Here is a 115,343-nt window from a genome sequence, read left to right as displayed (position 1 = left end):
CCTGAATCGGTTTCCTGAAGAACATCAATAGAAAGGGGAGCCCTACAGATCCGCCGATAGCCGCGATGAATCCCAGGATGATTACACGGAATCCCTTTGTCATCAGCGGAGTCATCGGAATGGTTGGAGGATCGATGATAATCATGTTTTCAAGATTAGAGTCGGAGATGATTCGGACCGAGCTTCTTTCTTCTTCCAGTTCGGCTCGGAGATCCCTGTTCATCTTGACGTTGGATTCGAGAAATGTTTCCCATGCGGCGCTACTGACACTCGGCGCCGAAGAGGAGGGGCCCACCATGCTTCTAAGTTTTGAAATTTCTTTTTTGATACCGCTTATTTCCTGATTGACAGCGACTACGTCAGGATGGGATTCGGTTTCAGAGAGAAGTAGCTGGGATCTCTTCATCCTGAGGGAGTTGAGGAGTCCCGACTCTTGAGAGAGATAGTCTGAAACATCGACTGGTCCCTTTTTTCCACCTTTTGATCGCACGCTGTTCTCAAAAGTCAGAAGCTCTTCTTCACTCTTTTTGAGAAGGCTCTGGGCGTTCATGATCTGGAGAGAAAGGCTCTTGTCGAGGTCGGCTTGCTGTTCCAGTGCGAAGTGGCTAGAAATATCCTTGAAGGTGTCGATATAGGCATTGACCAGATCTCTGGCAACTTTTGGGTTCCCGGACTCTCCCTCGATGCGGAGTATGCTGCCGGCTCCACCCTTGAAGTCCATCCGGGCGTTTCGAAGCTCCATGGCGGCTTTTTGCATGGGGTTGATGACGATGGGTTCCTTTCCCATCATTTTTCGGATCATGTTTGTTATCTTCATCTGATAATTTGTGTATTGGGAGTCGGATTCAAGATCCCTGAGGGTGGAGTCAGGAAGAGCCTGGACCACTTTTTGAGCAAGGTACTGGCTTTTCAAAATGGCGATCTGGATGCCGAAACTTCTGGGTGGGTGGACGCGATTACCGATGGCCGAAGTGGAATAATTGTTGGGCTTAAGGTATACGGTCGCTTTGGCAACATAGATGGGTTTTTTGCTCAATCCGGCCACAACGAATGGGATGAAGAGGACAAAAAAGGTAACGAAGGCGAGAAGCTTGTGTTTCCTGACGCTGAGCAATGCCAGAAAAAAAAGTGTTTTGGCATCAAGTGTATTCATTCGTTCTCCCGAAAATCATGAATAACAGTGGTCAAGTGCAGCCTGGTCATTCGAGATGTGATCCTATTCAAAGGAATAATACATTGAAACAAATGCGATAAACTGGTTATCGATGACGTTTGTCGACTGGATATTGGAAGAGAAGTCGATCAGGTTATACATGATACCGGTCGTGAGCCATGGTCTGGTTTTCCATGTGATCATGTCGGTCTGGATAATGTCTGTTCCAGTATAACTTTGTGTCGGCTGAAGGGTCTGGAAGAAGTTGTTCGAGTAGACCGGGGCATTTAAGAAAGTGTACTGAGTGTATCCGATCATTGATGTGAGGGAGGTCTTGGCTCCTAGCTGACGGTTCAGGAATCCCAGAGCACTTTTGATTTTTTCCGGACCCATTTCGATGCCGTAGTTGGTCTGGTTTTCCATGTATTCCCCGAGGTTGATTCCGATCGACATGTTCGGCATCGAGTAAGTCAGTCCGAGGTCGATCATGGGGGACTGATATGTTTGTCCCTGCTCAAACGTTACTCCGTTCCAGCCACCCTCGATGGATCCGGACAGTCGTTTGGTGAACTGGTGGTTGATCATGCCGTACTCGGAAAACATCGTAAAATTGGCTAGCGGGTCTCCCTGATATTCATAATAGATATAGCTCCCTCCAACACCAATAGAGGTTTGTCTGGAGAGAACCCTGTTTGCTGACCCCATGCCCCCGTTCGAGATAAATCCTGGAAAAAGAGAGAAGGATCCTTGTGAATACATATAGGTCGCCGAAAGGTAGGTTCGTCCCTCGTTGAAATTCAATGTCTGCATAAGAGACTGGATATTGTCGATCCCGGCCCCAAAGGCTGTGGCATCAAAATAGAAGTCATTCGCTGTCTCGACAAAGGTGATTCGGGGCGTAATGGCGATTCCGACTTCGGCTCCGGCGGTGTTCTCAAGGTACGGTTGCACGCCGTTCAAAAATTCAAGGGGAGATCCAATGTTCTGGGGGGTATCTCCACGATTGACAAAGTCCTCAACTCCGACGAAGACCCTGTTCCCAAGATATGTTCCTGCGGACACTCCACCCATCTCATTCACATAAGGGGAAATGTTCGATCCTGCATCGTACTGGTAATAGGATGCACTCCCCAGAAGACTTGCATACCCATAGTCGTCAAAGTTCGAATAGGCGATGGCAGGACTGATGCTGTAGGCCTCTCCGGGAGTTGGTTGATTGGGGGAGAATGTCATGTTCGTATCGTATTCAGCTGTTCCAGTGAGAGAAATCGTTCCTTGTGGTGTCACCTGGTAGGGGTTAGGCTGGAACATGGTGAGCCCGAAAGGCTGATAGACCGTTGCCATTAGTGGGGCAGCCATGGCCGGAACTCCGTTCAGGATGTAATTGTTGATGAGCGGGCTCGAAAAAGTTCCAGGGGAGGTTGCGGTCGGGTTCAGTGGATTGACCGAATTTGGCATGCTGTTGTTCATGAATGTCGGTGCTTCACTTGGAGATGTCGGTTGTGGCTGCGTATTGTTTCCGTTTTGGCCTGTCCCTTGAGAAGGTCCAGCAGACTGACCTGGAGCCAGTGAAGGGTTGAGAGAAGGTCCGGACGGATTGATCTGGGGATATGCAGGGCTCTGTGGCATGAGAGCCGGACTTGCCGGAGCGGTTGGTCCGGCAAGTCCGGGATAGAGCGGATCCCCCCAGACGGTCCGGGATAGCAAGAGAATGATGAAGAGTCCAAAAAACGGAAGAACTTTTTTCATCAGAACATCCGCTGGGGAATATAGATCAGATCGCCAGGTTTGAGATATTCTTTTTGCTCTGTCTTCTTTTCATTCTCGATATGATCGATGTCGATATGGATGATCTTTTTGCTGCCATCTTTTTCCTGACGGATGATTCTGACTGACCCGGTTGAAGCGAACTGGGAGAATCCGTGAGCATTCAGGAGGGCCTGCAGTACCGTCAGACCCTTGGTATAGAAATAGGGACCCGGAGCGTTGCTTTCACCCATGATATAGATCTGGTCGGTGCTCATGGGCACGATAATGACGTCTTGTGGTTTGATCTCGATATTTTTCTCCAGATGTTCCCCTTTTTGGAGATCTTCGATGGAAACAGTGCGGGTGTGGTTGTTTCGTATGAGGAGGATGGAATCCGTTTTGGCCCCGACAACCGTACCTCCGGCCAGAATAATGGCCTGAAGGAGCCTTGTCCGGTGGGTGTAGGGGATGGTTCCTGCATGTGCGACTGCCCCCATGATATAGAAAAAGTCATTCCCAATGGATCTGACAATGACTGTAACCGTTGGTTTTTTCCGGAAGATGGTGTTTAGACGGTTGGATATTTTTCTGGCGAGTGTTTTGCTGGTTGTTCCGGCCGCCTTGACGTTTCCGATCAGAGGAAATGTGATGTTTCCATCAGGGAGGACTGTAATCTCCTGGTTGAGATTGGCCTGATCCCAGACAAGAATGGAGAGGCTGTCCCCGACTCCGATGGTGTAGTCGCCGTGGTTTCCAGAATCCTGTTCTGCTATCGAAATCCCAGGAAAAAGAAAGGTTCTGGCAATGAACAAAAGTGCTATCACGAAGATGATGTTTTTTTTGATGGTATTCATAAATTCTCCTCAAAATGTTTGGTTTTAAATCGAATAGTCATCAGAACCCTTTCCCGTATTGCCCAGAAAAACCGTCTTTAAAGGCCCTAAAGAGAATTTTGAGTGGCGGGACCTTCGGATTTCGGCTCATCAGGATGTTCAGGAAGTAATCCGATGCCTTTACAAGAATGAACATGTTTCGGATGAGGCGATGTTTTTTGACATGTTCGTTCATTGTCCGGATCCTTAGAAAGGTATTTCTCATTCCGTAGTAAATGCTTCTATCGGTGATCGGCTGTCCGTTGTTGCCAATTTTCTTCAGGAATATGGGATCTCTTGCATAAAGGACCTTGGTATGAAGATGGGCGAGAAAGCCGTAGGTCGAGTCGTCTCCTGCGATAAAAAAGCGTTTGTCCGGAAAGCCGATTTTAGAAACAATGTCCCGATGAACGAGCATGCCCTCAAAACAGCCTGTGTTTGTCTCGCAGTACTCAGCCCCTTTTTTGAAGGAGATATCCTGAAGGAAGACCCTCTGCCCGGTGACGAGGCTAACGTATCCCTCCCATTCGAGTGGGGTCCCGTCAGGAAATATTTTCCTGGGATGGATACATTTTGAAAGGGATTTGAACTTCATCTGTTCACCAAGGCAGTTTTTTTGGGGCTCGACGTCGTCATCCATCAGCCATAACCAGTCGAATCCTGCCTCAAAGGCTTTTTTGACTCCCTCATGAAATCCCCCCGCACCTCCTGTGTTTTCTGGAAGTCTGATGGTGGTGATGGGGATGGTCGGAAAATCCGGGTGGCAGGTTGTAGACTCCCATGTCCCGGTGTTTTCTCCCGGAGGAAGTTCTTTCAGAAACCCTTTTTCCTTCAGAAGAAGAGGTGTATCCGTCATGGATTGGTTGTCGACCAGAATAATGGCATCAATCGGGGGATCTTGACCAAGAAGTGCATCAAGGCACTCGATCAAAAGCTCTTTTCGGTTATAGGTGACCACAACCGCGGCGATGGTTTCCTTTGCCCGTTCTTTGTGTAGGCTCATCGGTTTTTCTTAGTCGATTGTCTTGGGTGTTTCATGTGTTTGAACTTTCATCTCCGTATTGATGGGAATGTTTTCCGAACAGTTCGCCACGGTCATATTTCATCGAGGATCGATTTTGATGCGGAAAGAGCCGCACCGACGACCTGATCCATATTGTAATAGCGATACTGGGCAAGTCGTCCGACGAATGTGACTCCCTTTTCTTTTTCGGCCAACTTTTGGTAGCGCTTGAAAAGCTCGTCATTTTCAGGACGAGGGATCGGGTAATAGGGATCTCCTTCGGCTTTCGGGTACTCCCTGACGATCGATGTCCCGGAATGCTCCTGCCCCGTGAGGTGCTTGAATTCGGTGATTCGGGTGTATTCATGCTCGTTCGGGTAGTTGACCGTTCCCACCTGCTGGAATTTTTGAACCGTTGGAAGGTGTTCGTGTTCAAAAAAAAGGCTTCTGTAAGGGAGCTTGCCAAAGCAAAAATCGAAGTATTCATCGATGGGGCCGGTATAGACGAGGTGTTTTGGCGAGTATTCCTGGCGAATTTTCTGGTACTCGACTCCGAGTCGAATGGTGATCCCCGGATGATCAAGCATCCTTGAAAACATTTCGGTATAGCCGTCAAGCGGCATTGCCTGATGGGTGTCTGTAAAATATCGATCGTCATGGTTGGTCCGGACTGGCACCCGGGCCGCAACACTTGCAAAAAGCTCGGAGGGATCGAGTCCCCATTGTTTGTTTGTATAACCCTTGTAAAATTTTTTATAGAGATCCCATCCGACAATGTTGACAATGGCGTCTTCGCTGGTTTTGATCGGGTCCCTTGGATCACGAACGGATTCGAAGTAGGACTTCAGTCCTTCTTCATCGAGGTTCAGGCCATAGAGTCGGTTGACGGTGTCGATGTTGATGGGAATGGGAAGAAGCTGGCCGTCGATGCTTGCAAGAACCCGGTGTTCGTAAGGTCGCCATTTGGTGAAGGCCGAAAGATAGCTAAAGACTTCCTGGGAGTTGGTGTGGAAAATATGGGGACCATAAGTATGGACCAATATGCCATGTTTATCGTTGGTGTCGTAGGCATTTCCTGCAATATGGGACCTTTTATCGATGATGACGACCGTTTTCCCGGAATCTGCAAGTTGCCGTGAAACGACGCTTCCGGAAAAGCCCGCCCCAACGACAAGTACATCTGTTTTCATCGACTTTGCCTCCTGTCAATCTTTTTTACAGTCTGTCTTTTTCGAAAGAAACTGTCAATCATGATATTGATTTTGAATTAAGGGCTCTTTATCGGTGGTGCGAGGCAGTGGAAGGAAAAGATGGACAGATTAATCATCCGGGAAGGGATTCGTTTGCCATGCAGCGTTTAACCCGAAAAAACCGGATCCCTGAACTAGCACAGGGATCCGGAAAGAGATTTTTTTGTAATGAATATGGCTAACAGGATTCGGCTTTTCTGCGGGAATAGAGGGAAAACAGTGCCATTACGAGAATGCCTGTTCCGAAAAGGGCAAATGTGCCGGGTTCCGGGGTGGCTGAAGGATCGGCGGATCCGCCTCCGACCAGTGGTGCAACATCGTCTATTCCGGGAGTCGCGGCCAGTGTGGTGGCTGTATTTGTGGCAGTGAAATATTCTAGTAGGCTGTTATCGTAGTTTGCGATAATGAGGTTGCCATTTGAAGTGGCTTCGATTCCGTCGAGGTGAAGGCTCGTTGGAACATTGCTACCGGAGATAGTGATCAGTGATTCGGCCAGAGTGGTTGGATTGATCTGTATAATTGTATTGCTGGGATTTGTTCCTTTGATGCCAGTGGTGGCATACAGATATCCAGTGGTCGGGTCGTAGGTCAGACCGTCAAGGGAGCCGTAGTTGGTGTTCGTGTTGGCGACTGTTCCGGATGGGTAATTGATTTGATCGATTCCTGAGCCAAGATTTAGAAACAGGTTCCCGGAGGGTGTAAATACGATGCCCTGAGGTCTGGTTCCGGTGGTTAAAAGGGTGACTGCCTGAGTCGTTAGATTGACTTTGTAGACTTCCCCGCCAGATGTTGATGAAACGAGAACGGAATTCCCGCTTGGGGTCAAGGAGAGATCCCGGAGAGAGGTCGAATTGCCGAGAGCAGTCCCTGAAGCAAGAATATTATTGGTTTTGTTCTGGATGTTGTAGATATACAGATTGGATCCACTGTTTGGATTGGAGGTATAGATGATGCTGTTGCCGTTGTTTGCAAATATCAGGCTGTCCGGGGTGTTTGCGTTGGCATCGACGACTGTGTTTGTTTGGGTTACGGTATTATAGGCGTCGATTTGTCCCAGTGTCTGGTTGCTCCAGTCAATAATGGTCGCTTGTGCAATGACGGGGGAAGAGAGAATCGCTCCCGCAATGGCAATGGAGAAGAGCGAGTTCATTTTATGGGAAGTTCTTTTGCTGAAAAGTTCCACGAATGGTCTCCTTATAGGGTTGATGTCCAGATAAGTTAGTCGATCAAGTATGAGGGAAGAACAATTTCAGAAAATATTAAGAATTGCTTTCGGTGAAGGTTAAGCAAAAGGTATGCCTAAATTTTTTTCTTTTTTATATTACTACTTGTGGAAATTTTTTTGGTGGCATGCCCTTATTGTTGTGTAAAATAACCTGACAGTTGTCCGCAATGTTGACAGATTGTTTTTGATCATATGTTTTATTGGGTAATAAAAAAAAATGATTATTTTTGGGTTTGAATTCTTTTTTGACTTGGATCATCATTCTAGAATTGGGTTGCTTGGGTAATGGATGTGGCCTCGTATGGAAATTCCCCCCTCTTGGGTGATTATTAGTTATTTTTTGAAACTCTCTAGAAGCCCTGAAAGAATGCTGTTTGCATTGGAAGGAGCTTATGGCATCCGTATTGTTTGTCATAGACAATCTTGGACCAGGGGGAAGTCAGCGTTATGTGGCCGAAATGGCTCGGTTTGCTCCTTCGTTCGGTGTCACTCCGCATGTCTGCTCGTTCCGGGGTGGGGATGTCTTCGAGTCTGGTCTGATCCGGATCGGAGTTCCTGTTCTAATCACTCCCTTTTCAAAATTATATGGTTCTGATGGCCTTCATGCTTTATGGAAGGTCGTTCGCTATATTCGCCATCACCGTATCGATATCGTCCACGCATTCCAGACCAATCCTAATATTCTTGGGGCCCTTGCCGGAAAAATCTGCGGAACCAGAGTGATTACTTCAAGGCGAGATATGGGCGACTTCGGGATGAGGGGTTCTGATCGTCTCGCTTCATTTGAGACGAAAGTCATCAATCGACTTGCCGACAGGATCATGGCTAATTCCCAGGCGGCCCTTGATGCGGCGGTCTCTATTGAGAACATTCCCCGTCATAAAATGGTTCTGGTTTACAACGGAATGGATGGGGAACGATTCTCTCCACCTGATGACAGAACCCCTCTCCGGAAAGCGCTTGGGATTGATGATGATCGATGCGTATTCGGGATCGTGGCCGGCCACCGGAAAGTCAAGGCTGTCGAGGTGGCGCTTTTGGCTTTTCGGCGTGTCAAGGATGTTCTTCCGGAAGCTCTTTTTCTTCAAGTTGGAGACGGGCCGGAAAGGGGGTTCCTTGAAGGGGAGGCCAAGCGACTTTCTCTCGGGGATTCCGTCCGATTCTTGGGAGTCCGTCCGGATGTGGAGCGAATATTGCCGGCCTTCGACGTCTTTCTCTTGAGTTCGAAAACAGAGAGTTTTTCGAATGCGATTCTTGAGGCGATGGCAGCGGGGTTACCTGTGATTGCCACCCGTGTCGGGGGAAATCCGGAATGTGTAAAAGAGGGGGAGACGGGACTTCTGGTTCCTTCCGGAAATCCGGAAGAAATGGCGAAGGCCATGCTGACCCTTGCCCGGAATCCGGATCTCCGGCGTCAGATGGGAAGACGAGGACGTGAACGGATTCTGGAAACATTTTCTTATGAGAAAAGCCGTGAGGATCTTCGCCGCCTGTACCATGATTTGTTGCCGGGATAATGGGTGTCCGGGGACTGGAGGGTTTTTCGGGCGTTTCTTTTTGGCAATCGCTTCATTATGATGAGTAACTGTTTGTGCATAATCTCTGATGGGTCCGAACGAATGTGTTCAAATGGCTAAAATACGATGGAAATGTGCCGGGGTCATGCTGTTCACTGCCCAGGTCTGAGTGTTTTCCTGGCCCAGTGATTGTCGATCCGTTGACCCTGAAATAGAGTGGAAACGTTCAATTTAATGAGCTTTTAAACGGCAATCTCCGAGGGGAATCTATGACGGGTCAAAAAAAGGTTCTGGTACTCGATGCATCGTGCAATGCTGCCACTACGATTGTCCAGAGTCTGGGTCGTGCGGGATACAAAGTCTCTTTGGCGGGAGAATCCCCGGATGCATTTGCTTTTCGTTCCCGTTATTTGCATGGTCGTTCTGTCTATCCCGATCCCCTTAAGAAAAAAAGCGCGTTTCAGGACTGGTTTCTGAACATCTGGAGTCCTGAAGCTTTTGATTATGTGATTCCGGCGTCGGATCTGACGATCTACCCCATTCGTGAAATCGCAAAGGAGAGACCTCTTCCGGGGGTCATTCTTCCTCCGGATGAGACTTTTTCCTTGTTTTTCGACAAGGTGAAGACCCTTCAGCTGGCGATCGAATGCGGAGTTCCGGTCCCGAAGACAGTGATTGTTCAGGACGGAAAATGGAATCCGGAGGATTTTGTCTCTTTCCCCTATTATGTGAAAACATCACAGTCAAAGGTCTGGATGGGAGATGTCGGCTTCGATCTCGATGCCCGTCTGGTCAGAAACCCGGAAGAGTTGTTCGAGGCGGTGACCGATTGGGCCGTCTATGGGGATGTTCTGATTCAGGGTTATGAGCCGGGAGACGGCGTTGGGATCGAACTTTTGTGCCGGGATGGGGATATTCTCCTGTTTTTTGCCCATCGCAGGATGCACGAATATCCCCTCACGGGAGGGGGAGGGACCTATCGGGTGTCGATCGAGCCTCCTCCGGCCCTTTTTGAGTCGGCCAGGCGCCTTGTGAAGGCGGCCAGCTGGACGGGCGTTGCCATGGTGGAATACAAGATGGATGGGGCAGCCTATTCTCTGATGGAGGTCAATGGCCGTTTCTGGGGATCTCTTCCGTTATCCTATCGATCCGGAGTGGACTTCCCGCTCTCCTTGGTCCGGGCCTATTCGGGTGAGCCAGTGACCCAGACTCCTTATCGGGCGGGAGTGTATTCGCGGCGATTCAGCATGGAATTTGCCTGGTTCAAGAGAAATCTTCTGGCGGACAAGAATGATCCCTATACAAAGACCCAGCCTCTTGGAAAAACGATTCTGGAGTATTCCCGGTTTCTGACCGGGAAGGATCATTGGGATCATCTATTCCTCTCGGATCCGGTTCCGACTCTTTCTGAAATGGGGAGGACGCTTGGAAGAACGGGTTCGACGGTCGTTCGGATGGCGAGAAAGCGTTTTCTGAAACGCTCGGGAAAATCGAGGGATGAAGGCGTTCGCCGGGAATCGCTGGAACGGCTCAGGTCGATTGGCAAATCCCGGACACCTCTGAATATCCTGGTTCTATGCCATGGAAATATCTGCAGGAGTCCCCTTGTGGAGTCATGTCTGAAGGAGCTTCTTCCTTCTGACCGGTTTGCGGTTCGTTCGTCGGGGTTTATTCCGAGAATCTTGAGGCAGTCTCCCCGGGAGTATGCCCGTCTTGCGAAGAAAGAAGGGGTCGACCTGTCAGGTCACAGGTCGTCTCTTGTGAATGAAGAAGATCTTTCTTGGGCGGATCTTGTGGTGATCATGGATGGGGGAAATCATCGGGAGTTATCGGATTTTGACTCATCGGCTCTTGTCAAGACGGTTTTCCTTGGTGCCTGGTCCCATGAGTCGAATATCGATATCCCGGATCCTTACGGCGAGCCGGAAGAAAAGATGCTCCAGATTATCCATCACATGAAAGAGTCCTGCCAGAATCTCTCCCGGGATCTTCTGTCCTAGAAGATCCTGGGATTTTTCTTCATTAACCTGCCATTTTCATAGGACTCTGGAAAGGTCCTGTCCAGCTTCGCTTCTGAGGTCTTCTACGGAACGACCACCTGAAGGTTCAGATTGCCTGTTGTGACAACGGGGCTTGCTGCAGGCGTCAGCGCGCCGTTTGATCCCACCTGAAAGATCGAGATCGTACCGGACCATGTGGGAACAAAGGCAAATTTCCCCGACGGGTCGAACGTGATGCCAACGGGGTAATTTGAGGTTGTTCCTGTTTGAGTGCAAGCTGAAGCTGTTGGAAGAGAGCAGTAGTAAATGGAGCCGGAAGGTGAGTTTGAAATATTCGAAGTATCTGTTGGAAGAGGATCCGGCGTGGAAACGATATAAAGATTGGCTTGTCCGGGGCCTGTGGCAAGATAGGTTGGGTCGCCAGAAGAAGAGGGATAGGAGAGGTTAGAGCAAGAACTAGCTGCACAGGAGAAGAAAACCCCTGGGTTGGTGAGTACGGTGCTAGTACCGCTGACGCTGGTACTATAGTTGCCGATAAAAGCCGTCGGGGGGGATCCGTTATAGATAGCAAAATCTCCGGCAGGGGCGGTGTCTGTTGCTGATGATATAGGAGTGGGGCTGGTGCAAGAGCTCAGGGGTGTTCCATTACAGGTAATGAGAAAGGCATTGTAAGAAGAAGAAGAAGAAGAGTAGGTTTCGCCTGGAAGAAAGGCTGTTCCATTGGAGGCAAACTCCATGTTGGAGATGGCGTTACTATTGGGGAAGGATGAAAGAAGATTGGTAGAACAACTCCCTGAAATCTGGCATCTGTAAAGCGCTGGGGTAGGAGGACTGCTTGAGATCAACTCCGGAGATGAGCAGACGACATAAAACGTATCGGAGGTGGTGCCGTTTGATCCCGATGGAGGGAAGACGATTTTATCGGGGTTCGGACAAGAGTTTTGTGGTAGTGATGATAGAATTGTCGGTCCGGAAAGAGCGCCATTTGATCCGATCCCGAAAATCTCGACATCGCCAGTTGAACTATTTGTTGTTCCACTTCCATGGTTGGCAACGACCAGATAGTTCCCTCCAGGATCAACGGCCATGCTGGTGGGGTTGGTGCCCGTCCGGGTATAGGAAGTTGATGTAATTCCTGTTGTCGACTGGGCGGTCGAGGTGTTGTAGGATTCGATTAAACCGTTCTGGAAGGAACTGGGTGACGAATTGCTGTTTAAGGCAAAGGCGAGAGAGGCATTGGGATCGAGGAGAAAGACCACGGGGTTTGTTCCCCCTGTCGAGATGGGGGAGGGTGCCAATGAATAGAGCTGTCCCGATGGGGAGATGGCATTTTCGACGATAGAGCCATTACCGCTTGAATCTTCCGTCAAGGCATAGAACAGAATGCCTGGAGGAGAGGAGGATCCACCGCCGCCTGAACCCCCACAGCTTTGTAGGAGTGCCAGTGACAAAAGAAAAACCGCTCGGGACAGGTATTGGGCTATGGTCGTTTTCATTTGTTTGGTTCTTTCCTGGTTGGTGGGTATTTTCAGCTAATCTCTCGTTTTAATCCTTTCAAACATACATCACTAATTGATGATCTTTCTGATTGGCTTCCCCGGAGCTTGAGTCTTTTTGTCATAAGGAAGACTTTTTGACTTTTCTTCTGAAAAAGGGGATTCCTATTACTGGAGATTATGATTTTTGTTGAAATCAAAAATAAAAAGAGATGATTTATGAAAACGACCATACTATAAGAGATGGGCTTTTCAAAGTAAAGATGGTGATCGTCTATTTAAAAAGGGATTATGATTATCTTTTTAGTTTTTTTAGTTCATCTATACTTGTGAAGGAGAAATTAAAGATGAGGAAGTTTGCAGTTCTTTTTTCTTTCGGGTTTGTCTTTTTTTCTTCGATGATATTGACAGGCTCGTCATGGGCAGACTCTCCCATGACATGGGATGAAGCTTCTTCTCTATCGCGGTGGGTGGTTCCCTTTCAGACCCGCGGCTTTGTGGGTGTCCAGGGAGGGGAACGGGAAAATCCGATGACCGTGACGCCCGGAAATCGATTCCTCTGCATCCTGAAAGAACATGCAAAACGGTATTTTCGTCTTGACGCCCCTCCCCTGACGGACTCCCAGAAGAAGAGGATCGTGCGTCTTCTTGTTCATGCGAGAGACAGCCTTATTGAAAAGGATGCACTGGATCTGTCTTTGATCCAGCGATTCGAGGCCCAGGTGGTAACGACTTCTGTGGATGTGGCAGCGCTTGAGCGTCTCAATGAACAGATCGGGGCAATCGAAGGTGAAGAAGGGAGAATTTTTCTATCGTCGATGAAGTCTCTTCAGGGGATATTGTCTTCCAGTCAGAAAAAAGGGCTTATGGAAAGGAATGTTGTTGAAATCCCCTCAATAAAAGTGGATCTTTCCAGCGCCGTTTTCTTTGCCGACAGGATCCTGTCCATCCGCTGGAATTTGCTTTCAAGGACGGAAGGTCTGTCGGACGCTTCCACCCGGAAGAAATATCTCCTCGTCTACCAGAAAGAAAGAGCAGCGATAACCCGTCTGGGAATTGCGATGACGATCAACAATCGTCATGAGGAAGATCTTCTGGATCGTCCCGTTGTCGATTTTGCCGCCCTGTCGGCCCAGTATCGAAAATCGGGTCCCGATGAAGGTGTCTTCTGGGGAGAACTCGTGAAGGCGTTAGGGAGATTGAACCCTCCGGCTGCCCACTCACAGAAAGATTAGATTGGGTTTCTTCAAAATGAATGATAAGCGCATAAGAATGGCGAAAGTGCTGTTGATCGTCCGGAGGGAGAAATGGATGAAATATTTGGGAAGTCAGGGACAATTCTCAGGGACAGGACTTCTTGTGGGATGGTTTGCTTTTGTGTTGTTTTTTTCAGGAGCCATTCCCTCTTTTGCCTTTTCAGGGGAGATCCTCAAGCCGGGACAGAATTACGGGATCAAGCTCTGGGCTCCGATGCCTTCACCCAAGGAGCTGTCCCAGTTTTCTCTGGTCATCCTTCCCTATGAGGAAAATCCTCCCAGACTGGAGCACACACTTTTGTTCGGATATTTCAGTGTCGGAGAAGTTGTTGGGGATGGGGAAGAGGCGACGTTTGCGAAAAAACACAACCTGGTTGTCGGAACCAATCCCGACTGGAAGACCGGAATCGTCGATGTGAGGAATCCACTCTGGCAGAAATTTATTCTGTACAAGGCTATTCCGGAATATCAAAAAAAGGGATTTTCCGGGATCTTTCTCGATACGATCGATTCTCCGATCATTCTGGAAAAACATCATCCCAAAAAGTACAAGGGGATGAAGATCGCACTGATCACACTTCTTCGAAAGATACACAAATATTACCCTCTTTACCCTGTTATCGTGAACCGGGGGTTGGGGATCCTTCCACAGATCGCTCCGGATGTTTCAGGGGAGCTCTATGAGGACTTCTGCAGGCAGTATTCTTTCCGTAAAAAGCGGTATGTGTATGTGAAAAAATGGGTCCGTCAACGGGACAACCAATTTGCGGTGAGGGCGCTGAAGATCAACCCGCATCTGGTTGTCATGACGCTCGATTACGGAAGCCTATCGAATCTCAAGGCCGCCCGGACTTGTTTCAAAAAAAGCCGTATTCGGGGCTATCATCCTTATTTTTCAACCCATCATACGAATAACCTGAATACTCTGAACTTGAATGAGTAGTCGGGCGTCGCAGCAGGTGAGGGAAATCCTTTAAAAAAGAAGGGATGATGGGATTGATGCTGCCATGGCAGATGGATTAAGAGACTTCTTCCTTGCTATCAGAAGAAATTCAGAGGCCTCTTCTGGTAGATGTTGAGGAACACTTATTCTCTTTTTAGGATCATTAGCCCTTGACAGTTTCCATCAGGGCGTGTATTTTTCCGTCTGGAGAATTTTTGTTGGTGTTTTTACTGAGCATTTCTAAGCATCTCTCCTGATGATCCCCATACCTCAATCTAGGCACGTAGCTCAGGGGTGGAGCGCTACCTTGACACGGTAGAGGTCGGCGGTTCGAAACCGCCCGTGCCTACCATATTGTAAGCCGCCTTAGAGTGATTCTCTCAAAAATAAATCCCTGAAATTTTCATTTTGGCACAAAATGCTTGCTTGAAATATGTCAAACGGGAATATGGCCTTGGCTGCCCGGCTAATCAGGGAAGCCGTAAGCCCAGGCGCAATCCTTCCCTACGATCCGAAGGCTGCGCCGAAGATGATGAAATATGTTCCGAGGTGGACGGTAGAGCTCCCAGTGCGTACTTGATGGACAGGGGGAGGGGTGGTTGAAAGTATGAGAATCAGTTTAAAGAGAAAGGTCATTTCGCAATTGGAAATAAGGAATTGATAGTGAGCGTCCTCGAAAGCGAAAGGGAAATCTGTTTCATTGGGAAAGGCGGCTGTGACTCCAGAAGAGGTCCGGAATATGATCGGACAGGGTGAAACGGTCAACGTGGAATTCAAGGGAGAACGTTCTAGGCCCTTGAACGACACGGATTTAGTTGAGGCAGTGGTTTGTCTGGCCCATCGCCAAGATCATGATTGGGAATATCTGTTTGTCGGAGTCGAAGGCGATGGATCGGTCATAGGAGCCCGCCCTCATCATGGAGATTCCGGGACCGACCCCTTCCGCGTGGCGGCAATGATCGGGAGCAGAACACATCCTGCTATTGCCTGTCGTGTGGAAGAGTTCATGATTCTCTGAAAACCTGTTCTGTTTTTTCATATTCCCCAGGCGGGATCTCTGCTTGTAACTTCCGACGGGAAGTATTTGCGACGTAGACTTAATGGAAAAGGGAACCCAGAGTGTGTTCCTTTCCACTACCATGAAATGCAGTCCCGCCTGTCAGAGCATGGCGGGTCCGACGGGCCGGTTATGGTGAGCCGACCGCCAGGGGGATCGATATTTTGTCCTCCAGGTATAAAGAGTATCAACAGGAATCCCTGTTTCCCGGGACAAGGTGGGGATATATTCGTTCTGAGGAGAAAGCATTCTCTTGACGATGGTTTCCTTGAATTCCAATGCGTATTGTTGACCCATGTTTTCTCTCCTCGCCTGCTTGGTTTTGGATCAATCTTCTCCTCAAAGACTCCTCAAAGTCATGCGACAATTATCCTGACACAGGGGGGCTTACGGCTTCTGCTTTCAGGTCATGCTTGGACCGATTGATGAATGGCTTGTTACGGATCTGAACCCGCGTCTGGGAGCGGGTTCGTCCATAAGCTATATGGTCGGTTCGGATTTTTTTGGAGCCACTATCCAGAGGCTCATGGCTCCGGACGCTTCCATCGGTGGTTTTTTTAAGGAGTTTACTGGTCAGGCTTATGTGGTGAGGCAATATTCCGATTTTGTTACGGAGATCCAGAAATGAGCCTGTTGGCCTTTGATGTCGACGGTACACTCATTACATGCCGGGAAAGGGCAGCTGGAAGTTCTGAAAGTTGCGCTGAAGGCATTGAACAATTGACAGGAGGTCGATTTGGACGAACATTGTGATTACAAGCAGAATGGGCTTTCAAGCAGAAAGGCGCTGGTTGCCTAGGGGTTCCCGAAACTTGCCGCTAACGAGGTCAGAGAGTTGTGGGAACGGTCTATCGAGAAGACCTTTTTTTGACACTGGATCGTCGGGGGTATTGGAACTTCTTGTCACACTGAAGAGGCAGGGATTCGAGATGGTCGTCATCAGTGCGAGGAAGAACCTCTTTCTTCTGGAGCAACAGCTTTCTTATCTGGGGCTTTTGGAATATTTCAGCAGGGTTCTGGTTGTGAGAGATCAAAGCGATGGTTCGGAAAAGGGGGGATCCTGCAGAAGCTATGCCCTGACCTGTATGTGGGTGATACGGAGATGCATGCCCAAGCCGCAAAAATCGCCAATGTCCATTTTTGCGGTGTCGCTACAGGACAAAGAAATGCCAGTTTTATGAAAAGTTCAATGCTGAGGCTGGGGGATTTTCCGCTGATCACTCTGGACTTTTCCGATCTTTTGCATTTTGTGTACGCTCTTTTCCCTTGCCATGATCTTTTCCGGAATGACCTCTGAAATCAGACGGTATTTCTTGATCTTTCCTTGATTGATTCGATGCTTTTCTCATGGAGAATGCTTCCGTCCTGTTCGGGTTCTTTTCAGCTGTGATCTACGTCATTGTGTCCGTGGATTTTTTCTGTACGATAGCCCTCAATTGGGGTAGGTCCGGAATGGCTCCGGATTTTAAGAAATAGCCGCCCTGTCTGACTCTGTTGGCGGTTCATCTGGAAGTGGCTTTCAATCATGGGGGAACTTGAAATGATGAACTTCTTTGGTGCGGCCCAAGAGATATTTTTCGGGTTTCGTCCCGAAATGAGTGAGAATTTTGTCGTCAGCTTCCATGAATCCCATCGCCATGGTGATCTTGAACAGAAGATGTCTTCTGATGGTATTGGAAGGGTTGGAACAGAGGGGGAGAGGAGACACAAGGGTTCCTACACAATCTGTCTTGCAAATACTCAAAACCAAAAGAAAGCGGCTAGGGATCTGATCGGGAAGATGTATTCTTGGAGAAAGTTTCGGTCAGATAATGTCTTGCAAGAGAGCTCCCGACTGACTACTTTTGTCGCTCACGATGGATATGGTCGTCTTGTTGGAACGGTGACAGTTGGACTTGATTCTCACGAAGGACTTTTTGCAGAAGAGGCTTATAGGGATGAAATCACATCTCTTCGCTTAACGAGGGGGAAGGTCTGTGAGTTTACCTGTTTGGCTGTTTTGCCTGAGGTGAAATCAAGAAAAGTTCTAGGAGGGCTTTTTCACGTGGCCATGCTTTATGCCTCTAGGATGTTCAATCATTCCGGAGTCGTTTTTGAGGTTATTCCCCGGCATGCTCAATTTTATGAAAAAATGCTGGGCATGAATCGGATTGCCTCCGGGCGGATTTGTAAGAGAGCGAATGTCACTGCTGTCTTGATTCACTCGGATTTTTCATATGTGGATGACCAAATTGCGAGGATTCATGGAGAACCTGTGGAAGAAGATGAATCTCCATTGGGTCAGGATCGATCTCTCTATCGCTATTTTTTTAATAGCTTTGAAGAGGCTGGTATTGTCAGGCGTTTTGATGAGATATTGAAAAAAGAAGAGTCTGGTGTCCAGATTGCGTCTTCTGTCTCTTCTTTGATGCCTTTGTCTATTTTTGCCTCGAACTGATGATCACTCCCTAACGTCTTAAAGCGGCGGTATCATTCCGTCGCTTTCCCCCGAATTCCTTGTCTCAACCCATCTCCCATCGATCTTCCAGTGGCGAGCCTTCTTACTTTGTGTCTTTGAAGAACACGGCATGTAGACTCTCGATCCTTGGGGTGTAAAGGAAAATGTCGAGAAATTTTCCAACTGAAAAAAAAGCTGACAGTTTGTCGTGGCCAAAAATGAGGGAGTTGGCGTTAAAAGGGGCTCTGTAATTTTTTTTATTCTTGTTTTGATTGTATTTGATGTGATGCTCGAGGATGGGGTCTATTGATTGGTTTGTCTGGCACAATCATTGCTTAAGATTGGCGTGTTCCCTTTTTCCTGACTCAAGAGAGTCAGTCAATCTTTATAAGGAGATCTCATAGATGAACAGAATGAAAAAAATCACGATCACAGCAGGTCTGGCCTTGGCTTTGACCGTTGGTCTCGGAACAACCGCCAAGTCCGCATGGGCGGGTTATCTTGGAACGCAGAATGTTGTCGCAAATGGCACAGCAGATTCTTCACTTGTGAATTACAGCACGACCAGCGGACTCACATTCTCCCAATCCTATACAAATGCAAGCACATTCGGAAATACAATCCCAAATCCCCTTCCAACGCTTCCGGCAGGATACGGATCGATCAATGGGTTTAATGTGCCTCAAAATTCTAACAATCCAAACAGTAACGCTCTTCCTTATGATCAGACATTTTATAATTCTTCGACCCTTAATTTGCAGCTTGTAGCTTCGAGCCTTTCTAACTACTCTGCATCAGGTGCCGGTGTGGGTTCTTTTAGTGGGCAACTCTTGTCGCAGGTTTTTAAAATCGGCCAAGGAGCCACTATGTCAGGTGCAACTCCTGGTGAACTGGTATTTACTTATCAGTTTGATGTGACTGCCTCTAACACGGTTGGTCCAAACCAAGTTTCTTTGGCTCTTTTGAACAATCCGTCAAATGAAACCCCTTGGTTGCTGGGTGGTGGATTTAATTCCAGCAACGGGACGCCAACTGGCTATTCGGCAATCGGTACGGATCTTTCGAGCGTATCTGGTTTGCCTACTGTTGACAATTTTTTCTCGGGCTTGACCGGATCCGGTATCGTAGTTTCCACCAATGGATCGATTCAGTCAGAGGCTGATCAATGGACTGCTGAGATGGGAGCGGGAACGGTGTCGCCACAAATTTTCTTGGCGACAAATGCCTATAGTTATTCCTTGGGTAGCTTTTCTGCCGAAGGTGGTGGTATCTCCGGGTCTACCCAAACGTTTGTTCCTGGAACCCCAGAGCCCTCCACTATAGTTCTTCTTGGTAGTGGCCTCGCTCTTCTCGCTTTCATGATTCTCAGACGCAAAGAGAACGGTTTGACAATATAAGTCCTCTTTATTATTACGCTGTTACGGAAAGGCCCTTCCCTTGGATATAATCCAAGAAAAGGGCCTTTTCAATTTTTTCCCTTCTTTTGCCTTTTTTCTGCGGTCTTGATAAAAAACATCCTGAACAATTACAGTCGGGATTCCTATCTCTTATCTTTACCTTTCTTTTGGGCACTGTTTCAAATTCGATTTGACTGAATTGAAACATGAACAATCTCCGCAGTTGTTGTGAACTTCTTTGATTCCACAGGGACTCTATCGTGGATACTTAACTCTAGTAAAAAGAACCCAAAAATATGTACACTTTAGCTTCAGATTCGAGAGCGTCAAAATTCTCCGAGCGATGAATCACGGAGTTACGTTGATTTATTGGACGTCTTTGAGGATCCGTTCCTTCAGCTCAACCAAGGAAGCAATCCGGATGTGCTGAAGAAAGGTCGGCTCATCTTCGAAAATAGGGTTGCACCAGATTGAGTAAGCCACGGCTTTGGGGGTATGCACATAAAGGAACCGGTTGTGCCGGATTCCGAGATGCGTTCGGGTTTCCGGGGAGATAATTGCGATCGTTCTCCACCCTGCGTTGGGATAGTTGCCAATGGAGTTATGAGCATTCACCTTTTCGGACTATTCCTGTGGGTTCCACATACGTCCTTTGTTGTTGAAGGGGCCGATGAGCTCTTTCTTCTTGGTATACACCGAAATGACCGGCTACCCCCGCTTCAAGCAAACATTGGCTAGTCGCCGCCGGCTTTTGGGCGTCCACTTAAGAGGCGATTCGGGGTATCCTCGCATATTGGCTCATCGAGCGACTTCAGATCGGCCATGAGTGTGGGGTCAAGAGCGTCCACTTTTTTATCCGTCCCACGGACGCCGGATAGTCAGCGCGGACGCCTCCTGTTCTTTGGGACGTTCCTCCAACTCTTTCACCCGACATGAATGCCTACCGCGAAATCCCGGTGGTTCTGGGAGACGGTCATGACACCCCCATGGCCCAAAACCTTGGCTTCGGCTGAGCACACAATCTGACGCAACCGTTCATCCAGTGTCCACGCCAGCAAGTTGAATCGGTCTGCGATCAGATTATTCTCAAGAGTGGAGGGTATGGCAAAATCTATTATTAGTAACAATTATTTTTTATAAACCCTAAGGTCTAAGAATGTGGGTGACTTGCAAGAAGGTAATATTTGTCTTTTAAAAGAACTTTTAGAAGGAGCAATCGTCTGGGGACAAGGAGCCCGCTCACGAATGACTACCTGCTTCCTTTTCGGAAGAGAACCACATGAACCGTTTCCATGATTGTCATGATATCCAGAAAAATGGACATGTTCTTCACATAGTAAAGATCGTACTCCAGTTTCTTTAAGGCATCCTCTATCGAAGCCCCGTATTCGTAGCGGATCTGGGCCCATCCCGTCAGACCCGGTTTCACGATGTGACGCTGGGAGTAAAATGGTATCTTTTCCTCAAGCTCTTTGACGAAAACAGGCCGTTCAGGACGCGGCCCGACAAAACTCATCTCGCCTTTCAGGATATTCAAGAGCTGTGGCAGTTCATCAAGACGGGTCTTTCGAATGAATTGTCCCACGCGGGTAATCCTGGAGTCATTCTTTTTGGCCCATACCGGGCTATTGCCTTTTTCCGCATCAGTGACCATGGATCGAAACTTGTAGATGTGAAAAGGCTTGTTGTATCTTCCGACCCGCTCCTGGGAATAGAAAATGGGACCCGGAGACTCAAGTTTTACGGCAATGGCCACGATGATGAAAAGCGGGATGGTCAGTATCAGGACGACAAGAGCCATCAGTGAATCCAGAACTCTTTTGATCAGCCGAAGCACCTTCGGCTGCCTGAATCCTTCCCCAAAAATCAGAAAGCTTGGATTGATCGACATGATGTCGATCTTGTTAGCGTGAATTTCATAGAAGGTTCCCCATTCGCAGACCTTGATCCCACTCATCTTGCAATGGAGAAGCCTCGGAATATCGAGTTTTCCCCGACGGTCATTCATCGCGACAACAATCCTGTGAACGGTGTTTTTCGAGATGAAATCCGCCAGATCAAAATCCGCAAGCTCTTCTTGGGAAAGGATCCTGACCACAGCGATATTATTCCTCTGGAGGTTGATCTCCGACAGGATCTTCGCAATGTGGGCATTGCCCAGAAAGAGCACCTTTTCGGTGGATCCCTTGAAGCGGAAGTTGACCGCCGCGGTTCTCCAGATGGCCAGGATCACGATGGAAATGAAAACGGCGATGATATGAAGGTATTTCTTTGGATGAGGAGGGGAAAACAGGATATGGATCATTTCTGTAAAGAAGAAAATCATGATGATCGCAACGGCAAGTCGTATCTTGAATTCCTTCGAGTCCGTAAAATGGGTAAAGTCGTACAGCCCCGAAATGAACAGGGACAATATTCCCAGAGCTCCGGTGATGAGTGATGCCAGAAGAATCGACGGTGTCCCCGCAATCGACCCGATCGATCGGGAAAGGCTCTGTGAGCTGTCTCCGATCGCCTGGATACCCAGGAAGGTCCCGGTAAGGATCAGAAAGTCCCCGAAGGCAATAAAGAGAATTGTCAGGGAGACGTAGTGGTTGAAAATCCGGATCATTGTTTCCAGACTCCAAAAGTGGCCCGGAGGTTCTTTTCAGATGAAAACGTCGCTCCGGATACCATATCTTTTTGTAGATTCATCTTGATCCTATGTTCTGGCCTTGAACCATTCAACGGTGCGTTTTAGTCCTTCGGAAAAATCCACAAGCGGGCGATAGCCCAGAAGCTCTTCCGCTTTTTTGATATCGGCTCTCGACTCTCTCGGATCACCGGCCCTCGGTGGCTGAAAATCAATGGCCACATTCGGTTTGCCCAGCAGCTTTTTCAACTCTTCGACAAGGTCCAGAAGGGTGAATTGCGCGCCACAGCCGATATTTGCGGCCTGTCCGATCCCGGTTTTTGTCCGGGCTGCGAGCAAGTTCGCCGACACGACATTGTCGATGAAGGTAAAGTCCCGGGACTGGAGTCCGTCGCCGTAGATCGTGATCGGTTCATTTTTGATGATCTTGGTAATGAAACGGGGAATCACCGCCGCGTATTCCGACTGGGGATCCTGAAAGGGTCCGAAAATATTGAAATACCGGAGCGTCACACATTCAAGCCCATAAGTTTTTGAAAAAATGGCGCCGAGATGCTCCTGACTCATCTTGGTCAACGCATAGGGCGAAAGCGGGGACGGCACAATCGTCTCGACCCTGGGCATCCCCGGCGCATCCCCGTAGACAGAAGACGAACCGGCAATGGTCACTCTCCTGACGCCCGCATGTTTGGCTTCCCACAGGATGGCCATGGTTCCATCGACATTGGCGGACTGGGTTTCGAAGGGATCCTTGATGGAGCGGGGAACCGATCCGAGCGCCGCCTGATGAAAGATCACCTCGACATCGGGAAGGATCTTTTTCAGAAGGTCCCGATCCCTGACATCCCCTTCGATGAAACGGACATGAGCCTTGATGTCGTCGATATTCTCGCGCTTTCCTGTTGCGAGGTTATCAAGAATGGCGACGGTTTTTCCTTCGGCGAGAAGTTTTCTGGCGATATTCGAGCCGATGAAGCCAGCGCCTCCGGTAATGAGCATGGTGTTTCCGGCCATGAAGCCTCCTGTTTTGTCAGCAGTTGACTGAAGAAAGGGAGAGGATTCTCTCTCCCCTTCTTTTTTGATGAGTCCCGTCGATCGGTTCCTGTTCCTGGAAAGAATATTTCTTCTTACAATCCGAAGATCTTCGAGTTGGTGATCCCCTTGAAGACATTCCGGGTATCGACGATCACCGGAAGGCGCTGTGTCAGCCCCAGATAGTCGACGTTTGTATGGTCGGTGACGACGATGGCCGCATCGAAGCGGGAAAGGTCCGTTCCCGGCGCGATGTTGGCCGAATGAAATTCTCTCCCGAGAAGATTGAAGGAGCTGATATAGGGATCGGTGTATTCGAGAATGACTCCCTTTTGTTCCAAAAGAACCATCAGGTCGAGTGCGGGGGATTCCCGGAGGTCGTTGACGTTTTTCTTGTAGGCCACGCCCACGATCAGGATTCTTGAGCCTTTCAAGCATTTCGAATGCTCGTTTAACGCATCGTTGACCCGGGTGAGGACATGGTGTGGCATGGCGCCGTTGACGACACCCGCAAGCTCGATAAACCGGGCTTCAAATCCCGACTGTTTGGCCTTCCAGGAGAGATAGTGGGGATCGATGGGGATACAGTGTCCGCCGAGACCCGGTCCCGGAAAGAAGGGCATGAAGCCGAACGGCTTGGTCGCCGCGGCCTCGATCACCTCCCAGATGTTCACGTTCAGGATATGGCTCATCAGCGCCAGTTCGTTGACCAGTCCGATATTGACCGACCGGAAGGTGTTTTCCAGAAGCTTCACCATCTCGGCCGACTCCGGGGAGGAAACGGGAACGACCTTGGTGACGATCGTTCCATAGAGCTCGGAAACCGCCCTGGTGCAGGTCGGGGTGATTCCGCCCACAACCTTCGGCGTATTGAAGATGGAATGGGTCTGGTTTCCCGGATCGACGCGCTCCGGGGAAAAAGCCAGGTAGAAGTCCTGTCCGACCTTGTATTTCCCTTTTTCTTCAAGCTCGGGAAGCATGACCTCCCGGGTGGTTCCGGGATAGGTCGTGCTTTCCAGGACGATGAGCTGGCCTTCTTTCCTGTTGGCGACGATGGATTCCAGAGACTTGACGATATAGGAGATGTCCGGGTCGCGGGTCTTTCTCAGAGGAGTCGGAACGCAGATGGAGACGGTATCGACATCCTTGAGCTTCTTGAAGTCGGTCGTCGCGATGAGATGTCCGGACTTTGTCACCTCTGACAGCTCGGAGGAGGGAACATCCGGGATGTAGGAGTCTCCCTTGTTGATCTGGTCGACTCTGGGAGCATCGATATCGAAGGCAATGACCTGAAATCCTTTTTTGGCAAACTCAACCGCAAGCGGGAGACCAACATACCCGCATCCGATCACGCCGACTACAGCTTTTCTGGAAACAATCTTGTCGATAAGGCTCATCTGTCCATCCTTTGGTTGGTTTTATTCGACGGTGACGCTCTTGGCCAGATTCCGGGGACGATCGACATCGAACCCCTTCAGGTCTGCCATGTGGTAAGAGATGAACTGAAGAACGATGGTGGAGAGAAGGGGAAGGAAAAAGTCCCCGACCGGAGGAAGAAGGATCTGGTGGTTCACGACATCGGTCAGCGCACCCTTTAAAGATGCTGGCGCGATCGAGATGATGATGCCGCTTCGTGAGTGAACCTCCTTCAGGTTCCCGAGGATCTTTGGAAGAAGCTCGGATCCCGAGACCAGGGCGAAGACCGGCATGCTGTCCGAGACCAGGGCCAATGGCCCGTGCTTGAGCTCTCCAGAGGGGTAGCCTTCGGCATGGATGTAGGAGATCTCCTTGAGTTTCAGGGCGCCTTCGAGGGCCAGTGGATAGTCCCGTCCCCGTCCCAGAAACAAGGTGGAGGGAAGATGGGTAAACGGTTTGACGAGATCCCGGATGGAAGGGGACAGGTTGAGCGTTTCTTCCATGAGGGCCGGGATGCGGAAAAACTCATCCAGGATCGAATAAATGTGTGCGTTCGAATGTTCCGGATGAGGTTTCTTGAGACCAAGCTCCAGTGCAAAAAACATCATGTAGACGATCTGGGCGAGAAAGGCTTTTGTCGAGGCGACGCCCAGTTCCGGGCCCGCCAGGAGGAACATGGCATCATCGGCTTCCCGGACCGCAGTGCTTCCCTCGACATTGGTCAGGACGATCTGGGGAACCCCCAGTTCCTTCAAGAGCCTGAGACAGCTCAAGGTATCGGCGGTCTCTCCGGACTGGGTGATCAGGATGGCCAGATCCCGCTCGGGGTCGACCACCGGATGGCGGTATCTGAACTCGGAGGCGACCTCCACCGAAACGGAGACCAGCCCGATGGACTCCAGGAGATATTTTCCAAACAGGCCGGCGTGAAAGGATGTCCCGCAGGCAATGATCAGGATGCGTCGGGCCTTGTGAAGCTTTCTGGAGACCCGTTCCGGGAGGTTAATCTTCAGATGTCCATCGGTTTTTTCGAGAAGACCGGCGAGGAGATTTCTGACAACGCCCGGTTGTTCATGGATCTCTTTCAACATGTAATGGGGGTAAATCCCCTTGCCTTGGGTTTCGGGTGTGACGGACCAGCTCTGAAAGGGTTTTTCCTGACCCGCTCCCAGAAGGAATTCGGGCGGTTTCCCCGAAGAGAGGATGACCACATCTCCCCGGGAGACAGGGAGGATCTCGGAGACTTCGGGAGGAAAGGCATGGGCATCGGAGGAGAGAAAAAGGCCCTCCGCATTTTTTCCGATGATCAGGGGAGATCCCATGTGCACCGCGATGACGGGAGAGTCCGAACGGTCGGTGACGGCCAGAAAGGAATAGGTCCCTGAAAGTCTGGGAAGAGTGGCGAGGACCGCGGTTTTGAAATCCATTCCGGAGGTCATGTTCCGGTCGATCAGATGGCCGATGAGCTCGCTGTCGGTATCGGATGAAAAGGCTGTTCCGACATGATGAAGCTCCCGGCGGATTTCGGAATCGTTTTCAATGATGCCGTTATGGACGACAAAGACCTGCCCGCAGCGGTGGGGGTGGGCGTTTCTCTCTGAAGGCTGGCCATGGGTGGCCCATCTGGTGTGTCCGATGGCGGTGTGTCCCGGAGGCGGCTGTTTTCCCATTCGCTCCCGGAGCTCCCGGGTTGCGCCGACCGTTCGCACCAGAACCGGATCGCCCTCGGAAAGAACCAGGACTCCCGCGGAATCGTATCCGCGATATTCCAGTTTTTCAAGGCCGTCTACGACGGTTTCAGCCGCCCGTCTGGTTCCTGTATAGCCAAAAATGCCGCACATGAAGCCTCCTCATGATCGAAGAAGATTGCCCGGCCTGCCGGTCCGAAAGCCGGGGCAGGCCGTTTTGGTCAAAAAGAGAGCCGGACTGTCATGGATCTTCCGGTAGAACCGTTCATCGATCCGGAATCCTTCATGGTCTGGAGATCTGGTTACGATGGCTGTTCACGGTATGAATCAGCCATGCTGTGAAATGGGAAGAAACCCTCTTCATCCGGGTGATGATTTGCCGCTGGGTCTGTGGAGGCTCACGAAAGGGATCCGGGATCACGATGTCGCCGGAGGGATCCCATGCACCAAGCCAGACCACCTTGGAAAGTGCCATCTCCCCATATCTCCTGAGCCCCTCCCTGTTGGAGTCGTCCATGATCAGGATAATGGTTGCCCATGAGATGTCTTCAGCGGAAATGGGGTTGGACAAATGGTCGGAAAGATCCACGCCAAGACTTTTGGCCTGTTTGGCATAATCCTCCGGGGACGGTTGGGAATCGAGTGGAAGAAGCCCCCTGGAGCGAATCTGGAAGAGCTCTCCCGGGAGACTTTTTTTGAGAAGGGTTTCAACGACCGGACTTCGGCAGATATTCCCCAGACACAATACGAGGATATTCCCGCCCAGTGTGAGCGCTCTTGCGCGTTTTTTGGATTCCCGTCTGGCTCCAAAAAATCGAAACGCTTTGAGTTTTCCGACTTTTCTTTCAGGTTCGATCTCGTGTTCAGAAGAATCGGCAAATGACATCAGTGACTTTCCCACCCATGCACGAATCTGCTTTGATCATCCCCATTGGATTCAATCATGTTTGAGCAGATAATTCAATTGATGGGATTGTCTTATCAGTCAGGGAAAATGTCAAGCTTTGCACAGTCTTTCGGTTCAGATATCAAAAAAAGATATGGGCTTTTCAGGAATGATTCTGGGGCTTTTTCTATCTTTCAAATAGAAAAAGAAGATGGGCAATGATGTTTTTATGGACAAAAAAGAGTCTGGGAGTCGAGACTGATCAGAAGATCTGATGGCCATGATGTGCCCATTTCTGAAAAATGGGCAAGCGTCATTAAAAAATGGGCGACTTCTGTCCCTGTGAACAGTCTTCCCATGGGGGAGGAACGTTTCAGTTTCTCCAGGATGGCAGGGTTCATGTTTGGAGTCGTGTGTCCAGGGACGTGGATCATCGTCAGCCCCCCCACAAAGATTCCTTCTGGGGCAAGCTCGACCTTCCATTGCCGGATCAGTCCCTTTAACGCGCCGAGGTAGATTCTCGCGGAGATGTAGCCGGAGACGGCCAGACGATCGAGATCCGGCAAGAGAAAGAGAAGGCTTGACCCTTTCTGAAGATGGGGACGGATCTCCTGATGAAGTTCCTGAACTCCCCTGAGAGCGGGCAATAGGGAGAAGGGATCCTGTTCATGACGATGGAAGGTGGGGTGGGCCAGGTGGTAGAAGGTTCTGAGTCCACGCTCTTTCCAGGGGGGCGTTTCGGGAAGCCGGAGCGGAGAGAGAAGGTCCAGTGTGAGCCAGTCGCAGCGTTCGGGAACGGATGGAGGCCTGTGATGCGATCGCCCTGTTGCGACCGGAGGGGTGCCTCTGTCTGTCAGGGCGTCAAGGATGGCAAGCCCGACAGGGGAAGTTGCCCCGGTGACCAGATCGACAGGCTCTTTGATCACGGGCTCCCCGATCAGTCGATGATGGCGCTTTTGAGTGTCTTGGGGAATGTCGTGAGGTTTTGTGCACCTGTATCCGTAATGGCGAGCATATCCTCGATCCGGATTCCCCCGACTCCCGGGTAATAGAGCCCTGGCTCAACGGTGATGATGTGACCCGGAGCAAGAAGTTCACCGGCGCGACCCACTCTTGGCGCTTCATGGATTTCAAGACCGACCCCGTGGCCCGTTCCATGGAAGAAGCCTTCCATCCTTCCGTCCGGTCGGATTCCGGTGGAATAGCCCATGGAGGAAAAGTGGGCGACGACCGCTTCGTGAAGAAGCTTTGAATCCACTCCCGGACCGGCAAGGTCGATGGCCTTGTTCTGGGCATCGAGAACGGCCTGGTAGTTTCTTTTGAGTTCCGGTGAGACAGCACCCTTGAAGAAGGTCCTGGTCATGTCGGAATAGTAGCGGGTCTCTTCATGGCTCGGGAAGATGTCGAAAACGATGGGGAGATGGGCTGGAAGCGGTCCTGTCCCTTCCATATGGGGGTCGCAGGCCTGTTCCCCTCCGGCAACGATCGTGTGGCGGCCCAGAAGGTTTCTTTTGAGCATCTCCTGCTTGAGGACGGATTTGACCCGTTCCGAGGTCAGGTACTCTCCGTCAACCCAGATCAGACCCTCCCTGATTTCCGCTTTTCTGAGGAGTTCAAGAGCAATTTCCAGGGACTCCTCGACTCCGATTTGGGTCTCCCTGATCCATCTGATCTCCTCGGGGTTTTTGAGAGCCCTTTGCGGATAGAGTTCCCCGTCGGAGACAACGATTTCGATCCCTTCGGATTCAAGGGCCCTCGAGTAGCCGGAAGCGAGATCGAAAGGAACCAGAACCCGGTCGAAATGGCGATCCTTCAAAAAAAGTGCGGCGATCGCCGGGAGGTTGGCTCTTTTCCCGTTGGCCTTGAGTCTTTCCTCAAAGGTTCTGGTCGGAACGACCTCGTCAACGGTAGCCTGTTTTTTTCCACGATCGACTTCAAGGTCCGAGAGCAGAAGGGAGCGGGTGGTGGGGGTTTCAACATAGATAACCGGGTCGGGGGTCAGGAAGCGTGTTCGGTAGAAGAGGTCAAAGCTGGCCTCTCCCGAGGCGATCAGAAGCTTCGGGAGAGGGGTGTTCCGGGTGGAGTCGGTGTCCATATCGAGTGCGTCCTTTATCATCCCCTGGGAATGCGGTAGGAAACCATTGTTCCATCACAGATGGGAAGCATTGAGGACAAGAATCGCGGGTCGGCAAACATCCTGTGGTTGTAAGCTTCAACCGAGGATGTCAGCATGTTTTTAGTCTGTTCGGAGCCGACTCCTGCGGGAAGATTCCCCAGCGAGACGACCAGTCCACCTTCCGCGATCTTGTCGGGAATCACATCAAGCCAGGCGGCCATTTTGGTTCTTTCCTGCTGAAGATCGAGAACCAGAAGGTCGAACTGTCCTTCTGTCTCGCCAAACTGCTTGGCACCGTCTGTGATCTTGATGCTGACCCTGCTTTGAAGTCCTGCCCTTTTGAGATAGTTGGCGATCAGGCGCTGATTTTCATCGGCGATGGTGCCAATCATATACTGGCAGTCATTGGGGAGGATCTTTGCAAGCCAGAGGGTGGAATAGCCATAGGCACCGGTCCATTCGTACACTCTCTTGACCTTGTTCATGTAGGCAAGCGTTGCGAGGGTCATTCCACCCTGAGGACCAAGAAAGGGCCTTCCATGCTGGCCGGTCAGAATGCCGATTTCCCTGATGAGAGGGTCGCGGTCGGGAATGAGTCCTTCTGTATAATGCTCGACTGGGGTTTGTTCTTTTTCCTTGATTACGCCTTTTTCCATGGGATGAATTTTCTCCGGATAGATGGTTTCCTGTGCCCATTGGGGCGGATTGATTTCTGCTCCCGAACTGATCTTGGGGAACATGGTTCCCAAGCGGGTTTTCTTCAAAGAACCAAGGCCCGAAAAGGCCCAAATCCCCACCATGACATCTCTGCCGGTCTTTTTGTCCGGTTGGGCGGGAGGTTCTTTTTAGCTGGATAATATCATTGCTTAATGTATCACGCACGATTGGATTGTGTCTAACCGAATGGGAATTCAGAGGAGCGCTCACGTTTGAAGGGGAGTGGGTCAGATTTCGGAGGAAGGGTGGTACGAGAGGTGTCTGGACTTTTTTTCCACTGGACCTCGTTGCCGATTGGTGACCCTCCAAGTGGTCGAATCCGTCGAAGATCTGAAGATCCTGATGATCTTCCCCTTTGACAGAGGAATGATAAGGCTTCCGGGAAAGAACATGCATCAGAAAGATGGAGTGAGGTTTGCCTCTTCTCGCAGGGAGGGGAACGTTTTGACAATCCTGAAATACAAGCTACCTTAAAACGGAGGACGGAGAAGGGGCTCGGGTTTCCGATAGAGACCCTCGGGAAACTCCCAATACTTGCGTTCTGAGCCCAACTTCACAAGGTGACCCGGCATGGTCAAAAGTGACAGATGGTGACGCATGTATGGACCCGTAGGGATTGTTTTTGGGACTCATTCTATTAGACTGGTCCTTTACCCAGTTATAGGAGGGAATGTCCATGGATTCTTGGTCAGTATATGATGCGAAATCAGGTTTTGGTGAGCTTTTGGATGCCTGCGTAAATAAAGGCCCCCAGATGATTACGAGGCGCGGTGTGGAGACCGCTGTGCTTGTGGATGTTGCTTTATGGAATCGCCTGAGTCAAGAAGCACGTTCTTCGCTCAAGAGTTTGTTGTTGTCTCCCTTGAACCGGGAAGAACTGGGTCCACCGCATCGTGGTTCGGTAACACACCGCCCTCCAACAGTTTTGTAGGTTTGGCTTGTACCTTTTTGATACCAATATCATTTCCGATTTGAGCCGTAAACACAGCGACGTGGCTGTATCGGCATCTCTTCAGGAAGTGTCGATGGGCCGGTCCAGTCAAAACAAGCCTCCTCACCGGTTCCATGTCACTTGAGTCTCTCCGATGAGAGCGAATATCCTCGCCCTCACCTCCGTCAGTTCACCCGGTGTGACACGCCGTTTAAGACGTGGCACTGAGGGCAACCCAGTCTAGGTTTTTGACCTGGTCGACAAGTATGGCTGAAGGAGGGTCTCCTGACAGGGTGACTACAAAATTTCTTTGCCGACAGGTTCTCCAACCCGGACCTCGTCATGGATGTTTTGGGGCGTTATCCTGGACAGCAAATCGGCAAGCTGATACTCAGATGATCGTATCGGTTCGATGACGATACGGTCATCCTCGACCCGGACATCGACCGCATCATTCAGAGAAAGGTGAGCGGCTTCCATGATCCCTGACGGGATGCGAGCGGAAGCACTGGTTCCCCATTTTTTGACAATCACACGCATAATAGCCTCCAACATTGATCCATTGTCGATACGTTAGAGTATGTTTGATGGTCTGTCTAGAGTGCCTATCCATCCATGCTGTCAGGGGCTGGCCAATGTCTGGAGGAAGAATTGAGATGGAGTAAAAATCAGAAATTTTGGAGCAGGGTGGCCCACCTGCGATAAACATTCCTCCGATTTTGAAAATCAGGCCAAGAACCGCTTTGACGTCAGGGTGACCAAGGACATCCCCTACCAGCCGATCCGAAACTGTCTTGACCTCTTATCCGGGATGCCCGGGCGGTTGGGGATGACTCCAGAGAATTTGGTGTGGATCCTTAAGCCTTCCTTTGTTTTTTAAGGGCCGATTCAGTCTTAAAAACCGTTAAGACCGTTCTATGACCCCTCTTTTTCTTTTTGTCGTGCACAAGTCAACTCTTACAGACGATTCTACATCGCGTTCGCGCAGAGAAAAATCAGCTGGTAGCGGCTTTTGATCTTGAGCTTGTTGAAGATATCGTGAAGATGGTCCTTGACCGTCTGCTCCGAGATGCCGAGATCGGAAGCAACAAGCCGATTGCTCCTTCCCTGGAGAACGAGCGCGGCAATTTCTGCCTGCCGGGGAGAGAGTCCCAGTGAGGAGAGTTTTTCCCGGGTCGACTTTTTTTGGGGAAATGGCTCAAGAAGAAGCACCTGGGCTTTTATTTTTTCAGAAACAGGATCGTCGGTGTCTTTCAGCGCCTGGATGGGGATCGTTATGACCCTGTATGTGCCGAGACTCGTGCTGATAATGTTGGGAAGATCGCTCCCGGACGCATTGAAGTCGTGCGCACTGCGATCTCCCCAGATCTGTTTGGCAATCTTGTTTCCCCAGAAGATCGACTGGTCCTGCTGGATGAACATGATTCCCGTTTTGGGTGAGTACTCCGGAATGGACTGCTCCCGGAATTGGTTGATCATCTGGGAAAGATGGGGTGCCAGAAGTTTCAGGAACAGGATCTCCCGCTGCGTGAATGGTTTTTCCCGGTTCTCCCTGTGTAGCCGCAGAACCCCGACGGGATATCCCTCAAAGCCCAGATTGGATGCCAGAATATGGGAGATCTGGGCCCGTTTCAGGAGATCCTGGGCGTAAGGGGAGGTATCGAACCAGTCTGGTGGGACAAGATCGGAAAGCCTTGTGACATCGTTTGAAAAACTCCGGAACCACCCGGAAGAAAAGACCGGATCGAGGGTGGAGAAGTGAAGGGCGTACTCCATGAAGTATTGGGAAGGGTGATCGAAAATCTGGGCTCCGTCGAGAAGAAAGTCCCCGGACTCCCTGTCGGCGGGGATGAAAACTCCGGTCGTGAGATCAAGTGCATCGTGAAGGGAATCCCATATTTCGAGAAACAGGGCTTTTGAATCTTTTGCATTGTGAAGCCGGCAGATGAGGTTCAGGAGAGTCTGATAATCCTTTGAGGATAACTCCATCACAGCGTCCATCGAAGCACCTCGTTTGTTTCGGTACGCAACATGTTCGAATCACCATGAAAATGACTTCCCCTAACTACATCATCTGGTGAGAATTGTTCGGCTTTTACGACCATCGTCCTGTGAATCCATTCAGATCATTATTCTATGATAAATATAGCTCAATTCCCCCAAAAGGCAATCCACTACTTTCGATGGATAGACAGAATTGGGGAGCTGATCTACCCTTTCGCCATCACTTGTCCTTTTTATCAAAAGTGATAGCTATAGACAATTTTGGGAAGGAGTGAGTGATGGGTTTACAGGAAGGATCTTCCAGAAGGATGAATGAGGGATCGGAGTCACTTGAGACCTCTTCTCCCATGGGGAGTCCGAGGTTCAGGAACCACGGAAATGGTTTGGTTTTCTTCACCAGGGCAATGATCCTTTTGGTGGGTCTTTTGCTGGTCTCCGGTTGTGGCTCCGAGCCATCCTACCGGCAGGCCTTCAATTCTTCAGAACAGATCCAGGGAAACACCGAATCCATTTCGGCATCCGAGGATCGTACCTGGGCGGCATCGTTACGGGTCCTTTCCCAGCAGGGCTTCATGGTCCGCTCTGCGGACAAGGCAAACGCGATCATCCTTGCCGATCGCGAGATGACGGATCAGAACGACAAGAACGTTTCTTACCAGATCACTTCAACGGTCACCTTTGTCCCGCTGGGCCAGGGCATCACCCAGGTCAGCCTTGCGGCGAACCAGACAACCGAGCTTCACCGGAAAGAGTACGTCTGGTGGCATCTTCTCTGGTTGATCCCTCTTTTTCCGATCGGGTCCGAGTACAACTCGGTGGTGACACAGAGGGGAACGGTCCAGAATCCGGAGTTTTATGCCGGCTTTTTTGACAATCTGAAGGTCTTGCTCAAGGACAAGACAGCGAATGGAATCAAGAAGTAAGGGGAACGAGAACATTTGGGAAAAGTAAAGACAAAATGACAGGGGCCACTCTGCAAAGCGGCCCCTGAAACAAACATAGCTTGGAGGTTCACCCATGAAACCCCTATTTGATTATAGGCAAGGTAGGTCTTGTGTGCAAATGGCCGAGGAAAAGAGATGTCAGGATTCAAACGGGAATATGTTTTTCCCTTTATGGAAGTTGAGTTCAATGGCGGTGTTTTTCGTTCTTTCGCTTGCGGCCTGCGGAGGAGGTAGCGGGGGTGGTGGTGGTGCTGGTGTGACTGTCTCTGGAACGGTTCAGGGAGGTTTAACCGACCTTTCTTCTTCGTCCGTTTCTCTCTGGGAGGCGGCTTCCTCTCCAGGAGGAGCGGCTATAAGAATCAGCCCATCTGTTACAACGGGTGTTAATGGCGCCTATACATTGAAAGCTTCAACGTCTGTTCCAAGCACGGCTTTCCTTTATGTTGTTGCAAACGGCGGAAATTCCCCATCTGGAAAATATAATGGCCATATCCTTATGATGTCTCCGATCGGAACTCCCAGCAATATTCCAAAGACAGTCAATGTGACCGAGTATACAACAGTTCTTGCCGCTTCCTTGTTTATGGGGCCCAGCCAGACATTTACCCCCTCAGGATTCCCTTCAATTGTTGGGACGACATCTGCCCTTAATAGTAATCTGAGTACTTTTAATCAATATGTGAACATCCAGACCGGGCTATTAAACGCATCAAATCTTTCAACAAGCGGAATCCAGCAGATCACGTCGGATGCAAACATTCTGGCATCTTGCGTGGAGGATTCCAGCACTTCATTTACGAACTGCTCATCCTTGATGAATTCAACAACTGTTGGGTCAACTACCCCATCAAATATATTGATGAGCTATACGAACTACATTAATAATTCTGGGAGTATCTCGGCACAAAATCAATCGAATATACTGGCTTTGGCCAATGATACAACGACAACCGTGTATGACGGTGTGCAGCAAACCGCTCTCAATACCAACCTTCCTGCTACAAGCTCTGGAAGTGGAACAAGCTCTGGAAGTGGAACAGGCTCTGGAAGCGGAACAGGCTCTGGAAGCGGAACAGGCTCTGGAAGCGGAACAGGCTCTGGAAGCGGTGCAACGATTGTGGGGTCCATTGTTGTTGCCACCACCCCCGCAGCAGGTGGCACTCAATTGGCAAGTTTTACTTATACGGCCAACGGGACAGTGACTAACTCCAGTTCTCCATCTCTTTATACAATCCCTGCGACGGCTAGTAACGGTTGCGGAGGGGCGATCAGTAATGCCCAATTTGATCCTGGTCACAATATCCTAATCCTGTCCTTTCCGGCGGGTTCTTCGAGTTTGGTCATCTGTACCTACACCGCCAACCCAAGTACCGGGGTAATAGCGTTTGCCGGCCATACTCCTGTTCTTTCTGGATATGGATTTGGATTATATCCCGCGAATTCGCTAATCGTCGGGGGATCAAATACGAATGGTTTTTTATATACCTATGATGCAGCCGGGAACTTGACTTCTGGGACCTTTTCAAACGGTGTTCCTTCAGGGGATACAGTTGTGGGGGCTGATTTTGCCAATAATATTGTGTGGTATGGCACTCAAACGACAGGGTCAGGAACGTCAACTAACTCCGATACATTTATCGGGGCCTGTTCTTTTTCTTTTTCAGGCAGTACTATGACGGTGGGGAGTTGTACTCCTTTTTCCAGCAGTTTTACGATCCCCAATGATGCGATTGAAGTCGATTCTCGTGACGGCCTTTTGATTTATACTGATGCCACACCACAAAACTGCAGTTCGACTGTTATATATGCCCATATCCTTTCATACAGTAAAACAAACGGGGTTTTTGCTAATTCCCCATCGAATGCTCCAAGTGAGTCAATCGGTCCTTGTAGTTATGCGGTTTATAATCCCGACTATTATAACGAATCTGCGGATTTGGCGGATAATCTTTTCTTTGGGACAAGTTATGTTTCAGGGTCCAATCCTGTGATAACTCCTTACCCCTTCACCACTGCGGGGAGTTTCGGTTCAAGTGAAGCGTCTGTTAGTCCGACCAACAATAATCAGGGATCCTTTGTCCTGGATTTGGTGAATCATTTGATCTTTTCTCTCACAGGAACGAATAGCAGTGGAGTTACAACCATTACTGGCCTTTCCAGCAATCCCTACACAAGCACTGGGTTTGGTAGTTCAGGAATTCCGAGCTCCTTGAGTTTTTCAAACAACACGTATTCCTGTACTCAGGGATCAAACTGTACCTTTGGAATTGTTTCCATTCTGAACTGAAATTTCTTTTCCAGTCCTGATTCGACGATTAAATTTGGAAATACCCCCGGAGACCTGATTTTGTCCTCCGGGGGTATTTTTTTGGGAAAATAACAACAGGATGTTGTCGACTGTTTTGTGTCGACACTGATTCAATTTATTGGTTCACACTAAAAACTATAACCTCAAGTATTTGTTAAGTTTGAATATTTAGTCATGATATCCTCCGGATAATGAACCGATTTTCACGATTCCTTCCGGAGGATGATCGATGACCCATGGACAGAGACTTCACCCGAGCCTTTTTTCCTGGGTGGTGCAACAGCATCTTGCCCCGAAATACCCACTACTGTTGCTTTCTGGAAAGATCGATCCGTCTTGATCGACAAATGCCATCTTTCCGATCTCATCTCTGTCGAAAAGAAGAATGGATCTTTTACCTACACAAGACCAGAAATAAAGAAAGGCTTACGGGAACTCTTCGAAAGCGAGGAATTGGAATTCGGAGATCTATGCTATTCCGGCGCTTTGAAATCGGTTTGACGGTTTATGTCAACCTATGGATTGGTCATCGAGGGTGTGTATGACAACGAAATTCTGAAAGAATTCATCTAAACATGGATAACGGTTGTAGTGGGGGTTTGCAGTTCAAGTATTTCATTCAAACTGCGATAGGCCGATTGATTGCGGCCTTGAAACGAATGGTCCGTGCGGCATTGATGTCCGCGTGTTCGGTGCGTTTACAGATCAAACAGGAGAAATGGCCTTTAGACGTTCGGTTGCCTTTTTCGCAATCTCCACAAAGAGAGCATGTACTGGAGGTATTCGGTGGATCGACCAAAACCACGGGAACGTCTTCCAGAACTGCCTTGCAGGTGATAAAGCGTCTCAACTGGTCAAACGCCCATTATAAACCAGTAACAGAAAGGGGAAGCGCATTCCTACCCTCTCCTGATGAAGCGACCATCCAGGAGAGGGTAGCCTGCTCGGAACATCAATGAAGATGAGGCGGCACCGGCCCCTCGATCATTCCCCCATTCGTCACGCAGTCGGATGTTCCTTGAGCCATTCCTGCAAGACGTCATTCATCCGGGTCTGCCATCCCCGGCCCAACGAGCGAAAGGACGCCACGATATCCGCGTCGAATCGTACCGTCGTGGCACCCTTTGTGACCTCTTTCGGCGGTCGCCCCCGGGACCTTCGGTATTCCGCGACAATCTCCGGAACGACTTCCGAGGCGGGCCGCATCCGTTTGAGCATTTTATCCGTCAAAGGAGTCGAATCCACTGCGTCCCAATCTTCCTGGGAAATATGGTCAGGCTTGCGTTTCATAGGAACTCCTCTCTCGGGCATTCGCTTTCCGAAGGCTGATGACCCGGCATATGCCCTCCCGTTTCGTATAGGTCAGAACATGCAAGCGAGCACCAATAAACCCAAGGGCTACCCGGCGTGTTTCCCCATAGTCCCTTCGCTCATCTTCCGTATAGGTTGCCTGGTCCCAATCGAAGTCTTTTGAAAGGGAAAAATCGACGCCGTGCTTGGCGATATTGGCCCGTCGTTTGAGGTCATCCCATTCATATGTGACAGATTAATTGTGCATTCAATAATTAAGGGAATCAAATCCGAAGTCACCACCCAGGATCTTCCGAAGAGTCGGTTGACAGATCTTCTTCTCCTCGTTTGTCTCCGACAAAGCGGAGGTCAGCCATTCCAGTCATGATGGATTATACGACCCTGCCGACCATGCTCGGGAAGGCCGACCTCAAGGCCGGGTATCTTTCGAAGCTCGAAAATCTTTGGGGGCACCACTCCGGGAGGGGAAAACCGGGAGGGGAAAAGAAGAAGGGTTCCTGGAAGGAAGAGGCTCTGTTGCTAGGTATTCCTATGGATCTTGTAGGCTTCTATGCCCTTGACAGGGCATTTTGTGAGACGAAAAGATTCCGCCTGCGAAAGGCCGCAGGACTTTCCATGGCCAGAAGGGTTTTGAGTCCCTCGATATCGGTTGCGAACCATGGTTCTTTCATGATCCGTCGGGAGTCTTGAGTCCAGTCGGGAGTTAAAAGAGAAAAATGCCACGCCAGATACTCCGCTGTTGCGGCAATGTAGGCGTCTGTGACATCGCCGTTTCTGATCTTCCCACCCAAAAGTTCAGGTTCTTGTTCAATCATGTTCTGTCTGTGATTCGGGGGGGCTTCGTAAAATGCGTCCAGAAATTCCCCGAGAACCCACCCGTCGGGATTTCCGTTAGCTAGAGCCTGGGAATATTCATGGAGGCTTCCGGGTCTGAAAAACGCTGTTTTCGTGCCCATCATCATCGATTGCCCTCCGATTCCTGTCCGGTTGATTCTTTTTTTATGGATTCGAGGATTTCCTGAATACCAAACAGAGTACGCGGGGTTACAAGTTTTGCCGGATAGTATTTTTTGACAATGCTCAGGATGTCTATGGTGGAGTGGACCCCAGTTAGGGCTTTTTAAAATATAAAGATAACAATTCATCCGTCTCTGGGATGAAGGGAATAATTCCATTCCCCATGAAAAGCGTGGCGAACCAGATGGAGAGAGGCCATTTCCTCGTCAGAGATCTTGATGCCTTTGGGGTAGACCCCTGGATCAAGCTCGGCTTTGACCGTGAGTCCGCTTTTCGTCCTGGTGTTGGCGATCAGGTTCAGAAGGACTTCGTGGCTGACCAGCGGTCGTCCTCTCCAGTTCATACTGATAAACGAAAACAGGCGATGTTCAATCTTGTTCCACTTGCTGGTTCCGGGAGGAAAATGACAAATCGTGACGGGAATCCCAATCTCGTCCGCCAGTTTCTGGATTTCGACCTTCCAGAGGCGCACGCGGGATCCGTTGCTTCCTCCCCCATCCGCTGTAATCAGAAGCTCGGTGGCCTGAGGGTAGGATTCCGCCCCCACGCTTTGCCACCATCGTCGGATCGTCTGGACGGCAAATGCCGACGTGTCGTGATCGGTTCCCACACTCACCCATCCCTCATCCTGGGCCAGATCGTAGACTCCGTAAGGGTTGGCCCGACCCAGCTCCTTGTTGATGAAGTCGTAAACATTGACCTCTTCGGGGTCACCCTGCGGCCTCCACGTCCGTCCGTTGTTCTTGAAGGGTCCGATGAGCTCTTTCTTCTTGGTATCCACCGAAATGACCGGCTCTCCCCGCTTCAGGCGATCCTCGGCCTGGGCGTTGATGTATTCGAACTGGGCGTTCCGGTCCGGATGATCACCGCCTTCGAGCGTTTTCACATTGGCCTGAAGGCTGTATCCCAGCTCCCCAAGAAGCGTCCCGACGGAGGCATGACTCACGGTATGCCCCATTGCCTTCAACTCATCAGACAGCCGCCGCAGGCTTTTGGTCGTCCACCTGAGAGGCGTTTCGGGGTCTCCTCGCGTCACCGGCTCAACCAGCGACTCAAGATTGGCCAGAAGCGCGGGGTCCCGGTCGGCCACTTTCTTTCGTCCGCCCCCCGGACGCCTGATCCTCAGCGAGGAAGCCTCCTGTTCTTCAGGACGTTCCTCCAACTCTTTTAGTCCGGAATGAATAGCCCGTCGCGAGACTCCGGTGGCCTGGGAGACAGTCGTGACTCCCCCATGGCCCAGAACCTTGGCTTCGGCTGCGCAGACAATCCGGCGCAACCGTTCATCCAGCGTCCACGCCAGCAAGTTGAATCGATCTGCGATAAGATTCTTCTCCATGCTGGAGAGTATAGCAAAATCCATTTTAGTTACAATTATTTTTTTACAATCCCTTAGCGGCGGGAGAGTTCATTGGTGAGTATATCGACCAGATCGTCCATCTCAGCGTCACTGAGTCCGTGGCGATGAACAAGCCTCGGCAATACACGGCGCAGTTCTTTAAGGATGTAAGTCGACAGAACAACCTCAAATGATCCATGGCTCCAAGCCGCTATGATCTTTCCAGACACACTGGCCTGTTATTCTATCCTCGATAGAATAACATTGGTGTCGAGGACAACACGAAGGATGGCCAAAAAAGGTCAACCCTTCCTTTCGGATGCCTACGTGCTGGACCGTTCTGAAGCCACCGTTGCGTCGATTTCAGCCAGCCCGCCAGATTCTGGAATCTCGGAAAATCCCTCTTCAATACGTTGACAAATGGTGTTGAAGCGGGACTGCATCCTGCGCATGCGTTCGAAGAGGCGAGCATCGACAAGAACAGCCACGGGCTTACCGTCCTTATTGATCACGACATTGTCGTGACGGTACTGCACCTGGTTTAGCATTTCTTCCAGATGTTGCCGAAAGTTGACTGCACTGATTTCCGTAACCATGACGACTCCTTCTTTTTCAACCCACATAACCATTACGATCCTATATATTGTTTTTGCAAAGGGATCAAACGGACTACAGAGCGTCTCCGACTCCCTGGATCAGCGGAGCCACCTCCTTCGCCCCGGCCGGATTGAGGAAGTTCCGGATCTGGACGTCCGTTGGGACATCCTGCACGCCGAAGAGGGACTGGACATTGTTCCGTCCGGTCATCCGCGTCATATTTCTCTGAAAGGCCAGAAAAGAAGGCGATTGTGTGAAGAAGACGGAAAAGGCCGAGCAGGCGGCATCAAACAGGGAGTGCTTGCGATTGTTTCCGGGTTTCCGGGCATCAGGAAGAGCCCGGAAAGCGGTGGAAATCCGGTCGACAAGAGCTTGAGAGCCTTGCCGGGAATGGCATTCGGGGTGGGGAATCGAAAAGGTTTCCATGCCCCAAGAATACCGGGAGATAGGCGTTGTGTCCAGTGATTTCTACGCGTAAACGCTAGTGATTATTATTCAATCAGATTTCAAATTTTGAATTGCTGGATGTTGATATCCCCTTCGCAGATTGAGTTGTGCAATCCGATTGGATTGCACCCGTTCCTTCCATGAATACCAAGGCAGGCGTCCCTCTGCCGGAATTCTCCGCCTAAGCGAACACCCAGGGATTGAGATCGGGGAACAGGGGACTTTTTCCCCGATATTCCTCCACAATAGACCGGTCCACGTTCGCATTTTCCAGCATGGAGCGAAGGGTTTTAAAACGGAAAAGATGTTCAGAAATCCGGTATTGGGCATATTCCACCGCTGTGCCTGTCGTCAGAAGAAAAGGCCAGTCGGAGCTTTGTGCCAGCAGGAGTTCGCGGCCCATTTGAGCGAGGACATCCGCGAAGGCGGGATCTTTTCCCCAGAGCCGAACAGCCTGAGTCATCTCCCTTGAGGCTTCCGAGAGATAGGGCCAGATCCAGTCATTGGTTTGATTGATCCAGACTTCATTATATCCGTTGACACCCCAGGAAGAAGGCTCCGGCTGTGCATCGGAGACCCAGAAGTCTCCGGAAAGAAGTTTGGTCGGTGTCGTCATGACCACAGAACCGGTGGCCTCCCGGAAGAGCCCCTCGATAAAGTCGACCCCTTCGAACCACCAATGTCCAAAAAGCTCCGCGTCAAAGGGACAGACCACTGTGGGCGACCAGTTTGCGAGACTTGAGAGCCTTCGGGATTGCTCTTCCTTTCTCCGCATGAAATCCCGGGCATGATCACCGGCCTTCTCTTTGGCCAATCGCGGATCGTAAACCTCTTTCTGATCGGTTTTTCCCGTGATGCGGTGGTATTTGAGTCCGGTCATGCCGCGGGGACCGTCGGTATGCAGGTAGGGGGCAACCAGATCATAAGGAAGGTCGTATCCGATATCCCGGTAAAAATCACGGTACAACGGATCTCCCGGATAGCCATTCTCGGCACTCCAGACCAGATGGGAGGATTCAGGGTCCCGGCCGAAGGCATAGACACCGGCGGGTGTCTTTATAGGGGCATACACCTCACCTTGCGGGAAGGGGTTGGCATAAAGAAGGCCATGGGTATCCATGAGAAAAAACTGGAGACCTTCTTCGGAGAGGATCTTGTCCACTCCGGTAAAGTATCCGCACTCGGCAAGCCAGATCCCCCGGGGTTTGACCCCGAGAATGCGCTCGTGGGTCGAGACGCCGACCCGGATCTGGGCTTTCACAGACTCTGGAGTCGTTGAGAGAAGCGGGAGAAATCCATGGGTTGCGCAGCATGTGATGGCTTCGAGTTGTCCGGTTTGAATATGCCGTCTGAATCCCGACAGGATCTGCCCGCCAAGATCCTCTTTCCAGAAGCGGTTCAACGTATGGAAACGATGTTGATAAAAAGCGGCGACTCCTGCGTATTCTCCCCCGCGGGTCCTGTCCGCCTCCCTGTCCGAAAGTTCTGTCAGAAGATGGAGTCTCGCTCCAAACCGCTCGGTCAGGAGAGGGTCCTCCATCATCGACAGAAGAGGCGGGGAGAGCGTCATGGTCATGCCCCACGGGATATGATCCCCTGTCAGTCGGTCCATCATCATGAGAAGGGGCAGATAGGTTTCGATCATCCCCTCAAAAAACCAGTTCTCCTCCAGAAAAACAGGATGTTCCGGATGACGGACATAGGGCAGGTGGGCATGAAGGACGAGCAGGAGTTTTGTCATGGCGAATTCCCTTCGGACGGAAAGTGGCGGGTGAGAAGCGGGGCGGTTCCCTGAAGTCCGAGTTTTTCAAAGATCACGACAAACCGTTCCTCAAGGTCTTTCATGATTCCGGAGAGAATCGACGGTGGCAGTGAGGACAGTTCCTTCTTGAAGGGACCAAAGACTCTCTTTCGGTTTTTGTAAAGGAACTGGGCTTCGGTTTCTCCGGACTTCCATTCCGACTTGAAATGTTCTTTCAGGTGCTCGTGCATTTTCTGTGTGAGATCTTTGGGAAACAGGGGATGATCCAGAATCAGATTCTGGAAACCCGTGGCAAGATGGATCTCAAGTGTTCCGACCTTGGGAAAACGGTCGAAAAGGGATTCCGGCAGGGTGGAGGCTCCGTGCTGGACGGCTCCGCCCATCTGGTAGTTTTTCCGGGCAAGCGCCGAGAGTTTTTCCAGAGTTCCAAAATCCAGCGCCACTTCGGCAATCGATCCGTCGGCATTGGGTACGCCACCGTGGGAGGTGCCGGTCTGCACGCTGATTTTTGAAATTCCCGGCCCCGGGGTGCAAAGTCTTTTGCGCTCCTCCTCAAAGACCGTCATGAAGGCGGCAAGCTCTTCAGGGCTTGAATTTTCCTTTCCGACTTCGCCAATTTCCCCGCCGATCGACACAGGGATTTCCATTCCCCCCATTTTGGAATGCGGGGTCCGGCGGATGACGTCTGCCAACAGAGCCGTCACCCGTCCGTTTTCCCGTTGCTGCTCGATTAAGGAGTCGGGTTCAAGAGTCACAAGCGTCGATGCGTCGAGGTCGATATTGCCGTATCCCGCTTCCAGCGATTCCAGGATCAGTCCCTTGAGCTCGGCGATCTCGGATTGAGGGTCGGACTTGAACTTTTTGGCATTGGCCTGGTAGTGGTCCCCCTGGATAAAAACGGGTCCGGAGATCTCCTCTGAAACGGCGGCGGCCATGATCAGCCCGGCATATTCCCGTGGTCTCTGGTAGGAATATCCAATTTCGCTCTTGGCAAGCTCGAAGATCACCGGTCCCCCATTGATCCTTTTCATTGCCCGAAAGACCGTTCGCGCGGTCTCAAAGGTCAGTCCGCGAATATTGATGGCGGGAACGGTGAACCCTGACTCTTCCCCCCTGGCGAAGGCCCGGTAGAGGGGTTCGATCGAAGCGGAGTAGCCCCGCTGTTTCAAAAGCGCCGCCCTGATCACGTCGAAAGCGGATTTCCTTGCCTCCTGGCTCTCGTGGAACAGAAGATCCGAAACCACACCGGGAAGAAATTGCTTCCGAAAGGTCGCAAGATCGGTGATTTGGGGAAGACTCCCGTTAAACAGACAGACGGATGAAAGGGATTTTTGCCAGGCGGCAAGGGATTCCCCGGTGGACATGAACGAACCTCCTTAAAAATAAGTTTTTATCTGTTTGTTGTGTTGGTTGGCCAACAGTCCTATATCCAAACAATTCCCGTTTGACCGGATCGGTCTCTTCCGGATGATCAGGGAATCTCTTCCGATTCGATTGTGAGATCGATTTCTCTTAAAAATCGGGCGGCATCCTCGGGAGGGGTCGGGTTGATATAGAAACCCGTTCCCCACTCGAACCCTGCCACCCTGGTCAACGTGGGCATGATCTCAAAGTGCCAGTGGTAATAGTCCTCGGCCCGTTCCTGCAAGGGTGAGCTATGGAGAATAAAATTATAGGGCGGATCCTTCAGTGCGACGTTGAGTCTTCTGAGAACATCGAGAAAAATCCTGGACAGGGCTTCATACTGGCTTTTCTGTCCCTGATCGAAGGAGGACGCATGCTTTTTGGGCAATATCCAGACTTCGAACGGGAACTTCGGGGCAAAGGGAGTGATGGCCAGAAACTCCTGATTTTCCTGGACAATCCGGCTGCCGTCGGAAAGCTCCTGCCGGATGATATCGCAGAAAATGCATCGTTCTTTTTCCTCGTAGTGGGACTTGGCTCCGACAAGCTCCTCCACGACGGCGGTGGGGATAATGGGAAGGGCGATCAGCTGGCTGTGGCTGTGCTCAAGGGACGCTCCCGCCGCCTCTCCATAGTTTTTAAAGATCATGATGTATCGAAATCGGGTGTCCTTCCTGAGATCAAGAATGCGGTCACGGTAGGCCCATAAAAGATTTTCGAATTCTTTTTCGGTAAATTTCGAGAGGGCTTTCTTGTGCTCAGGGGTTTCGATAACCACTTCGTGGGCGCCGATTCCATTCATACGGTCGTAGAGACCCACCCCTTCGCGGTCGAGGGTTCCCTCCACCTCAAGTGCGGGAAACTTGTTGGGAACGACGCGAAGCGTCCATCCCGGTGTATTGGGAAGAGAACCGGACTGCCGGTAGGCAAGGACTTCCGGTGGTGTCTTTTCCTCCTGTCCCGGACAAAGCGGGCAGGACTGGTAGAGATAACGGACCTTCTCTGCCTGATAGTCCTTTGGCCTCAGACCTCTTGATGTCGCGATGATGACCCATCGTCCGATAATCGGATCTTTTCTGAGCTCGGGCATTGTATCGGTTCCCCCCTGATCAAGCGTTTTCTTTGTCTGTCCCGTAAACGGCAGGACGTCCGGCCGAAATGGCTTTTTTGGATCTACTCGATGTCCTCGAAAGAGACGGAAATACGAAATCCTTCGGGGCGCTGGATATCAGCCGGAGAGATCATCATGAGAAAAAGCGTCCCCTGATAGACCCGCTCAAGTCCCTTCTCCGACAGTGAAACCGTTTCGATAGGAAATCGGACAAGCCGGAGAGGTGTGGAAAATGTGACAGAGAATGCGGCTTTTGACCAGCCGTCCCTTCCCCGAAATCCCTGAGACATCTGGTCTCCCCATTCCCCGAATGCGGCCGGGGCAACAGGTTCTTCTCCGGTTTCGGTCCGGACCCAGAGGTCTCTTCCCTCACCGGAACCGACAAGAAGCGTCACCGGAAATTCGACCGCCAGAAGATGATCTTCCGAAAGGGCTCCGTCCGTCAGGCGGTAATCGACCGTGAACTCCAATGGGGAAAACCGGTATTCCTTGCTCAGGGTCATGGATCTGTCACCCGTTTGGACTTGTGCCTCAAGGCAGGCTTTCCATTGGTCCCATTCCTTGACGGTCCAGTTCGTTTTTCCAAGGTCCAGGATCATGGGATTCGTTCCAGACTGTCCTGAAAGGACATCGGGAGCGGCATCCTTATGGCACAAAAACTCGGAAAAAGGCCGTCTTGGTCGGGGATCGAAAGAGATTTCCCCTTCAGCCGGGGGGGTGGGCATCCGGTCGTGGATGGAGAGGACGGCCGGAGAGCCGCCGTCTTCCGGATGGTTGCCGAGTCCGGAGGAGGAATTGAGATGATAGATCTCCACCTGCCTTGTCAGGGTGTTGGTCAGGTGGAATCCGTGCCGGCGATCGTCTATTTCCTGAAGACATCCTCCCCCGGCCGGGGAGAGCCAGGCGACGTAGCCCTTCTGGTAGTAGACGCGGTCGGGGGAGCCGTCCTGGTCAAAGTCTCCGACCAAAGACTCTCCCGAGCGAAGGAGACCTTTTTCTTCGAGAAGGTTTTCCATGGAGATGATCCCGTTGAAGGCCGTGTGGCGAAGGTTTGAAAGGTAAAGCCCTCCGAACAGTCCATGCCAGTATACGTCATTCCCCTGGGAAACCCAGAGGGGGTGTCCCACCCTGTCCCTGTCGGGATCGTCTTTTGCCACCCGGCTTGAAAAAAGCTGTTCGGCCAGGAGCATCCTGTGGTAGAGCCTTCTTGAGTCGGGGTATTTTGTCAGGAACTGTTCGAAGATCCCTCCCCGCACGAAGGGCATTGCGGCCTCTTTCAGTCCATACCCGGCGAGGGTGTCCAGAAGTTTATGAAGAGCGGCGGCATGTTGGGGTGACATTGCCCATTCCATCATTTCGGGATAGGACGCATTGGGAAGGATGGCAACACCTGTCGCCCCCCGTTCCGCCCTTATTTCCTTCATGCTGGCAATCCTCAACCAGGAAGACTCCCTGGAAAAGGCTTCAAAAAGACGCCGAAGATATCCTTCTGTCCAGACCCAGTGATACGTTTCCGGCCAGACGCCGAATTTTTCAGCGTCATCGGCATAGGTCAGGACCTTTCCTTTTGCCGTCCTGTCGAGGAAGGTGAGCGACTGTTCGACGCTTTGAAAAGGAATGAGGTAGCGAAGATGTGCGGAGATGGGGAAAATGTCCAGACCCTCCCCTGCGCAGGAAGTGCGGTAATACCCGTGAAGCTCCTCGTCCCTGAATCCGGCCAGATGAAAGTGATGGTCGTCAACGGTGGTGTGTGTCATGTGGCAACCCGAAAGTCTCAGGGGAAGGTCTGTCTCCCAGACTCTTTCGGCCAGCCAGAATCCACCATCAAATCGGTTAAAAAGACGGACGATCCAGTCTTCCATGAGACGGCTCTGGTCCCTGACCGATTGGGTGGGGAGCAGAGCCAGGATCGGTTCGTAAAATCCCCCGCCAACGATTTCGATCTGTCCCCTGGCGACAAGACGTCCCAAAAGGGAGATGTAGTCGGGATCATGCTTCTCGATCCACTCGATCAGGGGGCCAGTCAGGTGGTAGGAGACATGGATGTCGGGAAAGTGCTCCAGAAGCTCCAGAAGCGGCCTGTAGCAATTTTGCTGGGACTCTCCAAAGACATGATCGAAGTTTCCCGCGGGCTGATGGTGATGGAGGACCATCACCACGGTTGTCCGGGTATCTTTGGAAAGGATTGATTGTGTGGTTCGGGAATCGTTTGACTCCGTCATCAGACTCTCCATATGGATTGATCGAACTGGTCATCGGGAACATGAATGGGGACGGAGCGGCCACGGGGGCACTGGTCCAGGAGCCGCTCCCCGTCCCATAATTCGCAAATGAGGTGCAGTCTCTCTCCGGGGCTGAATTTGGCCGCGGCAAGGCTCAAGGCACCTTCTCCCATTTTCTGGCAGGCCCAGAGCATGGGAGCGGACTGTCCGACCCTTGCTGGTACATCAAGGGGAGAGGCCAGAAGGGGGAGTTTCCATTCGAACTCGACATTGTTGTGGATCCTGACGACGAGAGCCATCTGGTCGATGTTTCCGGAGAGGATCTCCGGGTCGAACTCGACCCGGAGATAAAAATTGATCTGGTCGAAGCCATAGAAAATTTTCCGGATTGGCGCTCCGGACAAGAACATTGACCCCTGGGTTTTTTGGGGGTCAAAACTTCCGGCACCGGTCCACTCGTAGAAATGGGTGACTCTTCCATCGATCGTCGGAGAGATGAAATCGGTGGGAAGATTGATCGCGAAGTCGTGTTCCCTGGAGCGGATCGGTTCCGTGAGATAGACGGGGATGTCCTCTCCAAGAATCTTGTAGACGTTCTGTTGATGGGTCCGGAAGAGACGATCGAACTCATAGGCCTGAAGACTCTGGAAATCGTCTCCATACCACCAGAACCAGTCGGAACCTTCCGATGCGAACATCTCCATCTTTGCCTGCAGAAGCGTTTCATGGGAGTGTTTTCCCGAAGCTTCCGCGTCGGACAGAAACTTTCGGGTTCTGGAGAGATAGTTCCATCCGGCATTGTCTTCGGGGTGACCGATCCAGATATTGAAATCATGGTTGATCCAGGATCCCGACGCCAGGGAGTGGATCGGAGATGCGGGAAGGTCCCGGATTCCCTCCCAGATCGACTGGGTCTCGAGATGGGGGTGGTTGTCGAGCCGTTCAAAAAAGGACCTTAGGAAAAGATACCCTCCGTCAGGGTAGCTCTCCCAGGGATTTTCGCCATCGAGAATGATGGGGATGATGGGCGGGTGGCTTCCGGATCCGACTCCCGCAGTCGCCTCGATTCCCGAGAGAAGATCTTTTGCCGCCTCTGTTCCGTTGTATCGCGAATACAAAAATCCGATCCGGTCGGAAAGGGCTCTTTGGCGAAAAATGATCCGGAGATCTCCGTGGCCGGTTGTGACCTGCCATGGGTGGGTCATATTTCCCGCTCCCCCGATGCTTTCATCCAGAATCCCCTGGTCTGTGGCGGTCCAGTCCAGCCCGGCCGCGGCAAGTATGTCCATCAGCTCAGGGCAGACGGATCCCTCTGATGGCCACATTCCCCGTGGCCGGATTCCCAACAGTTTTTCATGGCGGTCGAGAGCCATGAGAACCTGTTCCTTCGCATCGTTGGGCCAGGAGAACTCTTCCGGAAGGGCGATTCCCGGACGGGGTCGACTTCCAATGGATGAGGAGATGAGAAGGGGAAGGATCGGGTGGTAGTAAGGTGAAGATGAAATCTCGATCTGTCCATTTTCGGCGAGAGTCCGATAATTCGGGATCAGCTCCTTTAAAACACTGAGCTGAAGCGCCATGACTCCGGCCTTGTCCTCTTCGCTGAACCCGGACCCCTTTCGAAGCCATTCCTCGATTTCAGGATGGTCATGTTTCGCTCCGTATCCAAACCAGACCAGATTGAAGAGAACCTGAAGGTCCAAAAGCTCCCTGTTCGACAAGACATCCGGTGGCAGTTGAGACTCCGGAGGTTTTCCGGAAAGCGCCGTCTGGACCTTCTGCCAGATATTCACGTACTGATGGTTCGGGCGGATCATGGAGTCAAACGGGCAGGAGAAAAAATTCCGGAGAATGTAGTCCCGGTCGGCAGGGGTCAGATCCTCCGGGGGTTTCATCGTCAGGATCTGGTAGGCGTCCTGAAGTTCGCCGCCTGAAATCTGGTCAATCTGGTCCAGAAGCGATGGCACGAGATTGATTGTTTGCCGGACATGGGGGAAAAGACGGGCCATGAAAGGCAGGTCGTTATACCCCCTGACACCATGCAGCCTGACCCATGGAAGCCCGATGTTTTTCATGACCGGGTCCCAGTATGCCGGCTGATGCATGTGCCAGAGAAGAAGAATGCGCCCCTTCACGAGGAGTCTCCGTTGTTGTTGAAGTCTTCACGGGTGACGACGACAACCCCGGAATCCGAAAGGTGAAAGCGTTTCCTGTCTTCGACCGGATCTTCCCCGATTACGGTATGGGGGGGGATCCGGACTCCCTTTTCAATGATCGCCCTGTTGATCCGGGAGTAACGTCCGATATCGACATTGTCGAAAAGGATCGATTCGGAGACCCGGGAATAGCTGTTGATCCTGACGCTTGGAGACAGGATGGTTCTGTCGATCTGACCTCCGGAGATGATGCAGCCACCGGAGACGATCGAATCCGTTGCCACTCCGATTCTCCTGTTTTCCTCATCGGCAAAAACGAACTTTGCCGGGGGAACCTGCGGGCGATAGGTTCTGATGACCCAGTTCGGATTGTAGAGATTGAAGGCCGGGGAAACCGACACGAGGTCCATGTGGGTCTGCCAGTAGGCATCCAGCTGGCCGATGTCCTTCCAGTAACCCTGTTCGAGATCGGTCATCCCGGGGATGGTATTCTGGCTGAAGTCGTAGACATGGACCATTCCCTCACGGGTCAGTTTCGGGAGAATGTCCTTTCCAAAATCATGATTGCTGTCCTTGTCTTGGGCATCTTTGGTCAGGACGTCGATCAGGAGTCTGGTGTTGAAGACATAGTTCCCCATGCTCACAAGGGACATTTGGGGGTTCCCGGGCATATGGGCCGGGTGTTTTGGTTTTTCGATGAAAGAGGTCGCCATGCCCGAAGAGTCCATCCCAACGATTCCGAAGGCGGAAGCCTCCTCGATGGGGACCGGGATGGCAGAGACTGTGACCTGCGCGTTTCTCTGGATGTGGGCCTCGATCATCTGCGAGATGTTCATCTTGAAGATATGATCTCCGCTGAATACGCAGACAAAATCGGGGTTGTCGTCGAGGATCAGGTTCAGGTTCTGGTAGACGGCGTCTCCGGTTCCCTGAAACCAGTGTGGCCCCCTGCGCATCTGGGCCGGAACGGGGTCAACATACTGGTCCAGAAGCGGGGAGAGTCGCCAGCCCCTCGAGAGATGGGTGTTTAGGGAGTGGGATTTGTATTGGGTCAGAACCTTGATTTTGTAAAGGCCGGAATTGACGAAGTTCGACAGGACAAAATCGATGATCCGGTAGGCTCCGCCAAATGGGACGGCTGACTTGACCCGGTCGCGAGTGAGCGGGAAAAGCCTTTTTCCTTCGCCTCCGGCAAGAATGATGGCCAGCGCACGATAATTGTTTTGCATGGTCCTCCCTTCATGTGTGAGGCAAGATCACGAGCCGATAATCATTGAATGAAGCCACTCGATCAGTTTGGGCCTGAGCGGAGAAAGGGAGACTGCCCCCCAGAGAAGCAGCATGGCGGAGGAGAGAATGTAGGCAAGCCACTTTTCCCGTCGTTCCCGCCGCAGGAGAAGAACAACTGAATAGAGCGTCCCGAAAGTGCCAACCATGACAAATAAAAAGCCGTAGAACACGTTCGCCCTCCAGAGACCATCATAGCGATACTGGCATGAAAAACAAAGCCGGATCATTGATCCGGCTTATGCTTGATAGTTCAATGGCATGTAAAAACTGACAAAAAACGGGATCAGGCGATTTCGACCGCAATTTTCCCGGAAGGATCTTTGGAGACTGCGAAACAGGCGATGGTGGCTCCGGGGCGACCAACCGCTTCTCCTGAACGCATGTCGAAGCTCCAGGAGTGGAGAGGACAGGTGATGGTCGGTCCGGAAACGGGTCCGTCGGCCATCGGGCCTCCGCGGTGAGGACAACGGTTGTCCACTGCGTAGATGGATCCCTCGAATTCGTAGAGGGCGATCTGACGGCCTTCCACTGAAACGGGAACGCCGGGGCCGCCATCTTCAAGATTGTCCGGTTTGTCGATCAAATGTTTGGCCAAGAAAAACTCCTTATGTTTAAGGTCCCATTGGACATCTATAGAGGTGATCTGAGAGGAGAACTTCCGAACAGACCTTTTTGTGCCGATTAGACAGGTGAGAGAAAATGGCCGGTGGTCAGGATGATCCCCCGGCCCCTGTTCGCTCTCTCCATCATAAATCACAAGGGTCCCCTCCAACAAGGAGGATGGGGGATCGTGCCGGCATGAGGTGATTCGGATGATATGAGAACGTGTGCATGCTGACCCTGTTATGCAGGAACTCTTCAATCGATCCGAAGTTTTTTGGGAGTTTTCTCATGGACTCCGATCGAAATCGTAACGCTTTGGATGAGACCTCCCTTTCAGGGCTGGGCTCTCCTGAATTTTCCCTGCATAGGGGGTTGAAGAGCGGGAGGGGAGAGGAAATGATTGCGGCAAATTTTTGACACCATGAAAATAAATTGATTTCTCATGCTGAAGTCGTATATAGTGCCGATAAAAAAATGGCGGTAGGCAGATTGTTGTCGTTTTGTGCAAGGTTTTTGTCGCTTTCATTTTCCCTTTTTGTTCATGGGCGATCTTCCATTTGTGGCTTTCCCGTCGTGTTTGGGACGCGGCCTGGATCATTCTGTTTGATATGGATTGAGGAGATTTTTTATGTTGTCTGGAAATCCGGGGCGGCAATGGTCTGATCGGCGCTCCCGTATCGTCATTGTTCTTTCTGGGATAGCCCTGATTCTTCTGGTTCTGGGAATCCGGGGCCACTGGTTTTTCCATCCGGCAACCAAGCCTCCCGAAGCCCCCTCCCTTGGATATGATCCCGACAAATACCGGACAGGTCATGTGTCTCCCCGGGATTTTGAGCTCTGGACCAGAATTCCCGGGGTGGCCCATGCCTTTCGGGAAACGGTGGTCTACGCGCATGTTCCCGGATACCTTCAGAAACTCCCGGTGGACAAGGGGGATATCATGAAAAAGGGGGATCTGATTGCCAAGATCTTTGATCCCGAACGCGATGCCTCCCTTAAAAGGGAAGAGGCTTTGGCCAGGATTGCCAAGCTCACCTATGACCGTGAATATGCGGTCTGGAAAAAAGATCCCCGCGTGATCTCCCTTGAAACACTCCAGAAGTCCGAAGCCAAATGGAAAGCCGCCAGGGCCAGGGCCCTTTATGAAAAGACGATGACCGACTACGAGGTGATCCGTGCTCCTTTCGACGGTATGGTCACCCGCCGATTTGTGGATCCGGGAAATCTGATCCCCGAGGCGAAGATGTCCACCGGAGGTTCCTTGCCGATCATCCGTCTTGCCGAAGTGAGGACGATTCGTATCTATGTCGGGATTCCGGCAAGGCAGGTCCGCTTTGTCAAAAGGGGCGAACCGGTCGAAATCACCGTGCAGGGTCTTCCCGGACGGGTTTTCAAGGGCCGGATCAACCGATATGCCTTTTATCTCAATCGTTCCACCCGGACAATGAAAACAGAGATCGACCTTGACAATCCGGACCTCGCCATTCACCCGGGGATGTTTGTCGATGCGAAAATCCGGCTTGGCGTCTATCACCATGTCCTTTCTGTCGCCCGAAAGGCGGTCATCGAGGAGCGCCACGGGAATTTTGTCTATCGCATGGTGGGCAATCACAGGGAAAAGGTACCGGTCATCACCGGCATCACCAACGGAGGTTTCACCGAGATCCTTCAGGGATTGAAGAAAGACGATACGGTTCTGGTCGATCTTTTGGCCGCGCCCATAACATGAGGTTTGTCAGGATTTTTTTGATAGGGATCGAAGCTCTGGTTCCGGCAGAAATGGTCTTGGGAGGGGGTTCGAGTGTTTCTGGTTAAGGGGTCTCTGAAGAGCCCGTATACGATCGTGGCTGTGGCATTGGCGTTTGTGCTTCTGGGATTTGAAAGTATCTCGAGCATGAACGTGTCGATTTTTCCAAGGATCCCGACTCCTCAGGTTGAGGTTCTGACCCTTCTTCCGGGGCTTGAGGTCCACAATGTGGAGATGGATCTGACCGAGCAGCTTGAGAGGTTCATTCTCCAGGCCCCCTATATCCGGAGCATCAAAAGCGAGAGCATGATCGGAATCAGTCTGATCAATGTTCGCTTCAACTCAAGCTATTCCACCAACGCCGCCGTTTCCATGGTCGTCTCCATGGTCTATTCGGCCCTGAAGTACCTTCCCCCAGGGACGTTCCCTCCAGTGATCATCCCGTTTGGGGTATCGGCGATTCCGATCGGCGATATCGTTTTGAAAAGCGAAAAGCTCAACCAGTCCCAGATCTACGATATCGGTTATTACAATATCCGTTCGCAGATGGGCGTCGTGAAGGGCGCCGCCGCCCCTCCCGTTTTCGGTGGACTTTCCCGTCAGATCCAGGTGTACCCCGAGAAAGAGGCTCTTCTGGCCCGGGGTCTTTCCATCTGGGATGTGGTGAAGACCCTGAACTCCCAAAATGTGATCTGGCCGGCGGGATTCGCGAAGATCGGCGACTCGAGTTACGACGTGGTGGTCAATGCTCTTCTGGGGCCGATGAAGGATATCAACAACCTTCCTGTGACGGTCAAGGACGGAAAGCCGGTCTTCATCAAGGATATCGGTGTCGCGAAAGACTCTTACCGCATTCAGACCAACCCCGTCAGGATCGATGGACGAAAATCGGTCTATATTCCCCTTCTGAAGCAGGAGGGGGCCAATACCGTCAAGGTGGTCAACGCCACCCGGGCGGCGTTGAAGACCTTTTATGGCCTTCCGAAAAGTCTCCAGCTTTCATTGATCTTCGATCAGTCGGTCTATATCCGGGAGTCTCTTGCCAGTCTTGAGCGCGAAGGAGCGGTCGGCATCATCCTGACGGCCTTCATGATCCTGATCTTTCTGGGGAACTTCAGGGCGACCCTGATCATTGCCACATCGATTCCTCTCTCGCTTCTTGCAGGACTGATCATGCTGAACGCCACCGGGCAGACGATCAATATCATGACCCTTGGCGGTCTGGCGCTGGCGATCGGACGTCTGGTCGACGACTCCATCGTCGTTCTTGAAAACACGAACCGCCACCTTGAAATGGGCAAGGCGCCTTATGATGCCGCCCTGGCGGGAGCCAGCGAGGTGGCGATGCCGGTTCTGGCCTCGACGATCGCGACGATGATCGTGTTCTCACCGGTACTCTTTCTTCAGGGGAAGGGTCGTTTTCTGTTCACCCCGCTGGCAGCGGCGGTGGTCTTCTCGATGATCGCATCCTACCTTGTGTCGATGACGCTCGTTCCGGTTCTTTCGGCATGGTTCTTGAAGTCGGAAGCGGACTCCGGTCCGAAGGATACCGCCTTTGACCGGGCATTTGCCAGGTTCAACCAGGTCTTCGACCGCTTCAAGAACGGCTACCGCCATTTTCTGATGGAGGCATTGTCCAAGAAAGGGTTGTTTTCCCTTTTGGTGGCTCTGGCTTTTATCAGTTCGCTTTTTCTGGTCAGCCAGATCAAGTCCGGTTATTTTCCGTCCGATGATACCGGGGCCTTTGTGATCCAGATGAGACTTCCGGTGGGGTCGAGAATCGAAATGGTCGATGCCTATTCGACCCGGGTCGATGCCGCTATCCGACGGATCATCCCGAAAAAGGATGTCGTCCATATTGTGGTCAACGAGGGGGTCAGGCCGGGCTGGGCGTCCATGTATACGAACAATCTCTGGAGCTACATGGCCACGATCCTGGTCCAGCTGAACCCTTCCGACAAGCGAAAGCATTCGATGTGGTACTGGGAGTCGAAGATCCGGCCCTATCTTGCCGAACAGTTTCCGAATGTCGGTTTCTATTTCGAGTCCTCTTCGATCATTACCCAGATTCTGGCGGGATCCGGCGAGGCTCCGATCGACATCCAGGTCCTGGGCCCCTCATACCGGGAGCTTGGCCATCTGTCGAAGATGATTCGCGACCATATCCGGAAAATCCCGGGAACGTTCAATATCCGGGTCAAGCAAAACTTCCACTATCCTGTTTTCCAGGTGAATGTCGACCGGAACAAGGCGGCTTTTCTGGGGGTGAGCGAACTGGATGTCGACAAGAATGTCATTACCTCCCTTGCGACCAACAACGCCATCGCCGAGGATTTCTGGGTCGATACACGCACGGGAAATCCCTACTTTCTGACGGGACAGTACCCGGAAGACAAGATCAACAACCTTGACGACATCAAGGATATCTTTATCCGGCGTCTTGAGCCGATTCCCTTTGATGCGGGGGGGAGGAGCCAGCTTGCGTTCCATCGACCGCAGGGATGGGCAGGGGATAAACAGGACGGCGGTCGGCCTCCGATCTACCTTCAGGATGTCGCGGAGTTCAAGCGGTCGGTCAACCCCACCGCGGTCTTCCATTACGATGTGGAGAGGGTTGTTGATGTCCTTGTGAACTTCAAGCATGGAGATGTCTATTCCCTGGGAGAGGTTGGAGGGAAGGTCGAGGACTACATGAAAACCGTGAAGCTCCCGGAAGGCTATACCTGGCGGGAAACGGGTATGCTCGCCAGCATGCACAGGTCGTTCGGATCGATGGGCGTTGCGGTTCTTCTGGCCATGGCTCTGGTCTACCTGGCGCTTGTCGCCCAGTTCCAGTCCTTTCTGGATCCCTTTATCATCATGGTTTCCGTCCCGTTTGGTCTGATGGGCGTCCTGTTCATGCTGTATGCGACCCATTCGGGAATCAATATCGAATCCCTTATAGGAATCATCATGGATATCGGAATCGGCGTGTCAAACTCCGTTTTGCTGGTGGAGTTTGCCATCAGGCTGAGAGAGCAGGGAGCTCCGCTTGTTCGTGCTGTGGTCGAGGCGGGAAGCGTTCGTTTGCGTCCCATCCTGATGACCGCAGTGGGAACGGTTCTGGCAATGATTCCCACTGCAGTCGGAATGGGTGTCGGTTCCGGTCCGGAAGAGCCTCTGGCACGTGCTGTTATCGGAGGCCTTCTGGTGATGACCATCCTCACACTTTTTCAGGTGCCTGTCCTTTATGTCCTGATCCACCAGCTCGAAGACCGGTGGGAGGAGAGGTCAAAGCGCAGGAAGGCTCAAAAAGCCTGATTCTGCTAGGGTAGAGACTCCACATGGAGTGTTCGGCCGGAGGAAAGGGCAAGCTCCGTTCCGGGTTCGGCGTGGGAGTTCTTGAGGTAGCCGAGTCCGATGGTTTCACCCCTGAAGACGGAAAAGGCGATGCTGGTCAATGTTCCGACATGGGTTTGTGTGGTTGTGTCGAAGATGGTTTCCGGTAGGGATGCAATGGGTTCCTTGCCCGACAGGACAAAGCCGGCCAGCCCCCGGTTCAGCTTCCCCTGGAACTTGATCCGGGTGACAGGCTCCTGGCCGACAAAGCATCCCTTTGTGAAGGAAACTCCGATCGACTCAAGACCTGCTTCCGCTGGAAAATGCTGGTCGTTGAGTTCATATGGGTAAGATGGAATGCCCATTTCCAGTTTGTAGGACTTGAACCCTTCTTCGGAAAGAACAGTGCCGCCGGCAGAAAGGAAGGTTTCGGCGAGTGTTTTTTTGAGGGTCGGGAAAGATTCTTTCGGGATGAGAAGATCGGCCATCGGTCCGATGGGTGTTTCCTTCTGAAAGGTCGAGGGGTGAAACAGCGCGTATCCGCCTCCGTTGATCCCCCTGATGGGGCTATCGCCGGATTCGAGGAGGACGGAGAGGATGGCCAGCAGCTTTGGACCCGCGACATGGGCAATCTCGAAACGGTCGGATGAAATCCCGACCTTGGCCTTGGTCCGGAAAAAGAGATATTTCTTGAGATGGGCGAGAAGTCCTTCCCCAGTTCCCGTTGGGGGTAGCAGGAGGATCTCCTCCGGAAGGATGGCGACCCAGGCTTCGAACAGGATATGGGCTTTGGGGTCGAGAAACAGCGTATAGAGAACGTCGTTGGTTTTGGCATTGACCATATCCTGGCTGACAATGCCCTGAAGGAAGGTCGCCCGGTCTTCACCTGTGACGCTGATGATTTCCGGTGTGGATTCCGGAATGAAAATTCCGGCATGACGATGGGCTTTGGTGGTGTCGTTGGTTGGGGTCATCGCATTCTCCAAGGTGTTGTGATGTCCGGTTCAAGGAAGACGGACTTTATGTTTGTGAATAATGATCGGATGAGGGCCGGCCCGGACAGGATCGAGGATAGGAATCGACGGATAATGTCAGATAAGACGTTATGTCCCCAAAATAGGGCATGGAAAGAATTCTGTCTGCCGGTTGCTTTTCGGATCGAGAGTGAATGCCGAAAATGCATCGCTCACCAACCTTGATCTTAAGGAACACTCTTTCCCGGAGTCAAACAGGGAAAGATTCAATTGTGCCAATCTTTAGAGTGAAGGGAATTCCCGGATGACGATTCTGGTCGTGGATGATGATGAGGCCCTTCGTTCTGTTCTGGTCGAGGCGCTCAGAAAACGGGGGCATGACGTGGATGATGCCAGAGGGGACCAGGATCTGCCCCGGAGTTTCCCTGCCTGCCGGTACGATGTCGTTCTTCTCGACCTGAAACTTTCCGGGCCCGATGGACTTGATATCCTGTCGCGTATCCGGGAAAGCTGCCCGGATACGCTTGTGATCATCATGACGGCTTTTGGCGGAGCGGAAGCGGCGATGGAGGCAATGCGTTCCGGAGCCCATGATTTTTTGGAAAAACCCTTCTCGCTCACGATTCTCGAGCTGAGACTCGAACGCGCGTTAAGGGAGGTCTCTCTCCGAAGGGCCAACGGACTTTTGAGGGGACAGCTTGATATCTCCTCGGAGGAGCTTGTGGGTCGGGATTCCAGGATGCTCTCGCTTCGGGAAAATCTCATCCGATTTTCCCGGATGGACTCTCCGGTTCTCTTTGTCGGAGAATCGGGTACGGGGAGGAAGACGGCGGCGAGAAGCCTGACCGCCTATTCAAAGCGCAGGGAGACCCCCTTCGCAATGATCGATTGTTCAGGATTTTCCGAGAGAGAACTTCTGGAGAGACTTTTCGGAGAAGAAAAACGTGGGATTTCAGGGGGGGGATCGGTCCAGCGGGGGCTTTTTGAGACCAGTGATGGCGGAACGGTTTTTTTGGACGAGGTCGATGCCCTTTCTCCTTCGATTCAGGAGCGGGTTCTGCTTCTGATCGAAAAAGGGGAATTGACAAGAACGGGTGGAAATCATCCTGTGCGGCTCAATGTGCGGATTCTCGCGGCCACAAGAAAGGATCTGGGCGCTATGGTCGGGGAAGGCCATTTTCTGAAGGATCTTTTCTTCCGGCTGAATCCGCTTCTTTTGAGCTTTCCGCCTCTCCGCCAGAGGATCTCGGATCTGGGTATCCTGTCCGAGACCATTCTCGCCCGTCTCGGACAGGAGATGCACAGGCGCTTTACTCTGGAGCCCGGCATATTGCCCCTTTTTGAAAAGCACAGCTGGCCCGGCAATCTCCGGGAGCTCAAAAATGTTCTTGAAGGGATGGCGGTCCACTCCAGGAACGGTTTGATGGGGGTGGAAGACCTTCCAAAGGAATTTCAGTCGATGGGCAATCCTCCCATTGAGAATGCTTCCCCCCGCAGGGCGGGCAAGGAGGGGAGTCTTCGCCAGGAACTTCTCGATGAGGAGAGACGCAAGATTGCCCAGATCCTGGAGCGCGTTCGGGGCAACAGGACTCAGGCTGCAAAAATATTGGGGATGAACCGTTCGTCCCTGAACTACAGATTGAGAAAACTTGGTCTTGAATTTGTGGCTCCAAAGGGAAGTGATGGAGCGGATGGGCAGAAGGAAGGCAGGAGAAAATGACGGAAAGCCAGGACACGGCATCGCATCATCCAGAAGAGTTCAATCCCGAGTGGAAGCAGGAGATCGACCTTTCCAAGGTCGAGGTGACAAGAAAGGACCGGATGAGGATCCTTGTGGTCCTTTTGAGCCTGATCATCACGCCGGTGATCCTTCTTGTCTATCACATGCTGAATCCTGAAAAAAAGGTTGAGCGTCCTCTCCAGACGGTCCAGTATGTCCGTGTCCGCTCACAGGACTTCGTCCGGAAAGTGACGATCCCCGCATCCATCCATTCTTTCCGGAAAGCCGTGATCATGGCCCATGTGCCAGGTTATCTTCGCGTCCTGAATGTCGACAAGGGAGATATGGTGCGAAAAGGGCAGGTTCTGGCGATCATCGCCGATCCGGAGCTTCGCCAGACTCTCAAGAAAGATCAGGCGAAGGAGAAGATCGCCCGGCTGACGTTTTTGCGTATCCAGCAGGTTTGGGCGGACCATCCGAAACTGATTTCGAAAGAGCGTGTCCAGGAGAAAGAGGCCGCCTACAAGATGGCTAAGGCCCAGGTTCTCCATGATGAGGCCCTGATGGACTACAGGACGATCCGGGCTCCTTTTGATGGCATGGTGACGCAGAGGTTTGTGGATCCGGGAAAGATGATTTCCATCGGGACATCCCATACGGACAGTGTTCAGCCGATTGTGACCGTTGAACGTGTCAACAAGCTTCGCGCCTATGTATGGGTGCCGGCCCAGGTCGCTCCGCTGGTGAAGAGGGGGCAGCCGGTTGAGGTTGCCTTTTCGGCCTTGCCAGGTCGCATGTTCAGGGGGACCGTGACCCGTTTCGATTTTGAGGAAAATCTGAGGACCCGGACAATGCGGACCGAGATCGATTTTGATAACCATGACCTCGCCATTCACCCTGGAATGTACGGTGAGTTTACCTTCTCTCTGGAACATTCGAAAAAAGCGATCCTCATTCCGGGTTTTGCCATTCGCGCGCGAGTGGATAAGCCGCTTACGGTTGTGGTTGTGGATCATGGTGTGGCCCATATCCGTCCGATCGAGATCGAGGTCGACAACGGAAACTGGGTCAAGGTGTCCAAAGGATTGAATCCCGGAGACCGGGTAGTGGTCATGGGGCGCTGGCATGTTCGGGAAGGACAGCATGTTCATGCCATTCCGAGAAGGGTCATTCCTTACCGGCCGGCGAGACAGCTTGGTTGATGAAATGGTTCGGATTCCGTTTTGGGAAAAGCGATATGGAGGATGGTTCCTGATGATTCAAAAAAAGACTTGGACGATGTGGCTATTGACTGCGATTGTCCTGACCGGGATCTCCTCCCGGGCAATGGCTTCCGGGGCGATCGTGACGGATGCGCCGGACCCTCATCTCACGGTGGATCAGGCCATCTCCTTTGCGATTCACCACCATCCCAGGCTTTTTGCCTATCGCCACCGGGTGGCGGCCAAGAAAGCGAAGATTGGTGAGGCGAATGCGCATTTTCTGCCAAATGTGGGGGCGGGAGCGATGTTTGGAACCGGCAATCCCGGTGTGAGCAACAGGCCCTACAATAACGGCTATGCATACTCTCCATTCATGCCGATCACCTACGGCGGGATCGGGCCGCTCGGAAGGGACGGGACACAGACATCGAATGTGTTCGATGCGTCCATTGGAGCGACCCAGATGCTGTTTGATTTCGGGCGATACCTTCACCTGACCCGATCGGCGGAGAAAAAGGAACATGCGGCGGTCGCCGATCTCGTGACCCGGGATGCCTGGGTCATCCTTCAGGTGCGAGAGGCCTACGCCCATCTTCAGCTGGACAAGCAGCTCGTGATTGTCTACCAGAAGAACGAGGAGCAGCGGGCTCTTGTTCGGGAATTGACCAGATCCCTTTACAAGGCGCAGTACAAGTCGAAGCTTGACGATGAGTTCGCACAGGTCGATCTGTTGAAGGCCCAGGCACTTCTTGTCGGAATGAAGGACGATGTGAAGACCCGTGTGGCAAGACTCAACGAAGCGCTTGGACTGGGACAGGGTGGGGCAAAGAACTATTTCCCCACGAAGGTTTCGGAGGATATGTCTCCTCTTTCTCCCTTGCAGGATCTTGTGAAGACGGCGCTCGACGCCCGTCCGGAGATGCATGCGGTTAAGTCGACGGTCGGTGCCATCAACGAGTACACAACCTCTGTGAAGGCTTCCCATTATCCGTACCTTTCCGCATTCGGATCCTTTGGCACCCTGAATCAGCTCAATACCGGCGCTTCCTACACACCGGGATGGTGGTTGGGGGGTGCGATGGTGAATGTTCCGATCTACACGGGAGGGATGATCCGGTCACAGGTCGAGGCAAGCCATCAGAAGGCGCTTTTTGAGGCAGACAAGCTTAAGGATCTCGATCACAGGATCCGCTACGAGGTTGTTTCAGCCCATGAAAGGGTCAGGACCGATCTTTACGACGTGAAAGCTTATACGCAGGCGGTAGAGGAAGCAAAGCTTGGTCTCCGGCTGGCTCAGGCCAAATATGAGGCGAACCTGATCTCCATCGTCAAGCTGACTCTTGCGGAAGTCTATCTTCTCGATACCAGGGCCTCCCTTGCAAAAGCTCAGTACCGGTTGACCGTTGATCGTGCCGCGCTGGACTTTGCCACGGGTCGGGACTATCCCCGCTGGGTCCGGGCGGACGGAACGCCCAGGGCGAATCCGAAGTTATAATGATTCCTGTAATAAAGTCCGCAGATTGAATGACCCGTCCAAAAGGATCATGGCAATCTGTCAGAAGGAACGATGATTGCGGTATTGGCGTTTACAACGTGGATCGGGAGAATATTCCGCGGGCAGAGGGTAGGATTTGAGAACGATTGGCTTTGCGTCCCGGTAAGAGGAAAGGTGCGGACAGCATTGTTTCCGCCAATAGATTCTTTGCACTTTGTGGGAAACGTTCACTCGTGGAGAAGAAATGTCCTTAAGCTCATCACGCGTAAAGGGAGGTCCGAGCGCTTCCTCAGTAATCCAAAGTGACGGACATCACCGGTCAGCAGCACGTCCACACCTGCTGCTATCGCATCATCGAACACCGGTCTGTCCTTATCGTTCAAGTCAGACTGAAAGTTCATGGTGATTCTGGAAACAACGGAATGGACACCAGAGAGCTTTTCTTCGAAATTGCTCAGCGCTTGCGGTCTCTTTCTTTCGATATTGCGACGGGCTTCTATCATGCAGTAGGGACTGCTGAGCAGGATGATTTTCCCCTGCTGTGCCAAATCCCACAGCAGGGAAAATGATTCACCGCCAAGGGCGGCTGAAAACAGTATGTTTGCATCCAGAAAAACAATAACAACCTTTCTTACTGTTCCCAATAACGCCGCGCTTTTTCCAATTCTTCCGTTGTCATTGTCGACTGTTCTGCAAATTCAGCGATGCGTTTTTCCGTATAAATCTCCACCGGCAGGACAACGGCCGGATCAAGAACGATCCGGCCATCCTCGACATGCACAAGGAGGGTGTCTCCCGATTTGAGCCCCAACTGTTTTCTGGCGGATGCTGGCAAAGTGACTTGCCCGCGAGTTCCGATTTGAGCGATCGTGTCCATAGAGATCAGAATAACGGAATATCCGATAATCCGCAAATCCGGTTATTGACCTTCCAGTGTCGTTCTGTATCGTAAAAGCTTTTATTTCCGGTCATTCTCGATGGAGATTGGCTCTTTACGTTTTTGAGGTAAGGATCTCTCTTCTGGAGCGTTTGGGGGATCTGGCGGGAAGCCGGCAAGCTGTGAGAGAATGCATGTTGTTTTGAATGGGGATTCTCCGGTGGATCTCTCCGGAAAGACTCTTTCCCCGGGATCCTCTTGACTGGTTGAGGGCTGTTTTCTGAATGGAGGTTTTGTGGAAGACGTCGTGATTTTGGGGTCCGGTCCGGCGGGACTGACCGCAGCACTTTATACCGCCAGAGCCGGACTTTCTCCTGTTGTTCTGGAAGGTCCCCAGCATGGGGGACAGTTGACGACAACGACTGAAGTGGACAATTTTCCCGGATTTCCGGATGGGATCACCGGGCCCGAGCTGATTGAAAGGATGAAGGCCCAGGTCCTCCGCTTCGGAACCCGGTTCATGACCCGTTCAATCGAGTCGGTCGTTCCGGAAAAAGGCGGATTCATTCTGTCCGGGGAAGATGAGGTTCTCCATACGAAAACCCTGATTATCGCTTCCGGGGCTTCGGCCAAATATCTGGGACTCCCGTCTGAAAAAGCCCTTATGGGAGCCGGTGTGTCGGCCTGTGCGACATGCGACGGATTCTTTTTCAAGGAACGGGAGATCGTTGTGATCGGAGGTGGGGATACAGCCCTTGAAGAGGCGATCTTTCTGACGCGTTTTGGAAAGTCGGTGACCATCGTCCATCGCCGGGATCGTCTTCGCGCCTCAAAAGCGATGCAGGATCGCGCTCACGCCAATGAAAAGATCCGGTTTGCCTGGAACAAGGAAGTTCTCGAAGTCCTTGACGTGTCCAAAGGACAGGTGACCGGTGTCAGGGTCAAGGACTCCGTAACGGGGGAGATCTCCGAGATTCCCTGTCAGGGCTTTTTCCTCGGGATCGGCCATACCCCCAACAGCCATTTTGTGAAAGGGCTGTGCGACATGGACGATGTCGGCTATATCCGGACCCATGACGGAACCAAAACCTCCGTCCCCGGTATCTTTGCGGCGGGAGATGTTCAGGATCCGACCTACCGCCAGGCAATTTCCGCAGCCGGTTCCGGGTGCATGGCGGCCATGGATGCCGAGAGATTTCTCGAAGCAGGGGGCCATGGATGAGCGGACCGGTGCGCTGGACTTTCATCGGTTTGGCCGTTTTCTGTCTGGCCTGTTTTGTCTATCTCGGAGGGGACCTGATCTCGAACAACACGAATCTGTGGAATCCTCCGGGAGTCATGAAGCGATTATCCGTCTACTTCTCCCTGAACCGGGCCTGGACTGGCCAGGGATATCCCCTCCCCGAGCTGATGGACCGAAACTATGAAGGGGATGTTATTGTTCTGGATCAGAACATCATGCGGGCGATCAAGCATTTTCGGGGCTGGACGATCGAGACGCTGACGGTGTCAGGAACAGGCGGGACCTACCGGATCAAGGTTCCTTCGACATTCTGGAGAAAGAAAGAGACCATGACGCTGACCAAAACCCCCATCTCCGAAGGCGTCAGGCTGTCCATGTCGGGAAAGGCTGACGGGTCACTTCCTGATCTGGGGGCAACCCGAAACAGTATTCTTCGTTTCTATCATGCACTGGATAACGAGATCGCCCTTCATCCTCTCGTGGCCTTCCACGAAGAAAGCCCGTCCCGGTAAATTCTTTTTTCGGGGAATCAGGTCGTCTGGCCTGTCCCCCCGAAATACTCCCTCCTGCTGACCTGGACATCCGATACAAAGACCACCCCGGAGTAACGCTCAAAAAGAGGCGAGAGCCCCGAGAGGATCGTCTCGACCCAGGATTCGGGGACAACGGTAATGACCATGACCAGAATGTTCATGTCGTTGAACATGAGCTGCGCTTCATGGAAGCCGCTGTGGCCCTTTCCCGAGACATCGGGAATGATGGTGTAGCCGGACACCTTGACATCGTCGAGGAGTTCCCTGAGAAAGGGAAGGTGTTCCCCTGCGGTGATGATTTCCACTTTTTTGACGGAATAAAGCTTCAGTCCTGCCATTGGATCCTCTTTTTTGTAGGTTTATATTCGAAAGGCGATTGGTGTTTGAGCCTCTTCTGGAATCCAGGCTCCTCCCGCTTCATATCGCCAGAAACCTGGCTGTTCCGGCTCCTTGACAACAAGGGTTGCCCACTCCAGATCGAAAATCTTCCGGATGGACAGGGAGGCCAGAAGGGCGGATTCCATCCTCTCCCTTGTGGTTTCAACAATGACGAGGAGCCTGAGCGGCTCATGTCTGAGTTTTCTGTTCTTGTCCATCACAGTCTGTCGTGGAAGTCCAAACCTCAGGTCCCCTTCATGTCCAACCACGACACCCAGCCTGCCGGTCACATTATGGGAAACCTTGCTTCCGGAGCCCCAGACTCTGGGGTCGACGGAAGAAAAGTAATGTTCGAGATTGATCCACCATGCGACCACCATGGGTCCGGAAAGGAGTGTCTCGAGCCATTTCCCCCGGGGGTCGTCGGAATGGTTGTACTCCTGGAGAAACACACGGTTTGAGAGATTCCGTCCTGATGTGAGGGAGCGATTCCCGATCACGAGGGCCGCGTTTCCGGAAAGTCCCCATTCCGGCCGGACCTCTGCCCAGTCGTGGGCCCGTTTGACAAGAGAGGACTGTGACATGTTCGGTGATTGTGGAGAAGAGTCGGGAAATGTGGTTTGCCGCTCCATCGCCGACAGTGTTCCTGCCGTACGGAGGTCCTTGATCAGGACGCCGATTTCCGGGAGATGGCTTTCTGGCCAGTCCTCCTGATCATAGAAGAAGAAGCGGTCTGTCGTGGTTTCATGGACACCGGCCATGAAAAAGGTGTCCGATGGAATGTGTATCGATCTTTTCTGGAGGATTTCCCGAACGGCGGGACGGTTCAGAAGTCCCGCCGAGACCCGTGCGTTGGGGCTTCCGTCTCGACCTCCGCAGGCGCCGCAGTCGAGGGCCGATTCAAAAGGATTGTTTTCTGACCGGCTTCGGTGGCCAAGAAAAAGCACGAGCCGTCCCAGGTTGTGACGAAGTCCCGAGACGGTGAGAACCGTTTCGGCAAGATTGGCCTGTTCGTTCGGGGTGAGTCCCACGCGCGCGAGCTCCTCGATCCTGTTGGCCGCCATCCGGGGTGTCAGATGGTGAATTTCCCGCAAATCGCGGATCAGGGCTTCTTCCTCTTTGGGGGAGAGTCCGATCAGTTTCGCGAGGCTGGTTTGGGGATTTTCTTTTTCATGATCGGTGGAGAGGATCAGAAACCGGAATTCCTCGACCGCCCGTCCGGGGATTCTGGGAAGATTCCGTTGGCTGTATTTCTCGGCGACGACCTGCCGGATGGTTTGGCGTTGCTCCTGTTCGACGATTTCCCGGGCTTCCTTTTCCGAAATCTTGTCCAGCGGAACCATCGTGGGCACCTCTGGCAGGACGGATGCGGCAACGGTCTCGGAGAGTTCTCCGTACCGCCTCGGGAAAAGGGTTCTTCCAAAGAAAGGAACTCCCGATATCCAGCCGATTGCCTCGACCAGAACATAAGGCGTCACCACATTGTTTTTCAGTTCGTGGAGAAGATGGTTCAGCCATCGCCAGATCCTTCGTCCCTGAAAAAAGCTGCGCATCGATCGCACGGCAAAGGGACGGTGAAGCTCCCACAGAAAAATCCTGGGAGAAATCGTCGGGGGCGACTGACGGTGGAAGATCATCGCACCAAATGACCGAAATGCGATGGGAAGACCAAAAAATCCCGCAACACCACGTGTTTCGTAAGGTCCCAGTGTTTCAAGATGTCTTCTGACAGATTCGGACCGGACGTCGATACAGAAGAGAACCTGGTTTTTGGGGGGAGAGCCTTCTGTGGAGGAGCGGCTTTCGGGCTTGCTGCCGATCTGGCCCAGAAGTTCTTGCCGGTAATGATGCTCAAGGGCCATAAGCCCCCAGAGGGGAAGGTTCTCCCTTCGGATCCGGGAAAACGCGTTCATCAGGGAGGCCAGTTGCTCGATGGTGAGTGCGGAAGGATCAGGAAGACGTCCTTCTTCCCAGAGCCAGAGTCGGGAGAGGGAGAGGATCAGGTCTAAAAAGGGCTGGTTTCTCAGGTGGGAGGAGACGATCTCTTCCCAGAGCTCCTCGTAACCAAACGATACGCTTTGGAAAGGCCTCTCCAGGGTCACTTCCTCGATTTTTCGGACAACCCCTCGCGGAAGGTCGGGATGGAGTCCCAGGAGGCGAATGGCGGCCTCTTCCGGATGTTCTTTGCAAATCCCTGAAATCGCTGGCCTTGAAAAGGGAATTTTCCAGAGAGACCGTGTTACAGGTTCCCCCAGAAAATATTCGGTGCAGAGCCGGAGGGAGATCCATTCGGTCGGGTCGATGGGGGGGAAGGATCGGTGTTCGTGGGACTCGGACATCCAGCGGATGGTTCCGGACCAACCCGGAAGGAAGGAAAACTCCCGATAGAAAAGGGCCACCCATTCCGAGGAAGGAATGCCCATCTCTTTCAGAACCCAGAGCATTGCCTCTTCGGGGGAGTCGGGAAGGGACGCGAGCCCCGAAGAGCATGAGGAGATTGGATCCGGTGCGAGGAGAGGATCGCTCCATCGGGTTTTAAAGAGGGAGAAGAATCCCTTCTCCCGGTCGGGAAGTGTCCAGAACGCCTGTCCATTATCCATGAACAGGGCTGCCGCCTCGCTCATCGCATTGTCGAGACGGGAGACAAGGGATGTGCCGGCAAGACGGTCAAGCCATTCAAGGGGAGTGGGTTTCAGCCGGTCGATAGAGAACTCATCGGGAGAGATGCCATCGATTAAGGTGTTCAGATGATGGAGGGGATCGGATTGCAGTCCGTCCTCGAAAAAGAGATGGCCTCCATGGGATCTCTCCTTGAAGGTGAAAGGGAAAAAGGCGCTGCCGGAAAGCTTCCTTTGAGGGGTGAGGAGTTTATGGAGATCCCTGACCTTTCGGGCAATCGCCGCAACGTTTTTCCTGACCACTTTTCTGTCCTGGAGCAATCCGAGTTCTTCTCCAGATTGACAAAGCTCGTCGATGATCGAATCCCATGCTGGGTCTTCCGTCTCTTCACCGGGAAGGGATTGGTCCCAGTCCCTCTCCCAAAACACAGGTGTTGGCGGATCAACAAGGAGCTCCGACATGAATATCCGGGAAAGTGTCAGTGAAGGCAGCCCGGCGTCGTTTGGAGAATCGAGTTCGACTCCGGGATCAGTGCTTTCGCTTTTCAGAAGGACATTCGCCTCCAGAAGGGTTTTTCGAAGGGCGGAGCGGGTCAGGGATCCTTTTTTGAACTGATCCCTCAGATAGGAGCGGGTCGGCCACACGCCTCCCCCAAACAGGGTGGCCCCCTGTGAAAGGGCTTTCGTGAAGTGGAGGTCGGTCAGTCCGTGGAGGGGGTTATGGTGGATGAAACCGTCCAGCGGCCAGGCTGTGGGGATCATGGAGAGTGCCAGACGGATCCGTGACCTCAGTTCGATGCTGGCAGGTGTCAGGGCATTGTTCATTTTGAAGATCCTGTCTTTATGGAAAGGGACTGATTGAAGCCTGGGCGGTGAAAGAGTCCGTGTCCGGAGCTTGGGGGGTAGAACGCCAGCAGGGTGATCGGAAGCAGTAGAAGGATCCCCAGGGAGAAAGACCACAGGGACAAGTCTCTTGGCCGGTAAGAGGCTTTAGGTTCCTCTCCAAGGAAAAGATTGCCGAGCGTTCTGCCGAGAAGGATCCCGGTGATCGTTACAAGAAAGAGTGAGAGGAGAAGGTAAGGAATCGCCCACCTGTCAAAAGCAAAAAAGGAAAAGGCCGCCGCGAGGGAAAATCCTGGAAAACCTGAAAAGGCGATGCTTCCCAGAGCCATGAGGATCGCAGTCCTGGGCATGTTGACCAGGAGGCCACCAAGGCTTGAAAGGGTCCTGTGCCGGGTTTGGAGCTCGATATGGAACAGGGGCATGCCGATGGTGACAGTGCATGAGATGAGCGATACGGACAGAAGGGTCAGGATGGTTTCCCGATGGCTGCCTCCAAGAAGGATGGCGGTGGCAAGAAGTGTCGACTGGGAGAATGTCAGGTAGGCCACTCGGCGAAAGAGAACCGGCTCACTAAAGGCAAGAGCCAGTCCCTGGATCTGGGCGAGAAGCGCCGATATCACGAGAAGCATCGACAAGAGTGTCAGGTGTCCATGGGACAATAAAAACGATCTGCCGGCAAGAGACTGCTGGGGAAGGATGAATCTCATGAGGCCATCTGTCGCGACCAGCGTGAGCGCTACCCGCTGGAAATAGCTTCTGGCCGTCAGTTTGTCATCCGGGAAAAGAAGGAGCCATTTCATGAATGGGGCCGAAGGCAGAAAGAGTCCGAGTGCAACGATTCCAGTCGTGAAAGAGAGAAGCGAAACATGGATGTGTTGTCCGGGAAGGGTTCCCGACAACCACTGGGAAGCCGGAAATAAAAGGGCGGAAATCAAAAGGGGGAAGGGAACCCCGCTTGTACGAAAATTATCATCGACCTTCGTGATTCTCCCGAATGTTCCGGAGAAGAGAAGGGATATGAGTAATCCTTCCCAAAACAGGGTTGCCCAGAGCGAGTCGGGAGAGATCAGAAAGCCCGACGCAAAGAAAATCGTCAGAAGTGACGAGATCGTTCGGGTGTTTCGGAGAGGGTCTATTGTGTCATCGAGCGGAAGAAACAAAAGAAGAGGAAGCGATGCAAGAATTGTAAATGTCAGCGGCGCTTCAAGCTGTTTTCCCAGAACGGCGGCGACAAGAGAAAAGAGAATCATTGGCCAGAGCTTTGACAAACGGGCCAGGGAATGGCTTTCCCGGTTGAATGGATCCTCTTTTTTTCCGGAAAGGAAGTTCAGCACCATCGAAAAAATAGGTAGGAGCAACAGGATGGTCAGGAGTAAAGGGTCTTTCATCAAAGTTCCCGATCCCTGACGGAAAGGTCTCCGGGTTTGATCGTAAGCGACCTGATGGTACGGGCAATGGCCATCAGGGGCTCGGTGATGAGTCTACGGGCAAAGGTTGAGACGCCGAGATCCCTTCCCAGAAGACCGTGAATTTTGTTTAAAAGAGCCGGTGAGACAGCAGGGGAAGATTTTCCCTCCCTCATCAGAAGACCTCCGCCAAGGAAAAGAATATAGGCCATGGTTGTAAAGGTCGCCGGAACGAGGAACCTCAACCGGTTGTCCACCTCCTCGGGAGAGGGTTTTCCAACCACGACTTCCAGCATCTGGTCAAAAAGATGGATGGATCCCCAATATAGTCCCACGAGGGTGATGAGGGCTCCGGCCATGATTCCCAAGGATTTTGGTGTGAGCAGGTGGCGGGATCTGGTCAGGGAAAGAACTGTCTGGATGGCGGTTGCAACCCCAAACATGATCAGGATGAAGGCCCCGTTTTGAGGTAGGAACCCTCCGCCCCGTATCATGTGGTACCAGAGCCAGCCAAGGGGAACAATGACAATCATCCCAAGAAGAAGGATACCGACTTTGTGATGTCGTCCGAAGAGTTTTCGGACGACGCCCTTTGGTTCGTGTTCGTTGACCCGGATCTCGTGGATGATGCTTCCCGATCCTAGAAAAAGGGTCCCTTTAAAAATCCCGTGGGCGATCATGTGGAAAATGGCGGCAGGAAAAACACCAAGTCCGCATTCGGCGATCATGTATCCCATTTGCCCGATGGTGGAGTAGACCAGGGTATTTTTGACCCGGACCTGAATGAGCATCATGGCCGATCCGGCGACCGCTGTGGTGGCTCCGACAAGAAACAGTCCATCAAGAACAATCGGCGTTGTATTGAAAAGCGGAGCGAGCCTGGTCAGCAAAAAACCTCCCGCATTGACGATGCCGGCATGCATGAAGGCCGATACGGGAGTGGGTGCGTCGAGTGTTGTTAAAAGCCAGCCGTGAAATGGAAACTGGACGGATCTGATGCAGAGTCCACAGGAGATGAGCGTGCAGGCGAGGATGAGCTCTCCGGGGCTTCCCTGTAAGAGGCCCAGTTGGGGATCGAGTCTTCGGAAAAGGGTGTCGAGATCGAAGGTTCCTGCCATCTTTCCGACAAGAAGAAATCCCGAGAGCAGAAGTCCCCCGCCAAGCTGGTTCATGGTCCAGGTGGAGATCACTCCCATTGCGGAGAGTGATCTGTGGCGATGGTGGATCAAGAGGAGAATCAAGGCGAGAAGGACCAGTTCCCAGGCAAGGTAGATCAACAAGAGGTGCCTTGCTGTCACGAGAAGAAGGAGGGATCCGGTGGCCAGGGAGAGGGCGGATAAAAACGCTCCGGCATAGGGTTCGGTCGACATGGTTCGACGCGAGAAGGTCAGAATGTTGAGAAACACGAGGAGTATGAAAATGGACAGGATTCCGGAGAGAGGATCCCAGGAAATGGAGATTCCTGGGCCGGGTATCTCTGAAAATGGATCCGGAAAGAGGACGAAATTCACGGGATGGCCATTCCACGGGGAAGCCGCGTCCATGATGACGGAGCCTAGAAGTGACAGGGCACCTAATGGAAAAAGAAGCCTGAAGGATATGTTCTCGTCTTTTTTGAGGAAAAAAACGACCGCTCCCCCCAGGAAAGGGACAAGAGGGATCAGGAGAAGAATGATCGGAAGGACTCCAAACGGATTGGTCATGATGCAGAAGAAGCGAAATTGATGGTCAAGGTCATGGAAATATCCGTTTCTTCAAGAGGGCTCGTTCAGGAACCGGTAGTGAATCTGATTTTCTGGGATGGAGCGATGGTCCATTATCCCAGTGACCGGTGGGTCTGTCAAAGCGGAAGCGTCTCCAATGTTCCATTTGTCTGAAGGAGGCCAGTGACAGTCATGAAATCGGATTTTTTGATCCGTGGATCAAGGGATATTTTCGCTCCGGCTCAGAATGGCTTAAACGGTTTATCAGAAGGCGTAAGACGGGAGTTTTTTTGTCATCACTCACCGATAGGAGATCCATTGAGGGATCTTTACCTTGATGTGTTGGAATTCAAAATCTTATGGGTGGTATCGGCTGCAGTTTTTGTTTCAGGAGATTGACTGGGTTATACCGCTATACTACGGTGCGAACAGGTCATAGAGAGATTGGGGGAAATCGTCGGAGTGCAAATCGGAAGGAATGGATGAGATGATCCCGATTGGTTTAACCAATGTCCGAAAGGCCAGATCTTCTAACGTCTGGCCTTTCGGAGTGTTGATCAAAACCCTTTTGAATTCGTTTTCAGCTTCTTGACGATTTCGGTCACTTTGTCAAGCTTTGTTGGAGACATGTCCCTGACGCTGAGGTTGGCATCTTCATGGCCTGCCTCTGCGCAGAATGCCATTGTGTAGCAGGCTGTTCCGCCGCGAATGATCTTGAGCGAAAGATTGGCATAATGGCAGTGCACACCGATAAACATGCAAACATCGATTTTGTTGTGCCATATGGTGAGGTTGGGGTGATTCGGGTTGATTTCTGCTTCTGGATCAATCTTCGGGTATTTCGGGCGATAGTCCGGCATCGGGATAATGTTGATTCCACCTGCGATGGAAAGACGCTCGACCGCCTCAGCAGTCTTGATGGCTTTTTCGTTCCATCCCCAGAGAACAAGGGGACCCGGGAAAATCGTTGGAACCTTTGCGCCGACAAACATTCTTGCAGCTTCTTCGACAGCCTGGTCCTCGTTGACGATTCTTCCTTCGATGTGGCCAAATCCTGGCTCGGGGAGTATGTTTCCGGCCAATGCCGCTGCCGGGGGCAGGAATCCTTCCGGACCCCTCATGACTTTGTAAGGATTCACTTCCACTCCTTTTGTGAAACGTTGATTGGATAGAAGAATATTGGCGGCCATAAACCGCTACATATACAAATGGATCCGGAAAACTGATTTTTCTCCCGGCATCCCCTGCCTTATCGCCATAAAAGGAGAAATCCCTCTAGGGAACTCCTCCTTATGGACAATATGGTTTTCCTGCCAAAAGGGTATTCTTAAAACCCTTTTGAGTTGGAACGCATTTTGATGAGAAAGTCTGTCAATAGCTCGAACGTTTCCGGGGAAGTATCCCTTACCGACAGATTGGCATCCTCATGTCCGGAAAAAGAACAGAAGGCCATTGTGAAACAGTCTGTTCCGCCACGAATGATCTTGAGAGCCAGGTTGGCTTGGTGGCAATGGACGCCAACAAACAGGCACGCATCGATCTTGTTGTGCCATATGGTGAGGTTGGGATGGTTGGGATTGATTTCTGTTTCAGGATCAATCTTTGGATATTTGGGGCGGTAGTCTGTCATGGGGATGATGTTGATGCCCCCTTCGACAGAAGCCCTTTTGATGACCTTGGCCATTTTTGCAGATTTTTCGTTCCACTTCCAAAGAACGAGCGGACCAGGGAAAAAGGTCGGAACCTTGGCTTTGGAAAGCCTTCTTGCAGCTTCTTCGATAGCCTGAATCTCTGGGACAAGGACACCTTCAATATGCCCTTCACCCGGGTCGGGGAGAGAAATCCCCATCATGGCTGCGGAGGGGGGAAGAAATGCTTCAGGACCAACTGCTACGCGATATTGGGACACAGGATCTCCTTAACAGATAATAGTTCCCCGTACGATTGATTCCGGCGGCAATCATTCCATCGGAGACAACGGAAAATGGTGACGTTTTTTCAGATCTTTACGTCCTGTAATTGTATTTGATCAAGCTTTATTTTGTCAAACTGGATGGACGGGGAGCGGCAGCCAAAGCTGTTGTTCTCCTCCGCATGCCCCGGGAAGGCTCGTCGATTCATTTTGATTTCCCAACTGGACGATTTTTCATGTTCGGGTCGGGGGAAATGAATGCGGATCAGTACCGGTCCACCACTATGACATGCTTTTTCCGATCTGGTCAATCATGGCAGGTTCGCGGATGTCGGTTTTGTAAGGGAGGAGTTTGAACGTTTGGGGGGATCATGAAGTGAATGTTATGATTTGAGCTGAGGGGCATGTTTGCCGAAGCTTTCCATGAAGTTGATGATTCCTTTAACTGGTAGGGAGGGCGTTATGATGAAATTGTCAATTCCCCTGGATGTGCCGAGAGGCGCGGCGAGAAGACGCTACGAAGAGAATTATCGTTTGATGACAAAAGAGACCGGACGGCTTTTCCTCATGGCCGGGGATCAAAAGGTTGAGCATCTGAATGATGATTTTGTCGGGGCTGCCGTGGCGGCTGATGATTCTTCTCCGGAGCATCTTTTTAAAATAGCCCAGAGCGCTCCTGTCGGTTGCTTTGCAGGCCAGATGGGTCTGATTGCGCGGTATGGGATGGATTATCGCGATATTCCTTATCTGATCAAGCTGAATTCAAAAACCCATCTTGTGAAGAAGGACCAGAAGGATCCTGTCAGTCTCCAGTGGCAGGAAACATCCCAGGTTGAACAGTTTGTTCGCCATGCCGGAGTGCGCGTTGTGGCTCTCGGTTATACCCTTTATCCGGGAAGCGAGTATGAGCCAGCAATGTTGTCCGAGGCTTCAAGACTCATTTTTGAGGCACATCAGATGGGTCTGGTATTTGTCTTGTGGGTTTATCCGAGAGGACGATCTGTTGGGAATGAGAACGATGCCCATTTGATTGCCGGAGGAGCTGGTGTCGGGGCCTGTCTGGGTGCAGATTTTATAAAGATTAATCCTCCTGTTGATCCGTCCGGCCAGATGGACGGGATGTTGCTCAGGGAAGCGGTGGCGGCGGCCGGCAGATCCCAGGTGGTTTGCGCCGGTGGCGCCGAGACCACCGTTCCCAGCTTTTTAAAGCGTCTCTATGATCAGATTCATCTTGGTGGCACATCCGGTTGTGCCACCGGAAGAAATGTTCATCAACGTTCTTTTGAGGAAGCTATCCGTTTTTGTCGCGCGATTCACGCCATTGCCGTACTGGACCAATCCGTAGAGGAGGCTTTGGCTCTATACAATAAAGGCAGTTAGACAAAAATCGGTCAGATGAAATGGAGGATAATGATTGGCCGAATGGTCTGTTTTCCGGTCAATCCGGGAGGTTGCCCTCTCTGAAACAACCGGCCGGCCGAGGTGTTTTGAGAATCCTCAAAATCCTTTTGAAGGCTGGTCGGTTTTGATTCATCATCTGCTTGGAGATATTTCTGAGCGTCAGCAGGTTTTGTTCTCGGGCATTGTCCATTGCGGCGTTTTCCGCTGGAATGACGGGCTCCATCCGCAGTGTGATCTGGGAGGATGACTCTTGGTTGCTAATGGGTGGATCAGCAAAGAGAAGATTTTTTAGTGGTGATGGCCATTGTGCCTCTTCCCAGTGATAAGGGCTTTCTCTTGGGTGTTCGGGAGAGGTTTTTCCTGTTCCAAGAGACAGGAGAAAAATGCCTTTTCGGATATTGCCCAATTGATAGGAGTTTTCCAAGGCATATCTCATGGGATTATTGGCAAAGACTCCGCCGTCGACCAGTACAATTGTCTGTTTTGGGGAGGATGTTTGCCTGTGGGCGGGAAGTTCGACAGGGGGGAAGTAGCCCGGGGCGGCAACAGCCGCCCGGGCGACTTCACTCATCGGGTAGTCGTTGGTGCTTTTGACCCAGCTTTTAAAGAAAAACGGTTTCTTCTCCTTGATGTTGTAGGTTGGAACAAGAATGGGAACGAGGGACTTTTTTAGTCCGGTTTTGCCAAAGGTTTGCCTGAAAATGTTCAGTGGCGGTTCCGGTGAGTATTTTGTTGAGGTGAGGAAACGCTTTTCTTCCGTTTCGGTTGATGGGGGAGGAAAGAGGATCCTGCTGTCGCGTTCATAGAATCCGACAATATCTTTGGCGGAAAACTGAGCTTTTTGGGAATCCTTTTCTGATGGTTTTGTCAGTGCCAGGGAAATGACAGCCCCTGTGGATGTTCCCGAAATGAAGTCAAACAGTCTGCTGACCGGTTCCCCGGTTTCTTCTTCGATCCTTTCAAGAACCGCTGCGGGAATGATGCCCCGGACGCCTCCTCCATCGATCGACAGAATCCGGAGGCAGGGATTGAAATCTGATGAAGGAAGAATGGTCTGGTCCTGTTGAGTAATGCTCTGGCCAAATACAGGGGGCTTTTCAGACGGAGAAAATAGGAAAACGATCAGAAAAATGGATGTGAGGAAGTTTCTGAAAGGAGCAGAATCTCTTTTATGAGTCATGTTTGAATGGCACTCGATCAATCTTGATTCTCCGCATGACATAAGCACAAATCTCAATCTGAAATGCCGGTGCGTTTTAAAACCCTTTGCATCAATAAAACATGCCAGAGGCTCTTTTGTCGATGGATGTGCTGAAGGGAGATTTTTGGGGGGGAAGGTGGGGAAATAGTAAAGAGGGGAATGCCAGGTTTTCCTGGCATTCCGGATATGGCTCTGAAACTAGTCTCAGGCTTTTTTGGGCATTGTCTTTCGGAGAGAGAAGCCGATCATGGCCAGAAGTGCGGAACCGAGAAGCCAGAAAGATCCGGGTTCCGGTGTCGGAGAAGGACCCAGTCCATCGCCGAATTCATAGGAACCAGCTTGTGTCTGAAACTTGACCGCAAAATCGGAAAGCGTCAATGAGGAACCGATGGTTCCGGTATTTGATGTCAGGAAGAAGGTGAATGAGTCGGTCGATGGGCCCAGTTTAGTGTAACCATTTCCAAGCCCGCTAGTAATGGGTCCCCCGCTACAGTTTATTCCTGCCCAGAAACAGGCGTTGATTCCGCTAAACCCTCCTGGGAAATTACCTGGAGAGCTATAACTTTTGAAGATTGTTCCTTGAGATCCCGAATCTCCGGGTATGTTCCATGAAGGAGAGATGTTCGAGTTGGAGAGCTGTGTGGAAAGACCGATGGACATCAACGCGGCTTGAAAGCTCGAGATTGTCGTGTTTTTGATGGTTGCAGAGATCTTGACATAGTTGCTTCCGTATTGGTCCAGTGTAAATGTTCCGGTTGCACTGAGATTGACCGGGGAAGGATTTACTATTTTCGGATTGTTGCAAGTCGTGTTGGCGCTACAGAGCCAGTTGGCCGTAAAAGATTGTCCCACATCGGAAGCGTTCATGGTGACATCCTGATATCCGTTTACTTCACCAAAAGAGAAGGCAGCGTAAGCATCTGGAAGGTATGAGGTTGTGAGGATAGCCACCGCAAGAAGGCTTTTCAAAAGGATTGAATGTTTCATGTTCCGTCCTTGGTTAGGGAAGCATGGATTCCACTGAGGTCCAGATCGACCCTTTGGGATATTCCCATCGGGTTAAAATTCTTGTTGCGATTTCATAAGCAAGTGTTGTGCCAGGTATATGTTTTTATTGTTTTTAAAGGATTAAAGGATTTTTTTGGTTTGGGAGATGTTTTTTTTTGTGCATCGGACCAATCTTTCTGTAAAAAGATCTGATGGTTCTGTAAAAAAAACTGACGGTTCCTGTAGCTCTTCCTTTGCTCCGAAGATGGAGCGGATTTTCAAAAATATTCTGGAAATGGAAAAAATCCTTGACAACCAAGACTCGGGCCGGTTACCTTTGAAAATCTTCGTTTAATCATGAGCGAAGATGCTCCTGATCATCTCGACTGAAATGAATGATTGGACAGCTTACCGAAGGTGTCATCGGATTGGGTCCTGATTTTTCGGATTCCTGTTCGGGATGCCGCCACCAAGGTGAAGGAATGGGCCGGAAAGACTCCCTTAAGAGGGTTTTTTTCGGAAAAGCCATCTTCCCTAACAAAAGAAAGGGCCCTGATGGGTCAAGACTCGAGTCCTAGGCGGAAGGGAAAGGAGGAAATGCTTTAAATCGATTTTTCCTCCATGTTTTTCTCCTCCTGTTCCCTTCCGCTTTTTTGAAACCCAATGAGTGATCGTTAAGCCAGACCAAAAACGCCATGCGCCTGTCCATTTTGAACGGCTCAAGAGCTTTTTTCGGTCCGCTCCTTTTGCTCTATCGTGAATCTTTTTCAAAAAAGGGGGAGGTCCCCATGTTTCGCTTCCTGTTTCGCACCGTGCGTCACGTTTTTCAGATCTTTTTTTTCAGGATCCGTTTCGTTCTGACCCTGTTAAATGAGCCGGGAATCCTCGGGAGAATCTCTCCATAGGGATTTCGAGCCATGAACAGGTCGGAATCGCCGATCTGATGACCGATAGGCCGATTGTCCCCCCGGCTTCCATATCTTAAGGGAAAACTTGGGCCCCTTTATCACTCTGGGTGGGACAATCGCCTGTATTCAATCTGCGCGGATCACTCGTTCCGCAAAAGTTTTCGAGGGGATTTTATGCTTGTTCAACCAAAAAAAGAGGGTGGTTTTAAAAATCCGCCACAAAGGCCGGACTCTTCTGAGCCCTACCGACACAACGGTTTTTTTCAAAAAGCCAGCCGATGGAATCTTGAAGAGCTTTTGAATGTGCTTGAGGGAAGTCCACAGGGGCTGACCGAGGAGATTGCCAGAGCCAGGCTTGCTGCGATCGGAACCAATGAAATTGATCAGGAGGGTCTTCATTGGCCAAAACAGCTTCTGAAGGCATTCTTGAACCCTTTCATCCTTCTGCTGACAGCTCTGGCGATCATCTCCTATCTGACGGATGACAAAAGCGGTTCCGTTGTTATGGGAATCATGGTCACGGTCAGCGTTTTCCTTACTTTTTTTCAGGAATACCGCTCAAGTCAGGCAGCGATGCGTCTGAAAGCGATGGTGAGCACCAAGGCCACGGTGATCAGGGTCGTCAGGTCAGGGCCGGCAAAAGAGGAAGAGTCTTCGGAAGATAAAATGATTTCCATCCGTCAGGAGGTTCCCATCCGGGAGGTGGTTCCCGGCGACCTGATCCACCTTTCGGCAGGAGACATGGTACCCGCCGATGTGCGGCTGACCTATTCCAAGGATCTGTTTGTCAGTCAGTCCTCACTGACAGGAGAGTCCCTTCCGGTGGAGAAATTCCCGTTCCCCCCGCCTCCTGACGCTTCAAGAACGGTCAACCTTCCGGACCTTCAAAACATCTGTTTTATGGGAACCAATGTGATCAGTGGAACAGCCCAGGCGATTGTTCTGAAAACCGGAAGGGAGACGTTTCTCGGATCCGTTGCAAAAACCATCTCCGAAGGGCGCTCCCTGTCTTCATTCGATCGCGGAATACACCGTTTTACATGGCTCATGCTGAAATTCATGGTGGTCATGACACCGATGGTCTTTCTGATCAATGGGTTTTCCAAGGGGGCCTGGCTTGAGGCGTTCATGTTTGCCGTGGCGGTTGCCGTCGGGCTGACGCCCGAGATGCTTCCGATGATTGTCACGGTGAATCTTGCAAGAGGAGCCTTGTCGATGGCCAAGAGAAAGGTCATCGTCAAGAGGCTTCCGGCCATTCAGAACTTTGGTGCCATCGATGTTTTATGCACCGACAAGACAGGAACATTGACACAGGACAAGGTTGTTCTTGAAAAGTATGTGGACCCCCTCGGCAATCCAAAGAACCATGTTCTGAAATATGCCTTTCTAAACAGCTTCTATCAGACGGGTCTGAAAAATCTTCTGGATGTCGCGATCTTGAAACATCATGAAATCTGGGGAGACCTGGCCGTCGAGCGGGATTATCAGAAGATCGACGAGATCCCATTTGATTTCGCGAGAAAACGAATGTCCGTCATCCTCGAGAGGAAGGACAGGAGCCATGTTCTGATCTGCAAGGGCGCTCTCGAGGAGATCTTCAATATCTGCCAATTTGCCGAAATTGACGGTGAGATCATCCCGATCGAGTCGGTCTCAAGGGATCGCTGCATGGCACTTGCCAATGATCTCAACAATGACGGAATGCGTGTCATCGCCGTTGCGGCAAAAGAAGTCTCACAGCGTGGCCCCTCCTATTCTGTGGCCGACGAGTCGGATCTCACCCTCCTTGGCTATGTGGCGTTTCTGGATCCTCCGAAAGAAACGGCGATGGAAGCTATTCGCCTTTTGGGGAAAAAAGGAGTTTCGGTCAAGGTTCTGACAGGTGACAACGATCTTGTGACAAGAAAAATCTGTCGTGAGGTGGGGCTTGAGGTGGACTCCCTGATGCTGGGGGGAGAGCTGTCCGAGATCTCCGATGAAGATCTCGACTCACGGGTGGAGAAAACAACGGTTTTCGCGAAGCTTTCTCCTTCGCAAAAAGAGCGGATCATCCGATCCCTTCAGCGAAAGGGCCATGTTGTCGGATTTATGGGAGACGGGATCAACGACGCTCCGGCCCTTTTGGCCTCGGATATCGGGATATCCGTCGACAATGCCGTCGATATCGCGAAAGAGTCCGCCGATATCATCCTCCTTGAAAAAAGTCTTCTTGTGCTGGAAGAGGGGATTATCGAGGGCAGGAAGGTGTTCGGAAACATCATCAAATATATCAAGATGGGTTCGAGCTCGAACTTCGGAAATGTTTTCAGTATTCTCGGGTCGAGCGTTTTTCTTCCGTTTCTTCCCATGCAGCCGGTCCAGCTTTTAACCCAGAACCTTCTTTATGACCTCTCCCAGACGGCGATCCCCTTCGATCACGTCGATGAGGAGTATCTCGAAAAGCCTCGCAAATGGGAAATCGGGGATATCGGGCGATTCATGGTTGTGATGGGACCCATCAGCTCGATCTTTGACTATGCGACATTTGCTGTCATGTGGTTCGTGTTCAAGGCGAACAGTCCGGCAAGCGCCGGATTGTTCCAGTCCGGATGGTTCATTGAAGGACTCCTCTCCCAGACACTGATCGTCCATATCATCCGTACCCGGAAGATCCCGTTTTTGCAAAGCAGGGCATCCGCTCCGCTTCTTGTGATGACTTCGCTGATCATGATCCTCGGAGTGGCCATTCCCTTTTCTTCCCTGGGAGCGAAGGTTGGTCTTGTCCCCTTGCCCTGGAGTTATTTCCCATGGCTATTGGCCCTTCTTGTTCCCTACTGCCTTTTGGCCCAGATGGTCAAGAACCTCTTTATCCGAAGATATGGCTTCAATTAGCGTGGCGCTTGTGTCCGGGGGGGATATCACGCCCCGGACACTCTGCCTTTCCTTTCCCATCTCTTCCTGAAGATCCCCCACGATGGTCAGCGTCTTAAAGACGGAACACTTTACCCATCTCCAATGATTTGGATCCTCTGATTGTCAGAAAAGATCTAGTATAAACGTGGACGAATATGGAATTTGATGATCGTTCACATCCCCGTTAGAATAAGAGGGTTCCACTTTTGCTCGAAACTTGTTTGGATCAGTTCCAACAATCTGAAAGACAATCTGGGCATATCCCTATATGGCATATTGGTTTTTTATGGTTTGTATTATAATAATAGGGGAGTTTGTTCCCTTGAAAGGATCTTGATGTCCAATCTCTTGAGTCGGGAAACGAGTCCCTATCTTCTTCAGCATGCGGAAAATCCTGTGAACTGGTACCCATGGGGACCGGAAGCACTCTCTCTGGCCCATGAAACGAATCGCCCGATTCTTCTTTCAATCGGGTACTCCGCCTGCCATTGGTGTCATGTCATGGCCCATGAATCCTTTGAGGATCCGGAGACGGCCTCGGTCATGAATGAGTCTTTCATCAACATCAAGGTCGACAGGGAAGAACGTCCGGATCTCGATCATATCTACCAGATGGCTCATACCGTGATTACAAAAAGAAACGGCGGCTGGCCCCTCACGATGTTTCTGACCCCTGACCAGGTTCCGTTTGCGGGAGGAACCTACTTCCCCAAAAGTCCCCGATTCGGTCTTCCCGGTTTTATTTCGGTTCTGCACCAGATCCGGCAATTTTATGATGAAAACAAAGAGGCTCTGTCCGGTACAAAGCATCCTGTGACGGAGCTTCTCTCCCGATCGGATGCTCTTGGCGAAGGTGCAAACCCCGATCCGTCCTCGCTGACGATCGAGCCCGAAGCCCGTCTCAGGGACAGTCTTCGAGCCCGGTTCGACTCGGAAGACGGTGGATTTACCCCGGCACCGAAGTTTCCGCATCCAATGGATATTGCCGCATGTCTCCGGGAGTATGAGCGCGAAGGAGAGGTTTTTGATCTCTGGATGGCAAGACACACACTGGAGAGGATGGCCTCCGGAGGTATTTACGATCAGATCGGTGGCGGTTTTTCCCGTTACAGCGTGGATGGCACATGGACAATCCCCCATTTTGAAAAGATGCTTTACGACAATGCTCTTCTCCTTTGCGTCTACGCCGAAGGTGCGCATCTTTCTGAAGACGCCGGCCTCGCTTCGGTTTGTGACGGCATTGTGACTTGGCTTTTTCGGGAAATGAGGGATAGTTCCGGGGCGTTTCATGCAGCCCTCGATGCCGACTCTGAAGGTGAGGAAGGGAAGTATTATGTCTGGACGCGTGAAGAGGTCTCAAGGATTCTGACCCCCGAGGAATATCAGGTGGTATCGCTCACCTATGGCCTTTCGGAAACACCGAACTTTGAACACGAGTTCTGGCATTTCAGGAAGAATCTTCCGTTTTCGGAGGTGGCTTCACGTCTCTCTCTGACGGAAGGGCCGTTTCATTCACTTTTGTCATCGGCAAAAGAAAAACTTCTGTCCGTCCGCTCACAGAGGATTCCACCCGGAAAGGATGACAAGGTCCTCACCGGCTGGAATGGTCTCCTTGCCCGCGGACTGATCCGTGCCGGACGGATCCTTGACCGTCCGGAGTGGATCATGGAGGGACAGAAAATTCTGGATATTCTCCGGGAAACACTCTGGACAGGAGATCATCTTCTGGCGGTCCGGACGAAGGGTGAAAGCAGGCTGAACGCATATCTTGATGACTATGCTTATGTTCTGGATGCTCTCGTCGAGTCTCTGGCGACGGTTTACAGGCCGTCAGATCTGGCCTGGGCCCTTTCCCTCGCGGATGTTCTCGTCTCGAAGTTCTGGGATGATGCGGCCGGAGGGTTCCATTTTACGAGCCATGACCATGAACAGCTGATTCATCGTCCAAAATCCGGCCATGATGCGGCAATACCCTCAGGATCGGCTGTTACCTGTCGGGCCCTCAACCGTCTTGCCCACCTTTCCGGACGGATGGACTGGCTTGAGAAGGTTGGCAGGACGCTTGCCCTTTATTCAAAACCGATGCTTGAGCAACCTATGGGATATGCATCGATGATCATGGCGTTGGGGGAGTATCTGTCACCTCCCGTCATCGTTCTGGTCCGGGGGAAAAGCTCCCTGGAATGGTCATTGTCCGCTCGTGCCAAGTCACCTCTGGATACCTTGATCATCGATCTGGGGGAACGGGATTCCCTTTCCCTCCCGGACTTTCTTCAAAAGCCTCCGGCCACCGGTGTTTCTTTTGAAACGCAGGCGGATGTTTGTGGCGGTGGTGTCTGCCTTTCCCCGGTAACGGATCTGAAAGATCTTCTTTCTCAAATCAGGACAGTGACCGGTCGTCCAAAAAAAGAGAACGAATAATGGCTTTCCGGGAAAATGACCAAAAAGGGATAGATGGAGTGGTGGAAAGATCTTCTCCTGGTGAGATTGTTGCCTCAGTGATCTGGTTGCATGGGCTCGGTGCCGACAGTAGTGACTTCGAGGGGATCATTCCCTATCTGGGTCTGCCTTCCGGTAACGGTGCGAGAGGAATCCGCTTCCTCTTCCCGAATGCCCCCCGTATGCCGGTGTCTGTGAACGGAGGCATGTCGATGCGGGCCTGGTATGACGTACTGGATCAGAGGATCGAGTCTCGAGCGGATATCTCCGGCATGAAACGTTCTGCCCATGCGGTTCTTTCACTGGTCGAGGGGGAGGTCGCCAGAGGGGTCCCTCCTTCCAGAATCATTGTCGGAGGATTTTCCCAGGGAGGTCTGGTCGCTGCTTTTGCGGGACATCTTGCTCCAAAGCCTCTGGGAGGGGTCATGATCCTCTCCTCCTATATCCCGGCTCCGTTTCCCATTGGGGAAGGACAGATTCCCGACCGTTTCCTGATGGCTCACGGGACGCTCGACCAGGTGGTTCCGTTAACTCTTGGGAGAACATCCTGTGAGTGGCTTCGGTCGGCGGGATGGAAGGGGGAATTCCACGAGTATGAAATGGCCCATTCGGTCTGTGTGGAGGAGCTTTCCGAAATTGGTCGCTGGATCTATGGGGTCGTTGGGAGATGATCAATCGGGATCTTTGGAGTCGTGTGTCTTTTGGGGGACTGTGTTTTCTTTCGATGGTTCTGTTGGCCCCTCCATCGGCTGACTCGTCGGAGGCCGGTCCGGTATTGGTTTCACAAACGATTTCAGGAAGCTCCCTGTCAGGGAGAACGCTGAATCTGTCTGTCCGGGAAAAGACCAGCAGATTCAGGGATGGTGATCTCCTTCATGTTCTTCTCGACAATTCTCCTCTTGAAGCCGTATCTCCAAGGGATGGGCTGTTTTCAATCGTCATTCCCAATCTTTCCGGACAAGCGCATCGCGTCTCTCTTCGCTTTTCAAGAAAAGACCAGACAGAGTGGGGCTCCGAGCTTTTGGTGACCCTGCCGGCGGTGTCCTCTTCCGGGGAGAAGCACTGATGGCGATTCTTCCGATTCGGCCCTATGGGGATCCTGTCCTTCAAAAAAGTTGCCTCGCGGTCTCAAATGTCGACGGAAAGCTTATGGAGACGATCCAGTCGATGCTTGAAACCCTTTACACCGTTCCCGGAATCGGGATCGCTGCCCCTCAGGTCGGTCTGAATCTCAGATTCTTTGTTTATGACATGAACCGGAGGGCAGAAAAAACCGGTCGCTCTCCCGTGGTTCTTCTGAACCCGGAAATTATCGAGAGTGAGGGTTCCGTGACGGAAGACGAGGGCTGTCTGTCCTTCCCGGGCATTTTTGTTCCTCTTCCGCGTCATGAGCGCATCGGTGTCAGGGGACATGATCCGGACGGGCGCATAATCGAACTTTCAGGCAGTGGTCTTTTTTCCCGTTTGATCCAGCATGAGATGGATCATCTCGACGGACTTCTTTTAAGGGACCGGATGACGTTGTGGGACCGGGCCAGACTGTCGGTCGAGATGGAGAAAATCCGGAGAAAGGGCAATCAGTCCAGGAGATCCCGTCGTGGCTGATCCGTCATCTATCCGGTTGGTTTTCATGGGAACCCCCGAGTTTGCGGTTCCATTCCTGGAGGCGCTGATTTCGGCAAGGTTTCAGCTGGTTGGTGTTTTGAGCCAGCCGGACCGCCCCAGGGGGCGGGGGCAGGAGCTTTCTCCCAGTCCGGTCAAGGCCTGTGCACAAGGTCACAATATTCCTGTTTTTTGTCCGGCGACGCTCCGTGACGGGCATGCACTGTCCTGCCTGCAAGACTGGAATCCCGATGTGGTCGTTGTTGTAGCCTATGGTAAGATTCTTCCAGGGGAGATCCTGTCGTTGCCGCGTCATGGTTGTGTCAATGTCCATGCGTCCCTCCTGCCCTCTTTTCGTGGGGCATCGCCTATCGTGTGGGCCGTTCGCTCCGGTGTTCCGGAATCCGGGGTGACCTTGATGCTGATGGACAAGGGAATGGATACCGGGCCGGTTCTCAAAATGTTGCCAATCCCCCTTCAGGATGATGAGACTTCAGAAGGTCTTGCCGGAAAGATGATGGATCTCGGGCCCGGGTTTTTGGTCAGGGGGCTCATCGAGTACCTTGAAGGGAAACTCATTCCGGTCGCACAGGCGGGGGAATTTTCTCTCGCCCCCATGATCCGGAAAGAAGATGGACGTATTTCCTTTGCCAGTATGTCGGCGATTGAAATCGACCGTCATGTCAGGGCAATGAACCCGTGGCCAGGCTCCTATCTGGAGTCTTCTCTGGGAAATCTTCGCATCCATCGTGGGTTGGTTTTATCCGGACCTAACTCCCCAAACAAACCAGGGGAGGTCATTGGAGTTTCATCCGCGGGGATTGATGTCTGTTGCGAAACAGGTTTATACCGGATCCTTGAGATCCAGAAGCCGGGTGGACGAAGGCTCAAGGTCTCGGAATTCCTTTCTGGAACGCCTGTTTCTCCGGGTTTCTTCTTGGGGTGATTGATCCTTTTTATTTTATTGATTATGCGTGAGGAATGCTGAAAATGTGGAATATGGTTAAGTCGGCGGTTTTCCTGGGTCTTCTGACCGGAATTCTTCTGGTGATCGGTCGCAGTCTTGGCGGTGAGACAGGGATGATCCTGGCGTTTGGGCTGTCTCTTGTCATGAATGTCGGATCATGGTGGTTCAGTGACAAGATTGTTCTCAGGATGTATAACGCCCATGAAATTACTCCGGATATGTTGTCCAATCCTCGTCTGAACGAATTGTCCAGAACGCTTGAGGTCCTTGCCAGGAGGGGTAAAATCCCGGTTCCGCGACTGTATGTGATCGATGATCCTTCTCCCAATGCATTTGCAACCGGGCGAAACCCGGAACATTCGGCAGTAGCCGTGACAACCGGTATCATGGACCTCCTGACCCCGGAAGAACTCTCGGGTGTTCTGGGCCATGAACTGACGCACATCATCAACCGGGATACCCTGATTTCGACTCTGGCGGCATCAATTGCGGGAGCGATTACGATGATTGCGAACATGGCCCAGATGGCGGCAATTTTTGGCGGTCGGGAGCGTGAGGATCGTGAAGGTTCCGGTTTGAGTGGAATTGCCATGATGATTCTGGCTCCTGTCGCAAGTTTCCTCATCCAGATGGCCATTTCACGGTCCCGGGAGTTTATGGCGGATGCCGGTGGGGCAGCCCTTTGCGGTAATCCTCATTTTTTGGCACAGGGGCTGATGAAACTGGAGGGCGGCGTTAACCAGGTGCCAATGGCGGCGAGTCCCGCCACGGCCCATATGTTTATTCTGGAGCCCTTCAAAAGGTTGGGGATCATGTCTCTGTTTTCGACACATCCGGATACGGAAGAACGGGTCCGTCGCCTTGAACTGATGGCCGGCGGAATGAAAGGGGTGGTCCGACATGAGTTCTAATCACAACCCTCATTTTCTGTCGATTGCACCCTCTGTCTTGTCCGCGGACTTTTCCCGGTTGGGGGAGGAGGTCAGGGATGTCACCGAAGGTGGTGCGGACCTTTTACACCTTGATGTCATGGATGGACACTTTGTTCCGAACCTGACCTTTGGCCCTCCGGTGATCGCTCCCCTCCGGAAGTGGAGCAATCTTCCCATGGAAGCCCATCTGATGGTTTCCAATCCATCATCTCTTGTGGAGCCAATGGCGAAGGCGGGTGTCAATCGACTGATCGTCCATGCCGAAACAGATCCTCACCTTCACCGGCTGATTGAATCCATCAGGGGAAAAGGCATGTCTGTGGGAATTGCGTTGAATCCGTCCACTCCCCTGATGGTTCTTGAGGAGGTCCTTGGTTTGATTGATCTCGTTTTGATCATGACGGTCAACCCCGGATTTGGAGGGCAAAGCTTTATCGAGGGATCGATCTCGAAGATCAGGAGACTGATGTCGATGAAGGAGAGACTTGGATGTGCAAACGTCCGGATAGAGGTCGACGGTGGAATCTCGACCAAGAACGTTGGCCAGGTTGTTTCGGTCGGTGCTGATACGATTGTTGCGGGGACGGCCATTTTCTCCGGAGCTTCGAGAAGGGAGGCTATTTCGGCTCTCAGATCCGCTGCAGGGGTGATGCTTGTCTGATTCGTTTGCAATTTATTCAGGTTGTGTGTAGTTTTGTCCATTAAGAATTTTTGAGATTGGTTTATCTGTCCAGAATCCCGGAAATGGAGCGTTAAGATGGGGGTTCCCGACTCCTCCGAGAGGGTTTCCTATTTTTTTGACAGGGTTCTCGGCAAATTTATTGATCTTCTCGTGGCGGCAGCCTTTTTGAGGTTGGGAGACCTCATGGGTGGGGACTTTCTGGGCGCGGTTTCCGGCACGGCCTATCTTCTTGTCGCAGATGGTTTGCCGGGAGGCAGTCTGGGAAAGCGCATGACCCGACTGAGCGTGCGAAGGTCGTCCGGAGGAAACTGCCGTTATTTTGAATCCACCATCAGGAATATTCCAGTCGCTTTTGCATTCTTGATCGGGTTGATTCCATGGGTGGGATGGTTCCTCATGCTTTCTGTCCTTGGAATAGAGTTTGTCATGCTGGTGGGAACCAGAACTGATCATCGCCTGGGTGATGATTGGGCGGGAACAAATGTTGAGGGGAAGGGATATCCTCCAGTGGGGAGAGATATCCCGGATTTCGGTGCACCGGAGGATCCGGTGCCGGGAAAGAACAGGCCTCTTTAGTAGGCACGTTTCAAGCAAGGGGGAAAGGTTGTCATTTTTTGCCAGAATGTTCGGTTTTCTTTCCCAGGATCTGGCGATTGATCTCGGAACCGCCAATACACTGGTTTATGTTCGGGGTAAGGGTATCGTCATCAATGAGCCTTCGATTGTTGCCATAGACCAGAAAACCAATATGATTCTGGCGATTGGCCAGGAAGCGAAGAAAATGCTGGGCCGTACACCGGGAAACATCATCGCGATTCGTCCCATGAGAAATGGTGTCATTGATAATCCCGATGTTGCCCAGCAGATGATTGCCCACTTTATCAATCAGGTACACCAGAGATCGACCTTTGTTCGCCCAAGGATGGTGATCTGTATCCCCTCCCGTATCTCCCAGGTGGAGCAGCGGGCGGTGAAGGATGCGGCCCGCCTGGCCGGAGCCCGTGAGGTTTATCTGATCGAGGAGCCTCTGGCTGCGGCGATTGGAGCGGGTCTACCCATTATGGAGCCCTCAGGGAACATGGTGATCGATATCGGTGGTGGAACAACCGATGTGGCGATCATTTCTCTCGGCGGGATTGTTTACAGCGAATCGATCAAGGTTGCAGGTGACAGGATGGATGAAGATATCATCCAGTACATCAAGAAAAAACATAACCTCCTGATTGGCGATGCCATGGGCGAGCGGATCAAGATCGAGGTCGGGTCTGCAATTGCCGAAACGGAAGAGCGCACCATGGTGATCAAGGGCAGGGATATCATCAAGGGACTTCCGAAGACAGTCAAGATCACCGATGGAGAAATTCGGGAAGCCCTCTCCGATACGATCAGCCGCATTGTCCAGACGGTTCAGAAAACCCTTGAGAATACTCCTCCGGAACTTTCCGCCGATATTATTGACAGGGGGATTGTTCTCACAGGAGGAGGCTCGATGCTCCGCGGTCTTGATAAAAGACTTCGTGAAGAGATATGTCTTCCGATCATCACTGTGGACAATCCGCTTCAGACGGTGGTCATGGGAACCGGAAAAACTCTTGAGGAGCTTGAAGTGTTGAGGAAGGTTTCCATAGGGGGCTGATCTTTGGAAAAGCCTCGACTCCAGGGGAAACCGCCAAGAATACTGGTTCCTTTTTTGATTGTCCTGCTTGTTGTTTTGGTGATCCTCGGTTTTTACCCAAGACTCTTTCGGGCGATGTTTGTGACAGCTCCTGAAAGCCTGTTCGGCGGTTTTTTATCGGGAGTCTCATCCGGATCCCGGCAAGCAGGCTCTCTTTGGAGCAATTATCTTGACCTTGTAGCGGTGAAGAAAGAAAACGAAGGGCTGAAGAAAGAGATTGCCCTCCTGTCCCGCAGGCTTTATCAATCGAGGGACCTGTTTTTTCAAAATGCCCAGATGAGGGCTCTTCTCTCTCTTAGAAATCGGGTTGTGACGCCGGGCACATCCTGCAGTGTCATGGCGATCAATCCCACTTCTGGCCACAGGACATTTCTTCTGGATTGCGGGTCGGCTGATGGTATCAAAGAGAAATCCGGCGTCGTTGGCTCTTTTGGTGTATTGGGTTATGTCGTCCGGGTTTTTCCGCATTTCAGTCAGGTCCTGTGGATTGAGGACACCTATTTTGCTTTGGAAGCCAGGATTCCGGGAATCCCTGATTCTGGTATTATTCACGGGCAGGGGCAGGGCAAGAGCCTGCGTTTGAAATATCTCCCGATCCTGGCAGCTGTTAAGGTTGGTGACCCTGTTGAAACAACTGGTGAGGATGGCATATTCCCTCAGGGCGTTCCCATTGGAAGTGTTCGAGCGGTTGGAAAAAGGGAAAAGATGCTGTTCCATCAGGTTCAGGTTGTACCTTCAGAGCATTTGAATGATCTTCATTATGTATATGTTTTTTCGCCGGAGCATCATTGGTCGGATCATCAGCTTGTTGGTGCCCAGCCTAAATGAGATGGTTTTACCGGGTTCTGCTCCTTTTGATTCTGTTGCTGTTGTCTTCTGTTGTTGCACTGAAATGGCCTCCTCTTTTGTGGATTGACTGGCTGGTCCCGATCTTGTTTTTTGGACTTCGAAATACCCCCCTGCTGGCGGCAATTGCCTGCGCGGTTCTGATGGGGACGGTGTTGACACTGTTTTCGATTGATCCGATGTTTGAGCTTGTCGCAAAGTCAGTTCTGGTTTCGATTTTAATTGTATGGCTGTTCCCCCTGATCCAGTGGAACCATCCCAAAAATGCGCTGGTTGCCTGGTGGGGGGTATTGATGATGGATGGGTTTGCTTCCGTGATGCTGCCGCACCTTCTGGGGCATGGAGCTCCCGAAGTCGGGCAGGCCCCCGATTGGATGCGCCTGTTGGCAACCGGAATCCTAGGATCTCTTTTTGTGGGAATATTGTATGGATCAGGGCAGCTTGGTTTTGCCAGGCTTGAATCCGTGTCCAAGAAATTGGTCAGATAATCCCTGTTCGTTCCCGATCAGAGAATTTCATTAGGAAAAAGACCCATCCCTGGATGTTTTGGGAAGAAGAATCCTTTCTGACATTCCTGTGAGGGTGGTGTGTGAAGTCGTTTCAGGGATTACCCTTTACCGGGCGAAGGCCCATGGTTCTTAGAGAAGATGCTCCCGCTCTGGGACTTTCAGGGGACAGCCTTCTTTTTAAGCTTCCCAAAACTCCTCAGGGCAGGTTCAGGATCCTCCTTGTCCTTATCGGAGTGGGTGTTGCCGTTCTCCTCCTTCGACTTTTTACCGTCCAGATCACCGAGCATGAAAAATACCTCCGATTGGCCAATGGAAACATCCTGAGAATTGTCCCCCTTCCTCCCCTTCGTGGTCCTATCCTCGACCGAAATGGGGAGATTCTTGTCAGCAATAATATGAATTTCGCTGTCTCCCTTATTCAATATGGACTTAAGGGTAATGAAGACCAGATCATGGACCGACTTTCCCGGGATCTGGGTGTGCCGGTGTCCGAGATTGAGGACACCTTCGACAAGGTCAGGGATATCCTTCCTCCGTACCTCCCCATTCCCCTTCTGACCCATTTGACGATTGCCCAGCTCGCGAGAGTCCAGATGGATCTCTGGCGGCTTCATGGCGTTGTGATCCAGGCCATTCCCGATCGCCGTTATACAAAGGGGGATCTGGCTGCCCACATGCTGGGATATGTCGGCTCGCTATCCGTCGCAGACATGAAAAGTTCTTATGCCCGCCATTTTCCACCGGGGACCGGAATAGGGAAAACAGGTTTGGAAAAGGAGTATGACTCTCTTCTGCAGGGAACTCCCGGGGAAGACCGAAATCTGGTGGATTCCCAGGGGGATGTCATCAAAAAGCTGTCTCCGACTTTGCCGACGGAAGGACATGCTCTTCGCCTGACAATTGACTGGCGCCTCCAGAAGGTTGCTGAAGATGCACTGGGTGACAGGAAAGGTGCTGTTGTGGCGCTTGACCCCAGGAATGGACAGGTGCTTGTGATGGCCAGCCACCCGTCCTATGATCCCAATCTGGTTTCAGGAACCATGTCTCGCCATTTGTGGGCAACGCTCCTTTCGGATCCCAGAACACCCCTTTCGAACCGCGGCGTTCAGGGAACTTACCCTCCCGGCTCTGTCTTTAAAATCGTGACGACGATGGCAGGGCTGGATTCCGGCGCGATTGATCCATCCCGAGAGTTTTACTGCAATGGGATTCTGCACCTCCATGGATGGGATTTTCATGACTGGAAAAAGGGAGGGCATGGTCATATTTATCTGAAGCAGGCGATCATGCAGTCTTGCGATATCTTTTTTTATCGTGCGGGAATGACGATTGGACCGGACCGGATGGCAGCTTATGCGAGAACGTTTGGTTTGGGAGAGAAGACAGGAATTGACTTGCCATCCGAGGCTTCTGGCTTTGTTCCGGACCGGAAGTGGAAGAAGAAGCGATTCAACCAGCCCTGGTATCCTGGGGAGAGTCTGCCGTTTGCGATCGGGCAAGGTTACCTGACGGTAACCCCTCTTCAAATGGCTCGCCTGATGGCGGTTGTGGCAAACCAGGGGACTCTTGTGACACCCCATCTTTTACTTGATGCCAGCGGCTCCTCCGTCCGGACGGTACCTACTGGTCTTCCGCTTGACCATTTCGAGCCGGTTCGGGAAGGGTTATGGGAGGTGGTCAACAATCCGTCCGGGACCGGACGACCCGTTAAGATGAAGGAAATGGAAATAGCGGGAAAAACAGGAACCGCTCAGGTGATTTCCAATCGGGGGCCAAGTGGTCCTGGCCATCACAAGATTCGGGCACACTCCTGGTTCGTGGGATTTGCCCCCTTCGCCGCTCCCAAAATCGTTGTTGCCGTTTTGATTGAAAACGGAGGGGATGGAGGGGATACCGCCGGTCCGGTCGCGAGGCAGGTCTTCAAGCTATTTTATGAAGACTACATCAAGGGAGCTGCCCCGGCTCCTGTTACAGGAGCCCAAAAGTGAGAACAGGGTTGCCCGTTTCTTATATCCTCCGTTCCAACAGTACTTTTTTGGGCGTGATCCTTGTCATGATTTCCCTTGGACTCTTGACCCAATACTCGATCGACTGGCATCTGGCCTTGAAACAGGGCGTCTGGGCGATTGTGGGAATTGCCCTGTTCTGGATTTGCCTGATGGTTCCCTATAAGACATTTTTACAGAAAAGTCCTTATATTTATTCGGTTCTCTTTATCTTGCTGATCCTTGTTCGTCTGGTGGGCCATGAAAGCCATGGGGCGAGGCGATGGCTTGGGATGGGGCCGATCATGATCCAGCCATCCGAGTTTATGAAGCTGGCCTTGCTGTTTATGCTGATCTACCTCTTTGCACGGGAGCCTTCCTTTGAGGGATTGCGGGTAGACAGGATCCTTCTGGCTTTTCTCCTGACATTGCTTCCTGCCTATCTCATTTCAAAACAGCCAGATCTGGGAACAGCCCTGGGATTGATCTTCACACTCGCGATCTTTCTCGTTTTGCGAGGGATCAGGGCACATACGTTTTTCCTGACAGCGCTGGCATCTGTGACGGCACTTCCCATTGCATGGCAACTGATCTGGACACACCTCCATTCATTCCAGAAGGACAGAATCAGGACATTTCTGAATCCGGAAGCCGATCCGATGGGGCTTGGTTATCATACGTTGCAATCGATGGTGGCGGTCGGCTCGGGAGGTTTATGGGGGCAGGGAATCCATGGGGCAACCCAGGTCAAGTTCCGGTATCTTCCCGGCGCTTCGACGGACTTTGCCTTTGCCGTTTTTTCAGAGGAATGGGGTTTTTTAGGAGCTCTTTTTTTGATTGCCCTGAATATGCTGATTTTGTGGTTCGGCTTTGAAACAGCCATGACTGCAAGTGATCCAAAAGGGTTTTATCTGGCAGCCGGGTTGACAGGTGTTTTTGGCGTCAGTTTTTTGATCAACGCCGGGATGGTGGTGGGGGTCTTGCCGGTGGTGGGAATTCCCATGCCATTTATGAGTTATGGCGGTTCCGCTCTTTTGATGACAATGGTTGGACTGGCATTGATCCTGAATGTTCGATTGAGGGAATGCGGATAATTCGCTTTGCGGCCAGAGGATAGGGACAAGATTTCTTTCTTCTGTCGCAAGATAATCTGTGGTAATGAGGAAATTGGTTTTTATTGATCAAATCCAAAGAAAGGTTCTGGTGGCTTCATGATGCAAAAAATTTTAATCCATGTAACGAATGAAGAAACGAAGGTTGCATTGATGGAGGACAATCATCTGGCAGAGTTTTTCTTTGAAAGGAAACGTTCAGCCGGTATTGTCGGAAATATATACAAGGGAAGGGTTGGCAAGGTCCTTCCGGGAATGCAGGCCGCTTTTGTCGACATTGGTCTTGAGAAGGCCGCTTTTTTGTATGTGGATGATATCTTTGTCGAGGGAAGTGACGCGGTTCCGGAAACCATGGAGATTGAAAAGCCTGTTGCTCCGGAAGTTTCGGAAGTTCCCGCCGAGGAGCAGGCGAATCATCATGAGCCGGCCAAAAAGCATGTCAAGAAATCCATCGAGGAAATCCTGGTTGAAGGGCAGGAGATTCTTCTCCAGCTGACAAAGGAGCCGATCAGTACAAAAGGCCCCCGATCAACAAGCTATATCAGTTTGCCTGGTCGATATCTTGTCTATATGCCTCAGGTCAATCATGTGGGAGTCTCGAGAAGGATTACGGATGAGGATGAGCGCAATCGCCTAAAGGAATTGGTCAACAATTACAGGAATGAAAAGGGTGGATTCATCATTCGGACTGTTGCAGAAGGAATGACCGAAGCGGAAGCCCAGTCCGACATGGTCTTCCTCGAACTTCTTTGGCAGGACATTCTGGCAAAAAGTGCCCAGATCAAGGCTCCTTCCTTGGTTAGGGAAGATCTGGATGTCGTTTTCAGGACGATCAGGGATTATCTGACTCCGGAGGTGGATTCCCTTATCATTGATGATCGGAAGCAGTATGAACGGATCAAGGAGTTTGCATCCCTGTACCTTCCGGATTATGCCGACAGGATCAAATTTTGGGAGGGGGAGAAGCCCCTCTTTACCGAATATGATGTCGACCGGCAGCTTTCAAAGGCTATGGAGAAGAAGGTATGGCTCAAGTCAGGCGGTTATCTGGTGATTGACAGGGCCGAGGCGCTGACGGTGATTGACGTCAATACAGGCCGTTTTGTTGGCGGCAATGACCCGGAAGAAACGATTCTTCAGACAAATGTCGAGGCTGTTACAGAAATCGCAAGACAGATCCGGCTCAGAAATGTGGGTGGGATTATTATTATCGACTTTATTGACATGGAAAAGGAAAAAAACAGGGAGCGCGTTTTTCAGGGATTGCAGGAGGCTCTGTCCAGAGACAAGGCCCGAACGAATGCACTTAAGATTTCGGATCTGGGACTGGTGGAAATGTCGAGAAAACGGGTCAGGGAAGACCTTGTTCACCTGTTGGGAGAGACTTGTGCCTACTGTGAAGGGAAAGGGTATACGAAATCCCTGAGAACGATCATTTACGAGATCCTGGAAGAACTCAGGCATGTTCCCGTCGGATCAAGACAGCCAGGAAAAGATCGAAAGGTGGTTTTGTACGTTCATCCTGATGTTCAGGTGGCGCTTCAGGAAGAAGAAAGGGATTTCCTTGTGGCTGTTGAGAAAAAGATCAACCGTCAGGTGATTGTCAAGAGTGATCCACTCTCCCACATAGAAGAGTTTTCAGTGATCGCGCCCTGATCGACAACCCGTTATGGAGAGTTCACCCCATCGATCCGTTCATGGGGTGAACTCTCCACCTTCTGTTGGTCGGTTTACAGAAGAATCCCGTTTTCGAGAAACAGGAACCCTGAAAAAGCTTGTCCGAAAAGAATAAAGAGAAGTGCGACATATAAAAGGCCGGTTGCTGCTTGAGTGGCGTGCATCTTGACCGTCTTGAGGGACAAGACCGAAATGACAATTCCTCCGATAATCCCAAGAAGAAGTCTCCCCCATACATAAAGTCCCTGAAACGATTCAAGCTTCAGTGCCTGCGCAAAATCCGGACTGACCTTGAGATCGTAAGCTGTTTCAAGAATAGTGACTCCTGATACAAAGAACATGACCCAGACCATAATTCTGGTGAGAAACAGAAGCGGTTCAATGGGCAGTGTCGGGTTGGTCAGATAGAAATGACCCATATTCATGGCAAGAAGGACAACTCCCAGCAAAAAGGCTGAACTGAGGAAAGAGAAGACGACCAGAAGGTTCTTGGGTGACGGAGACCAATCGGGAAGCAGAGCAAGGATGAGGCATGAAAGGGAAATAAGGTGCAGAAGTGCCGCAACCGTGCCGATCTGACGGGATCGGGGTTGCTGATTTTTCCAATTACCGAAATAAACGATGACATTGTAGAGGATCAGGACAAGAATCCCGGCGGTAAGAAAGAGGACTGAGAGATTGCCCACATGGCGATAGTCTTCCGAGAGGAGTCCCGTATAGGTTGTTGGGCCCATAAAGAAAAGTGCCATCCCGGACAGGATCAGGAAAATTGTTCCGTGAAGCCGGTAAAAGGTTCTGCTGACCCTGTCGAATCGATTCATGAACGAAAGGAGGTAAAGTCCTCCTGCAGATGTTTCAAGGAGGAGAGTGCCGAATACACCGGGGTGAAACATGTCAGATGATTCCTTCTCTGTTTAGGGTGATTCTGATGGAAACATCCGCTCCTGTTTCCCGAAGGAGAGGAGATGGAGTTTTTGTCAGTGTGAGGGACATTTTGGATATCCCGGGAAGGGTGTCCAATATGTGTTTTCCCAAAAGATAGCCGAGACTTTCAAGGAGATGGGGTGTTAGGGACGATGAGAACTCTTTGATGGCCGACGCGAGGCGGGCATAGTCGACAGTGTCTTCGATCCGGTCAGTGAGATGGGATCGATTCCCTTTTGGGTCGAGAGTGAAAATACCAGAAAAAAGGATGGTCTGGAGTTGTGAACGCTCATTTTCCGTAACGCCCATATGCATGGGAAGAATAAGATTTGAGAGAAGGATTTCTGTATCCACCATCAAGGGTGGGATTCCTGGCTGATGGTGAGGGAAACCGGCTGTCCATCCACAACTCCATCCGATGGGGTTCCGGATGTATAGAGCGTTGAAGGAGAATCTTGCTGATTCCCAGAGAGTTTCAGTCGGGCCTGGATCTTCACATTGCCGGCGAGCTTGATACCCGACAGGCGAACATTATCCTGATCGATGGAAAATGTGAGTGGAAAGACGGGGTGAGGATAAATGGATATGGCTACTGGAAGGTAGGCGGGAGATGTGCTTCCTTTCATAAACACAACGATCGAAAGATCTCCATGAAGCATCCACAAGGGAACATTGGGTGCGATATTGACTGTGCCCTTGAGTTGGGGAACGTCCTTGGACTGGGGAGTGCAAGAAGCTGTTAAGGATAAAATCAACAGAATCCATCCAAATAGCGGGAAAAAGAAATTCCAGGGATAAGCGGTAAATGTTTTTGATTCTTTGGTCTGGATGGTCTTCAAAATCATCGATCCGGTCCCTTCATGGAAGATGGGGTATTCGTTCTGGTAAAAAACAGACAAAACAACATGGATAGAGACCATTGAGCGGGTGCTCATCATAAAATTGTCTGCCAATTCTGGCATTGTATTACAGGAAGATCGGTAACGCCAAACAATCCTGTCAGAGGATGTTGAGAAAAATGCCATTGAAGCCGAGCAAGCGGTTTTTGTGGAGACTGGTGCGAAAAGATGGGAAAGGTTGCAAAAGGAAAGCTCTAGGATGTACGATTGGAGACCTTTGGGTGAAAGCTCAAACGGGGAAAGTGGTATCGATTTGCGTGAGAAGTGTCTAAAATGTAATTGTGTAAGCGTTTTTTTGGATATCATTCGCACGCTGGCCAAGCCAGAGTGCATGATGTGGTGCATGCGGTCCTGTCCACCTTTATGGCAGTGAAAATTCGCTATTGCATGGTCTGTAACCCTGAACATTGTTCATATCGTCAAGGAGGATTCTGGTTATGTCTTTAAAAATTGAAGACAACTGTATTTCTTGTGGTGCATGTATTCCCGAGTGTCCAAATGATGCTATCAGTGAAGGGGATCCGGTATACATCATCGACCCTGAGCTTTGCACTGAGTGTGTGGGTTTCCATGAGGACCCCCAGTGCGCGGCCGTTTGTCCCATTGATGAGTGCTGTATCCTGGATCCTGAATACACAGAGACACAGGAAGAGCTTCTTGCAAAGAAAGATCGGATTCATCCGAACGGCTGATTCTTTTCTCCCTATAGGGGGAGTCGTTGCAGTCCGATCCTAACTAAAGGGAGAGGAGTTCGTAACGTGAAAAAAAAGTTCGTTCTTGTTGAGCCAAAGTCATCGCATCTCCACGTCTATAGTCAGTTTTCCATTCCGAGGCTTGGGGTTATTTTGTTGGGAACCATGCTCAGGGATATAGGGTGGGATGTAAAAGTTTTTATCGAAGACATTGCCCCAATCGACATGGCGGAGGTTTTCTCCGCCGATGTCGTCGGCATCTCTCTCCTGACATCCACGGCTCCCCAGTCCTACAGACTGGCGGATGCTGTCAGAAGTTCCGGGATTCCGGTTGTATTGGGTGGAACACATGTAACCTTCCTACCTGACGAGGCGCTGGATCATGCGGATTTCGTTATCAGGGGAGAAGGCGAAGAATCGTTGTTTGAGCTGATTCGGGCAATGAACTGGGGACCATGGAGGTCGAATTCGGCTTCTGATGGGGACAAAGGTGTCATTGCCCTTTCAGATATTTCAGGATTGTCTTACTGGAAAAAGGGGCTGAAGGAGCATAATCCTGACCGGCCTCTGAAAGAGGATCTTGATTCCAACCCCATTCCGGATTATGGGTTGGTGCACGGGTGGAAAAATGGAGGACTGATCTCCATTGCGACATCCCGGGGATGTCCTTTTACCTGTTCTTTTTGCTCGGTCCCGGGGATGTACGGCCATGGGATGCGAATGCACTCGATTGATCGGGTGATTGAAGAGATCCGTGTGAATAATCCGAAATACATCTTCTTCGCGGATGATCTTTTTACGGCCAATCGGAAGCGGACAAAGGATCTTTTGCGAAGGATGATTGCCGAGGGGTTGACCCCGCAGTGGGGTGCTCAGGTTCGTATTGAGACGGCGTTTGATCCTGAGCTTCTGGAGCTGTTCAAGGAAAGCAACTGTTTCAATGTGTTTGTCGGTTTTGAGTCGATCAATCCCAAAACGCTTGATCTTTTCAATAAGCGACAGACATATGAAAAGATTGTGTCCTCGATCCAGAAATTCAAGGAAGCAGGCATTCGTATCCACGGGATGTTTGTCGTCGGTTCGGATTTCGATGATCGTGAAACGATTATGGAAACAGCCCGTTTTGCCGAAAAGTGGGGGATGGAATCGATTCAGTTGATGATTCTGACCCCTTTGCCGGGTTCGCCGGATTATGACCGGCTTTATGCAACCGGTGCCCGAGAGCTTCTGACAAAAGACTGGAGCTTGTATGACGGTCACCATGTTGTTTATCGTCCGAGAAACATGACCGCGTACGAATTGAATAAATCCGCAATTGACGGAATGGTTAGCTTTTACTCATGGAAGACCATTTTTCGTTCGTTGATGCGGATGGATATTTCTTCCGTGATTATTCAGTATGGGGCCAATCGCCTTCTCAGCCGCTGGAAGGCAGAGAACCGATACTGGCTTAATGGGCTGAGAAATGATCTCTATCAGAAGTCCCGGGAGATTCAGAAAGCTTCTGGAGGGAGCCTTAAATACTCTGTCGCCGTTCCAAGATTCCTTCTGGAGACGGATTATGGCCGGCAGATCTACAACGTTCTTTCCGAATTGGGAATGAAGATCATTCCGTTCGGAGATCTCTCTGACTCGGGCCCTTCCCGCTTCGAATGGTTGAAAGGGAAGGTGGACTGTGTGATCATGCCCGTCATGGAAAAAGCCCGTCAGGGGGAAGAGGTTTTTTTTGAACGCATTCAGGGACTCAGGAAGTCCTTGACAGATCAGGGTTTGAATCTGCCAACCCTGATCCAGTTATTCCTGGATCGTCAGGACGGATCGTTTTACTCGTCCATCGCCCAGATCGGGGTTCTTGCCAGCAAGGATCTTGATCGGGTCCATAAAGCCATGCGTGGCATGTTGCCAATGTTGTCTGCTGAAGCGATATCGCTTCAGACAATGGAGGCCAAACCGGTAATTATCCGGTCCTAGGGGGCCGGAACAGGAGGTTTTTAAAGCCGTGATTCAGAAGACAACGCGGATCGCCGATCCTGAAGAGGTCGGCCAGAAGAAATGGTATCTTCTTGATGCAACAGGAAAGACTGTTGGAAAGTTGAGTGTTGAAGCCGCTCGCATACTTCGGGGCAAGGGGAAGGTCTGCTATACGCCCCATCAGGATCTTGGTGATTATGTGGTAGTTGTGAATGCCTCCAAGATTGCTCTGACGGGACAAAAATGGGCAGATAAAATGTATTACCGTCACAGCGGTTACCCTGGAGGTTTCAGGGAGACCACTGCCGGTGAGATGAGGGAAAGAAAGCCCGAGTATATCCTCAGCCATGCTGTAAAAGGCATGCTTCCCAAAAACAAGCTGGCCAAGATCTATATGACCAGACTTCGGATTTTCCCAGGACCTGAGCATCAACATGCGGCCCAGTCACCTGTAACAGTCCAGACAGGAGTTTAGTATGGAGAGGGAACACAAGGAACGAGAGAGCAAGGACCAGATGGATGAAGGTCGGGGAAATGCCACTGGCAAAAGAAAGTGTGCTATTGCAAGGGTTAGGATCCAGGCGGGTTCAGGCAATATCTTGATCAATGACAGACCGCTGGAAGAATATTTTCCGCGTCTTCTTTGGTCGAGCCAGGTCAAGGCTCCCCTTGAGATTACCCAGATGGGTGGGAAGCTTGATATTTTTGCCCGTGTCAGCGGTGGTGGCTTGACCGGTCAGGCCGAAGCCCTTCGGCATGGTATTTCCAGAGCCCTTCTTGAAATCAATCCGGAACTCAGGGAAGCACTTAAAAAGGAAGGCTTCCTGACCCGTGATGCCCGTATCAAGGAGCGAAAGAAATACGGACAAAAGGGTGCCAGGAAACGCTTCCAGTTTTCCAAGAGATAGTCACTGTTCCAAAGAACGTATTCTCTTGTGGTTGTACAAAAGGGGAGGTGAAAGCCTCCCTTTTTTTTTGCTGAATGAGGGGGAGATGTCCAATAAGGTCAAAGTGGGTATCGCTGGAGCATCGGGTTATGGTGGAGGGGAGTTGATCCACCTTCTTCTGAATCATCCGAAAGTTGAGATTGAAAGGCTAAGTGCCGAGTCAAATGCAGGTGAACGCTTGTCTTCATTGTTTCCCAATTTGCCGGATATCGGAATCTTGGAAAAAACCTCCTCCGTATCCTTATGGAATGATCTGGATATCCTTTTTACGGCGCTTCCGGCAGGAATGTCGTCCCGGATTGTGGCCACCCTCCCAAAGCCTCATCCTGTCGTGATTGATCTTGGTCCGGATTATCGTTTTGCGAAAGCAGACGATTTCAGCAATGTCTACCATATGGAGCATGGAGCCCCGGAAACCCTTCCATCTTCGACTTATGGTCTTGTGGAATGGAATAGGGAAACGATTTCAAAGGCCCGTTATATCGGCAGTCCGGGATGTTTTCCAACGGGAGCCCTTCTCGGATTCCTTCCGTTTCTTCATGCCGGGTTTCTGGATAAGGGGCCTGTGATTGTCGATGGAAAATCGGGTGTATCCGGTGCGGGGAGAGCTTTGACTCAAGATACGCATTACCCGGAAATTGCCGAGGGGATGAAGGCTTATAAGCCAATGGTCCATCGCCATGTCCCAGAAATGGAAAATGCAATGAATCTATTCTCTGGCGAAACAGGAGAAGTCATTTTTGTTCCCCATCTGATTCCCATCAACAGGGGGCTGATATCAACGATTTACCTTCCGGTTTCGGATGATGTGACACCCGGGATGATTGAATCCCTTCTCTTGAAGTACCAGGAAGACAATCCATTTGTCAGGATTGTGAATAGTCCTCCCAGCTCAGCTCATGTTCGCGGCACCAATCGGATTGATATTCATGCAGTTAGAAGCAAGAAGGCTGTCGTTGTCATGACGGCCATAGACAATCTGATTAAGGGGGCGGCCGGTCAGGCCATTCAATCGATGAATCTTGTTCTGGGGGAGGATGAGATGACGGGATTGCCGCTCTGGGGAGCTTTTCCTTAAAAATATGGAGAAAACGAATGGTGAAAAAGGATCGTGGTGGTGTGACCTTCCCTGAAGGTTTTAAGGCTGCAGGGATTCATGCCGGTATCAAGAAAAAGGGAGCATTGGATCTGGGGCTCCTGGTTTCTGAAAAAGAAGCTTTGATTGTGGGAATGTTTACTGTCAATAAAATGAAGGCAGCTCCTGTCCAGATTTCCCAGAGAAGAGTTCGAAGGGGAATCGGGATGGCCATTATTGTCAACAGTGGAAATGCAAATGCCTGTACCGGCGAGCAAGGAATGGCGGACGCCATGCTATTGACGGAAAAAGTGGGGCATTATATTGGTTGTTCTGCTCAAAAGGTCCTGCCTGCATCCACTGGAGTCATTGGCAGAAACTTGCCGATGACTTCCATTCTGAATGCCCTTCCTGCGTTGTCAGAAAAGATTTCTCCAAAAGGATATGTTGATTTTTCAAAAGCGATCATGACAACCGATACTTATCCCAAATCGAGCCAGAAGGAGGTTCTGATAGGCGGAAAGATCGTGAGAATTGGAGGATCGGCAAAAGGTGTGGGGATGATCCATCCGAATATGGCTACAATGCTGGTTTTTATCACAACGGATGCGGTAATCGAAAAGGATGCGTTGAGAGCCTCCCTTCACCAGATTGTGGAAGAACAGTTTCACACGCTGTCTGTCGATGGTGACACCAGCACGAATGACAGTGTTTATCTGATGGCAAATCAGATGGCCGGAAATCCTGTTATAGGGAAAGGAACTGAATGGCATCGGGAATTTACCCAGGCATTGATGGAGGTCGCTTCCGAACTTCGAAATCTTCTGCTGAGGGATGCTGAGGGTGCGACAAAATTTCTGCATCTGGTGATTCAGGGAGCCCGGTCAAAAAGCGATGCAAAAAAAATTGCTTCCACGATCGCCAAAAGTTTGTTGGTAAAGACCGCCTTTTATGGAGAAGATGTGAATTGGGGCCGAATCATGGCGGCTATAGGAAATGCAGGTGTTCCCGTTAGGACGGAAAAGATTTTGATCGCAGTGGGAGATGTTGCATTGGTGGAGCATGGTGTCGGCCTTGGTGTGGATCAGGAGGAAAAAGCCCTGGAAGTTTTGAAAAAATCCGATATTACCGTGACAGTTCATCTCGGAATGGGACAGATGACAGCAGAGTATTGGACCACGGACCTGTCTTATGAATATGTAAGGATCAATGCTGGATACAAGGGCAGAACGTAGTATGCTCTTGCGTTCATTTGTTCGAAGAATCATTTAAGAAAGTTTACTTCTGAATAGTCCGTATATTGACTAATCAGGGATCGCTTGGTTAAGCTGGTTCTTTCCGGTATGAAACGGCTGAGTCTGTTTGATTTTTGAGCCTTGTTTGAATGACAATACAAGGATGCTTTGTTATCTCCCGGTAGCCGGGAGCAAAGCAAAACTGGGATGCAAAAATAAAATCGGTATTTCCAGAACCAGTGGGCGCCTCCTTTTCCGGATGTTCTGAAAAGGTATCCAGGCGGCTTTAATGGGGTCCTGTTGATCATTTATGTGCGGTGGCATCTCGGCACTTTGACAACGGGTATCGGTTCTGGCGAAAACCCCACCAATCAGAGGAGTTCAAAATGACAGAAACAACAATCAAGGAAATGCTCGAATCGGGTGTCCATTTCGGCCATCAGACAAAACGATGGAATCCAAAAATGAAGCGTTTCATTTATGGAGAACGAAATGGAATCTATATTCTCGATCTTCAGCAGACAGCGAAAAGGTTCAAGGCTGCCAAAGACTTTATCCGGAACCTCGTCAAGGACAAAAAGTCTGTTCTTTTTGTCGGGACAAAGCGTCAGGCCCAGCCCATCATCCAGCAGGAAGCCGATCGTTGCGGAATGTATTATGTAACCGAACGGTGGCTTGGTGGTATGTTGACCAATCTGCAGACGGTGAGAAAATCGGTGGATCGTCTGAACAAGATCGAGTCCATGATTGAAGCTGGGGAAATTGCCCGCCTTCCCAAAAAAGAAGTGGCGATCCTTGACAAGGAACATCGGAAACTTTTGGCGATCCTTTCCGGAATTCGCGGGATGAACCGTCTTCCTGGAGCCATCTTCGTTGTCGACCCCAAAAAGGAACATATTGCCATTCATGAAGCAAACCGTCTGGGAATTCCGGTCATCGCAATGGTTGATAGCAACTGTGATCCGGATTTGATTCAGTTTCCTGTCCCCGCGAATGACGATGCAATCCGGTCGATCAGATTGATGACCGCAGGAATTGCTGATGCCGTTCTTTCCGGAGCACTGTCCGGTCAGGCAGCTCCTGTGACTTTCTCTGCACCGGAAGCGGAAAAGCAGGCTGTTTCCCAAGAGTCAGAAGCATAGGCCATCTTTCTGAAAAGGCCTTCTTTGTTCAATTGAGAGATCATTCTTGTGGAAGGAGATTTCTCCTTCCACAACAATCAAGGAGTTGTTCTTGGAGATATCTGCGCAGTTAGTAAAAGAGTTGAGAGACCGAACCCAAGCCGGGTTCATGGAGTGCCGAAAGGCTTTGGCAGATGCCGCGGGTGATATGGAAAAGGCATTTGGAATCCTGAAGCAAAAAGGGTCCCTTCATGCCCAGAAAAAATCGGACAGGGTAACTTCCGAAGGTCTGGTTTCTTCCTATATTCATGCTGGAAGCAAAATCGGTGTTCTGATCGAGGTGAATTGCGAAACCGATTTTGTGGCCCGGACCGAAGACTTCAAGACATTGACCAAGGATTTGGCCATGCATATTGCTGCGGCTTCTCCCAAAGTGGTTGACCGCAAGGATATGGACGAAAAAATCGTTTCTGAGGCTCGGGAGCGATTTCTGGAAGAAGCCAAGGACAAGCCCGAAAATGTGAGACATAAAATTGTTGAAGGAAAGCTCGACAAGTTTCTTCAGGAATCGTGCCTCTTGGAACAGGCATACGTCAAGGATCCCGGTATCACAGTCAGGGACCTGATTAATGCTGCCATCGCCAAGTTGGGAGAGAATGTCATTGTGAACCGGTTTGTCCGTTATCAGATCGGGGAGGCGAACGGATGAAAGAAGGATACCGGAGGGTCCTTTTAAAACTATCCGGAGAAGCACTTATGGGGGATCTGTCTTTTGGGATAGATCCCGATGTTATGGACCGGATAGCCGGTGAAGTTCAGGAACTTTCCCAATTGGGCAAGGAAATTGGAATCGTGATTGGGGGAGGGAACTTTTTTCGGGGTCTTTCCGGTATTCAGCAAGGCATTGACAGGGCATCGGCTGATTACATGGGAATGTTATCAACCGTCCTGAACAGCCTCGCCCTTCAGTCAAGCCTTGAACGTAAGGGGGTTTCCACAAGGGTTCTTTCCGCCATCGAAATGAGGGCACTCGCCGAGCCTTACATCAGAAGGCGTGCTGTGAGACATCTCGAAAAAGGCAGAGTCGTTATTTTTGCTGCTGGAACAGGCAATCCGTATTTTACGACAGATACAGCGGCCGCTCTTCGTGCGATGGAAATCGGAGCCGAAGTTGTCTTGAAAGCCACAAAAGTTGATGGCATCTATTCGGATGATCCCAAAAAAAATAAGAACGCCACCCGTTATGTCCAATTGACCTACGGTGAAGTTCTTGAGAAACGATTGAAGGTGATGGATGCGACTGCCGTTAGCCTCTGCATGGACAACAATCTGCCAATCATTGTTTTTGATTTGACAGAGGATCGAAATATTGTAAGGGTTGTTCAGGGAGAAGAGTTAGGGACGCTCGTTCGCTGAACCAATTTTTTCGTGGGACACATTTCTAATTCGAGGGTTGATCAAATGGACAGCGAGCTTAAGGGATATCAAGGACCTCTAGATCATGCGGTGGAGTTTTTCAGAAAAGACATCCAGAGCCTCAGGACAGGGCGACCGTCCCTTTCCCTGTTTGAAAACGTCAAGGTTTCCTATTACGGGAACATGACCCCACTGGACAAGATTGCAACATTGAATATTGTCGAGAACCGGATCGTTACCATTACCCCATGGGAAATCAAGCTCGTTCCTGAAATTGAAAAAGCGATTATGGCGGCTAATATGGGCTTTACCCCTCAAAGCGACGGGAAAATGATCCGGATCGTAATGCCTGCGATGACAGAGGATCGACGGAAAGAGTTGGTAAAACATTTAAAGAAAATGGCTGAGGAAGCTAAAATTGGCCTCAGAAATATTCGCAAGGAAGCCAATGACGATCTGAAGAAAAAAAAGGCTGAGGGTCTTATTCCGGAAGATCGCTTAAAGAAGCTTCAAGATGAGCTTCAGAAAATGATTGATCAGTCTGTCGCCAAAGTGGATGACTTTACTCATAAGAAAGAGCAGGAGATCCTGACCACGTAATTTTGGTCTCCCCTCCTATCATGTGTCTTCCCGAAACCGGCCAATCGCCCTTCGAATCGAACCCTCCCTCAGACATCCTTGAAAGAAGTCGAGTCCTCATTGATTTGGGGATGGTGAAGTCGAATCTAAAAAAGATTCGACATTATCTGGGGGCAGGTGTTGGTGTTCTGCCAGTTGTAAAGTCTGATGCCTACGGTCATGGCATGATCCGTGTTTCCCAGGCGCTTTCAAGAGAAGTTCCTGAAGGTGTTGCTGTGATGTCTCCTGGGGAGGGTATGACTCTTCGCCAGGCAGGAATAAAGGGTAGGATCATTCTCATGTCCGGATTTTTACCCGGAGAATGGGAATCCGTTATTTCATCCCGTCTGACTCCGGTCCTCCATCACCCAGACCAAGTTGCCTCAATCCCAAAGCAAGAAGGCTCCAGAAGAGTCCCTGTCCATCTGAAGTTTGATACCGGGATGGGGCGACTTGGGTTTCTTCCTGAACAGGTCCATGAGCTGGTCAACCTCTTGAAAGATCGGCCGGATATCATGGTAGAAGGGATCATGACCCATTTTGCCTCAGGAGAGGACCTTGATGCCACTGTGGAAGCCTGGAGAAAGCTTTCCTATCCCATCCTTGAACTTGAGCGGGAAAAACTCCTTCCGGAGCGTTTTGTCATTCATGCCGGTAACAGCTCGGCAATCCTTTCAGGAGGATGGAAAAACCATCTTGCAGGGATGCCTCCTGACCTGATTGAGAGAGCGAGCATATGGGTCAGGCCAGGTCTTCTGCTATATGGATTTGAAGGAGAGAACGTGAGCAATCAGCTGGGAGTCACCGGTTGTATGGAGGTTGAGTCTAGGCTACTCTCTGTTCGCTCTCTTCCGTCAGGAACGGGGATTTCTTACGGATCAACCATTCATCTGAAAGAATCGACAACAGTCGGTGTTGCCGGGATGGGGTATTCCGATGGGCTCCCAAGACTTCTCTCCAACCGGGGATGGGCCTATAGCCAAGGAAGAGTTTTGCCATTTTTGGGAAGGGTCTGCATGGATATGGTCATGCTCGATCTGGGAAAAACAGGAACTCACCGGATCGGAGACTGGGTCACTGTCCTTGGAAATGGAAAAACAGGGGCAATGACTGCAGGGGATGTTGCGGGAATTTCGGGAACGATTCCATATGAAATATTGTGCCTTCTGGGGAGGCGATCTCCCCGTTTATATCGGGAAAATTCCACAACGGAGACGTCAATTGATGAGGATCCTTGACTGGATAGGAAAACGGTTTATAAGGTTCTTCACATTTTTTGGATTATTGGCGTCTTCGGCAACGCTTGCCTTTGGCGGGATTTTCCGTCCTGCCTTCAAAGTGAAAAACTATCTGATCGAACTTGTCCGGGTCGGTGCTGATTCCACTTTAGTAGTTATTGTAACAGCATTTTTTACCGGAATGGTGCTTGCCCTGCAGGCATGGATCGGTTTTCGGAGATTTAATGCTGAAAGTTTGGTCGGGGCGGTTGTTTCCCTGTCCATGACCAGAGAATTGGGTCCGGTAATTACAGGTCTGATGGTCGCCGGCAGGTCCGGCTCTGCAATGGCCGCTGAGCTGGGTACGATGCGGGTGACGGAACAGATTGATGCTTTTACGAGTTTAGCTGTGAACCCCCAAACCTACCTGATGACGCCGCGGGTTTATGCCGGTCTAACAGCCCTGCCACTATTGACCGTATTAGCAGACCTCGTTGGCATCGCGGGAGGGTATTTTGTGGCGGTGATCCTTTTGGGCCTTCCCCATAATTCTTATGTGCGAGGAATCGCAGAGTATGTCAATCTCCATGATTTTTACTCAGGCCTTGTCAAAAGTGCTGTATTCGGTGCCTTGCTTTCCCTTCTCTCCTGCCATATGGGGTTTTATGCCTCAGGGGGTGCTGCCGGAGTGGGGAGATCGGTGACTGTTGCTGTTGTGGCATCATCGATGGCTATTTTGGTGAGTGACTACTTCCTGACGTCCTGGCTGTACTAGAAGGTCTTGAATATGAGTCCCGGCAATAATCTTACAATCGAGAATCTGACCAAATCCTTTGGCCGCCAGAAGGTGCTGAAAGGGATCTCCTTCACCGTTCCGGAAGGTGAGACGGTTGTTGTGATCGGAGGCTCCGGACAAGGAAAATCCGTTCTCCTGAAACACGTCATGAGGCTTCTTGTTGCGGATGAAGGGGATGTTCTGGTTGGCGGTCAACCGATCATGAAGCTCACCTCCCGGGAGATGGACGAAGTTCGTAAGGGAATGGGCATGGTCTTTCAGGAAGCGGCATTATTCGATTCGATGTCGCTCCTTGAAAACGTGGCATTTCCCCTTCGGATGCATTCAGGACTCAGAGATCGCGAAATTATAAAGATAGCGGAAGAAAATCTGGAAAGAGTCGGCCTCAGGGGCGTTGGAGGAAAAATGCCATCTGAGGTTTCCGGAGGGATGAAAAAAAGGGTGGGAATTGCCCGGGCGATCTCGATGAGACCAGGAATTCTTCTCTATGATGAGCCAACAACAGGGCTTGATCCGGTCCTTTCGTCAGCGATTGATGAGCTGATTTTAAAAATGCGCTCCGAGTTGGGTGTCACAAGTCTCGTCATCAGCCATGACATGAAAAGCGCATTCAGAATTGCAGACAAAATCATTTTTCTGTACCAGGGAGTGATCCAGGCATCCGGAACTCCAGCAGAAATCCAGGCATCGAAAGATCCTGTTGTTCGCCAGTTCATTTCTGGTGATACTGTGGGTCCAATTAGTGTGATATGAGTCTTCTTCCCAATATTTTTTTACGTCTATGACCCAGGGGACCAAAATGAGCCCAAAGAGAAAGAAAATGGAACGACGATGAATTGGACCTCTGAAGCGAAACTTGGAATTTTTGTTGTGCTGGCGATTATTGCGGCGATTCTTCTATCGATACGATTTGGCCATTGGCATCTGAATGAGAAAGGGAGCTATCTGCTCTATGCCGATTTCAAGACTGTGGATGGATTGGAGAAGGGTGCTGCTGTCAGGGTTGCAGGGGTGAAGGTTGGGGAAGTGACCAATATCACGCTGAGCGGGAAGGGAAAAGCTCATGTTGAGATGACAATCTTTCCCGGGATCAGGATCCCTTCGGATGTTCATCCCTTGATCTATTCCAACGGGTTTCTTGGAAAAGTTTATATTGAGTTGACACCAGGCCCATCCGGGAGACCCTTTATCAAGGGAGATTCGAGCAGGAATGGATTCGGTGTTGACCTTTCAGGACTCTTTCAGCTGAAACGGGCTTGGGCAGATCCACCTCCCGCAGGGACACCACCAGCCCAATCATCCCCCTCCCAATCAGAGAGCTCTGAAGATGCAACGTTGTCAGGGATTGAGAACTCGGGTTATCTGGCACCGAAGTCGACGATCCAGAGTCCTGGGGAGACGGTGAGTGTGAACAAGCTGGTTCAGCGCCTTCAGAAAATATCAGCCGATATCAAGGCTATAACCGCATCCCTCCGATTGGCTATCGCTTCGGACAAAGGAAAAATAGAATTGCAGGATACACTGAAACATCTTGCTCGTCTGACGAAAAATCTGGACGATTTCACGAAAAATCTGAAAGACAAGTCACCCAAGATCCTGAACCGGATCAACTCCATTTCCAAGAAAATCGATTCTGGCGTCGGGACGGTTGGAAAACTGGTCAATGACCGGGCACTCTATGACAAGGCCAACAAGGCCGCTGCCCACCTCGACAGTATCCTTGAAAAAATCGATGATGGGCAAGGAACAATCGGAAAGTTGGTGAATGATCCGGAACTTTATAATAACCTCAATAAAACACTGAAGACATTGAGCAAGGAAGCCAACAAGGCCGAGAGGATGCGACTGAATGTCTGGATGCGTGATCTGACAGCTACCCGTGGGGGAACGTCGGAAGGCGTGCTGGATCTCGATCTTTACCCACGGTCAGACAAATTTTATCGATTCCAGATCGTTGACTCGACCAACCCCACCTATCAGCAGGGTTCCTCAGTGACTCAGAATCCCAATGGAACCTATACGACCGGCCCTCCGTCCATTAGCGCAAACAATTCCGGCCTTCGTTTCAGCCTTGAGTTCGGTCAACGATTCGATGGTTTTGATATCAGGGCAGGACTGGTTGAAAACAGTTTTGGTCTGGGGACGGATGTTTACCTCTTGCCGAACCTGACCTTTACCATGACCATGTACAATATCGGAGCATTCAATCCTGTAGCGCCCAATCCTTTTGTAAGGGCATTTTTGACTTACACTGTACTAAATCATATCTGGCTCAATGCCGGTTGGTACAATCCTTTGAATGCCAACGAGTCATCACCGATGATCGGTGGAGGATTAATCTTCTCTGATAATACGTTAAAATATCTGATTGCAGGCCATGCCCCCTGATAAGAGCAAAAAGTGCATTTGAGATGGCCTGCTTTGCTCGTGGATCATTGACCATCAGGGGTGGATTGATCTATAGTTTTCGAACGGAGTGACCTTAAGAAACCATCGGATATTAAACTCAAAATACCAAGATAAGCTGCGCTTACTCCAGGCTTCGGGCTTTGAAGGAGGCATGGATGTCGGGTGGTTTGACCCCTGATGAGCAACAGACAATTGAAATGACCGGAGCGGTTGGTTATTACGAAAACCGCCAGGAAGCCGAAAAAAAGGAAAATGCAGGAAAATCTGCACCTTCCCCTGTCAAAAAAGAGGGTTGGACTTTCCGCGGCAGCAAAATTCTTGCAGTGCTTTCTTCCCTTCGGCTTGCGATCTCACTCTTTCTGATTCTTGCCTTTTTGACCATATTCGGGACGTTTATCGAACAGGGCAGGGATGCTCCGTTTTATATAGCGGGATATGGTGAAAAATGGGGAGGATGGATTGTCCGGCTGAAGGTCGATGACATCTATCACAGCTGGTACTACGTCAGCCTTCTGACAATCCTTTGTATTAATGCTGTTTCCTGTGTTTATAACCGTTTCCCGATCACATTGCGTTCAATGTTCCACGAGAAGGTGAATGTGAGTCGGGAGTTTCTAAAAAAACAGCGGGAGTTTGCCGATCTCTCCATTCCGTCTTCCCGTTTTCCGGCAGGTCCGGGAGACTACCTGAAAACAGTTCTTTCCTCAAAAAGGTACAAAGTTACCGAAATCAGGGACGGTGGAGATGTTGTTGTTTTTGGGCACAAGGGTGTTATGGGTCGGATTGGCTCCCACGTTGCCCATATGTCTGTGATTCTTATCCTGGCAGGCGGTTTGATCGGAAGCCTTCTCGGATTTCGGCTGTTCGGCACTTTCTATGTGCATTCCACAACATTTGTTCCTCAGGGAGATTTTAGCCTTAGAGTCAACAAGTTCTGGATCGATCACTACCCAAACGGGATGGTGAAGGGATTTTTCAGTGATGTTGATGTGCTGAAGTCCGGAAAAATCATCGATCACAAAGTGATCAGCGTCAATCATCCACTGGAAACCAATGGTTTGAGGTTCTATCAGGCAAGCTATGGAGAGGCCTGGGACAGGGTCGATAAAGCAAGGATCCTGATCGTCAACAAGGAAAAAAAGCAGTTTTTGGGTCAGGTCATGCTCAAGGGCGGGGCTCTTTCGCCAGCACCGGGGACAGATCTGAGCATCAAGATTTTGCGGTACGTTGCGGATTTTGCTTTTGATCCGAAGACAAACTCCGTGTACAGTAAATCGGAAAAATCCGACAACCCGGCTATCCAGTTGGGGATTTACCAGAACGGCAAGCAAATTGGTTCCCCATGGCTATTTTACAATTTTCCGCAGATTCAGGTCATGAAGTCCCTTCCGTACTTTTTTATTTTGGGGGGATATGAAGCTCCCATGTACACCGGGCTCGAAGTGGCCAAGGATCCGGGTGTCCATGTCATTCTGGCCGGTTCCTTTCTCCTTGTGGGAGGACTCTTCCTGTCGTCTTTTGTTTACCACAGGAAACTATGGGTAAGAGCGAAGGAAAACTCGGGGGTGTGGCAGTTGTCCGTTGGCGGCTTCGGTCATAAGGACAAGCTGGGCTTTGAGAAGGAATTTAATGAAATTGTCCAGGAGATTCAGGCTGGGCAAGGTTCCGGGACCCCGTTGGAAACGATGGTGTCGGGAGCAGGTCCGCGAAAACTTGCGGGAGAGACTTGATGGTGTGTTTCTAGCCTGGAAAAATGAACAAACGGGAGTTGGCTACCTTTTCCCGGATCGATATTGGAGGAGGCGTTAAGCCTCCTCCCTGAACAGGAGGGCATATTTCATGACGTTGATCAACTCTGTCGGATCATCATTTCTCCTCTATAACACGGTGATCGGACTTTATCTTCTTGCAACCGTTCTCTATTTTCTCTTCCTGATTTCCCATAAAAAGGAAATGGGGCAAATCGCCTCGACAGTGACCTTTTCGGGATGGGTCGTCAATACTGCTGCCCTGGTGGGACGAGGTGTTGCTGACCATCACGCTCCCTGGTCCAATTTGTATGAGACTCTTTTCCTCTTTTCCTGGGCATCGATTCTTGGTTATATGGTAATGGAATTCAAATACAAGGTTCGTGTTGCGGGTGCTTTTGTTCTGACACTTGTAATGTTCGCTGTCGGAGCTGCCAAGATGCTTCCGTACCGCTACCAGATGGTTGAACCATTGAATCCGGCCCTGAATTCCTATTGGTTGAAAATTCATGTGTTTACAATGTTCATGTCTTATGCAGCTTTTGGTATTTCCGCATCCTTGGCGATGATTTATCTTCTGAAGCTCCGCTCTGAACAAAAAGGAACAACCGGTTGGATTCTCAGGGAGTTCCCTGCAACAGATGTTCTTGATGATCTGACATATAAAGCCGTGATGGTCGGATTTCCCCTGTTGACCCTTGGTGTCATTTTTGGCGGAATGTGGGCCTATGAAGCATGGGGCGGATATTGGTCCTGGGATCCAAAGGAGACATGGTCCCTGATTACCTGGTTTGTCTATGCAGCCTATCTTCACGCGAGAATGACCAGAGGTCTCAGGGGCAAGGGAAGTGCCTGGTTCTCGATCCTGGGATTTGCTTCTGTCGTATTCCTTTACTGGGGTGTCAGCTTCATCATTCCCGGTCTTCATGCATATGCTGCCTAGCGAGGTCTCAAGTTGGATTCATTGAAAAAATATTGGCCCCAAGCAACAGCTGTTTTACTTATTGTCATTGTTCTGGGGTACTACGGCACCACTTATCGCTTTGCTCCTCTAAAAGTGGGGATGGTTGCGCCTGACTTCAATCTGGAATCGGCTGATGGCAAGAGAATCAAATTGTCCGACTATCGAGGCAAGGTAGTCATGCTGAATTTTTGGGCGACATGGTGCAAGCCTTGTAAACAGGAAATGCCTTCCATGGAAATTATGTATGAAGGTATGAAGGAACAGGCAGGGTCTCATTTTGAGCTGTTGGCCGTTAATGAGAACAATGTATTTTATAAAAACCAGGTTGCTCCTTTCCTGGAAAAACATAACATCCACTTTCCTGTTCCCCTGGACCCGTTGAATACTCTGGACCATCGTTACAAGATCACTGGTGTTCCGGAGACGTTTGTCATTGACCAGAATGGTGTGGTTGCAGAGCACGTAGTGGGGCCCAGGAATTGGGTCGTAAAGAAAAACCTGGATTCCATGTTGACTTTATTGGATAAAGGACCTCAAAAACCGGAAGAGTACATTGCCCGAAAGGCGGCCCAAAATCCACCAATGGCCAAAAGCGGTGGCTACTAAGATCCTCCGGGGATTTCTTCTCTCGCTTCTATCAGGGATCATTTGCTTGATGTGTGTGGTCCCTGTTAAAGCTTCTACAGAAGGGAAACTTGCTCCTGATATCAGTCTTCATGATATGAATGGCAAGATATGGACCCTCTCTTCGCTGAGGGGAAAATGGGTGTTGCTGAATTTCTGGGCAACCTGGTGTGGCCCATGCATTAAAGAAATGCCAGATCTTGAACATTTCAGCCAAACGCCAACCGCAAAACGGATGGTTATACTTGCCGTCTCGGAAAGCCTAGCGTCCCATAAAAAAATCGTGGATTTTCTGGGCAAGTACCACATTACCTACACGGTCTTAAATGATTCTTTTGGTGAAGTTGCCGATTCCTATCATGTAAGAGGATTACCGTCCTCCGCCCTGATTTCTCCCGATGGACACCTTGTATGGTTTCTGGAAGGGGCAATCCCCTTTTCTTCCCCTGATTTCCAGAAAACATATTTGCCTAAAGCATTCTTTTCCGGAGCATCCCGATGAATCATGAACCACTCTCTGTAACACTGGCATTCTTGGCCGGAATGGTGTCTTTTGTATCTCCCTGTGTTCTTCCGATTGTTCCATCCTATATTTCTTTTATAACCGGATTGTCATTTGATCAATTGACCGGAAAAAATGGGACAGTCGAAAAGGCAGAGGTCACGAAAACAACTGTCGTGAATTCGCTTGCGTTTATTTTTGGTTTCTCGGCCTTGTTCATTGGCTTTGGGGCATCCGCTTCATTTATAGGCGAATTTCTCCTGACTTACCAGGAAGCTATCCGTAGGGTCGGTGGCTTGATCATTGTCATTTTTGGACTTTTTATAGCAGGTATCTTGAAGGTTCCCTTTTTGAACAAGGAATTTCGTCTCCCAGCCCGAAAGAGGACATCTACTTTAGCCGGTACATTCCTGATCGGGGTTGGATTTGCGGCCGGTTGGACTCCTTGTGTGGGCCCTATTCTCGGATCCATTCTCTTTTTTGCGGGGAGCGAAGGAAATGTGTTGAAAGGGATTGAATTGCTGGCTTTTTATTCACTAGGACTGGCTGTGCCGTTCTTCTTATCGGCGGTAATGTTCAATTCATTTCTGGGACGCTTCTCTCAAATATCCCGATGGATCCCCACCATTACCAAAGTGTCGGGGGGCGTGCTGGTTGTCATGGGAGTCCTGGTTTTTGCCAATGCATTTTCAATCCTGTCTTCCTTTTTGACGCAACATCATATTGGCTGGACTTCAAATTTATAATCAGTAGCGGCTCTGGTTTCAGGAAGAGGGCCATTCTTCATTGAAGGTTATTGGAGGCTCTCGTGAGTTGTCGGGAATTTGATGCGGTCGTAGTCGGTCTCGGGCCTGCAGGCTCGACAGCGGCGCGTCTCCTCGGAGAAAAGGGATTCAGTGTGCTGGGGATTGACCGCTCCCACTTTCCCCGCTGGAAACCTTGCGGCGGGGGGCTATCGGCAAGAGCCACCGCTTTGCTTCCGTCGGGTTGGGAAAAGGTCCCTCATGTTGTGACGACTGGGGTCCAGGTCACCATGGGGGACAAAGACTCTCAAAGTGTCGAGACAGGTGTCCCTATCGCTTATCAATTCCATAGGGATCAGCTCGATCACTTCCT

105 protein-coding genes, 1 tRNA gene and 3 pseudogenes (2 of these 109 cut by a window edge) are annotated in these 115,343 nt (G+C 51.0%); 59 read left to right on the top strand and 50 right to left on the bottom strand.

Annotated elements, in window-relative coordinates:
* From LFE_RS11560 to LFE_RS11530, 6 genes are all read right to left on the bottom strand, one after another.
* Positions 1 to 1,153, bottom strand: the 5' portion of a protein-coding gene (locus LFE_RS11560; RefSeq protein WP_014450403.1) for a polysaccharide biosynthesis tyrosine autokinase. It extends 773 nt beyond the left edge of the window; only the first 1,153 of its 1,926 coding nucleotides appear in the window; the start codon lies at positions 1,151 to 1,153; the stop codon falls past the left edge of the window.
* Positions 1,154 to 1,216: 63 nt separating this feature from the next.
* Positions 1,217 to 2,902, bottom strand: a complete 1,686-nt coding sequence (locus LFE_RS11555; protein ID WP_014450402.1) for a hypothetical protein — start codon at positions 2,900 to 2,902, stop codon at positions 1,217 to 1,219.
* Positions 2,902 to 3,756 carry a polysaccharide biosynthesis/export family protein gene (locus LFE_RS11550; protein ID WP_014450401.1) on the bottom strand — a complete coding sequence of 285 codons (855 nt, stop codon included), beginning with the start codon at positions 3,754 to 3,756 and terminating at the stop codon, positions 2,902 to 2,904. Before LFE_RS11550 ends, LFE_RS11555 begins: the two co-directional genes overlap by 1 nt.
* A gap of 40 nt (positions 3,757 to 3,796) precedes the next feature.
* On the bottom strand, positions 3,797 to 4,777 hold the full coding sequence (locus LFE_RS11545) for a glycosyltransferase family 2 protein (RefSeq protein ID WP_014450400.1): 981 nt from the start codon (positions 4,775 to 4,777) through the stop codon (positions 3,797 to 3,799).
* Between the two features lie 92 nt (positions 4,778 to 4,869).
* Entirely contained in the window at positions 4,870 to 5,967 is a 1,098-nt protein-coding gene (glf, locus tag LFE_RS11540; RefSeq protein ID WP_014450399.1) for a UDP-galactopyranose mutase, read from the bottom strand.
* A 238-nt stretch (positions 5,968 to 6,205) separates the two neighbouring features.
* On the bottom strand, positions 6,206 to 7,210 hold the full coding sequence (locus tag LFE_RS11530; RefSeq protein WP_014450398.1) for a PEP-CTERM sorting domain-containing protein: 1,005 nt from the start codon (positions 7,208 to 7,210) through the stop codon (positions 6,206 to 6,208).
* Between the two features lie 434 nt (positions 7,211 to 7,644).
* Here LFE_RS11530 and LFE_RS11525 point away from each other — a divergent pair, with 434 nt between their 5' ends.
* Positions 7,645 to 8,769 (top strand): glycosyltransferase, encoded by a 1,125-nt coding sequence (locus LFE_RS11525; RefSeq protein ID WP_014450397.1) that lies wholly within the window; start codon positions 7,645 to 7,647, stop codon positions 8,767 to 8,769.
* A 269-nt stretch (positions 8,770 to 9,038) separates the two neighbouring features.
* On the top strand, positions 9,039 to 10,769 hold the full coding sequence (locus LFE_RS13320) for an arsenate reductase/protein-tyrosine-phosphatase family protein (protein WP_014450396.1): 1,731 nt from the start codon (positions 9,039 to 9,041) through the stop codon (positions 10,767 to 10,769).
* An 83-nt stretch (positions 10,770 to 10,852) separates the two neighbouring features.
* Here the strand turns inward: LFE_RS13320 and LFE_RS11515 are convergent, their stop codons facing one another.
* On the bottom strand, positions 10,853 to 12,265 hold the full coding sequence (locus LFE_RS11515) for a beta-propeller fold lactonase family protein (RefSeq protein WP_041774459.1): 1,413 nt from the start codon (positions 12,263 to 12,265) through the stop codon (positions 10,853 to 10,855).
* A 347-nt stretch (positions 12,266 to 12,612) separates the two neighbouring features.
* Here LFE_RS11515 and LFE_RS11510 point away from each other — a divergent pair, with 347 nt between their 5' ends.
* The 4 genes from LFE_RS11510 to LFE_RS11495 all read left to right on the top strand — a co-directional run bounded on the left by LFE_RS11510 (position 12,613) and on the right by LFE_RS11495 (position 15,482).
* Positions 12,613 to 13,500, top strand: a complete 888-nt coding sequence (locus LFE_RS11510) for a hypothetical protein (RefSeq protein WP_014450394.1) — start codon at positions 12,613 to 12,615, stop codon at positions 13,498 to 13,500.
* Between the two features lie 76 nt (positions 13,501 to 13,576).
* Positions 13,577 to 14,464, top strand: a complete 888-nt coding sequence (locus LFE_RS11505; protein ID WP_014450393.1) for an endo alpha-1,4 polygalactosaminidase — start codon at positions 13,577 to 13,579, stop codon at positions 14,462 to 14,464.
* Between the two features lie 277 nt (positions 14,465 to 14,741).
* A tRNA-Val gene (locus tag LFE_RS11500) sits at positions 14,742 to 14,816 on the top strand.
* A 363-nt stretch (positions 14,817 to 15,179) separates the two neighbouring features.
* Positions 15,180 to 15,482, top strand: coding sequence for an AlbA family DNA-binding domain-containing protein (locus LFE_RS11495; protein WP_148272647.1), 303 nt, complete (start codon positions 15,180 to 15,182; stop codon positions 15,480 to 15,482).
* Between the two features lie 141 nt (positions 15,483 to 15,623).
* Here the strand turns inward: LFE_RS11495 and LFE_RS11490 are convergent, their stop codons facing one another.
* Positions 15,624 to 15,818: a transposase gene (locus LFE_RS11490; RefSeq protein WP_014450391.1), complete on the bottom strand. Its 195-nt coding sequence runs from the start codon at positions 15,816 to 15,818 to the stop codon at positions 15,624 to 15,626.
* A gap of 112 nt (positions 15,819 to 15,930) precedes the next feature.
* Here LFE_RS11490 and LFE_RS11485 point away from each other — a divergent pair, with 112 nt between their 5' ends.
* The 5 genes from LFE_RS11485 (at position 15,931) to LFE_RS11465 (ending at position 19,355) form a co-directional block, all read left to right on the top strand.
* Entirely contained in the window at positions 15,931 to 16,149 is a 219-nt protein-coding gene (locus LFE_RS11485) for a hypothetical protein (RefSeq protein ID WP_014450390.1), read from the top strand.
* Entirely contained in the window at positions 16,146 to 16,274 is a 129-nt protein-coding gene (locus tag LFE_RS14585) for a hypothetical protein (RefSeq protein WP_269763948.1), read from the top strand. The genes LFE_RS11485 and LFE_RS14585 overlap by 4 nt, the downstream gene beginning before the upstream one ends.
* A gap of 137 nt (positions 16,275 to 16,411) precedes the next feature.
* The gene (locus LFE_RS11480) at positions 16,412 to 16,702 is read left to right on the top strand and encodes a hypothetical protein (RefSeq protein ID WP_041774454.1); all 291 of its coding nucleotides are present in this window, start codon (positions 16,412 to 16,414) and stop codon (positions 16,700 to 16,702) included.
* 344 nt (positions 16,703 to 17,046) lie between these two features.
* The gene (locus LFE_RS13315) at positions 17,047 to 17,958 is read left to right on the top strand and encodes an N-acyl amino acid synthase FeeM domain-containing protein (RefSeq protein ID WP_014450388.1); all 912 of its coding nucleotides are present in this window, start codon (positions 17,047 to 17,049) and stop codon (positions 17,956 to 17,958) included.
* Between the two features lie 404 nt (positions 17,959 to 18,362).
* Positions 18,363 to 19,355 (top strand): PEP-CTERM sorting domain-containing protein, encoded by a 993-nt coding sequence (locus LFE_RS11465; protein WP_014450387.1) that lies wholly within the window; start codon positions 18,363 to 18,365, stop codon positions 19,353 to 19,355.
* A 366-nt stretch (positions 19,356 to 19,721) separates the two neighbouring features.
* Here LFE_RS11465 and LFE_RS11455 read toward each other — a convergent pair whose 3' ends face one another.
* The 7 genes and pseudogenes from LFE_RS11455 to LFE_RS13310 all read right to left on the bottom strand — a co-directional run bounded on the left by LFE_RS11455 (position 19,722) and on the right by LFE_RS13310 (position 27,009).
* Positions 19,722 to 19,970, bottom strand: coding sequence for a hypothetical protein (locus LFE_RS11455; protein ID WP_014450386.1), 249 nt, complete (start codon positions 19,968 to 19,970; stop codon positions 19,722 to 19,724).
* 15 nt (positions 19,971 to 19,985) lie between these two features.
* Positions 19,986 to 20,470, bottom strand: a pseudogene (locus LFE_RS13800) (ISAzo13 family transposase); the annotation flags it as partial.
* Positions 20,471 to 20,604: 134 nt separating this feature from the next.
* The gene (locus LFE_RS11450) at positions 20,605 to 21,966 is read right to left on the bottom strand and encodes a TIGR03013 family XrtA/PEP-CTERM system glycosyltransferase (RefSeq protein WP_014450384.1); all 1,362 of its coding nucleotides are present in this window, start codon (positions 21,964 to 21,966) and stop codon (positions 20,605 to 20,607) included.
* Between the two features lie 90 nt (positions 21,967 to 22,056).
* Positions 22,057 to 23,001, bottom strand: coding sequence for an SDR family oxidoreductase (locus tag LFE_RS11445; RefSeq protein WP_014450383.1), 945 nt, complete (start codon positions 22,999 to 23,001; stop codon positions 22,057 to 22,059).
* 113 nt (positions 23,002 to 23,114) lie between these two features.
* Positions 23,115 to 24,416: a nucleotide sugar dehydrogenase gene (locus tag LFE_RS11440; protein WP_014450382.1), complete on the bottom strand. Its 1,302-nt coding sequence runs from the start codon at positions 24,414 to 24,416 to the stop codon at positions 23,115 to 23,117.
* Between the two features lie 21 nt (positions 24,417 to 24,437).
* Positions 24,438 to 26,276: a glutamine--fructose-6-phosphate transaminase (isomerizing) gene (glmS, locus tag LFE_RS11435; protein ID WP_014450381.1), complete on the bottom strand. Its 1,839-nt coding sequence runs from the start codon at positions 26,274 to 26,276 to the stop codon at positions 24,438 to 24,440.
* Positions 26,277 to 26,406: 130 nt separating this feature from the next.
* A complete protein-coding gene (locus LFE_RS13310; RefSeq protein ID WP_148272646.1) occupies positions 26,407 to 27,009 on the bottom strand; it encodes an arsenate reductase/protein-tyrosine-phosphatase family protein in 603 nt (200 codons plus the stop codon).
* A 57-nt stretch (positions 27,010 to 27,066) separates the two neighbouring features.
* Between LFE_RS13310 and LFE_RS14185 the strand changes: the two genes are divergently transcribed.
* Complete coding sequence (locus tag LFE_RS14185; RefSeq protein ID WP_014450379.1) at positions 27,067 to 27,231, top strand: hypothetical protein; 165 nt, start codon at positions 27,067 to 27,069, stop codon at positions 27,229 to 27,231.
* A 5-nt stretch (positions 27,232 to 27,236) separates the two neighbouring features.
* On the opposite strand, the gene LFE_RS11425 is transcribed toward LFE_RS14185, so the two are convergent.
* From LFE_RS11425 to LFE_RS11415, 3 genes are read right to left on the bottom strand one after another with little or no spacing between them, the layout of a single operon-like run.
* Positions 27,237 to 27,935 carry a hypothetical protein gene (locus tag LFE_RS11425; protein ID WP_014450378.1) on the bottom strand — a complete coding sequence of 233 codons (699 nt, stop codon included), beginning with the start codon at positions 27,933 to 27,935 and terminating at the stop codon, positions 27,237 to 27,239.
* 11 nt (positions 27,936 to 27,946) lie between these two features.
* Positions 27,947 to 29,104, bottom strand: coding sequence for a M24 family metallopeptidase (locus LFE_RS11420; protein WP_014450377.1), 1,158 nt, complete (start codon positions 29,102 to 29,104; stop codon positions 27,947 to 27,949).
* 17 nt (positions 29,105 to 29,121) lie between these two features.
* Positions 29,122 to 29,925: an O-methyltransferase gene (locus tag LFE_RS11415; RefSeq protein WP_014450376.1), complete on the bottom strand. Its 804-nt coding sequence runs from the start codon at positions 29,923 to 29,925 to the stop codon at positions 29,122 to 29,124.
* 587 nt (positions 29,926 to 30,512) lie between these two features.
* Here LFE_RS11415 and LFE_RS14770 point away from each other — a divergent pair.
* On the top strand, positions 30,513 to 30,773 hold the full coding sequence (locus LFE_RS14770) for a type II toxin-antitoxin system Phd/YefM family antitoxin (RefSeq protein ID WP_014450375.1): 261 nt from the start codon (positions 30,513 to 30,515) through the stop codon (positions 30,771 to 30,773).
* Positions 30,774 to 31,070: 297 nt separating this feature from the next.
* Here LFE_RS14770 and LFE_RS11400 read toward each other — a convergent pair whose 3' ends face one another.
* Entirely contained in the window at positions 31,071 to 31,313 is a 243-nt protein-coding gene (locus tag LFE_RS11400) for an AbrB/MazE/SpoVT family DNA-binding domain-containing protein (protein WP_014450374.1), read from the bottom strand.
* A 429-nt stretch (positions 31,314 to 31,742) separates the two neighbouring features.
* On the bottom strand, positions 31,743 to 32,774 hold the full coding sequence (locus LFE_RS13305) for a helix-turn-helix transcriptional regulator (protein ID WP_014450373.1): 1,032 nt from the start codon (positions 32,772 to 32,774) through the stop codon (positions 31,743 to 31,745).
* A gap of 281 nt (positions 32,775 to 33,055) precedes the next feature.
* Between LFE_RS13305 and LFE_RS11390 the strand changes: the two genes are divergently transcribed.
* Both LFE_RS11390 and LFE_RS11385 read left to right on the top strand, forming a co-directional pair.
* Positions 33,056 to 33,700 carry a hypothetical protein gene (locus LFE_RS11390; RefSeq protein ID WP_014450372.1) on the top strand — a complete coding sequence of 215 codons (645 nt, stop codon included), beginning with the start codon at positions 33,056 to 33,058 and terminating at the stop codon, positions 33,698 to 33,700.
* Positions 33,701 to 33,977: 277 nt separating this feature from the next.
* A complete protein-coding gene (locus tag LFE_RS11385; protein WP_232502526.1) occupies positions 33,978 to 36,008 on the top strand; it encodes a hypothetical protein in 2,031 nt (676 codons plus the stop codon).
* Positions 36,009 to 36,648: 640 nt separating this feature from the next.
* Here LFE_RS11385 and LFE_RS13790 read toward each other — a convergent pair.
* From LFE_RS13790 to LFE_RS14180, 16 genes and pseudogenes are all read right to left on the bottom strand, one after another.
* Positions 36,649 to 36,879, bottom strand: a complete 231-nt coding sequence (locus tag LFE_RS13790) for a zinc ribbon domain-containing protein (protein ID WP_269763944.1) — start codon at positions 36,877 to 36,879, stop codon at positions 36,649 to 36,651.
* 149 nt (positions 36,880 to 37,028) lie between these two features.
* Entirely contained in the window at positions 37,029 to 37,319 is a 291-nt protein-coding gene (locus LFE_RS11370) for a BrnA antitoxin family protein (RefSeq protein ID WP_014450370.1), read from the bottom strand.
* Positions 37,303 to 37,548: pseudogene (locus tag LFE_RS14765) on the bottom strand (BrnT family toxin); the annotation flags it as partial. The pseudogene LFE_RS14765 and the gene LFE_RS11370, both read right to left, overlap by 17 nt.
* 340 nt (positions 37,549 to 37,888) lie before the next feature.
* Complete coding sequence (locus tag LFE_RS11365) at positions 37,889 to 38,302, bottom strand: hypothetical protein (RefSeq protein ID WP_014450369.1); 414 nt, start codon at positions 38,300 to 38,302, stop codon at positions 37,889 to 37,891.
* A 179-nt stretch (positions 38,303 to 38,481) separates the two neighbouring features.
* Positions 38,482 to 39,717, bottom strand: coding sequence for an ISAzo13 family transposase (locus LFE_RS11360; protein WP_014450368.1), 1,236 nt, complete (start codon positions 39,715 to 39,717; stop codon positions 38,482 to 38,484).
* Positions 39,718 to 39,770: 53 nt separating this feature from the next.
* A pseudogene (locus LFE_RS14760) lies at positions 39,771 to 39,923 on the bottom strand (putative toxin-antitoxin system toxin component, PIN family); the annotation flags it as partial.
* Between the two features lie 93 nt (positions 39,924 to 40,016).
* Positions 40,017 to 40,289, bottom strand: a complete 273-nt coding sequence (locus tag LFE_RS11355) for a type II toxin-antitoxin system Phd/YefM family antitoxin (protein ID WP_173363252.1) — start codon at positions 40,287 to 40,289, stop codon at positions 40,017 to 40,019.
* A 73-nt stretch (positions 40,290 to 40,362) separates the two neighbouring features.
* The gene (locus LFE_RS14755) at positions 40,363 to 40,716 is read right to left on the bottom strand and encodes a hypothetical protein (RefSeq protein ID WP_050989530.1); all 354 of its coding nucleotides are present in this window, start codon (positions 40,714 to 40,716) and stop codon (positions 40,363 to 40,365) included.
* Between the two features lie 202 nt (positions 40,717 to 40,918).
* Positions 40,919 to 42,478: a glycoside hydrolase family 57 protein gene (locus LFE_RS11345; protein ID WP_014450364.1), complete on the bottom strand. Its 1,560-nt coding sequence runs from the start codon at positions 42,476 to 42,478 to the stop codon at positions 40,919 to 40,921.
* Positions 42,475 to 43,863, bottom strand: coding sequence for a class II fructose-bisphosphate aldolase (locus tag LFE_RS11340; protein ID WP_014450363.1), 1,389 nt, complete (start codon positions 43,861 to 43,863; stop codon positions 42,475 to 42,477). The genes LFE_RS11345 and LFE_RS11340 overlap by 4 nt, the downstream gene beginning before the upstream one ends.
* A 107-nt stretch (positions 43,864 to 43,970) precedes the next feature.
* The gene (gene galT / locus LFE_RS11335) at positions 43,971 to 44,993 is read right to left on the bottom strand and encodes a galactose-1-phosphate uridylyltransferase (protein WP_014450362.1); all 1,023 of its coding nucleotides are present in this window, start codon (positions 44,991 to 44,993) and stop codon (positions 43,971 to 43,973) included.
* Between the two features lie 83 nt (positions 44,994 to 45,076).
* Complete coding sequence (locus tag LFE_RS11330) at positions 45,077 to 47,236, bottom strand: alpha-amylase/4-alpha-glucanotransferase domain-containing protein (RefSeq protein ID WP_014450361.1); 2,160 nt, start codon at positions 47,234 to 47,236, stop codon at positions 45,077 to 45,079.
* Complete coding sequence (locus tag LFE_RS11325; RefSeq protein ID WP_014450360.1) at positions 47,236 to 49,371, bottom strand: glycoside hydrolase family 57 protein; 2,136 nt, start codon at positions 49,369 to 49,371, stop codon at positions 47,236 to 47,238. The genes LFE_RS11330 and LFE_RS11325 overlap by 1 nt, the downstream gene beginning before the upstream one ends.
* A complete protein-coding gene (gene glgC / locus LFE_RS11320) occupies positions 49,368 to 50,621 on the bottom strand; it encodes a glucose-1-phosphate adenylyltransferase (RefSeq protein WP_014450359.1) in 1,254 nt (417 codons plus the stop codon). Before glgC ends, LFE_RS11325 begins: the two co-directional genes overlap by 4 nt.
* Positions 50,622 to 50,648: 27 nt before the next feature.
* Positions 50,649 to 50,852, bottom strand: a complete 204-nt coding sequence (locus LFE_RS11315) for a hypothetical protein (RefSeq protein WP_014450358.1) — start codon at positions 50,850 to 50,852, stop codon at positions 50,649 to 50,651.
* A gap of 113 nt (positions 50,853 to 50,965) precedes the next feature.
* The gene (locus LFE_RS14180) at positions 50,966 to 51,277 is read right to left on the bottom strand and encodes a Rieske (2Fe-2S) protein (RefSeq protein WP_014450357.1); all 312 of its coding nucleotides are present in this window, start codon (positions 51,275 to 51,277) and stop codon (positions 50,966 to 50,968) included.
* A 639-nt stretch (positions 51,278 to 51,916) separates the two neighbouring features.
* On the opposite strand from LFE_RS14180, the gene LFE_RS11300 reads away from it, so the two are divergent.
* Both LFE_RS11300 and LFE_RS11295 read left to right on the top strand, forming a co-directional pair.
* Positions 51,917 to 53,014: an efflux RND transporter periplasmic adaptor subunit gene (locus LFE_RS11300; protein ID WP_232502525.1), complete on the top strand. Its 1,098-nt coding sequence runs from the start codon at positions 51,917 to 51,919 to the stop codon at positions 53,012 to 53,014.
* Between the two features lie 72 nt (positions 53,015 to 53,086).
* Entirely contained in the window at positions 53,087 to 56,332 is a 3,246-nt protein-coding gene (locus LFE_RS11295) for an efflux RND transporter permease subunit (RefSeq protein ID WP_014450355.1), read from the top strand.
* A 5-nt stretch (positions 56,333 to 56,337) separates the two neighbouring features.
* Here LFE_RS11295 and ygfZ read toward each other — a convergent pair whose 3' ends face one another.
* The gene (ygfZ, locus tag LFE_RS11290; RefSeq protein WP_014450354.1) at positions 56,338 to 57,324 is read right to left on the bottom strand and encodes a CAF17-like 4Fe-4S cluster assembly/insertion protein YgfZ; all 987 of its coding nucleotides are present in this window, start codon (positions 57,322 to 57,324) and stop codon (positions 56,338 to 56,340) included.
* A gap of 304 nt (positions 57,325 to 57,628) precedes the next feature.
* Between ygfZ and LFE_RS11285 the strand changes: the two genes are divergently transcribed.
* From LFE_RS11285 to LFE_RS11275, 3 genes are read left to right on the top strand one after another with little or no spacing between them, the layout of a single operon-like run.
* A complete protein-coding gene (locus tag LFE_RS11285; RefSeq protein WP_014450353.1) occupies positions 57,629 to 59,044 on the top strand; it encodes a sigma-54-dependent transcriptional regulator in 1,416 nt (471 codons plus the stop codon).
* On the top strand, positions 59,041 to 60,246 hold the full coding sequence (locus LFE_RS11280; RefSeq protein WP_014450352.1) for an efflux RND transporter periplasmic adaptor subunit: 1,206 nt from the start codon (positions 59,041 to 59,043) through the stop codon (positions 60,244 to 60,246). The genes LFE_RS11285 and LFE_RS11280 overlap by 4 nt, the downstream gene beginning before the upstream one ends.
* Positions 60,247 to 60,298: 52 nt before the next feature.
* The gene (locus tag LFE_RS11275) at positions 60,299 to 61,741 is read left to right on the top strand and encodes a TolC family protein (RefSeq protein ID WP_014450351.1); all 1,443 of its coding nucleotides are present in this window, start codon (positions 60,299 to 60,301) and stop codon (positions 61,739 to 61,741) included.
* Between the two features lie 227 nt (positions 61,742 to 61,968).
* On the opposite strand, the gene LFE_RS11270 is transcribed toward LFE_RS11275, so the two are convergent.
* Positions 61,969 to 62,385 carry a PIN domain-containing protein gene (locus LFE_RS11270; RefSeq protein ID WP_014450350.1) on the bottom strand — a complete coding sequence of 139 codons (417 nt, stop codon included), beginning with the start codon at positions 62,383 to 62,385 and terminating at the stop codon, positions 61,969 to 61,971.
* Positions 62,373 to 62,654 (bottom strand): AbrB/MazE/SpoVT family DNA-binding domain-containing protein, encoded by a 282-nt coding sequence (locus LFE_RS11265; protein ID WP_014450349.1) that lies wholly within the window; start codon positions 62,652 to 62,654, stop codon positions 62,373 to 62,375. The genes LFE_RS11270 and LFE_RS11265 overlap by 13 nt, the downstream gene beginning before the upstream one ends.
* Positions 62,655 to 62,913: 259 nt before the next feature.
* Here LFE_RS11265 and trxB point away from each other — a divergent pair, with 259 nt between their 5' ends.
* Both trxB and LFE_RS11255 read left to right on the top strand, forming a co-directional pair.
* On the top strand, positions 62,914 to 63,840 hold the full coding sequence (gene trxB, locus LFE_RS11260; RefSeq protein WP_014450348.1) for a thioredoxin-disulfide reductase: 927 nt from the start codon (positions 62,914 to 62,916) through the stop codon (positions 63,838 to 63,840).
* A complete protein-coding gene (locus LFE_RS11255) occupies positions 63,837 to 64,373 on the top strand; it encodes a hypothetical protein (protein ID WP_014450347.1) in 537 nt (178 codons plus the stop codon). Before trxB ends, LFE_RS11255 begins: the two co-directional genes overlap by 4 nt.
* Positions 64,374 to 64,390: 17 nt before the next feature.
* On the opposite strand, the gene LFE_RS11250 is transcribed toward LFE_RS11255, so the two are convergent.
* From LFE_RS11250 to LFE_RS13295, 4 genes are read right to left on the bottom strand one after another with little or no spacing between them, the layout of a single operon-like run.
* Entirely contained in the window at positions 64,391 to 64,732 is a 342-nt protein-coding gene (locus LFE_RS11250; protein WP_014450346.1) for a P-II family nitrogen regulator, read from the bottom strand.
* Positions 64,733 to 64,753: 21 nt separating this feature from the next.
* The gene (locus LFE_RS11245; RefSeq protein WP_014450345.1) at positions 64,754 to 68,215 is read right to left on the bottom strand and encodes a DUF2309 domain-containing protein; all 3,462 of its coding nucleotides are present in this window, start codon (positions 68,213 to 68,215) and stop codon (positions 64,754 to 64,756) included.
* The gene (locus LFE_RS11240; protein ID WP_041774432.1) at positions 68,212 to 69,621 is read right to left on the bottom strand and encodes a hypothetical protein; all 1,410 of its coding nucleotides are present in this window, start codon (positions 69,619 to 69,621) and stop codon (positions 68,212 to 68,214) included. The genes LFE_RS11245 and LFE_RS11240 overlap by 4 nt, the downstream gene beginning before the upstream one ends.
* Entirely contained in the window at positions 69,621 to 71,342 is a 1,722-nt protein-coding gene (locus LFE_RS13295; RefSeq protein ID WP_050989529.1) for a proton-conducting transporter transmembrane domain-containing protein, read from the bottom strand. The genes LFE_RS11240 and LFE_RS13295 overlap by 1 nt, the downstream gene beginning before the upstream one ends.
* Positions 71,343 to 71,360: 18 nt before the next feature.
* Between LFE_RS13295 and LFE_RS14175 the strand changes: the two genes are divergently transcribed.
* On the top strand, positions 71,361 to 71,516 hold the full coding sequence (locus LFE_RS14175; protein WP_158310274.1) for a hypothetical protein: 156 nt from the start codon (positions 71,361 to 71,363) through the stop codon (positions 71,514 to 71,516).
* A 383-nt stretch (positions 71,517 to 71,899) separates the two neighbouring features.
* Here the strand turns inward: LFE_RS14175 and LFE_RS11225 are convergent, their stop codons facing one another.
* Positions 71,900 to 72,481 carry a carbon monoxide dehydrogenase beta subunit family protein gene (locus LFE_RS11225; protein ID WP_041774429.1) on the bottom strand — a complete coding sequence of 194 codons (582 nt, stop codon included), beginning with the start codon at positions 72,479 to 72,481 and terminating at the stop codon, positions 71,900 to 71,902.
* 188 nt (positions 72,482 to 72,669) lie between these two features.
* Complete coding sequence (locus tag LFE_RS11220) at positions 72,670 to 73,251, bottom strand: carbon monoxide dehydrogenase beta subunit family protein (protein WP_014450336.1); 582 nt, start codon at positions 73,249 to 73,251, stop codon at positions 72,670 to 72,672.
* A gap of 465 nt (positions 73,252 to 73,716) precedes the next feature.
* Between LFE_RS11220 and LFE_RS11210 the strand changes: the two genes are divergently transcribed.
* A complete protein-coding gene (locus LFE_RS11210) occupies positions 73,717 to 74,634 on the top strand; it encodes a beta/alpha barrel domain-containing protein (RefSeq protein WP_014450335.1) in 918 nt (305 codons plus the stop codon).
* Positions 74,635 to 74,692: 58 nt separating this feature from the next.
* On the opposite strand, the gene LFE_RS11205 is transcribed toward LFE_RS11210, so the two are convergent.
* A complete protein-coding gene (locus LFE_RS11205; protein WP_014450334.1) occupies positions 74,693 to 75,856 on the bottom strand; it encodes a patatin-like phospholipase family protein in 1,164 nt (387 codons plus the stop codon).
* 204 nt (positions 75,857 to 76,060) lie between these two features.
* Positions 76,061 to 76,843 carry a cistern family PEP-CTERM protein gene (locus tag LFE_RS11200; RefSeq protein WP_014450333.1) on the bottom strand — a complete coding sequence of 261 codons (783 nt, stop codon included), beginning with the start codon at positions 76,841 to 76,843 and terminating at the stop codon, positions 76,061 to 76,063.
* 1,082 nt (positions 76,844 to 77,925) lie between these two features.
* On the opposite strand from LFE_RS11200, the gene mgtA reads away from it, so the two are divergent.
* The 15 genes from mgtA (at position 77,926) to LFE_RS11110 (ending at position 95,048) form a co-directional block, all read left to right on the top strand.
* Positions 77,926 to 80,622 (top strand): magnesium-translocating P-type ATPase, encoded by a 2,697-nt coding sequence (gene mgtA, locus LFE_RS11180; protein ID WP_014450332.1) that lies wholly within the window; start codon positions 77,926 to 77,928, stop codon positions 80,620 to 80,622.
* Between the two features lie 357 nt (positions 80,623 to 80,979).
* A complete protein-coding gene (locus tag LFE_RS11175; protein WP_014450331.1) occupies positions 80,980 to 83,064 on the top strand; it encodes a thioredoxin domain-containing protein in 2,085 nt (694 codons plus the stop codon).
* Positions 83,064 to 83,753: an alpha/beta hydrolase gene (locus LFE_RS11170; RefSeq protein ID WP_014450330.1), complete on the top strand. Its 690-nt coding sequence runs from the start codon at positions 83,064 to 83,066 to the stop codon at positions 83,751 to 83,753. Before LFE_RS11175 ends, LFE_RS11170 begins: the two co-directional genes overlap by 1 nt.
* On the top strand, positions 83,750 to 84,148 hold the full coding sequence (locus tag LFE_RS11165) for a hypothetical protein (protein ID WP_014450329.1): 399 nt from the start codon (positions 83,750 to 83,752) through the stop codon (positions 84,146 to 84,148). The genes LFE_RS11170 and LFE_RS11165 overlap by 4 nt, the downstream gene beginning before the upstream one ends.
* Positions 84,148 to 84,687 carry a peptide deformylase gene (gene def, locus LFE_RS11160; RefSeq protein WP_014450328.1) on the top strand — a complete coding sequence of 180 codons (540 nt, stop codon included), beginning with the start codon at positions 84,148 to 84,150 and terminating at the stop codon, positions 84,685 to 84,687. The genes LFE_RS11165 and def overlap by 1 nt, the downstream gene beginning before the upstream one ends.
* Positions 84,680 to 85,630 (top strand): methionyl-tRNA formyltransferase, encoded by a 951-nt coding sequence (gene fmt, locus LFE_RS11155; protein ID WP_014450327.1) that lies wholly within the window; start codon positions 84,680 to 84,682, stop codon positions 85,628 to 85,630. The genes def and fmt overlap by 8 nt, the downstream gene beginning before the upstream one ends.
* A gap of 44 nt (positions 85,631 to 85,674) precedes the next feature.
* The gene (locus LFE_RS11150; protein WP_014450326.1) at positions 85,675 to 86,562 is read left to right on the top strand and encodes a zinc metalloprotease HtpX; all 888 of its coding nucleotides are present in this window, start codon (positions 85,675 to 85,677) and stop codon (positions 86,560 to 86,562) included.
* Positions 86,552 to 87,244 (top strand): ribulose-phosphate 3-epimerase, encoded by a 693-nt coding sequence (gene rpe, locus LFE_RS11145; protein WP_014450325.1) that lies wholly within the window; start codon positions 86,552 to 86,554, stop codon positions 87,242 to 87,244. The genes LFE_RS11150 and rpe overlap by 11 nt, the downstream gene beginning before the upstream one ends.
* 96 nt (positions 87,245 to 87,340) lie before the next feature.
* Positions 87,341 to 87,841 carry an RDD family protein gene (locus LFE_RS11140; RefSeq protein WP_014450324.1) on the top strand — a complete coding sequence of 167 codons (501 nt, stop codon included), beginning with the start codon at positions 87,341 to 87,343 and terminating at the stop codon, positions 87,839 to 87,841.
* Positions 87,842 to 87,887: 46 nt separating this feature from the next.
* On the top strand, positions 87,888 to 88,901 hold the full coding sequence (gene mreB, locus LFE_RS11135) for a rod shape-determining protein (protein ID WP_041775065.1): 1,014 nt from the start codon (positions 87,888 to 87,890) through the stop codon (positions 88,899 to 88,901).
* Positions 88,902 to 88,904: 3 nt separating this feature from the next.
* Positions 88,905 to 89,768: a rod shape-determining protein MreC gene (gene mreC, locus LFE_RS11130; RefSeq protein ID WP_014450322.1), complete on the top strand. Its 864-nt coding sequence runs from the start codon at positions 88,905 to 88,907 to the stop codon at positions 89,766 to 89,768.
* The gene (locus LFE_RS11125; RefSeq protein ID WP_014450321.1) at positions 89,765 to 90,274 is read left to right on the top strand and encodes a hypothetical protein; all 510 of its coding nucleotides are present in this window, start codon (positions 89,765 to 89,767) and stop codon (positions 90,272 to 90,274) included. The genes mreC and LFE_RS11125 overlap by 4 nt, the downstream gene beginning before the upstream one ends.
* Positions 90,275 to 90,417: 143 nt before the next feature.
* Positions 90,418 to 92,283, top strand: a complete 1,866-nt coding sequence (gene mrdA / locus LFE_RS11120) for a penicillin-binding protein 2 (protein ID WP_148272640.1) — start codon at positions 90,418 to 90,420, stop codon at positions 92,281 to 92,283.
* A complete protein-coding gene (rodA, locus tag LFE_RS11115; RefSeq protein ID WP_014450319.1) occupies positions 92,280 to 93,374 on the top strand; it encodes a rod shape-determining protein RodA in 1,095 nt (364 codons plus the stop codon). The genes mrdA and rodA overlap by 4 nt, the downstream gene beginning before the upstream one ends.
* A 117-nt stretch (positions 93,375 to 93,491) precedes the next feature.
* A complete protein-coding gene (locus LFE_RS11110; RefSeq protein WP_014450318.1) occupies positions 93,492 to 95,048 on the top strand; it encodes an Rne/Rng family ribonuclease in 1,557 nt (518 codons plus the stop codon).
* Positions 95,049 to 95,122: 74 nt separating this feature from the next.
* On the opposite strand, the gene LFE_RS11105 is transcribed toward LFE_RS11110, so the two are convergent.
* From LFE_RS11105 to LFE_RS11095, 3 genes are read right to left on the bottom strand one after another with little or no spacing between them, the layout of a single operon-like run.
* Entirely contained in the window at positions 95,123 to 95,962 is an 840-nt protein-coding gene (locus LFE_RS11105; protein WP_014450317.1) for a hypothetical protein, read from the bottom strand.
* 1 nt (position 95,963) lies between these two features.
* Positions 95,964 to 96,350 carry a dihydroneopterin aldolase gene (locus LFE_RS11100; RefSeq protein ID WP_148272639.1) on the bottom strand — a complete coding sequence of 129 codons (387 nt, stop codon included), beginning with the start codon at positions 96,348 to 96,350 and terminating at the stop codon, positions 95,964 to 95,966.
* The gene (locus LFE_RS11095; protein WP_148272638.1) at positions 96,350 to 96,946 is read right to left on the bottom strand and encodes a hypothetical protein; all 597 of its coding nucleotides are present in this window, start codon (positions 96,944 to 96,946) and stop codon (positions 96,350 to 96,352) included. The genes LFE_RS11100 and LFE_RS11095 overlap by 1 nt, the downstream gene beginning before the upstream one ends.
* 383 nt (positions 96,947 to 97,329) lie before the next feature.
* Here LFE_RS11095 and LFE_RS11090 point away from each other — a divergent pair, with 383 nt between their 5' ends.
* The 20 genes from LFE_RS11090 to LFE_RS10995 form a co-directional block, all read left to right on the top strand.
* Positions 97,330 to 97,584 (top strand): YfhL family 4Fe-4S dicluster ferredoxin, encoded by a 255-nt coding sequence (locus LFE_RS11090; protein WP_014450314.1) that lies wholly within the window; start codon positions 97,330 to 97,332, stop codon positions 97,582 to 97,584.
* A gap of 66 nt (positions 97,585 to 97,650) precedes the next feature.
* The gene (locus LFE_RS11085) at positions 97,651 to 99,555 is read left to right on the top strand and encodes a B12-binding domain-containing radical SAM protein (protein WP_014450313.1); all 1,905 of its coding nucleotides are present in this window, start codon (positions 97,651 to 97,653) and stop codon (positions 99,553 to 99,555) included.
* Positions 99,556 to 99,583: 28 nt separating this feature from the next.
* A complete protein-coding gene (rplM, locus tag LFE_RS11080; RefSeq protein WP_014450312.1) occupies positions 99,584 to 100,030 on the top strand; it encodes a 50S ribosomal protein L13 in 447 nt (148 codons plus the stop codon).
* A gap of 40 nt (positions 100,031 to 100,070) precedes the next feature.
* Positions 100,071 to 100,463 carry a 30S ribosomal protein S9 gene (rpsI, locus tag LFE_RS11075; protein ID WP_041775063.1) on the top strand — a complete coding sequence of 131 codons (393 nt, stop codon included), beginning with the start codon at positions 100,071 to 100,073 and terminating at the stop codon, positions 100,461 to 100,463.
* Between the two features lie 85 nt (positions 100,464 to 100,548).
* Positions 100,549 to 101,580 carry an N-acetyl-gamma-glutamyl-phosphate reductase gene (gene argC / locus LFE_RS11070; protein WP_014450310.1) on the top strand — a complete coding sequence of 344 codons (1,032 nt, stop codon included), beginning with the start codon at positions 100,549 to 100,551 and terminating at the stop codon, positions 101,578 to 101,580.
* Positions 101,581 to 101,597: 17 nt separating this feature from the next.
* Entirely contained in the window at positions 101,598 to 102,812 is a 1,215-nt protein-coding gene (gene argJ / locus LFE_RS11065; protein WP_014450309.1) for a bifunctional glutamate N-acetyltransferase/amino-acid acetyltransferase ArgJ, read from the top strand.
* Positions 102,813 to 103,198: 386 nt separating this feature from the next.
* A complete protein-coding gene (gene rpsB / locus LFE_RS11060) occupies positions 103,199 to 103,954 on the top strand; it encodes a 30S ribosomal protein S2 (RefSeq protein WP_014450308.1) in 756 nt (251 codons plus the stop codon).
* 91 nt (positions 103,955 to 104,045) lie between these two features.
* Positions 104,046 to 104,642: a translation elongation factor Ts gene (gene tsf, locus LFE_RS11055; protein ID WP_014450307.1), complete on the top strand. Its 597-nt coding sequence runs from the start codon at positions 104,046 to 104,048 to the stop codon at positions 104,640 to 104,642.
* Positions 104,639 to 105,349, top strand: a complete 711-nt coding sequence (gene pyrH / locus LFE_RS11050) for a UMP kinase (RefSeq protein WP_014450306.1) — start codon at positions 104,639 to 104,641, stop codon at positions 105,347 to 105,349. The genes tsf and pyrH overlap by 4 nt, the downstream gene beginning before the upstream one ends.
* A gap of 45 nt (positions 105,350 to 105,394) precedes the next feature.
* Complete coding sequence (frr, locus tag LFE_RS11045) at positions 105,395 to 105,949, top strand: ribosome recycling factor (RefSeq protein ID WP_014450305.1); 555 nt, start codon at positions 105,395 to 105,397, stop codon at positions 105,947 to 105,949.
* Positions 105,950 to 105,969: 20 nt separating this feature from the next.
* On the top strand, positions 105,970 to 107,205 hold the full coding sequence (gene alr / locus LFE_RS11040) for an alanine racemase (protein ID WP_148272637.1): 1,236 nt from the start codon (positions 105,970 to 105,972) through the stop codon (positions 107,203 to 107,205).
* Entirely contained in the window at positions 107,192 to 107,959 is a 768-nt protein-coding gene (locus LFE_RS11035; RefSeq protein ID WP_014450303.1) for an MlaE family ABC transporter permease, read from the top strand. Before alr ends, LFE_RS11035 begins: the two co-directional genes overlap by 14 nt.
* 12 nt (positions 107,960 to 107,971) lie before the next feature.
* The gene (locus LFE_RS11030; protein ID WP_014450302.1) at positions 107,972 to 108,733 is read left to right on the top strand and encodes an ABC transporter ATP-binding protein; all 762 of its coding nucleotides are present in this window, start codon (positions 107,972 to 107,974) and stop codon (positions 108,731 to 108,733) included.
* Positions 108,734 to 108,811: 78 nt separating this feature from the next.
* A complete protein-coding gene (locus tag LFE_RS11025) occupies positions 108,812 to 110,368 on the top strand; it encodes an MlaD family protein (protein WP_014450301.1) in 1,557 nt (518 codons plus the stop codon).
* Between the two features lie 176 nt (positions 110,369 to 110,544).
* Positions 110,545 to 112,119, top strand: coding sequence for a cytochrome c biogenesis protein ResB (resB, locus tag LFE_RS11020; protein WP_014450300.1), 1,575 nt, complete (start codon positions 110,545 to 110,547; stop codon positions 112,117 to 112,119).
* A gap of 109 nt (positions 112,120 to 112,228) precedes the next feature.
* Complete coding sequence (gene ccsB, locus LFE_RS11015) at positions 112,229 to 113,080, top strand: c-type cytochrome biogenesis protein CcsB (RefSeq protein WP_014450299.1); 852 nt, start codon at positions 112,229 to 112,231, stop codon at positions 113,078 to 113,080.
* A gap of 12 nt (positions 113,081 to 113,092) precedes the next feature.
* Positions 113,093 to 113,707, top strand: a complete 615-nt coding sequence (locus LFE_RS11010; RefSeq protein WP_014450298.1) for a TlpA disulfide reductase family protein — start codon at positions 113,093 to 113,095, stop codon at positions 113,705 to 113,707.
* 49 nt (positions 113,708 to 113,756) lie between these two features.
* The gene (locus LFE_RS11005; RefSeq protein ID WP_014450297.1) at positions 113,757 to 114,227 is read left to right on the top strand and encodes a TlpA family protein disulfide reductase; all 471 of its coding nucleotides are present in this window, start codon (positions 113,757 to 113,759) and stop codon (positions 114,225 to 114,227) included.
* Positions 114,224 to 114,973, top strand: coding sequence for a cytochrome c biogenesis CcdA family protein (locus LFE_RS11000; RefSeq protein ID WP_014450296.1), 750 nt, complete (start codon positions 114,224 to 114,226; stop codon positions 114,971 to 114,973). Before LFE_RS11005 ends, LFE_RS11000 begins: the two co-directional genes overlap by 4 nt.
* Before the next feature lie 62 nt (positions 114,974 to 115,035).
* Positions 115,036 to 115,343: the 5' portion of a geranylgeranyl reductase family protein gene (locus LFE_RS10995; RefSeq protein ID WP_014450295.1), read on the top strand. The gene runs 919 nt beyond the window's last position; the window shows 308 of its 1,227 coding nt (coding positions 1-308); its start codon is at positions 115,036 to 115,038; its stop codon lies off the right edge, out of view.

Origin of the sequence: Leptospirillum ferrooxidans C2-3 (genome assembly GCF_000284315.1) — a bacterium.
Classification (GTDB): Bacteria; Nitrospirota; Leptospirillia; order Leptospirillales; family Leptospirillaceae; genus Leptospirillum; species Leptospirillum ferrooxidans.
Note: the sequence above shows the minus strand (reverse complement) of the source record. Positions and strands in the feature narration are given on the sequence as shown.

Bases quoted from the DNA above. Each gene is read 5' to 3' on its own strand.
- LFE_RS11150 (WP_014450326.1), top strand. From the start codon at position 85,675: ATGTGGAATATGGTTAAGTCGGCGGTTTTCCTGGGTCTTCTGACCGGA.
- LFE_RS13320 (WP_014450396.1), top strand. From the start codon at position 9,039: ATGACGGGTCAAAAAAAGGTTCTGGTACTCGATGCATCGTGCAATGCT.
- LFE_RS11515 (WP_041774459.1), bottom strand. From the start codon at position 12,265: ATGAAAACGACCATAGCCCAATACCTGTCCCGAGCGGTTTTTCTTTTG.
- LFE_RS11240 (WP_041774432.1), bottom strand. From the start codon at position 69,621: ATGAAAGACCCTTTACTCCTGACCATCCTGTTGCTCCTACCTATTTTT.
- LFE_RS11030 (WP_014450302.1), top strand. From the start codon at position 107,972: ATGAGTCCCGGCAATAATCTTACAATCGAGAATCTGACCAAATCCTTT.
- glgC (WP_014450359.1), bottom strand. From the start codon at position 50,621: ATGCAAAACAATTATCGTGCGCTGGCCATCATTCTTGCCGGAGGCGAA.
- LFE_RS11445 (WP_014450383.1), bottom strand. From the start codon at position 23,001: ATGGCCGGAAACACCATGCTCATTACCGGAGGCGCTGGCTTCATCGGC.
- LFE_RS11360 (WP_014450368.1), bottom strand. From the start codon at position 39,717: ATGGATTTTGCTATACTCTCCAGCATGGAGAAGAATCTTATCGCAGAT.
- LFE_RS13310 (WP_148272646.1), bottom strand. From the start codon at position 27,009: ATGTCATTTGCCGATTCTTCTGAACACGAGATCGAACCTGAAAGAAAA.
- LFE_RS11550 (WP_014450401.1), bottom strand. From the start codon at position 3,756: ATGAATACCATCAAAAAAAACATCATCTTCGTGATAGCACTTTTGTTC.
- LFE_RS11200 (WP_014450333.1), bottom strand. From the start codon at position 76,843: ATGAAACATTCAATCCTTTTGAAAAGCCTTCTTGCGGTGGCTATCCTC.
- mgtA (WP_014450332.1), top strand. From the start codon at position 77,926: ATGCTTGTTCAACCAAAAAAAGAGGGTGGTTTTAAAAATCCGCCACAA.
- LFE_RS11555 (WP_014450402.1), bottom strand. From the start codon at position 2,902: ATGAAAAAAGTTCTTCCGTTTTTTGGACTCTTCATCATTCTCTTGCTA.
- LFE_RS13295 (WP_050989529.1), bottom strand. From the start codon at position 71,342: ATGACCAATCCGTTTGGAGTCCTTCCGATCATTCTTCTCCTGATCCCT.
- LFE_RS11100 (WP_148272639.1), bottom strand. From the start codon at position 96,350: ATGGTGGATACAGAAATCCTTCTCTCAAATCTTATTCTTCCCATGCAT.
- alr (WP_148272637.1), top strand. From the start codon at position 105,970: ATGTGTCTTCCCGAAACCGGCCAATCGCCCTTCGAATCGAACCCTCCC.
- LFE_RS11485 (WP_014450390.1), top strand. From the start codon at position 15,931: ATGCTTGGACCGATTGATGAATGGCTTGTTACGGATCTGAACCCGCGT.
- LFE_RS11005 (WP_014450297.1), top strand. From the start codon at position 113,757: ATGTGTGTGGTCCCTGTTAAAGCTTCTACAGAAGGGAAACTTGCTCCT.
- LFE_RS11440 (WP_014450382.1), bottom strand. From the start codon at position 24,416: ATGAGCCTTATCGACAAGATTGTTTCCAGAAAAGCTGTAGTCGGCGTG.
- ccsB (WP_014450299.1), top strand. From the start codon at position 112,229: ATGACGTTGATCAACTCTGTCGGATCATCATTTCTCCTCTATAACACG.
- pyrH (WP_014450306.1), top strand. From the start codon at position 104,639: ATGAAAGAAGGATACCGGAGGGTCCTTTTAAAACTATCCGGAGAAGCA.
- LFE_RS11390 (WP_014450372.1), top strand. From the start codon at position 33,056: ATGGGTTTACAGGAAGGATCTTCCAGAAGGATGAATGAGGGATCGGAG.
- galT (WP_014450362.1), bottom strand. From the start codon at position 44,993: ATGCCCGAGCTCAGAAAAGATCCGATTATCGGACGATGGGTCATCATC.
- rpsI (WP_041775063.1), top strand. From the start codon at position 100,071: ATGGATGAAGGTCGGGGAAATGCCACTGGCAAAAGAAAGTGTGCTATT.
- LFE_RS11165 (WP_014450329.1), top strand. From the start codon at position 83,750: ATGATCAATCGGGATCTTTGGAGTCGTGTGTCTTTTGGGGGACTGTGT.
- LFE_RS11450 (WP_014450384.1), bottom strand. From the start codon at position 21,966: ATGATCCGGATTTTCAACCACTACGTCTCCCTGACAATTCTCTTTATT.
- LFE_RS11400 (WP_014450374.1), bottom strand. From the start codon at position 31,313: ATGCGTGTGATTGTCAAAAAATGGGGAACCAGTGCTTCCGCTCGCATC.
- LFE_RS11365 (WP_014450369.1), bottom strand. From the start codon at position 38,302: ATGATGATGGGCACGAAAACAGCGTTTTTCAGACCCGGAAGCCTCCAT.
- glmS (WP_014450381.1), bottom strand. From the start codon at position 26,276: ATGTGCGGCATTTTTGGCTATACAGGAACCAGACGGGCGGCTGAAACC.
- LFE_RS14185 (WP_014450379.1), top strand. From the start codon at position 27,067: ATGTTTGAGCAGATAATTCAATTGATGGGATTGTCTTATCAGTCAGGG.
- LFE_RS11110 (WP_014450318.1), top strand. From the start codon at position 93,492: ATGATGCAAAAAATTTTAATCCATGTAACGAATGAAGAAACGAAGGTT.
- LFE_RS11255 (WP_014450347.1), top strand. From the start codon at position 63,837: ATGAGCGGACCGGTGCGCTGGACTTTCATCGGTTTGGCCGTTTTCTGT.
- LFE_RS11355 (WP_173363252.1), bottom strand. From the start codon at position 40,289: ATGGTTACGGAAATCAGTGCAGTCAACTTTCGGCAACATCTGGAAGAA.
- LFE_RS11505 (WP_014450393.1), top strand. From the start codon at position 13,577: ATGAAATATTTGGGAAGTCAGGGACAATTCTCAGGGACAGGACTTCTT.
- LFE_RS11140 (WP_014450324.1), top strand. From the start codon at position 87,341: ATGGGGGTTCCCGACTCCTCCGAGAGGGTTTCCTATTTTTTTGACAGG.
- LFE_RS11330 (WP_014450361.1), bottom strand. From the start codon at position 47,236: ATGACGGAGTCAAACGATTCCCGAACCACACAATCAATCCTTTCCAAA.
- LFE_RS11415 (WP_014450376.1), bottom strand. From the start codon at position 29,925: ATGGTGGGGATTTGGGCCTTTTCGGGCCTTGGTTCTTTGAAGAAAACC.
- LFE_RS11125 (WP_014450321.1), top strand. From the start codon at position 89,765: ATGAGATGGTTTTACCGGGTTCTGCTCCTTTTGATTCTGTTGCTGTTG.
- rpe (WP_014450325.1), top strand. From the start codon at position 86,552: ATGAGTTCTAATCACAACCCTCATTTTCTGTCGATTGCACCCTCTGTC.
- LFE_RS11545 (WP_014450400.1), bottom strand. From the start codon at position 4,777: ATGAGCCTACACAAAGAACGGGCAAAGGAAACCATCGCCGCGGTTGTG.
- LFE_RS14755 (WP_050989530.1), bottom strand. From the start codon at position 40,716: ATGGAAACCTTTTCGATTCCCCACCCCGAATGCCATTCCCGGCAAGGC.
- LFE_RS11035 (WP_014450303.1), top strand. From the start codon at position 107,192: ATGAGGATCCTTGACTGGATAGGAAAACGGTTTATAAGGTTCTTCACA.
- argJ (WP_014450309.1), top strand. From the start codon at position 101,598: ATGGTGAAAAAGGATCGTGGTGGTGTGACCTTCCCTGAAGGTTTTAAG.
- LFE_RS11280 (WP_014450352.1), top strand. From the start codon at position 59,041: ATGACGGAAAGCCAGGACACGGCATCGCATCATCCAGAAGAGTTCAAT.
- argC (WP_014450310.1), top strand. From the start codon at position 100,549: ATGTCCAATAAGGTCAAAGTGGGTATCGCTGGAGCATCGGGTTATGGT.
- LFE_RS14585 (WP_269763948.1), top strand. From the start codon at position 16,146: ATGAGCCTGTTGGCCTTTGATGTCGACGGTACACTCATTACATGCCGG.
- LFE_RS14770 (WP_014450375.1), top strand. From the start codon at position 30,513: ATGTCCATGGATTCTTGGTCAGTATATGATGCGAAATCAGGTTTTGGT.
- LFE_RS11490 (WP_014450391.1), bottom strand. From the start codon at position 15,818: ATGGGTCAACAATACGCATTGGAATTCAAGGAAACCATCGTCAAGAGA.
- LFE_RS11210 (WP_014450335.1), top strand. From the start codon at position 73,717: ATGATGAAATTGTCAATTCCCCTGGATGTGCCGAGAGGCGCGGCGAGA.
- LFE_RS11090 (WP_014450314.1), top strand. From the start codon at position 97,330: ATGTCTTTAAAAATTGAAGACAACTGTATTTCTTGTGGTGCATGTATT.
- LFE_RS11345 (WP_014450364.1), bottom strand. From the start codon at position 42,478: ATGACAAAACTCCTGCTCGTCCTTCATGCCCACCTGCCCTATGTCCGT.
- LFE_RS11250 (WP_014450346.1), bottom strand. From the start codon at position 64,732: ATGGCAGGACTGAAGCTTTATTCCGTCAAAAAAGTGGAAATCATCACC.
- def (WP_014450328.1), top strand. From the start codon at position 84,148: ATGGCGATTCTTCCGATTCGGCCCTATGGGGATCCTGTCCTTCAAAAA.
- rpsB (WP_014450308.1), top strand. From the start codon at position 103,199: ATGACAGAAACAACAATCAAGGAAATGCTCGAATCGGGTGTCCATTTC.
- LFE_RS11105 (WP_014450317.1), bottom strand. From the start codon at position 95,962: ATGTTTCACCCCGGTGTATTCGGCACTCTCCTCCTTGAAACATCTGCA.
- LFE_RS11420 (WP_014450377.1), bottom strand. From the start codon at position 29,104: ATGGACACCGACTCCACCCGGAACACCCCTCTCCCGAAGCTTCTGATC.
- LFE_RS11340 (WP_014450363.1), bottom strand. From the start codon at position 43,863: ATGTCCACCGGGGAATCCCTTGCCGCCTGGCAAAAATCCCTTTCATCC.
- LFE_RS11025 (WP_014450301.1), top strand. From the start codon at position 108,812: ATGAATTGGACCTCTGAAGCGAAACTTGGAATTTTTGTTGTGCTGGCG.
- frr (WP_014450305.1), top strand. From the start codon at position 105,395: ATGGACAGCGAGCTTAAGGGATATCAAGGACCTCTAGATCATGCGGTG.
- ygfZ (WP_014450354.1), bottom strand. From the start codon at position 57,324: ATGACCCCAACCAACGACACCACCAAAGCCCATCGTCATGCCGGAATT.
- LFE_RS11525 (WP_014450397.1), top strand. From the start codon at position 7,645: ATGGCATCCGTATTGTTTGTCATAGACAATCTTGGACCAGGGGGAAGT.
- LFE_RS11465 (WP_014450387.1), top strand. From the start codon at position 18,363: ATGAACAGAATGAAAAAAATCACGATCACAGCAGGTCTGGCCTTGGCT.
- LFE_RS11275 (WP_014450351.1), top strand. From the start codon at position 60,299: ATGATTCAAAAAAAGACTTGGACGATGTGGCTATTGACTGCGATTGTC.
- LFE_RS11245 (WP_014450345.1), bottom strand. From the start codon at position 68,215: ATGAACAATGCCCTGACACCTGCCAGCATCGAACTGAGGTCACGGATC.
- LFE_RS11510 (WP_014450394.1), top strand. From the start codon at position 12,613: ATGAGGAAGTTTGCAGTTCTTTTTTCTTTCGGGTTTGTCTTTTTTTCT.
- mreB (WP_041775065.1), top strand. From the start codon at position 87,888: ATGTTCGGTTTTCTTTCCCAGGATCTGGCGATTGATCTCGGAACCGCC.
- mrdA (WP_148272640.1), top strand. From the start codon at position 90,418: ATGGTTCTTAGAGAAGATGCTCCCGCTCTGGGACTTTCAGGGGACAGC.
- LFE_RS11000 (WP_014450296.1), top strand. From the start codon at position 114,224: ATGAATCATGAACCACTCTCTGTAACACTGGCATTCTTGGCCGGAATG.
- LFE_RS11170 (WP_014450330.1), top strand. From the start codon at position 83,064: ATGGCTTTCCGGGAAAATGACCAAAAAGGGATAGATGGAGTGGTGGAA.
- LFE_RS13315 (WP_014450388.1), top strand. From the start codon at position 17,047: ATGGGGGAACTTGAAATGATGAACTTCTTTGGTGCGGCCCAAGAGATA.
- resB (WP_014450300.1), top strand. From the start codon at position 110,545: ATGTCGGGTGGTTTGACCCCTGATGAGCAACAGACAATTGAAATGACC.
- LFE_RS11285 (WP_014450353.1), top strand. From the start codon at position 57,629: ATGACGATTCTGGTCGTGGATGATGATGAGGCCCTTCGTTCTGTTCTG.
- LFE_RS13305 (WP_014450373.1), bottom strand. From the start codon at position 32,774: ATGGACGCTGTGATGGAGTTATCCTCAAAGGATTATCAGACTCTCCTG.
- LFE_RS11370 (WP_014450370.1), bottom strand. From the start codon at position 37,319: ATGAAACGCAAGCCTGACCATATTTCCCAGGAAGATTGGGACGCAGTG.
- glf (WP_014450399.1), bottom strand. From the start codon at position 5,967: ATGAAAACAGATGTACTTGTCGTTGGGGCGGGCTTTTCCGGAAGCGTC.
- LFE_RS11175 (WP_014450331.1), top strand. From the start codon at position 80,980: ATGTCCAATCTCTTGAGTCGGGAAACGAGTCCCTATCTTCTTCAGCAT.